Annotated in this window: 81 protein-coding genes and 2 tRNA genes (1 of these 83 only partly in view); 40 read left to right on the forward strand and 43 right to left on the reverse strand. The window is 65.7% G+C overall.

Annotation, left to right across the window (positions count from 1 at the left end; all coding sequences use genetic code 11):
- The 3 genes from HS053_RS04435 to HS053_RS04445 all read right to left on the reverse strand — a co-directional run.
- A protein-coding gene (locus HS053_RS04435; RefSeq protein WP_174209996.1) for an ABC transporter ATP-binding protein crosses the window boundary here: on the reverse strand, positions 1-682 show its 5' portion. The gene continues 32 nt to the left of window position 1, outside the view; the window shows 682 of its 714 coding nt (coding positions 1-682); it begins with the start codon at positions 680-682; the stop codon falls past the left edge of the window.
- Entirely contained in the window at positions 675-1,466 is a 792-nt protein-coding gene (locus tag HS053_RS04440; RefSeq protein ID WP_174209997.1) for an ABC transporter ATP-binding protein, read from the reverse strand. Before HS053_RS04440 ends, HS053_RS04435 begins: the two co-directional genes overlap by 8 nt.
- A gap of 121 nt (positions 1,467-1,587) precedes the next feature.
- Entirely contained in the window at positions 1,588-2,778 is a 1,191-nt protein-coding gene (locus HS053_RS04445) for an ABC transporter substrate-binding protein (protein ID WP_174209998.1), read from the reverse strand.
- A gap of 140 nt (positions 2,779-2,918) precedes the next feature.
- On the opposite strand from HS053_RS04445, the gene HS053_RS04450 reads away from it, so the two are divergent.
- Positions 2,919-4,082 (forward strand): PQQ-dependent sugar dehydrogenase, encoded by a 1,164-nt coding sequence (locus HS053_RS04450; protein ID WP_241699744.1) that lies wholly within the window; start codon positions 2,919-2,921, stop codon positions 4,080-4,082.
- Here HS053_RS04450 and HS053_RS04455 read toward each other — a convergent pair.
- A complete protein-coding gene (locus HS053_RS04455; protein ID WP_174209999.1) occupies positions 4,079-4,795 on the reverse strand; it encodes a M15 family metallopeptidase in 717 nt (238 codons plus the stop codon). The two genes, HS053_RS04450 and HS053_RS04455, sit on opposite strands and share 4 nt — an antisense overlap.
- A complete protein-coding gene (locus tag HS053_RS04460) occupies positions 4,792-6,039 on the reverse strand; it encodes a caspase family protein (RefSeq protein ID WP_174210000.1) in 1,248 nt (415 codons plus the stop codon). The genes HS053_RS04455 and HS053_RS04460 overlap by 4 nt, the downstream gene beginning before the upstream one ends.
- A gap of 168 nt (positions 6,040-6,207) precedes the next feature.
- Here HS053_RS04460 and HS053_RS04465 point away from each other — a divergent pair, with 168 nt between their 5' ends.
- Positions 6,208-6,597, forward strand: coding sequence for a DUF805 domain-containing protein (locus tag HS053_RS04465; RefSeq protein WP_174210001.1), 390 nt, complete (start codon positions 6,208-6,210; stop codon positions 6,595-6,597).
- 18 nt (positions 6,598-6,615) lie between these two features.
- On the opposite strand, the gene HS053_RS04470 is transcribed toward HS053_RS04465, so the two are convergent.
- Positions 6,616-7,647 (reverse strand): GlxA family transcriptional regulator, encoded by a 1,032-nt coding sequence (locus HS053_RS04470; RefSeq protein WP_174210002.1) that lies wholly within the window; start codon positions 7,645-7,647, stop codon positions 6,616-6,618.
- A gap of 155 nt (positions 7,648-7,802) precedes the next feature.
- On the opposite strand from HS053_RS04470, the gene HS053_RS04475 reads away from it, so the two are divergent.
- Positions 7,803-9,173, forward strand: coding sequence for a class II 3-deoxy-7-phosphoheptulonate synthase (locus HS053_RS04475; protein WP_174210003.1), 1,371 nt, complete (start codon positions 7,803-7,805; stop codon positions 9,171-9,173).
- A 98-nt stretch (positions 9,174-9,271) separates the two neighbouring features.
- On the opposite strand, the gene HS053_RS04480 is transcribed toward HS053_RS04475, so the two are convergent.
- The gene (locus HS053_RS04480; RefSeq protein ID WP_241699745.1) at positions 9,272-9,916 is read right to left on the reverse strand and encodes a PAS domain-containing protein; all 645 of its coding nucleotides are present in this window, start codon (positions 9,914-9,916) and stop codon (positions 9,272-9,274) included.
- Positions 9,917-10,086: 170 nt separating this feature from the next.
- Here HS053_RS04480 and HS053_RS04485 point away from each other — a divergent pair, with 170 nt between their 5' ends.
- The 3 genes from HS053_RS04485 to HS053_RS04495 are packed head-to-tail and all read left to right on the forward strand — an operon-like array spanning position 10,087 to position 12,151.
- Positions 10,087-10,986: a YicC/YloC family endoribonuclease gene (locus HS053_RS04485; protein WP_174210004.1), complete on the forward strand. Its 900-nt coding sequence runs from the start codon at positions 10,087-10,089 to the stop codon at positions 10,984-10,986.
- A 2-nt stretch (positions 10,987-10,988) separates the two neighbouring features.
- On the forward strand, positions 10,989-11,633 hold the full coding sequence (gene gmk, locus HS053_RS04490) for a guanylate kinase (RefSeq protein WP_174210089.1): 645 nt from the start codon (positions 10,989-10,991) through the stop codon (positions 11,631-11,633).
- The gene (locus tag HS053_RS04495; RefSeq protein WP_174210005.1) at positions 11,630-12,151 is read left to right on the forward strand and encodes a gamma carbonic anhydrase family protein; all 522 of its coding nucleotides are present in this window, start codon (positions 11,630-11,632) and stop codon (positions 12,149-12,151) included. The genes gmk and HS053_RS04495 overlap by 4 nt, the downstream gene beginning before the upstream one ends.
- Before the next feature lie 88 nt (positions 12,152-12,239).
- Here HS053_RS04495 and HS053_RS04500 read toward each other — a convergent pair whose 3' ends face one another.
- From HS053_RS04500 to gap (HS053_RS04515), 4 genes are all read right to left on the reverse strand, one after another.
- Positions 12,240-12,401: a hypothetical protein gene (locus HS053_RS04500; RefSeq protein ID WP_174210006.1), complete on the reverse strand. Its 162-nt coding sequence runs from the start codon at positions 12,399-12,401 to the stop codon at positions 12,240-12,242.
- Positions 12,402-12,583: 182 nt separating this feature from the next.
- Positions 12,584-13,588: a type I glyceraldehyde-3-phosphate dehydrogenase gene (gene gap, locus HS053_RS04505; protein WP_174210007.1), complete on the reverse strand. Its 1,005-nt coding sequence runs from the start codon at positions 13,586-13,588 to the stop codon at positions 12,584-12,586.
- A gap of 92 nt (positions 13,589-13,680) precedes the next feature.
- Entirely contained in the window at positions 13,681-13,824 is a 144-nt protein-coding gene (locus HS053_RS04510) for a hypothetical protein (RefSeq protein WP_174210008.1), read from the reverse strand.
- A gap of 11 nt (positions 13,825-13,835) precedes the next feature.
- Positions 13,836-14,840 carry a type I glyceraldehyde-3-phosphate dehydrogenase gene (gap, locus tag HS053_RS04515; RefSeq protein ID WP_174210009.1) on the reverse strand — a complete coding sequence of 335 codons (1,005 nt, stop codon included), beginning with the start codon at positions 14,838-14,840 and terminating at the stop codon, positions 13,836-13,838.
- Positions 14,841-15,018: 178 nt separating this feature from the next.
- Between gap (HS053_RS04515) and HS053_RS04520 the strand changes: the two genes are divergently transcribed.
- Positions 15,019-15,990, forward strand: a complete 972-nt coding sequence (locus HS053_RS04520; RefSeq protein WP_174210090.1) for a DUF808 domain-containing protein — start codon at positions 15,019-15,021, stop codon at positions 15,988-15,990.
- Positions 15,991-16,107: 117 nt separating this feature from the next.
- Here the strand turns inward: HS053_RS04520 and HS053_RS04525 are convergent, their stop codons facing one another.
- The 7 genes from HS053_RS04525 to miaA form a co-directional block, all read right to left on the reverse strand.
- On the reverse strand, positions 16,108-16,497 hold the full coding sequence (locus tag HS053_RS04525; RefSeq protein WP_174210010.1) for a hypothetical protein: 390 nt from the start codon (positions 16,495-16,497) through the stop codon (positions 16,108-16,110).
- Positions 16,498-16,499: 2 nt separating this feature from the next.
- Positions 16,500-18,581, reverse strand: a complete 2,082-nt coding sequence (locus HS053_RS04530; protein WP_174210011.1) for a dipeptide ABC transporter ATP-binding protein — start codon at positions 18,579-18,581, stop codon at positions 16,500-16,502.
- A gap of 94 nt (positions 18,582-18,675) precedes the next feature.
- Positions 18,676-19,839: an ABC transporter permease gene (locus HS053_RS04535; protein ID WP_174210012.1), complete on the reverse strand. Its 1,164-nt coding sequence runs from the start codon at positions 19,837-19,839 to the stop codon at positions 18,676-18,678.
- 10 nt (positions 19,840-19,849) lie between these two features.
- Complete coding sequence (locus HS053_RS04540) at positions 19,850-20,935, reverse strand: ABC transporter permease (RefSeq protein ID WP_174210013.1); 1,086 nt, start codon at positions 20,933-20,935, stop codon at positions 19,850-19,852.
- A 102-nt stretch (positions 20,936-21,037) separates the two neighbouring features.
- Entirely contained in the window at positions 21,038-22,672 is a 1,635-nt protein-coding gene (locus tag HS053_RS04545; protein WP_174210014.1) for an ABC transporter substrate-binding protein, read from the reverse strand.
- Positions 22,673-22,986: 314 nt separating this feature from the next.
- Complete coding sequence (locus tag HS053_RS04550; RefSeq protein ID WP_174210015.1) at positions 22,987-23,811, reverse strand: AraC family transcriptional regulator; 825 nt, start codon at positions 23,809-23,811, stop codon at positions 22,987-22,989.
- Between the two features lie 128 nt (positions 23,812-23,939).
- A complete protein-coding gene (miaA, locus tag HS053_RS04555; RefSeq protein WP_174210016.1) occupies positions 23,940-24,818 on the reverse strand; it encodes a tRNA (adenosine(37)-N6)-dimethylallyltransferase MiaA in 879 nt (292 codons plus the stop codon).
- 127 nt (positions 24,819-24,945) lie between these two features.
- Between miaA and pyrH the strand changes: the two genes are divergently transcribed.
- The 13 genes from pyrH (at position 24,946) to lpxB (ending at position 37,121) form a co-directional block, all read left to right on the forward strand.
- On the forward strand, positions 24,946-25,680 hold the full coding sequence (pyrH, locus tag HS053_RS04560) for a UMP kinase (protein ID WP_174210017.1): 735 nt from the start codon (positions 24,946-24,948) through the stop codon (positions 25,678-25,680).
- A gap of 128 nt (positions 25,681-25,808) precedes the next feature.
- Positions 25,809-26,375, forward strand: coding sequence for a ribosome recycling factor (gene frr, locus HS053_RS04565; RefSeq protein ID WP_174210018.1), 567 nt, complete (start codon positions 25,809-25,811; stop codon positions 26,373-26,375).
- A gap of 97 nt (positions 26,376-26,472) precedes the next feature.
- The gene (gene uppS, locus HS053_RS04570; protein ID WP_277817037.1) at positions 26,473-27,213 is read left to right on the forward strand and encodes a polyprenyl diphosphate synthase; all 741 of its coding nucleotides are present in this window, start codon (positions 26,473-26,475) and stop codon (positions 27,211-27,213) included.
- Positions 27,210-28,010 carry a phosphatidate cytidylyltransferase gene (locus HS053_RS04575; protein WP_174210019.1) on the forward strand — a complete coding sequence of 267 codons (801 nt, stop codon included), beginning with the start codon at positions 27,210-27,212 and terminating at the stop codon, positions 28,008-28,010. The genes uppS and HS053_RS04575 overlap by 4 nt, the downstream gene beginning before the upstream one ends.
- 3 nt (positions 28,011-28,013) lie before the next feature.
- Positions 28,014-29,195, forward strand: coding sequence for a 1-deoxy-D-xylulose-5-phosphate reductoisomerase (gene dxr / locus HS053_RS04580; protein WP_174210020.1), 1,182 nt, complete (start codon positions 28,014-28,016; stop codon positions 29,193-29,195).
- Between the two features lie 4 nt (positions 29,196-29,199).
- Positions 29,200-30,531: an RIP metalloprotease RseP gene (rseP, locus tag HS053_RS04585; protein WP_347233291.1), complete on the forward strand. Its 1,332-nt coding sequence runs from the start codon at positions 29,200-29,202 to the stop codon at positions 30,529-30,531.
- Between the two features lie 78 nt (positions 30,532-30,609).
- Complete coding sequence (locus HS053_RS04590; RefSeq protein ID WP_174210022.1) at positions 30,610-30,747, forward strand: hypothetical protein; 138 nt, start codon at positions 30,610-30,612, stop codon at positions 30,745-30,747.
- 148 nt (positions 30,748-30,895) lie between these two features.
- Entirely contained in the window at positions 30,896-33,271 is a 2,376-nt protein-coding gene (gene bamA, locus HS053_RS04595) for an outer membrane protein assembly factor BamA (RefSeq protein ID WP_174210023.1), read from the forward strand.
- A 2-nt stretch (positions 33,272-33,273) separates the two neighbouring features.
- On the forward strand, positions 33,274-33,843 hold the full coding sequence (locus HS053_RS04600) for an OmpH family outer membrane protein (protein WP_174210024.1): 570 nt from the start codon (positions 33,274-33,276) through the stop codon (positions 33,841-33,843).
- Between the two features lie 77 nt (positions 33,844-33,920).
- Complete coding sequence (gene fabZ / locus HS053_RS04605) at positions 33,921-34,385, forward strand: 3-hydroxyacyl-ACP dehydratase FabZ (RefSeq protein WP_174210025.1); 465 nt, start codon at positions 33,921-33,923, stop codon at positions 34,383-34,385.
- A complete protein-coding gene (lpxA, locus tag HS053_RS04610) occupies positions 34,382-35,179 on the forward strand; it encodes an acyl-ACP--UDP-N-acetylglucosamine O-acyltransferase (protein ID WP_174210026.1) in 798 nt (265 codons plus the stop codon). Before fabZ ends, lpxA begins: the two co-directional genes overlap by 4 nt.
- Positions 35,176-35,970, forward strand: a complete 795-nt coding sequence (locus HS053_RS04615; RefSeq protein WP_174210027.1) for an LpxI family protein — start codon at positions 35,176-35,178, stop codon at positions 35,968-35,970. Before lpxA ends, HS053_RS04615 begins: the two co-directional genes overlap by 4 nt.
- On the forward strand, positions 35,958-37,121 hold the full coding sequence (lpxB, locus tag HS053_RS04620; RefSeq protein WP_174210028.1) for a lipid-A-disaccharide synthase: 1,164 nt from the start codon (positions 35,958-35,960) through the stop codon (positions 37,119-37,121). Before HS053_RS04615 ends, lpxB begins: the two co-directional genes overlap by 13 nt.
- A gap of 109 nt (positions 37,122-37,230) precedes the next feature.
- Here lpxB and accC read toward each other — a convergent pair whose 3' ends face one another.
- Together accC and accB are read right to left on the reverse strand one after the other, a co-directional pair.
- Positions 37,231-38,577 carry an acetyl-CoA carboxylase biotin carboxylase subunit gene (gene accC, locus HS053_RS04625; RefSeq protein ID WP_174210029.1) on the reverse strand — a complete coding sequence of 449 codons (1,347 nt, stop codon included), beginning with the start codon at positions 38,575-38,577 and terminating at the stop codon, positions 37,231-37,233.
- Positions 38,578-38,581: 4 nt separating this feature from the next.
- Positions 38,582-39,079 carry an acetyl-CoA carboxylase biotin carboxyl carrier protein gene (gene accB, locus HS053_RS04630; protein WP_174210030.1) on the reverse strand — a complete coding sequence of 166 codons (498 nt, stop codon included), beginning with the start codon at positions 39,077-39,079 and terminating at the stop codon, positions 38,582-38,584.
- A 234-nt stretch (positions 39,080-39,313) separates the two neighbouring features.
- Between accB and HS053_RS04635 the strand changes: the two genes are divergently transcribed.
- Entirely contained in the window at positions 39,314-40,642 is a 1,329-nt protein-coding gene (locus HS053_RS04635; protein ID WP_174210031.1) for an NAD(P)-dependent oxidoreductase, read from the forward strand.
- Position 40,643: 1 nt separating this feature from the next.
- A complete protein-coding gene (gene preA, locus HS053_RS04640; protein WP_174210032.1) occupies positions 40,644-41,945 on the forward strand; it encodes an NAD-dependent dihydropyrimidine dehydrogenase subunit PreA in 1,302 nt (433 codons plus the stop codon).
- 107 nt (positions 41,946-42,052) lie between these two features.
- On the opposite strand, the gene HS053_RS04645 is transcribed toward preA, so the two are convergent.
- Positions 42,053-42,283 carry a hypothetical protein gene (locus HS053_RS04645; RefSeq protein WP_174210033.1) on the reverse strand — a complete coding sequence of 77 codons (231 nt, stop codon included), beginning with the start codon at positions 42,281-42,283 and terminating at the stop codon, positions 42,053-42,055.
- A gap of 79 nt (positions 42,284-42,362) precedes the next feature.
- On the opposite strand from HS053_RS04645, the gene HS053_RS04650 reads away from it, so the two are divergent.
- Positions 42,363-43,346, forward strand: a complete 984-nt coding sequence (locus HS053_RS04650) for an LLM class flavin-dependent oxidoreductase (RefSeq protein WP_174210034.1) — start codon at positions 42,363-42,365, stop codon at positions 43,344-43,346.
- Positions 43,347-43,374: 28 nt separating this feature from the next.
- On the opposite strand, the gene HS053_RS04655 is transcribed toward HS053_RS04650, so the two are convergent.
- The 15 genes from HS053_RS04655 to pyrC all read right to left on the reverse strand — a co-directional run bounded on the left by HS053_RS04655 (position 43,375) and on the right by pyrC (position 58,651).
- Complete coding sequence (locus HS053_RS04655; protein WP_174210035.1) at positions 43,375-45,282, reverse strand: KUP/HAK/KT family potassium transporter; 1,908 nt, start codon at positions 45,280-45,282, stop codon at positions 43,375-43,377.
- Between the two features lie 63 nt (positions 45,283-45,345).
- A complete protein-coding gene (locus HS053_RS04660) occupies positions 45,346-46,002 on the reverse strand; it encodes an SDR family NAD(P)-dependent oxidoreductase (RefSeq protein WP_174210036.1) in 657 nt (218 codons plus the stop codon).
- A 93-nt stretch (positions 46,003-46,095) separates the two neighbouring features.
- The gene (locus HS053_RS04665) at positions 46,096-46,464 is read right to left on the reverse strand and encodes an iron chaperone (RefSeq protein WP_174210037.1); all 369 of its coding nucleotides are present in this window, start codon (positions 46,462-46,464) and stop codon (positions 46,096-46,098) included.
- Between the two features lie 94 nt (positions 46,465-46,558).
- On the reverse strand, positions 46,559-48,034 hold the full coding sequence (gene purF / locus HS053_RS04670) for an amidophosphoribosyltransferase (RefSeq protein WP_174210038.1): 1,476 nt from the start codon (positions 48,032-48,034) through the stop codon (positions 46,559-46,561).
- 129 nt (positions 48,035-48,163) lie between these two features.
- Positions 48,164-48,754, reverse strand: coding sequence for a CvpA family protein (locus tag HS053_RS04675; protein WP_174210039.1), 591 nt, complete (start codon positions 48,752-48,754; stop codon positions 48,164-48,166).
- A gap of 19 nt (positions 48,755-48,773) precedes the next feature.
- Positions 48,774-50,132 (reverse strand): DNA repair protein RadA, encoded by a 1,359-nt coding sequence (gene radA, locus HS053_RS04680; protein WP_174210040.1) that lies wholly within the window; start codon positions 50,130-50,132, stop codon positions 48,774-48,776.
- Positions 50,133-50,163: 31 nt separating this feature from the next.
- Positions 50,164-50,598 (reverse strand): paraquat-inducible protein A, encoded by a 435-nt coding sequence (locus HS053_RS04685; RefSeq protein ID WP_174210041.1) that lies wholly within the window; start codon positions 50,596-50,598, stop codon positions 50,164-50,166.
- Between the two features lie 39 nt (positions 50,599-50,637).
- Entirely contained in the window at positions 50,638-51,405 is a 768-nt protein-coding gene (locus HS053_RS04690; protein WP_241699747.1) for a DNA repair protein, read from the reverse strand.
- A gap of 164 nt (positions 51,406-51,569) precedes the next feature.
- Positions 51,570-52,316 (reverse strand): ABC transporter ATP-binding protein, encoded by a 747-nt coding sequence (locus HS053_RS04695; protein ID WP_174210042.1) that lies wholly within the window; start codon positions 52,314-52,316, stop codon positions 51,570-51,572.
- The gene (locus HS053_RS04700; RefSeq protein ID WP_174210043.1) at positions 52,313-52,969 is read right to left on the reverse strand and encodes a hypothetical protein; all 657 of its coding nucleotides are present in this window, start codon (positions 52,967-52,969) and stop codon (positions 52,313-52,315) included. Before HS053_RS04700 ends, HS053_RS04695 begins: the two co-directional genes overlap by 4 nt.
- A gap of 5 nt (positions 52,970-52,974) precedes the next feature.
- Positions 52,975-53,760, reverse strand: coding sequence for an MlaE family ABC transporter permease (locus tag HS053_RS04705; protein WP_174210044.1), 786 nt, complete (start codon positions 53,758-53,760; stop codon positions 52,975-52,977).
- Positions 53,757-54,806 carry an alanine racemase gene (gene alr, locus HS053_RS04710; protein WP_174210045.1) on the reverse strand — a complete coding sequence of 350 codons (1,050 nt, stop codon included), beginning with the start codon at positions 54,804-54,806 and terminating at the stop codon, positions 53,757-53,759. The genes HS053_RS04705 and alr overlap by 4 nt, the downstream gene beginning before the upstream one ends.
- A gap of 258 nt (positions 54,807-55,064) precedes the next feature.
- Complete coding sequence (locus tag HS053_RS04715; protein WP_174210046.1) at positions 55,065-56,597, reverse strand: replicative DNA helicase; 1,533 nt, start codon at positions 56,595-56,597, stop codon at positions 55,065-55,067.
- A gap of 224 nt (positions 56,598-56,821) precedes the next feature.
- The gene (locus HS053_RS04720; RefSeq protein WP_174210047.1) at positions 56,822-57,499 is read right to left on the reverse strand and encodes an orotate phosphoribosyltransferase; all 678 of its coding nucleotides are present in this window, start codon (positions 57,497-57,499) and stop codon (positions 56,822-56,824) included.
- A gap of 108 nt (positions 57,500-57,607) precedes the next feature.
- Complete coding sequence (gene pyrC, locus HS053_RS04725) at positions 57,608-58,651, reverse strand: dihydroorotase (RefSeq protein ID WP_174210048.1); 1,044 nt, start codon at positions 58,649-58,651, stop codon at positions 57,608-57,610.
- 181 nt (positions 58,652-58,832) lie between these two features.
- On the opposite strand from pyrC, the gene HS053_RS04730 reads away from it, so the two are divergent.
- Entirely contained in the window at positions 58,833-59,129 is a 297-nt protein-coding gene (locus HS053_RS04730; RefSeq protein WP_174210049.1) for an antifreeze protein, read from the forward strand.
- Between the two features lie 3 nt (positions 59,130-59,132).
- The gene (locus tag HS053_RS04735; RefSeq protein WP_174210050.1) at positions 59,133-59,519 is read left to right on the forward strand and encodes a lysozyme inhibitor LprI family protein; all 387 of its coding nucleotides are present in this window, start codon (positions 59,133-59,135) and stop codon (positions 59,517-59,519) included.
- 7 nt (positions 59,520-59,526) lie between these two features.
- On the opposite strand, the gene HS053_RS04740 is transcribed toward HS053_RS04735, so the two are convergent.
- Positions 59,527-60,513, reverse strand: a complete 987-nt coding sequence (locus tag HS053_RS04740) for a phosphoadenosine phosphosulfate reductase (RefSeq protein WP_174210051.1) — start codon at positions 60,511-60,513, stop codon at positions 59,527-59,529.
- Between the two features lie 451 nt (positions 60,514-60,964).
- On the opposite strand from HS053_RS04740, the gene HS053_RS04745 reads away from it, so the two are divergent.
- The 6 genes from HS053_RS04745 (at position 60,965) to HS053_RS04770 (ending at position 68,353) form a co-directional block, all read left to right on the forward strand.
- A complete protein-coding gene (locus HS053_RS04745) occupies positions 60,965-61,864 on the forward strand; it encodes an AAA family ATPase (protein WP_174210052.1) in 900 nt (299 codons plus the stop codon).
- Positions 61,861-62,730, forward strand: a complete 870-nt coding sequence (locus HS053_RS04750; RefSeq protein WP_174210053.1) for an MBL fold metallo-hydrolase — start codon at positions 61,861-61,863, stop codon at positions 62,728-62,730. The genes HS053_RS04745 and HS053_RS04750 overlap by 4 nt, the downstream gene beginning before the upstream one ends.
- Positions 62,727-64,004: a vWA domain-containing protein gene (locus HS053_RS04755; protein WP_174210054.1), complete on the forward strand. Its 1,278-nt coding sequence runs from the start codon at positions 62,727-62,729 to the stop codon at positions 64,002-64,004. The genes HS053_RS04750 and HS053_RS04755 overlap by 4 nt, the downstream gene beginning before the upstream one ends.
- Positions 64,005-64,116: 112 nt before the next feature.
- Positions 64,117-66,255 (forward strand): OmpA family protein, encoded by a 2,139-nt coding sequence (locus tag HS053_RS04760; protein WP_174210055.1) that lies wholly within the window; start codon positions 64,117-64,119, stop codon positions 66,253-66,255.
- A gap of 122 nt (positions 66,256-66,377) precedes the next feature.
- Complete coding sequence (locus tag HS053_RS04765; RefSeq protein ID WP_174210056.1) at positions 66,378-67,352, forward strand: XdhC family protein; 975 nt, start codon at positions 66,378-66,380, stop codon at positions 67,350-67,352.
- Positions 67,349-68,353, forward strand: a complete 1,005-nt coding sequence (locus tag HS053_RS04770; protein ID WP_174210057.1) for a molybdopterin-binding protein — start codon at positions 67,349-67,351, stop codon at positions 68,351-68,353. Before HS053_RS04765 ends, HS053_RS04770 begins: the two co-directional genes overlap by 4 nt.
- On the opposite strand, the gene rarD is transcribed toward HS053_RS04770, so the two are convergent.
- Together rarD and HS053_RS04780 are read right to left on the reverse strand one after the other, a co-directional pair.
- Positions 68,350-69,252 carry an EamA family transporter RarD gene (gene rarD, locus HS053_RS04775; protein WP_174210058.1) on the reverse strand — a complete coding sequence of 301 codons (903 nt, stop codon included), beginning with the start codon at positions 69,250-69,252 and terminating at the stop codon, positions 68,350-68,352. The two genes, HS053_RS04770 and rarD, sit on opposite strands and share 4 nt — an antisense overlap.
- 68 nt (positions 69,253-69,320) lie before the next feature.
- The gene (locus HS053_RS04780) at positions 69,321-69,740 is read right to left on the reverse strand and encodes a cupin domain-containing protein (protein ID WP_174210093.1); all 420 of its coding nucleotides are present in this window, start codon (positions 69,738-69,740) and stop codon (positions 69,321-69,323) included.
- 46 nt (positions 69,741-69,786) lie between these two features.
- Between HS053_RS04780 and HS053_RS04785 the strand changes: the two genes are divergently transcribed.
- Positions 69,787-70,869: an NAD(P)/FAD-dependent oxidoreductase gene (locus tag HS053_RS04785; protein WP_174210059.1), complete on the forward strand. Its 1,083-nt coding sequence runs from the start codon at positions 69,787-69,789 to the stop codon at positions 70,867-70,869.
- A 75-nt stretch (positions 70,870-70,944) separates the two neighbouring features.
- Here HS053_RS04785 and eno read toward each other — a convergent pair whose 3' ends face one another.
- The 3 genes from eno to HS053_RS04800 all read right to left on the reverse strand — a co-directional run bounded on the left by eno (position 70,945) and on the right by HS053_RS04800 (position 73,697).
- Positions 70,945-72,222, reverse strand: a complete 1,278-nt coding sequence (gene eno / locus HS053_RS04790) for a phosphopyruvate hydratase (RefSeq protein WP_174210060.1) — start codon at positions 72,220-72,222, stop codon at positions 70,945-70,947.
- 156 nt (positions 72,223-72,378) lie between these two features.
- The gene (locus HS053_RS04795) at positions 72,379-73,281 is read right to left on the reverse strand and encodes a DMT family transporter (RefSeq protein WP_347233292.1); all 903 of its coding nucleotides are present in this window, start codon (positions 73,279-73,281) and stop codon (positions 72,379-72,381) included.
- Positions 73,278-73,697 (reverse strand): Fur family transcriptional regulator, encoded by a 420-nt coding sequence (locus HS053_RS04800; RefSeq protein WP_174210061.1) that lies wholly within the window; start codon positions 73,695-73,697, stop codon positions 73,278-73,280. Before HS053_RS04800 ends, HS053_RS04795 begins: the two co-directional genes overlap by 4 nt.
- Before the next feature lie 182 nt (positions 73,698-73,879).
- On the opposite strand from HS053_RS04800, the gene HS053_RS04805 reads away from it, so the two are divergent.
- Both HS053_RS04805 and HS053_RS04810 read left to right on the forward strand, forming a co-directional pair.
- Positions 73,880-74,758 carry a DMT family transporter gene (locus tag HS053_RS04805; RefSeq protein WP_174210062.1) on the forward strand — a complete coding sequence of 293 codons (879 nt, stop codon included), beginning with the start codon at positions 73,880-73,882 and terminating at the stop codon, positions 74,756-74,758.
- 438 nt (positions 74,759-75,196) lie between these two features.
- The gene (locus HS053_RS04810) at positions 75,197-78,871 is read left to right on the forward strand and encodes a vitamin B12-dependent ribonucleotide reductase (RefSeq protein ID WP_174210063.1); all 3,675 of its coding nucleotides are present in this window, start codon (positions 75,197-75,199) and stop codon (positions 78,869-78,871) included.
- A 110-nt stretch (positions 78,872-78,981) separates the two neighbouring features.
- On the opposite strand, the gene HS053_RS22570 is transcribed toward HS053_RS04810, so the two are convergent.
- Complete coding sequence (locus HS053_RS22570) at positions 78,982-79,578, reverse strand: TetR family transcriptional regulator C-terminal domain-containing protein (protein ID WP_174210064.1); 597 nt, start codon at positions 79,576-79,578, stop codon at positions 78,982-78,984.
- 181 nt (positions 79,579-79,759) lie between these two features.
- Here HS053_RS22570 and tgt point away from each other — a divergent pair, with 181 nt between their 5' ends.
- The 6 genes from tgt to HS053_RS04845 all read left to right on the forward strand — a co-directional run bounded on the left by tgt (position 79,760) and on the right by HS053_RS04845 (position 85,916).
- A complete protein-coding gene (gene tgt, locus HS053_RS04820) occupies positions 79,760-80,890 on the forward strand; it encodes a tRNA guanosine(34) transglycosylase Tgt (protein ID WP_174210065.1) in 1,131 nt (376 codons plus the stop codon).
- Between the two features lie 2 nt (positions 80,891-80,892).
- On the forward strand, positions 80,893-82,452 hold the full coding sequence (locus HS053_RS04825; protein ID WP_174210066.1) for a hypothetical protein: 1,560 nt from the start codon (positions 80,893-80,895) through the stop codon (positions 82,450-82,452).
- 200 nt (positions 82,453-82,652) lie between these two features.
- Entirely contained in the window at positions 82,653-85,061 is a 2,409-nt protein-coding gene (lon, locus tag HS053_RS04830; RefSeq protein WP_174210067.1) for an endopeptidase La, read from the forward strand.
- Positions 85,062-85,216: 155 nt separating this feature from the next.
- Positions 85,217-85,624, forward strand: coding sequence for an HU family DNA-binding protein (locus HS053_RS04835; protein WP_174210068.1), 408 nt, complete (start codon positions 85,217-85,219; stop codon positions 85,622-85,624).
- Positions 85,625-85,637: 13 nt separating this feature from the next.
- A tRNA-Val gene (locus tag HS053_RS04840) sits at positions 85,638-85,712 on the forward strand.
- A gap of 128 nt (positions 85,713-85,840) precedes the next feature.
- Positions 85,841-85,916 (forward strand) — tRNA-Val (locus HS053_RS04845).
- The last annotated feature ends 492 nt before the right edge of the window (positions 85,917-86,408 follow it).

Raw genomic sequence — 86,408 nt, forward strand, 5'->3', positions numbered from 1 at the left:
CTGGGTCGGCCATCAGGGCTTTGCCGGTATCGGTAAAGCGGTTGGCGCCCTGCACAAGGACATAGCCCTTGTCGGCAATCTCAAGCGCCTGCCGGGCATTCTGTTCCACCATCAGGATGGAAATGCCCGTCCGGGCAATCTCGATGATGCGGTCGAACAATTCGTCCATCACGATGGGCGAGACGCCTGCGGTGGGTTCGTCCAGCATCAGAACCTTGGGCTGGGTCATCAGCGCACGGCCCACGGCCACCTGTTGCCGCTGGCCGCCCGACAATTCGCCTGCGGCCTGATGGCGCTTTTGCTTGAGGATCGGGAACAGGTCATAGACCTGCGCCATGGTGTCGGCGATGTCTTCCTCGCGGATGAAGGCGCCCATTTCCAGATTTTCCTCCACCGTCATGGAGGTAAAGATGTTGTGGGTCTGCGGCACAAAGCCCATGCCCTTGCGCACCCGGGCCTGCGGCGTGAGCTTGGTGATGTCTTCCCCCGCCAGCTTCACATGGCCGCCGCGCAGGTTCAGCATTCCGAAGACGGCCTTCATCGCGGTGGATTTTCCGGCGCCATTCGGGCCGACGATCACCGCGATCTGGCCTTTCTCGACCGAGATAGTGCAGGCGTGCAGGATATCGACCGGGCCGTAACCCCCCGTCATCGCCTCGCCGATCAGGAAGGGTTCAGCCATGGGCGGCCTCCTCTTTGACCTTGTTCTTCAGGCCGGTGCCCAGATAGGCCTCGATCACCCGTTCGTCATTCTTGACCTCGTCCACCGTGCCCTGGGCCAGAACCTTGCCCTCGGCCATGCAGATCACCGGGTCGCAAAGCCGGGCGATGAAATCCATGTCATGTTCGATCACGCAGAAGGTGTAACCGCGTTCCTTGTTCAGCCGGATGATCGCGTCGCCGATGGTGTTCAGAAGGGTGCGGTTCACCCCGGCTCCCACCTCGTCCAGAAAGACGATCTTGGCATCGACCATCATGGTGCGGCCCAGCTCCAGAAGCTTCTTCTGCCCGCCCGAGATGTTTGCGGCGCGCTGATCGGCCAGATGGCTGATCGTCAGGAAGTCCAGCACCTCATCCGCCTTGTCGCGGATGCGCTTTTCCTCGTCGGCAACGGCGCCGCGGCGGAACATCGCGTTCAGCAGGCTTTCGCCCGATTGGCGGGCGGGCACCATCATCAGGTTTTCGCGCACCGTCATCGAGCCGAATTCATGCGCGATCTGGAAGGTGCGCAGCAGCCCCTTGTCGAACAGCTCATGCGGAGCAAGGCCGGTAATGTCCTCGCCTGCCATGGTGACGCGGCCCGATGTGGGCGGCAGGCGGCCGGCGATCACGTTGAAAAGTGTAGTCTTGCCCGCTCCGTTCGGGCCGATCAGCCCGGTGATCGAGCCGGCGCGGATCTCCAGCGAGGCGCCGTCAACGGCACGAAAGCCGCCGAAATGCCTGTGAAGGTTTTCGACCTTGATCATGTTTCCCCCTGTCCGGGCTTTGCGTAGCCTGTGCCGCCTTTTTTCGCCGGGCGGCCTCTTGTTTGGACAACGGCCCGGGCAATGCCCGGGCCGTGCCGATCTGTCAAGCTTGCGCCGGTGATCAGCGGAACTTCACGGTTTCATACTTGCCGTCCTTGACGACAAATTCGCGGTAGCGGCCCGCGGATTCGCCGGGTCCGATCAGTTCGACCCCGGTGGCGCCTTCATAGTCGATGTCGGTGCCCGCCGCGATCAGTTCCAGCGCCTTGGCGAGTTCGCCCGCATAGACCTTTTCGCCCGGAGCATTGGCGACATCCATCACCTTTTCCTTGTAGACCTTGGAGTCGGTGGTGCCCGCAGCCGCCATCGCCAGCATGATCAGCGCCGCAGCGTCATAGCTTTCCGCAGCATAGGCGCCCGAACCGTCGAAGGACGGGTTCGCCGCCTTGCCGGTTTCGATCAGGTAGTTCATACCCTGCGCGTCCGAGTTGGCGTGCTGGCCGTAAGAGCCGTCAAGCGCCGGGCCGATGGTTTTGGGAAGGTTCTCGCCGACCATGCCACCCGGCAGGCCGAAGGTGCTGAACGCGCCGCTGTCGAGCGAGGCCTGGATGATGCCCTTGCCACCCTGATCGAGATAGCCGGCCACGACCAGAAGGTCGCCGCCCGCCGCAGCCAGCGCCGCCACTTCGGCCGAGTAATCGGCCTTGCCGTCGTCATGGCTGGCGTTGATGGTCACGGTGCCGCCCTTGGCGATGAAGGCATTGGCGATGGATTCGGCCAGACCCTTGCCGTAATCGGTGTTGGAATAGGACAGCGCGATCGACTTCACGCCATGCTCTTGCAGCACGTCCGCCATCACTTCGCCTTCGCGGGCGTCCGAGGGGGCGGTGCGGAAGAAGAGGCCGTCATCGGGGTCGGCCGACAGTGCGGGCGAGGTGGCCGAGGGCGACACCATCACGATGCCGTTGGGCATGGCAACGTTGGTCAGCACGGCACGGGTCACGCCCGAGCAGTCGCCGCCGATGATGCCCTTGACCCCTTCGGCGGTGATCAGGCGTTCCGCGGCGGCGGTCGCCGCAGCCGAATCGGCGCAGGTCGAGTCGCCGCGCACGGAAACGAAATTCCAGCCATTCGGCGCCTTGCCCGAGGCATTCACCTCGGCCATCGCATTTTCCGCAGCAGCGGCCATGTGGCCGGTCAGAGATTCAATCGGGCCGGTGAAGCCGATCAGGATGCCGAGCTTGACGTCTTCAGCCGAAGCAGCACCGACCATCGCCAGCGTGGCTGCCGAGGCCATGAGCATTTTTTTCATTGGTAGTCTCCCTGTTTGGATCGTGATCCTGCGCGAGAGCCTAGTGCGGCCCGAAACAAAAGGAAAGGGTGTGGCAGGGGCCGGAAAACGGGTTGCGGAAGGCGGCGGCGCCTTCCCTGGCGTCACCTTTGGGGCGGGCCATGCTGGACGATGCGGCCATCCGTCGGCACAATTGCGCCATTGCCAAAGCGGAGGAGCCGATGCGCTTTGCCCTTGTTACCGTTCTTGGCCTTTTGCCGGGCCCGCTTGCCGCGACCGTGGTCGAAACCTCGGCCGGGCCGATGCAGATCACGCCGCTGCTGACCGGGCTGGAAGAGCCTTGGGCGGTGGATGTCCTGCCTGATGGCCGGTTTCTGGTGACCGAGCGTGATGCCGCGCGGCTGTGGCTGATCACGGGTGCGGCGCGGCAGCCGGTGTCCGGCCTGCCTGCGGTCTTTGTCGGCGGGCAGGGCGGGCTGCTCGATGTCATGGTGCCGCGCGACTTTGCCAGCAGCCGCGTGATCTGGCTGGGCTATGCGGCCTCACTTGGGATCGGGGCGGAATCGGCCTTTGGTTTTGGGCACTTGTCCCCGGACGGCACCCGGCTGGAAGGGTTCAGGCAGGTCTTTTCGGGCGGGCCGATGCCGGGCAGCCGCCACTTCGGTCTGCGTCTGGTCGAGGCGCCTGATGGCACGATCTTCGCCGGTTTTGGTGAGCGGGGGACCGGACCCGGCGGAATGCAGGCGCAATACCTGAACCGGGCCGAGGGCAAGGTGATCCATGTCCGGCCCGATGGCAGCCCGGCCACTGAGTTGCCGGGCGCCCTGCCGGGGGTATTCTCGCTGGGCCACCGTAATCCGCAGGGGGCGGCGCTGGCGCCCGATGGCACCCTTTTGCTGGTCGAACATGGGCCGCAGGGCGGCGATGAGCTGAACCGGGTGGAAGCGGGCCGCAACTATGGCTGGCCGGTGATCACCTGGGGCGAGCAATATGGCGGCGGCCCGATTGGCGAGGGCGGCTCCAAAGAGGGCATGGAGCAGCCGCTGCATTACTGGGTGCCCTCGATCGCGCCTTCGGGGCTGATGGTCTATTCCGGGCGTCTGGTGCCGGACTGGGCGGGGGATATCTTCACCGGCTCGCTGAAAAGCGATTTCATTTCGCGGCTGGACCCGGACATCCCCGCCCCGACCGGCTATGCCGAGGAACGCATCGTGGCGCCGGAAACCGGCCGGGTGCGCGATGTGATCGAGGCGCCGGACGGCGCGATCTGGTTCCTCTCGGTCGAGGATGGCACGCTGTATCGGATGGCGCCGGAAGGGCATTAGCGCACCGGGAAATCCTGCGGCGGGGCGGCAGGCGTGGCGATATGCCGGAAGTGCCACCATTCTGCCTGATAGCCGGCAAAACCCTCTGCCTCCATGGCGCGGGTCAGGGTGGCGCGGTTGGCGCTGGCTTCGGCGCCGACATCGGCGCCAAGGGCCGAAAGCGGCGAGAAACAGTCAAAGCTGGTGCCCATGTCCAGCGGGCTTTCCGCCGGGCGGCTCGCAAGCGGGCCATCGCAGCGCAATCCGGGGCGGGCCTGCGGCGGGGGAGGGGCGGAACCCGCAGGGATCAGGCCCAGATCCACCGCGATGCCCAGCGAATGGCCCGAGCGCCGGGCGATATAACCCTGCGGGATCAGGGTGTTGCGGGGCAGGCCGGGGTGAAAGGCCGCCGACAGGTCGGGGCCTTGCCCGCCCTCTGCCCATTCGGCAAAACGGTCAACCGCAGAGGTGGGCCGGTAGCAATCCCAGACGATCAGGCCCAGCCCCTCTGCCGCCAGCCGCGCCTGAACCCGCACCAGCGCCTCTGCCACCGGGGTCAGCAGCAGGCATTCGGCGACCTCATAGCCCGGCAGCGGCGCGCCGGTGAAGTTGAAGGCGCGGGCATAGCGGATGTCCTGCGCGATGCCGGGGGCAAGGTCGGACAGCCTGCTCCAGCCCTCGGGCAGGGCCGCCGCCGGAGAGGCCAGCAACAGAGACAGAACCGCAGCCCTCATTCCCGCGCGATGCCGTTGGATGAAACCCAGCCCTGTTGCCCGTCGATCTGCACCAGACACCAGTCGTATTTGCCGCCGCCCGGATCGGGCGGGCGGCACTCGGCCACCTGCAAGCCGCCGGTGCCCGCCGGGATGCGGAACAGGATGGTGTGCATGGTGCCGGGGCCGGAGCGGGCATTGACATAGCCGTCCGACACGCCGCGCTTGACCGCCCAGAGCGGCACCTTGGGCACCAGCGACAATTGCTGTTGCTGTGCCGCGGGGGCGGCGGGGGCCGCGCCTTCAAGTCGCTCCGCCTCGGCAAGGGCGGCATGTTGCAGCGGCGCGCAGGCGGCATGGGTTTCCGCAAAGGCCCGCAGCGCCGCGGCGTTGCCCAGCGACGAGACCGGCCCCCAATCGGCTGCCGCCGCCGCACAGGCGGGGTTGCCCTTGGGCGCCACGACCGCATCATCCAGCGGCGCCGCACTGCGGGTAGCGGTGATCGCCAGCGCGTAATCCCCTGTCAGTTCGTCATAATAGGCCGGGCGCTGTTTGTGGCCGATGGCCGAAGCCGTCGCCTCGACCTCGCCACGCAACAGCCGCGCCACCTCGGGCAGCGTCAGGTCAGGCCGCGCCAGCAAGGGCAGCAGCGCCCGGGTAAAGACCGAATTGGGGTTGCTGTCGCCCGCCCCCAGCCCATCCAGCGCAGTTTGCCCCGCACCTGCCGAAAACAGGATGAAAGCCCCCTCGGGTGCCGCAATCGGCGCCAGCCCGCGCGCCGACCCCGCCGAACGGGTGCCCTCTGCAGGAAAGGGATTGTCGCGGCAGGCATCCAGAATCATCACCGAAATCGCGGCACCCCGCCCTTGCAGCGTGGCCAGCACATCATCGGCGGCAAGGCTTTCGGCGGTCAGGAACGCCTCATCCCCCGGTTTTGCGGCGGGGGCATCGGCGGGCAGCAGGTAATTGCGGCCAGCAATCTCGACGCCGTGGCCCGCGAAATAGAACAGCGCCTCATCCCCCGGGGCAATCCGCGCTGCCATGTCTGAGACGGCCCGTGTCATGTCACGCCGTCCGGCATCGGTCAGCAAGGTTACCTGAAAGCCCTGCGCCGTCAGTGCCGCCGACACCGCCTGCGCATCGTTGCGGGCCTTTTGCAGGCCGGGCAGGCTTTCATAAGCATCATTGCCGACGACCAGCGCCCAACGCTCGGCTGCGGCAGGGCCGGCCAGCATCAGCAACAGAAGTGCAACAATCCGACCCATGACCGCCCCTTTTGGCCAGCCTAGCACCGGGCCGCCGGCAGGCAAGCCAGATCGGCAACCGCCGGGGTCATCGGTCCTCAACGGCAAACCCTGCCGGACAGGCCAGTGTAGACAGGGGGGCGGGTCAGGCGTAGGTTTGGGGCACTGCACAAAAACGAGGGACACAAGATGACCGCAGTTGACGCAGTTAAATCCGCCTATCGCAACTACATCACCTTCTCGGGCCGGGCGATCCGATCCGAGTATTGGTGGTTCATGCTGTTCCAGATCGTTGTTTCGATCCTCATCGCCGTGCTTGAGGGCGGCGGTTCGGGCCATATGGGGGGCGGCGAGATGGGGTATTCGTATAACGCCGGACCGATCGGGATTGTCTGGTCGCTGGTCAATCTGCTGCCCGGCATCGGTCTGGGCATTCGTCGCCTGCACGATCTGGACAAATCGGGCTGGTGGCTCTTGATTGCGCTGGTGCCGCTGATCGGGGCCATCGTGCTGATCGTGTGGTTCGCAACCAAGGGCACCACCGGGCCGAACCGCTTCGGCGCCGACAAACTTGCCTGAGAAGGCTGGCCCGAAAGATCAGATCGACAGCCGCACCCCGATACCCGGGCCGGGCACCCCTTGGGTGCCCCGCTCGCGGTAGGGCGTGGTGTTGTAATGGCTGCGGTAGCATTTCGAGAAATGCGACGGGCTGGCAAAGCCGCAGGCCAAGGCGACGTTGATCACGCTCATATCGGTCTGCATCAACAGGTTGCGCGCCTTTTGCAGCCGCAGTTCCATGTAATAGCGCTTGGGGCTGCGGTTCAGATAGCGGCGGAACAGCCGTTCAAGCTGCCGGGTGGACATGCCCACCTCTTCAGCCAGATCGGCGGGCGACATCGGATCTTCGATGTTGCCCTCCATCATCTGGATGACTTGGCTCAACTTCGGATGCCGCACTCCGATCCGGGTCGGGATCGACAGGCGCTGGGTGTCCTGATCGGTGCGGATCGAAGAATAGATCAACTGGTCGGCGACGGTGTTGGCGGTATCCTCGCCCTGATCGGCGGCAATCACCTTGAGCATCAGGTCCAAAGACGAGGTGCCCCCCGCGCTGGACCAGCGGTTGCCGTCCATCACGAAAACCGATTTCGTCAGCTTGACCTTCTCGAATTCCTCCAGAAAGCCGTCCTGATTTTCCCAGTGAATCGTGGCCTTCTTGCCGTCGAGAAGCCCGGCCTTGGCCACGGCATAGGCGCCCGTGCAAAGCCCGCCGATGGTGACCCCGCGCCGCGCCTCGCGCCGCAGCCAGTTCAGCACACCCCGGGTGGTGGATTTCTGCACGTCGATGCCGCCGCAGACCAGCACGGTGTCGTCGCGCTCGATCTCTTCCAGCCCGATGTCCAGCTTGAACGAGGCGCCGTTGGAACAGGTGACATACCCGCCCGTGCCGCCCTCACCGGCCAGCACCCAGCGGTAGACATCCTTGCCGGCGACCCGGTTTGCGATGCGCAACGGCTCGACCGCGCCGGCAAAGGACAGCATGGTAAAGCGGTCCAAGAGCAGGAAGACAAAGCGGCGGGAGGTGGCGGCCTTGGCCGTTTGAATGGCCTTGGGCGAGGGGCTGGACATCTTGCGACCTGATTGTGTCGGATTTGGCGGATGGAAACAGGAAAAATTCCCCTCCGCAAGGGGCGCAAGCGGCAAAATGCGTCCTTTCGCCCTTTGCTTTCCGACACCGTTTCCGTATATCGCCCTGCGATACCGCTAACGCAGGGGAGGAACCCATGACCAAGGGTTGGACGAAGTCGGACTGGCGCGCGAAACCGCGGGTGCAGATGCCCGACTATCCCGATACCGCCGCTTTGGGCGCCGTCGAGGCGCAACTGGCCAAGTATCCGCCGCTGGTCTTTGCCGGCGAGGCGCGCAAGCTGAAAAAACACCTCGCGCTGGCGGGCGAGGGCAAGGCATTTCTTCTGCAGGGCGGCGACTGCGCCGAGAGCTTTGCCGAGTTCAGCGCCGACAACATCCGCGACACCTTCCGGGTGATGCTGCAGATGGCGGTGGTGTTGACCTATGGCGCCAAGGTGCCGGTGATCAAGGTTGGCCGGATGGCCGGGCAATTCGCCAAGCCACGCAGCGCGCCCACCGAGATGATCGGCGGCGTGGAATATCCCAGCTACCGTGGTGACATCATCAACGGGTTCGAGGCCACGACCGAAGCCCGCATTCCCGATCCGCAGCGGATGCTGCAAGCCTATACGCAGGCTGCGGCATCGCTCAACCTGCTGCGCGCCTTCTCGACCGGCGGCTTTGCCGATATCCACCGGGTCCACGCCTGGACGCTGGGCTTTGCCGAGCATGACAAGGCCGAGCGCTACCGCGAGATTTCCAACCGGATTTCCGACGCGCTGGACTTCATGAACGCCGCCGGGATCAATTCCGACACCGCGCACAGCCTGTCCCAGGTCGAATTCTACACCAGCCACGAGGCGCTGCTTCTGGAGTATGAAGAGGCGCTTGCCCGGGTCGATTCGATCACCGGCCAGAATGTGGCAGGCTCCGGTCATATGATTTGGATCGGCGACCGCACCCGTCAGGTGGACGGCGCCCATGTCGAATTCTGCCGTGGCGTACTGAACCCGATCGGGCTGAAATGCGGACCGACGACGACGGTGGACGACCTCAAGCAGTTGATGGCCAAGCTGAACCCGGCCAATGAGGCGGGCCGCCTGACCCTGATCGCCCGCTTCGGTGCGGGCAAGGTCGGCGACAACCTGCCGCGACTGATCAAGGCGGTGCAGGAGGAGGGCGCCAATGTCGTCTGGTCCTGCGACCCGATGCACGGCAACACGATCAAGGCGGCCTCCGGCTACAAGACCCGTCCGTTTGAAGCGGTGCTGCGCGAAGTGCGTGAGTTCTTCGCCATCCACAAGGCCGAAGGCACCATCCCCGGCGGCGTGCATTTCGAGATGACCGGGCAGGATGTGACCGAATGCACCGGCGGCCTGCGGGCGGTATCGGACGAAAACCTTGCCGACCGTTACCACACGGCCTGCGACCCGCGGCTGAATGCCAGCCAGTCGCTGGAACTGGCGTTTCTGGTGGCCGAAGAGCTGCAATCGCAGCGCGAAGAGGCTCGCCGCGTCGCCTTGTAAGCGGCCCGGACAGGAAAAGGGCGGCCCTTGGGCCGCCCTTTTCCTTTGCAACGCCGGGGAAAGAAAATTCTTCGCCGAAGAATTTTCGGTCCCGCCGGTCAATCGCGCGAATGGACCAGCCGCAGATGCGGCATCTGCCGGGGCGGTGGCGGCAGGTAGGGGGCAGCGGGTTCGGCAAGCTGCGGTTCGGGCCGGGCAGCCGGGGCGGCCCCCGCGACCATCAGCGCCTCACGCACCAGCCCGGCGATGGCAAAGCGGCGCGGCCCGCGTCCGATGTTGCCTTGGCTTTGCAGACAGCCCAGCGCCAGCGACGGCTCATCCCGCGATCCGGTCACCGGCAGCAGGATCAGCCGCCCGGTCAGCGGCGGCTTGCCGATGCCCCGCTCGGCCTCAAGCCAAAGCTCCAGCACCGAAGGCACGGTGAACACCGCTTCCAACGCGTCGGACAGCCGGCGTCGCGCGGCCGGTTCGAAGAGCGCGGACAGCGGCATTCCCCGCACCTCCATGCCCATCAGGTCCAGGAAGTGCATTCCCGCCAGCCGGAACCGCGCCATCCCCGGCGCGATCCGCTCGATCAGGAACACCTCTTCCAGCGCGCCCGAAAGACCGCGCGGGTCGATCTCTTCGCGGCGGGGCAGGCGACCGTCGCGGCGCAGCGCCTCCCAATAGGCGCGGGTCTGGGCCAGATGGGGAAAGGACGGGGGCATCGACTTGCGCTCCGAGCCAAGGAATGTCAGGTCCATTGCGTCCTCCTTCTGTTTGCCGGGCGCCGCGGACGGTCCCCGGGATGCGGGAGGGCCGAAGACTGGTTAACTCTGCCGCAACACCTGTTACCAACTTCTTAAGGCTACACCCGATGCCGCCGATTTGGCGGAGAATCTTCACAAATGGTAAACATCCCGGGGGATCACCCATGACCATCTCGATGACCGGATTTGCCGCCCGCAAGGGGCAGGGGGCGGGCCATTCCTGGGCCTGGGACATCCGCAGCGTGAACGGCAAGGGGCTGGACCTGCGGCTGCGGGTGCCGGACTGGATCGACGGGCTGGAACTGGCGCTGCGCGGCGAACTGGGCCGTGCCCTGCAGCGTGGCAATGTCAGCCTGACGCTGAAGGTGGCGCGCGATGGCGCGGGTGAGGGCGCCGAAGGGCTGCGGGTGAACGTGCCGACGCTGGCTTCGGTTCTGGCGGCGCTGGCCGAGGTCGAGGCGGCGGCGATGTCGGCGGGGGTGACGCTGGCGCAGGCGACGGCGGCGGATGTGCTGGCGGTGCGCGGCGTGCTGGACAGCGCCGCGACCGAGACCGACACCGCCCCGCTGCGCGCCGCGATCCTTGCCGATCTGCCGCCGCTTCTGGCCGATTTCGCCGCAATGCGCGCGACCGAGGGCGCCGCCCTGAACGCGGTGATCGCGGGCCAGCTTGACCAGATCGCCGACCTGACCGCACAGGCCGCCACCGAAGCCGCCGCCCGCCGCGAGACTGCCTCGGCCACGCTGCGCGAGGCGCTTGCGCGCGTGCTGGCCCATGCCGACGGCGTGGACGAGGCGCGTGTTGCGCAGGAACTGGCGCTGATCGCGGTCAAGAATGACGTGCAGGAAGAGTTGGACCGGCTGGCCGCCCATGTCAGCGCCGCCCGCGCCCTTCTGGCCGAAGCGGGCCCGGTGGGCCGCAAGTTCGATTTCCTGATGCAGGAATTCATGCGCGAGGCCAACACGCTCTGTTCCAAGGCGCAGTCGCTGGCGCTGACCCGGATCGGGCTTGACCTGAAAACGGTCATAGATCAGATGCGCGAACAGGTTCAGAACGTGGAATGACCATGGCCCAAGATCAGACCCGCCGCGGGCTTCTTCTTATCCTTTCCTCGCCGTCCGGCGCGGGCAAATCGACGCTGGCCCGGCGGCTGATGGGATGGGATGCCACCTTGCGCTTTTCGGTTTCGGCCACCACCCGCAGCCCGCGCCCGGGCGAGGAAGACGGGCGGGAATATTACTTCAAAAGCCGCGAAGCTTTTGAGGACATGGTGAAAACCGGCCAGATGCTGGAACATGCCGAGGTCTTTGGCAATTATTACGGCAGCCCCCGCGGCCCGGTCGAGGCGGCGATGAAGGCCGGGCGCGATACGTTGTTCGACATCGACTGGCAGGGCGGGCAGCAGATCAAGCAGCATATGCGCGACGATGTGGTGTCGGTCTTCGTGCTGCCGCCCTCGATTGCCGAACTGGAGCGCCGCCTGCGCAGCCGGGCGCAGGACAGCGATGAGGTGATCGCCGGGCGCATGGCGAAATCGCAGGCCGAGATCAGCCATTGGGCCGAATATGATTATGTGATCGTGAACCGCGACATCGACAGCGCCTTTGCCGAACTGGTCACCATCCTGCAGGCCGAGCGGCTGCGGCGCGACCGTCAGCCCGCGCTGGCCGATTTCGTGCGCAACCTGAACCGGGAGTTTGACGCCAGATGATCTGTGAACTGGACGGCATCACGCCGCAAATCCACCCCACGGCCTGGATCGCCCCCACCGCCGTTCTGATCGGGCGCGTGGTGGTCGAGGCGGGGGCGAACATCTGGTTCGGCGTGGTGATCCGCGGCGACAATGAGGAAATCCGCATCGGCGCCGGTTCGAACGTGCAGGAAAACTGCGTGCTGCACACCGATATCGGGGCGCCGCTGACCATCGGGGCGAATTGCACCATCGGCCACAAGGCGATGCTGCACGGCTGCACCATCGAAGAGGGCAGTCTGATCGGCATGGGGGCGACGGTGCTGAACCATGCGGTGATCGGCGCCGGCTCGCTGGTGGGGGCCGCTGCGCTGGTGACCGAGGGCAAGACGATCCCACCGGGTTCGCTGGTGATGGGCGCGCCGGGCAAGGTGGTGCGTGCGCTGGATGACACGGCGAAGGCGCGGCTGATCGCCTCTGCGACCGGCTATCAGGCCAATGCGCGGCGATTTTCGGCTGGCATGAAGATTGTCGGCTGACAGAAGAATTTTCGGACGAAAATTCTTCGGCGCCCGGAAATGAAAAGGGGGCCAACTGGCCCCCGTGTCGTCGCACAGTCTTTGGGCCTCAGCCCCAGACGGCCTTGCGCGCCATCAGGGCGGCGTCCTCGGGGAAGATGCCGAGGTCAAGCGCGATGTGGCGCGGCATCGCAGCGATCTCGTCGCGGGTGCGACGGTAGAGGGCGCGCTTTTCGGCTTCTTCACGGATCTGGGCAAACAGGGATTTCATAGCGTTTCCTTTCATCGGCGAGCGGGAGGCCCGGATGGCTTGTCCCCTTCGCATATGCAGAATATGGGAAACATGATGGCGCTAACAATGGCCGATCTCGCCCCGACGCCATGCGTCTATCGCATAGGTCATGCAAAAACGGGCGCCCTGCGGCGCCCGTTTGCCCGGCCCGAAGGCGCGGTTCAGATCAGCTTGCCCATCGCCACGGCGGTATCGGCCATCCGGTTCGAGAAGCCCCATTCGTTGTCATACCACGACAGCACCGAGACAAAGGTTCCGTCCATCACCTTGGTCTGATCCATGTGGAAGACGCTGGAATGCGGGTCGTGGTTGAAGTCGGACGAGACATTCTTGAACTCGGTATAGCCCAGAATGCCCTTCAGCGGCCCGGATTCGGCGGCGGCCTTGATCGCGGCATTCACCTCTTCCACCGTGGTCGGGCGCTTGGCGATGAACTTCAGGTCCACGACCGAGACATTCGGCGTCGGTACGCGGATGGCGAAACCGTCCAGCTTGCCCTTCAGCTCGGGCAGCACCAGACCCACGGCCTTGGCGGCGCCGGTCGAGGTCGGAATCATCGACAGCGCCGCGGCACGGGCGCGGTAAAGATCCTTGTGCATCGTGTCCAGCGTCGGCTGGTCGCCGGTATAGCTGTGGATCGTGGTCATCATGCCTTTTTCGATGCCGATGGCATCGTTCAGCACCTTGGCAAAGGGCGACAGGCAGTTGGTGGTGCAGGAGGCATTCGACACCACGATATCGTCGCGGGTCAGGGTGCCATGGTTCACGCCGTAAACAATGGTCTTGTCCGCGCCTTCGCCGGGGGCCGAGATCAGCACCCGCTTCGAGCCGTTCTCCAGATGCGCCGCGCATTTTTCCTTGGAGGTGAAGATGCCGGTGCATTCCATGACGATATCGACATCCGACCACGGCAGATCGGCGGGGTTCTTCAACGCCGTCACCCGGATCGGGCCGCGGCCAACGTCAATCCAGTCCGGCCCGGTGGTCACCGTGGCGGGGAAACGGCCATGCACCGAATCAAAGCGCAACAGATGGGCATTGGTTTCCACCGGCCCCAGATCGTTGATGGCAATGACTTCAATATCGGTGCGGCCCGATTCGATGATCGCCCGCAGCACATTGCGGCCAATCCGGCCAAATCCGTTGATGGCAACTTTGACGGCCATGAAACCCTCCTGTCTTCGGCGCGACTCGCGCGCGATGATGCTAGCGCTAACATCACGAAAAAAGCGTGACGATCAACGACAGACTGCACCTGTCAGCGCCAGAAGGACAGATATTCCACGAAGTCGGCAAATTTCCGCAGCGCGAAGACAAGTCCCGCGCTGCCGTTCAGGGCGATATCGCCAAGGATGAGGGCCACGATCAGCGCGGCAAGGACGAAAGCGATGCGGTCGGTCAAGACCCCTCCGGTTACTGGAGGAGCCGCCCCATCACGCCCGCCACATCGGCCATGCGGCAGGAGAAGCCCCACTCATTGTCATACCAGGCCAGAACGCGGACGGTGCGGCCGCCGACGACCTTGGTCTGATCCGGGGCGAAGATAGACGAATGCGGCGTGTGATTGAAGTCGATCGAGACTTTGGGCTCGGGGTCATAGGCGAGAACCATGCCCATATAGCCGGCAGCCGCCTCGCGCACGATTTCGTTCACGTCATGGACGGTCACATCCTTGCCCGCGACAAAGGTCAGATCCACCGCCGAAACATTCGGCGTGGGCACACGGATGGCCGAACCGTCCAGCTTGCCCGCCAGTTCCGGCAGCACTTCGCCAATCGCCTTGCCGGCGCCGGTCGAGGTGGGGATCATCGCCATGGCGGCGGCGCGGGCGCGATACAGATCCTTGTGGCGGCGGTCCAGCGTCGGCTGGTCGCCGGTATAGCTGTGGATCGTGGTCATGATGCCCGATTCGATGCCGATGGCGTCGTTCAGCACCTTGGCCAGCGGGGCAAGGCAGTTGGTGGTGCAGGAGGCGTTCGAGACGACCAGATGCTCCAGCCCCAGTTGCCGGTGGTTCACACCGTAAACCACGGTCTTGTCGGCCCGCTTGGCCGGTGCCGAAACCAGAACCCGTTTGGCGCCACGGCCAAGGTGGACGGCGGCCTTGTCGCGGTCGTTGAATTTGCCGGTGCATTCCAGCACGACGTCAATGCCTTCCCAATCCAGCTCTTCGGGATTGTAGGTGGACATCACGCGGATCGGGCCGCGGCCAAGGTCCAGCACATTGTCCTGCACCCGCACCACGCCCGGGAACCGGCCATGCACCGAATCATATTTGAGCAGGTGCGCGTTGGTTTCGATCGGCCCGGTGGCGTTGATGGCGACGACCTGCACATCGTTGCGGTTCGATTCCGCGATATGCGCCAGCGTGCAGCGCCCGATGCGGCCGAAACCGTTGATCCCGATGGTGATGGTCATTGCCGATGGCCTCCGTCCTGATCCAAGCGGGTCTTAACCCGGAATGCTGCACAGGCAAAGAGCGAATTTCCCTTATTTTCATAGTGTTAGCGCGAACACGGCAGGTTTGCGCTAACATCGCGCTTGGCCTTGCCGCAGGCTTGCCCCTATCTTGGGCGCAGGTTTTGCGAGGTGGATGATGAGCGGACTTCTGGCCCTGCTGGATGATGTGGCGGCGATTGCCAAGGTGGCGGCGGCCTCGGTGGATGATATCGCCGGGGCGGCGGCCAAAGCGGGGGCCAAGGCCGCCGGGGTGGTGATCGACGATGCGGCGGTGACGCCGAAGTATGTGCATGGGTTTGAGGCAAAGCGCGAACTGCCGATCATTCGCAAGATCGCGCTGGGATCGCTGAAGAACAAGCTGGTGCTGCTGCTGCCCGCCGCGTTGCTCTTGTCGAATTTCGCGCCCTGGGCCATCACGCCGCTGCTGGCGCTTGGGGGGGGCTATCTGTGCTTTGAGGGCGCCGAGAAGGTGTTCCACATCCTCTTTCCCCATGGCGATGCCGAGGTGGAGGAAGATTTCGACACCAAGGAGCCGGGCCATCTGGAAGAGGAAAAGGTGGCCGGTGCCATCAAGACCGATTTCATCCTGTCGGCCGAGATCATGACCATCGCCCTTGCCGCCATTCCAGAAAGCAATTTCTGGATGGAGGCGGTGACGCTGGCCATTGTCGGCATCGTGATCACGGTGGGGGTTTACGGGTCTGTCGCGCTGATCGTGAAGATGGACGATATCGGGTTGCATCTGGCGGCCAAGGCCCGGCTCGCGGCCACGCGGGCGCTGGGGCGGGGGCTGGTTCTGGCCATGCCGAAGGTGATGGCGTTTCTCTCCACGGTGGGGACGGCGGCCATGCTCTGGGTTGGCGGGTCCATTGTGATCCACGGGCTGGAAGAAAATGGCTTTGGCTGGCTGGGCCATCACATCCACGACTGGGCCGCAGCGATTGGCCATGCCGTGCCCGAGGGGCTGACCGGCATCGTCGAATGGCTGGCCAAGGCCGGGATGGACGGGCTGTTTGGCCTCGCGATGGGAATGCTGCTGATCCCGGTGGCAACCCGGGTGATCGGGCCGCTGCTGGCGCGGGTGACGGGGAAATCCGCGGCGCATTGACGAGCGCCCGATTTCTTTGAAGAAATCGGCCCGGAGCCTTTGAAGGCTCCGGGCCGGGGGCGCCAAATTCGTTCCAACGAATTTGCAAAATTCTTCGAAGAATTTTGTGCCGCGCCCTCAGCCAGACGGGGCTTGCAATTCCGTGTTCACCCGGCAACCAAAACGCGTCTCGATATCGGCGCGCAGGGCTTTGACGGCAGTCAGGTAATCCGCCTTGTAATCGGTCAGGCCCGAAAGGTCGCCCGTGCTGTTGGCTTTGTCCATGGCCGCCTGCACCTGTGCCGCAGCCGCTTCGGCCAGCGGCTGAAGACCGGCGAGAAAGGCGGCATGGGCCGCCTTGGCGCGACCCTCGGCCTCATCGCGGGTCGAGGTCAGGCTGCACGCATAGCTGACATCACCCTTGCCCGCGACGGGCAGGCGAAAGCTGGCTTCGGACGGGGGCAAGGCAAACCATAGGCCGCCCGCCGCAAGGGCCAGCCCCGCCGCAATCCAGATGCCGCGACGCATTGCTATTCTGCGGCGATCTTGATGACAGGCTCCATCGTGGCCAGCACTTCGGACGAGAGGTGGCACTTGATCTGATGGCCCCCCTCCAGCATCTGGACCGGCGGCATTTCCCGCTCGCAGAGCCCGCCCGGAACCTGCGATTTCCAACGGCAGCGGGTCTGGAACGGACAGCCGGGCGGCGGGTTCATCGCCGAAGGAATATCCCCCTCCAGCACGATCCGCTTGCGGGTGACATGGGTGTCGGCAATCGGCACCGCCGACAGAAGCGCCTCGGTATAGGGGTGATAGGGCGGGCTGAAGACCTGATCGGTGGTGCCCATCTCGACCACATGGCCAAGATACATCACCATCACCCGGTCAGACAGGTAGCGCACGATCGACAGATCGTGGCTGATGAACAGCAGGGTTGTGCGGTTCTCGCGCTGAATATCCATCAGAAGGTCGGTCACCGCCGCCTGCACCGACACGTCCAGCGCCGAGACGGGTTCATCCGCCACCACCACCTTGGCCCCACCGGCAAAGGCGCGGGCGATGCCGACGCGCTGTTTCTGCCCGCCTGATAACTGGCGCGGCATCCGGTCGGCAAAGGCGCGGGGCAGCTTCACCAGATCGAGCAGTTCCAGCATCCGGTCCTGCCGCTCCTGATCGGAGGCGCCGAAGCGGAAGATCTCCAGCGCCCGGATGATCTGACGGCCCACCGACATTGACGGGTTCAGCGTGTCGAAGGGGTTCTGGAACACCATCTGCACCGAAGACACCGTGTCGGTGTTGCGCTGCTGGATCGGGGTGGACTGCACATTTTCATCAAACAGCAGGATCGAGCCGGAGGTGGCGGTTTCCAGCCCCATCAGCACCTTGGCAAAGGTGGATTTGCCGCAGCCGGATTCGCCGACGATGGCCAGCGTCTCGCCCTCGCGCGCCTCGAAGCTCAGGGTCTCGTTGGCCTTGACCACCTTCTTGGCGCCGCCGCCAAAGGCACCGCCCGAGACGGAATAGTATTTCTTGAGGTCTTCCATCTTGAGGACGACCTTGCCCACCGGGGTCTTTTCCTTGGCGATCCGGGCGGCGGGCGGGGCGGTCCAGTCGATTTCTTCCCATTTCACACAGCGGCTGGCATGGCGGTCGCCGCCGGGGATTTCGCGCATCTCCACCTCGGCGGCATTGCAGCGGCCTTCGGTGAAATAGTCGCAGCGCGGGCCAAAGTTGCAGCCCTTGGGCCGTTCATGCGGCAGGGGAAAGTTGCCGGGGATCGAGATCAGCGGCCGTGCATTCTTGTCGGCGCCGGGCAGCGGGATGGAGCGGAACAGCGCCTGCGTATAGGGGTGGCGCATTTCGTCAAAGACCTGATGCACATTGCCGGTCTCCACCGCCTCGCCGGAATACATCACGCAGAGCCGGTCGCAGACATCCATGATCAGGCCGAGGTTGTGCGAGATGAACAGCATCGAGGTGCCGTATTTTTCGCCCAGCGCCTTGACCAGATCGACGATGCCCGCCTCGACCGTCACATCCAGCGCGGTGGTGGGTTCATCAAGGATCAGAAGGGCGGGTTTCGACATCAGCGCCATGGCGATGACGATGCGCTGCTGCTGGCCGCCCGAAAGCTGGTGCGGATAGGCGTTGATGATGCGGTCGGGGTCGGGCAAGCGGACATCGGCGACGATCTGCCGGGCGAGCGCCCAGGCATCGGCTTTCGACATGCCCTGATGGATCATCGGCACTTCGGCCAGTTGCGCACCGATCTTCATGGCCGGGTTCAGCGAGGCCATCGGTTCCTGATAGATCATGGCGATTTCGGAGCCGCGGATCTGGCGCAGTTCCTCATCATCCATCGTCGTCAGGTCACGGCCCTTGAACAGAATGCGCCCACCGGTGATGCGGCCGTTCTTGCCAAGGTCGCGCATGACGGCCAGCGCCACGGTGGATTTGCCGCAGCCCGACTCGCCGACAAGGCCCATCGCCTCGCCGGCCATGACGCTGCAGGAGAAATCCATCACGGCGGGGATTTCACGAAGGCGGGTGAAGAAGGAGATCGAGAGATTCTCGATTTCGAGGATCGGTTTGCTGGGATCCCAGTCGGACATTTCGGGCCTCGCGCGGGGTGAAATTGCGGGACCGGGGGCCAGCCCCCGGACCCCCGGGATATTTAGAGAGAGAGGATGGGGGCAGGGCGGCGCATCAGTCCCTCAGGCTTTCTTCGCGCAAGCCGTCGGCCAAGAGGTTCAGGCCGAGAACAAGGCTCATCAGCGCCAGAGCGGGCACGAGGGCAGGGTGGGGGAAGATGTTCAGAAGGCGGCGGCCATCGTCGATGGTCGAACCCCAGTCCGGGCTTTCGGGCGAAACGCCGAGGCCGAAGAAGCCCAGCGTGCCGAGCAGGATGGTGGTGTATCCGATCCGCAGGCAGAAATCGACGATCAGCGGCCCCCGGGCATTGGGCAGGATTTCCCACAGCATGATATACCAAGGTCCTTCGCCGCGGGTCTGGCCCGCCGCCACATAGTCGCGCGCCTTGATGTCCATCACCATGCCGCGCACGATGCGGAACACCCCGGGCGAGTTCACGAAGACCACCGAGACGAAGACGTTCAGCAGGTTCGGGTCCATCGACCAGACCCCGGTGGGATCAAGGTTGAAGGCCAGCCCCGAATAGGCCCAGAGCCCGATCACCAGCGTGGCCCCGACATAGAGGTTGCGCTGCCGCGGGTTGGTGAAGAAGCGGCTGTTGAACAGCACCGTCAGGAACAGGATCGGGAACAGGAACAGCACGGCGGCGAACCAGATCGGGATGCCGGTCTGCACGATTTCCGGGGTGACCAGCAGGTAGAACAGCAGGATCACCGGGAAGGCCAGCACGAGGTTGGCAATGAAGGACAGCACGGTGTCGAGCTTGCCGCCGAAATAACCCGCCGGCAGGCCCAGCGAGATGCCGACCATGAAGGCGAACAGCGTGGCGGCGGGGGCGATCTGCAACACCCGGCGGGCACCCATCACCATGCGGCTGAACACGTCGCGGGCGAGATGGTCACCCCCGAAGAGATACCACGGGTATGCCCCCTCGACCGGCTGTTTCAGGGGTGAGCCGGGGACGGCGTTCTTCAGCCCCGAGAGTTGCGCCAGAGGGTCATGGGTGATGATCATATCGGCGAAAAGCGCGGTGAAGACCCAGAACATAACCAGCGCAAAGCCCATCATGCCCACGGGGCTGTCAAACAGTTTGCCGTAAAGGCCCAGCCGCCGCTTGAAGCGGAAGGAGACCAGAAACAGGGCGACAAGTGCGATCCAGACCGGCCAGAACTGGCCGATCACGCGCAGAAAGATGGAGCCCCAAGAGAGTTCTTCCATGGTTCTGACCTCAGCTCAGACGGATGCGGGGATTGAGGAAGACATAACCGATGTCGGAAATCAGCTGTGTCACGAGAACGACGAAGACCGCCACGACCGAACAGGCCAAGAGCATGTTGATGTCGTTGTTTCCGGCGGCCTGCACCAGCGTCCAGCCGAAGCCCTTGTAGTTGAACAGGGTTTCGACAATGACCACGCCGTTCAGCAGCCAGGGGAATTGCAGCATGATCACCGTGAAGGGCGCGATCAGCGCGTTGCGCAGCGCGTGTTTCATCACCACGTTGCGGAAGCTGACGCCCTTGAGCCTTGCGGTGCGGATATATTGCTGGGTCATCACCTCGGTCATGCTCGCACGGGTCATGCGGGCGATATAGCCGATGCCGTAAAGGGCAATCGTCATCACCGGCAGCGAGAAGTTCCAGAAGGTGATGTCATCCATGGCACTTGTGGCGGTGCCAAGGAACAGGGTCTTGCCCTCGATCCAGCCCCATTGGTTCAAAAGCGGCGACAGCCCCGCCGTGGCCGAGCCGAAAAGTGCCACGAAAATCACGCCCGAGACATATTCCGGCGTGGCCGTGGTGGCGATGGCAAAGGCCGACAGCACCCGGTCGGTGCGTGAGCCTTCGCGCATCCCTGACAGCACGCCGAGCAGCAGCGAGGTCGGCACCATCACCAGCATCACCGCCAGCATCAGCCAGCCGGTATGGCCCAGCGAGCGGGCAAGAACCGTGGTCACCGGCGATTTGGCAAAGGTGGAAAAGCCCCAATTGCCCTGCAGGATGCCGCAATAGCGCGGGGCGGCCTCGGCGGGCACTTCGGCACTGATGCAGCGGCCGCGGGTCACACCCTTGTCGTCGGTATAGGTCCAGCCGGGCACCACGCCCAGCCATTGGCCATAGCGCGTCACCATCGAGCCGCCATGACCGTTCTGCACGATCCAGTTGGCGATCGATTCATCGGTCATGCGGACCGAGCCTTCGCTGCGGGCCAGCTTTTCAAGGTTGGGTTGCAGGTTCGTCAGGCAGAACACCGCAAAGGTCAGAACAAGGGCCATCAGCAGCATCAGCCCGAGCCGACGCAGGACGAAAAGGGACATGGCAGGCTCGCTTTCGCCAGATATGGAAAGTCAGATTGGCTGGCCGGTCCGAAAGGGAACAGCGAAAGGGGGGCGCCCGCTTGGGGCGCCCCGCGGGTCAGGTCAGGCGACCGACCACTTGTAATGGTGATGCTCGAACGACGGGTGCATCTCCAGGTTCACGCCTTCCTTGGCGTGGCGGAACAGCGAGCGCCAGTAGGGCTGGATGATATAGCCTTCGTCCTGCAGGATCGTTTCCAGCGTGACCATCACTTCACGGCGGGCGTCGGCATTGTCGAGCGCCAGCGCCTTGGTCATGGCGGCGTCGAAATCGGCATTGGCCATGCCGGTCTCGTTCCACGACCCGGTGGAGGTATAGGCCAGCGACATGTTCTGCACCGCCAGCGGGCGGTGGTTCCAGGTCGTCGAGGAGAAGGGATACTTCTGCCAGTCGTTCCAGAAGGTCGAACCCGGCATCACCGTGCGCTTCACCGTCGCCCCGGCGTCGCGCAACTGGGCGGCAACGGCGTCGGTGGTGGCCGCTTCGAAGCCGTCATCCAGCGAGATGATCTCGAACTCGGCGGCAGCCAGACCGGCGGCCTCAAGCGCGGGCTTCAGCCCGGCCGGGTCGATGACCTGCGCCGGGATCGAGGCATATTCCGGGTGAACCGGGCAGGCGTGGTGGTTTTCGGCGGTGGTGCCCAGACCATTGTAGCCGAGTTCCAGCACGACCTTGGGATCGACCGCCTTCTGGATCGCCTGACGGACCGACTTTTCCTTGTAAAGGTCGCCGTTGGCCGAGTTCATCCGCACCACGATGGTCGAAGCGGTGACCGCCTCAAGCTTCTTCCAGCCAAGGGCGTCGAGCTGCTCGATATAGTCGCCGGTGGTTTCATAATTGGCGTCGATGCCGTCTTCCGCCGCCAGCGACAGCATGGCCGAAGGGTCGGTGCCGAAGTCGATGTAGTGGATTTCGTCCAGCGGCGCGGTGCCGCCCCACCAGGTATGGTTCGGCGCCCGCGCAAGGATCACGCGCTGGCCGACGATCACTTCGGTCGGCACATAGGGGCCGGTGCCGATCGGGTTGGCCGAAGGATCGGCGCCATCGACATAGGACGAATGCACCACGGCGGCCGGATAGTCGGCAAGGTTCGGCACCACCGCGATGTCCGAAGCGGTCATCGACAGCTTGACGGTAGCCTCATCCACCTTGGTGACGGCGCCTTCGCGCAGCGACTTGGTCGCCTCATCCACCAGACCCGGGAAGCGCGAGGCCATGGCATTGCCTTCGACCGAACCATCGGTCCAGCGGGCGAACATCCGCACCACATCATCGGCGGTAAAGGCGTCGCCGTTGTTCCATTTCACGCCCTGACGCACCTTGAGGGTGTATTCGGTCGCGTCGGCATTCGCCTCCCAGCTTTCCAGCAGGCGGCCTTCGAAGGTGCCGTCGGCGTTGTACTGGATCAGATATTCCAGCCAGCCGCGGTAGATATTGGCAATCTGCGGCCAGTCGGCGGTGCGCGGGTCTTTCTGCGCCTTCACTTCCATGGCGCAGCGCACGATGCCGCCAACCTTGGCTTCCTGGGCACGGGCCGGAGCCTCAAGGCCCAGAAGGCCATAGGCCGCCGCAGCCGAAACGCCCAGCGCGGTCGAACGCACGAGGAATTCGCGGCGGCTCAGTTTGCCGGCGCGCACTTCCTCGGCAAGCATGTGGGCTGCCGGGTGCAGCGCACGATCTTCGTTGATACGGGTCATTCGTAGTCTCCCTGTCAGGCTTGGCCTTGTTGTTGGCAGTTTACCCGGGGCTGTATCGGCGTCTTTCCCCCGCAGCATCCGCTCTCCCCATAAGAAACGGCTCTGCGAGGGCGACCGAACTGCCGATCCCCACGCCGGTATTCGGCACCTTTTCCGCCCTTGCGTCAACGCCCGGATTCGCTGCTTGATGGTCCGTTTACGACATTGCGGCGACGGATTTCTTCTTCTCGACACAGATGTCACGTTTGGAAATCACGGTGTACCAAGGGGCACCGACAGGTCGGGGATTTCCGCCCAAAAAGAAGGCGTCTCCGCTAAGACGGACGAATCGCCGCAGCCGGCTCTTGCGCGCGGCGAAAGGCGCTGGGGGTCAGGCCGGTCAGATGCTGAAACGCCCGGGTGAAATAGGCCGCCGAGGCAAAGCCCAGGCTTTCACCGACCCGCCCGACCGGCAGGCTTGTCTCTGCCAGAAGCCGCCGCGCCTCGAAAATGCGCCGGTCCTGCAACAGGTCGATGGCCGACCGCCCGCAGGCCGCCCGGCAGCAGCGCGTCAGATGGGTCGGCGTCACGCCCAGCGCCGCCGCCATCTCGCCCACGCCCGCGCCCTTGCGGAATTCGGTCTCCATCAGGGTGGTGAACCGCGCCACCAGCCGCCGCGCCGCATCGGGCTTGACCTGATCGCCTGCCGCCTTGACCGCCTGCCGCTCAAGCCAGACCCCGAGCAGGCCAAGATAGGCCTGCGTGGCGCGGTCATGCGCCGGGGTGCCGGCATCCATCTCGCGCTGGATCATGTCCAGCGTGCCGTTCAGCTCTTGCTGGGCATGAACCTCGCGGATGCGCAGATGCAGCGGGCTGGCGGGCAGGGTCACGCTGCTGCCCTTGCCAAAGAAGATCGCGGTGCCGAACACCTGCGGCCCCACCTCGAAGCCGTGCATCACACCGGCGGGAATGAAGATGGCATTATGGGCGGTATAGCCGCGGGTCTGTCCGGCCACGGTGATCCGTCCCTGACCCTTGGTGAACCACAGGAAACAGGGTTCGGAAAGGGTCCGCATCGCCTCCACCCGCCAGCGGCCCCCCGCCGCCAGCCGTGGAATCGCCAGTAGTCGCATTTGCGTCGGTTCGTTGAGGGAGGTCATTGCCGCCTGCCTGTTTCTGCTCTGCTTTCACTTAATCAACCAATGCCGTGCAACCCAAGCGAAAAAACGGCCCCCGGGGGGCAGAGTGGGCCCGGCCCGCGGAAAGCTGTGGACAAACCTGTGGACAGCTAGGGCAGCTCGACGCCCCGCCACTCTGCCATACGCGACCGGAACCACGTCCGCTGCCGCTTGGCATAGCGCCGACTGGCCAGAACCGCTGCGAGCTTTGCCTCGTAAAGTGTTGTTTCGCCGTGCAGATGGGCAATCAGCTCCGGTGCCCCGATCGCCTTGGCCGAGGGCAGTGCGGGTTGCCAGTGCGGCAATTCGGCCCGCACTTCCTCCAGCGCCCCCTGGGTCAGCATCTGGTCAAAGCGCAGGGCGATTCGGGCATCCAGCCATGCAACCTGCGGGCGCAGCACCACAGGTTCGACCTGTGCAAGCGGCAAGAGCGGCGGCGGTGTGTCGGCCTGCCAGTCGGCAAGCCCGCGCCCCGTGGCGCGCAGCACCTCCCAGGCGCGCTGCACCCGGGCGCCGTTCTGCCGGTCGATCCGCGCCGCCGTGGCTGCATCCACCCCCGCCAGCAGCGCCGCGACCCCGCCGTCGCGGAACAGCGCATCCGCCTCGGCCCGCACCGCCGCAGGCACCGCCGGCACCTCGGCCAACCCCCCGGTCAACGCCGTGAAGTAAAGCCCGGTGCCGCCGACGATCACCAGAGGCCGGTCCAGCAGCCCCGCCACCTCGCGCAGCCAGGCCCCCACGGAATAGTCCCCGTCCCGCGCCACATGACCATAAAGCGCATGCGGCAGCGCCGCCTCTTCCGCTGCCGAGGGCCGCGCCGTCAGCACCCGCCAGTTGCCATAGACCTGCAAGGCATCGGCATTGACGATCAGTCGCCCGTCGCGCGCCGCAAGCTCCATCGCCAGCGCCGATTTGCCGCTGGCCGTCGGCCCCGCGATCAACACCGGCGCTTCGCGCGAAATGGTCGGCAAAATGGCGCTGAACTTCATCTTGGCTCAAATATCCCGGGGGTGCGGGGGCTGGCCCCCGCTCCGCGCTTTACACTGGTTGATCCCGCCGCCGTTTTGCGACATTTTGCGGCGCAGTCAAATTCCAAACCGAAATGCGGGGGTTCCCATGTCGATAACCACCACCGGGCCGGGGGTCAAATACAGCCGCGTGATGCTGAAGATCTCGGGTGAGGCGCTGATGGGCGATCAGGGTTACGGCCTGCACCCGCCGACCGTGCAGCGCATCGCCGAAGAGGTGAAATCGGTGCGCGACCTGGGCGTCGAGATCTGCATGGTGATCGGCGGCGGCAACATCTTCCGCGGCCTTGCCGGTTCGGCACAGGGGATGGAGCGGACGACCGCCGATTACATGGGGATGCTGGCGACGGTGATGAACGCGCTCGCCATGCAATCGGCGCTGGAACAGATCGGCGTCTTCACCCGGGTCATCAGCGCCATCCCGATGGATCAGGTCTGCGAACCCTATATCCGCCGCCGCGCCGTCCGCCACCTTGAAAAGAAGCGGGTCTGCATCTTCGCCGCCGGCACCGGCAACCCCTATTTCACCACCGATACCGCAGCGACCCTGCGCGCCAACGAGATGTCCTGCCAGGCGATCTTCAAGGGCACCAAGGTGGACGGGGTCTATGACAAGGACCCCAAGAAACACCCCGATGCCAAACGCTACACCCATGTCACCTATGACGAGGTGCTGCAAAAGCATCTGGGCGTGATGGATGCCAGCGCCATCGCGCTGGCCCGCGACAACCACCTGCCGATCATCGTCTTCTCGCTGGACGAGCCGGGCGGCTTCCGTGGCATCCTCGCCGGGCAGGGCACCTATACCCGGGTCGAAGGGTAGGTCGGGGTTCACCCCGACTCTGCAACCGAAGCCGGGGTGAACCCCGGCCTACGGGCTAGCCCTGTCAGTCCCTTTCGCCTATAGAACGGCAAACGCAGGCCCCGGGCCGCAACTGCAAGGAAGATCCCATGTCGAACGACGATCTCGAAATCGACACCGATGCCATCCAGCGCCGCATGGATGGCGCGATGAATGCGCTCAAGACCGAATTCGCCTCGCTGCGCACCGGCCGCGCCTCGGCCTCGATCGTCGAGCCGATCATGGTCGATGCCTATGGCCAGATGACGCCGATCAACCAGCTTGGCACGGTCAACGTGCCCGAGCCGCGCATGGTGGTGATCAACGTCTGGGACAAGGGCATGATCTCCAAGGTGGAAAAGGCCATCCGCGAAAGCGGCATCGGCATCAACCCGGTCACCGACGGCCCGCTGATCCGCCTGCCGATCCCCGAATTGAACGAAGAGCGCCGCAAGCAACTGGTCAAGGTCGCCGCCGGCTATGCCGAAAGCGCCAAGGTCGCCATCCGCAACGTGCGCCGCGACGGGATGGACCAGATCAAGAAGGCCAAATCCGCCGGCATGTCGGAAGACGACCAGAAGATGTGGCAGGACGAGGTGCAGGAATTGACCGACAAGGCGATTGCCGCCGTGGACAAGGCGCTTGAAGTCAAGCAAGCCGAGATCATGCAGGTCTGACGACCGGCGCCCCCTCCGGGGCCTCCCGGGGGGCGCCAAAAATTTTCGGCGGAAATTTTTCTGCCCGGGCGGCCCCGGGCGCAGCGAGGATGCCAAGTTGGGTTCAGGCGAGACATCCGGCCAGAAGGGCGCCCGCGTTGCGGAGCATGTCGCCATCATCATGGATGGCAATGGCCGCTGGGCGACCAACCGGGGCTGGCCGCGTCTGGTCGGCCATCGCCGCGGGGCCGAACGGGTGCGCGAAATCGTGCAAGCCTGTCCCGCCCTTGGGGTGCGTTGGCTGACGGTCTATGCCTTTTCAACCGAGAACTGGAAACGCTCGACCGAGGAAGTCCTTGGTCTGATGTCGATTTTCGCCCGCTATATCGAGCGGGAGGCCGACAAGCTCGCCGTGGGCGGCGTGCGGCTGCGCTTCATCGGCGACCGCTCGCGTCTGGACGCCAAGTTGCAGCGCCTGATGGCCGGGATCGAGGCGCGCACCGCCCCCTTCAGCACGCTGAATTTCACCATCGCCATCAACTATGGCGGCCGCGACGAGATCACCCGCGCGGCGCGGGCGCTGGCGCTGGATGTGGCGGCGGGGCGGCTGGCGCCCGAGGCGGTGACGGATGCCGAATTCGCCGCCCGGCTCGACACCGGCGGGTTGCCCGACCCCGATCTTGTGATTCGCACCAGCGGCGAAACGCGGACCTCGAACTTCCTGCCCTGGCAGGCGGCTTATGCCGAATATGAATTCACCCCCACGCTCTGGCCCGATTTTTCGGCCGGTGAACTGGCTGAAATCCTGACCCGCTTCGGCAACCGCGAGCGCCGCTTTGGCGGGGTGGTCTTGGCATGAGCGCGCCGGCAGGCAGATGGGCCGACCTGCGGCCGCGGTTGATGTCGGCGGCGGTGATGCTGGCGATGGGTGTGGTCGAGATCTGGCTGGGCGGCTGGCCCTTCCTTGCGCTGGCGGTGGCGCTGGTTTCGGTGATGATCTGGGAACTGGCAGCGATGACCGGCGGGACCACTGGGCGGCGCATGGCGCTGATCCTTGCGGGGTTGGCGGCGCTGGCCTTCTTTGCTGATGAGGGCTGGCCCTCGGTGCCGTCCTGGTGGGTCATTCCGCCGGTGATGCTGGCCATCGGGCTGACGCCACGGCTGCATCCCCTTGCTTCGGCGCTGATGGCCGGGGCGATCATGGTGGCCGGGCACGGGCTTTTCGTGCTGCGCGACGAGGCGGGGACGGCGGCGATCCTCTGGCTGATCGGGGTGGTGATTGCTTCGGACGTGATGGGCTATTTCGCGGGCCGCATCCTGGGCGGGCCGAAATTCTGGCCGGCGATCAGCCCGAAGAAGACATGGTCGGGCACCATTGCCGGCTGGCTCGGCGCCACGGCGGTCGGGGTGGGCTTTGTGCTGGCCGGTCAGGGGGAGCCGCTGCTGATCCTGCTGTCGCCCTTCGTGGCCTTTGCCGGGCAGATGGGCGACATCGCCGAAAGCTGGATCAAGCGGCGCACCGGGGTCAAGGACAGCTCGCATCTGATCCCCGGCCACGGCGGGGTGATGGATCGGTTCGACGCGCTTTGCGGGGCGATGGTGGCGGTGATGGTTCTGGGCCGGATCATCGAACTGCCCGTCGGCTTCGGGGGCTGACGGGTGCGGCGGATCTCGATTTTCGGCGCGACGGGTTCGGTCGGGGAAAGCACCTATGACCTGATCCTGCGGGCAGGCGGCGCAGAGGCGTTCCAGACCGTCGCGCTGACCGGCGGGCGCAACACCGCGCGGCTGGCCGATATGGCGCTGGCCTTGCGGGCCGAGGTGGCGGTGACCGCGCATGACGATTGCCTGCCCGATCTGGCCGCCCGGCTGGCGGGCAGCGGCATTGCGGTGGCGGCAGGTCCGGCGGCGGTTGCCGAGGCCGCCAGCCGCCCGGCCGATTGGGTGATGAGCGCCATCGTCGGTGCCGCGGGCCTTGTGCCCGGAATGCAGGCGCTGAAGACCGGCGCCACGCTGGCGCTGGCCAACAAGGAAAGCCTTGTCACTGCGGGGCAGCTTCTGCTCTCCACCGCCGCGCGGCACGGCGCCACCATCCTGCCGGTGGACAGCGAGCATTCGGCGATCTTCCAGGCCCTGATCGGCGAGGATATGTCGGCGGTCGAGCGCATTATCCTGACCGCCTCGGGCGGGGCATTGCGCGACTGGCCGATGGAGCGGCTGGCCAGCGCCACGGTGACCGAGGCGCTGGCCCATCCCAATTGGGCGATGGGGCCGCGCATCACCATCGATTCCGCCTCGATGTTCAACAAGGCGCTTGAGGTGATCGAAACGCGCGAATTCTTCGGCGTCGCTCCCGCGCAGATCGAGGTGATAATCCACCCCGAATCCATCGTGCATTCGATGGTCGCCTTCCATGACGGCGGGGTGATCGCGCATCTGGGTGCCCCCGACATGCGCCATCCGATCGGTTTCGCGCTGAACTGGCCGGCCCGTGCGGCGCTGCCGGTGGCGCGGCTGGACCTTGCCCGGTTGGGCAGCCTGACCTTCCGCGCGCCCGATCTGCGGCGCTGGCCCGCGCTGCGGCTGGCGGGTGAGGTGATGGCGGTGCGCGGCCTTGCAGGGGCCGCCTTCAACGCCGCCAAAGAGATTGCGCTGGACCGTTTCATCGCCGGGCAGCTTGGCTTCATGGCGATGGCCGGGGTGGTGGAAGACACGCTCGCCCGGCTTTCGGCAGAAACACGCCTTGGAAATGCCGCCTCGGGGCTTGAGGATGTGCTGGCGATGGACCATCTCGCAAGGATCAGGGCCGCAGAAGCGGCGGACAACAGGGCAGGGGGCTGAACGGGTGCTGAGTGACCTTCTTTCGGGTGTGGGCGGAACCGCCTGGACCGTCCTGTTCTTTCTGGTCTCGCTCTCGATCATCGTCGCGGTCCATGAATATGGCCATTACATCGTGGGCCGCTGGTCGGGCATCCATGCCGAGGTCTTTTCGCTGGGCTTTGGTCCGGTCCTGATCTCGCGGGTGGACCGGCGCGGCACGCGCTGGCAGCTGGCGGCCATCCCCTTGGGCGGTTTCGTGAAATTCCTCGGCGACAGCAACGCCGCCTCGGGCAAGGACGCCGAAGCCCTGTCGGGCCTGTCTGCGCAGGAACGGCGCCACACGATGCACGGCGCCCCCCTCTGGGCGCGGGCGGCGACGGTGGCGGCGGGGCCGGTGTTCAACTTCGTGCTGGCGCTGGTGGTTTACGGCGCGATGATCACCTGGCAGGGCGTGGCGACGGGCACCCCGACGGTGGGTGAAATGCGTCCCTATCCCTTTGCCGGGGCAACTTTGCAGGCGGGGGACCGCATCCTGTCGGTCAACGGCACCGAAACGCCTGATCTGGCAGGGTTTCTTGATGTGGTGGCCGAACTTCCCCCCGCCGCTGCGGTGACCTACCGTGTCGAGCGGGCCGGTTCGGTGACCGAGGTGCAGGGCCCCCATCCGATGCCGCCGGTGGTGATTTCGGTGCATCCGACCTCGGCTGCGATGCGGGCGGGCATTCAGGCGGGCGATGCGATCCTGTCGGCCAATGGCCAGCCCGTGACCGCCTTTTCCGAACTGCCCCCGATTGTCGAGGCTTCGGGCGGGGCGCCGGTTGACCTTGTGGTCTGGCGGGCCGGACAGGAGATGGACCTGACCCTGACCCCCGAGCGGCGCGATATTCCGCTGGCCGATGGCGGGTTTGAAACCCGCTGGCTGATCGGCCTGTCGGGCGGGTTGCTGTTTGAACCCGAACTGCGCCGCGCCGGGCCGCTGGAAACGGTCGAACTTGCCTTCGATCAAAGCTGGTTCGTGGCGAAATCCTCGCTCTCGGGCCTGTGGCATGTCGTCACGGGCGGGATCAGCAGCTGCAACATCTCTGGCCCCATCGGCATGGCCGAGGTGATGGGCGATGCCGCGCGTTCCGGGCCGGAGACCTTCTTGGCCATGCTGGCGGCGCTGTCGCTGGGCATCGGCCTTTTGAACCTGTTCCCGATCCCCGTGCTGGACGGCGGCCATCTGGTGTTCCACGTCTGGGAGGCCGCGACCGGCCATCCCCCCTCGGACCGCGCGCTGGCGGTGCTGATGACGGCGGGGCTGGCGCTGGTGCTGTCCTTCATGGCCTTTGCCCTGACCAACGACCTTTTCTGCTGACGGGCCATACTGCGGCCACATTTTTTGCATAACCCTCAGGGTGGGCGCAGGAGGGCGCCGGTTCTGAAGGAGATCGTCATGCAACTGGTGATGGACGGCTATCGTGGGCTTTCGCTCTTGGTCCGGCTGAACTGGGATACGCTCTTCACCGTCGGAACCGTGATCGTCGGGCTGCTGGCCGGGGCGTTTCTGGGCAGCGCAATCGTGCATCCCTGAGCGGGGCCAATCGGCTTTGCCCGATTTATCCACAGTTTGATGGGGCGGAAGCCGCCACGCAGCACACGGATCGCCCTCAGCCTTTTGACAAGCCCTATCGTTCCGGCTAGTCAGGAACACAGGATTTTGTGAGGACCGGGGGCTGGTTATGCGGAACGATACAGGCGCGACCAAGCTGCGGCGCAAAGGGGCGGCTCACCGCCTTGTGCGCCCGGCGCTTGTGGCGATTCTGCTTTCCGGCACGGTGCTTTCCACGCCTTTCCTCATGCCCGCCTTTGCGCAAAGCTACAGCTTCAGCAATGTCGTCGTCGAAGGAAACGTCAGCGTCGATGCCGCCACCATCCTGGCCTATGCGGGAATCGGGCGGGGCCAGTCGGTCAGCGGCGGCGAGTTGAATGACGCCTATCAGCGCATCGTCGGTTCGGGCCTGTTTGAATCGGTCGAACTGATTCCGCAGGGTGGCACGCTCAAGATCGTCGTGAAGGAATTCCCGATGGTCAACGTCGTGGATTTCGAGGGCAACAAGCGCCTGAAGGACGAGGCGCTTTCGGAAATCGCCAAGTCGAAGTCGCGCCGCGTCTATTCCCCCACCCAAGCCGAGGCGGATGCCGCCGCCATTGCCGAAGCCTACCGTGTGCAGGGCCGCCTTGCCGCCACGGTGGAACCCAAGATCATCCGCCGCTCGGGCGAGCGGGTGGATCTGGTGTTCGAAATCACCGAAGGCAAGGTGGTCGAGGTGGAGCGTCTGAGCTTCGTCGGCAACCGCGCCTTCAGCGACCGCCGCCTGCGGCAGGTGTTGCAGACCAAACAGGCCGGTTTCCTGCGGCAGGTGATCAAAGGCGACACCTTCCTGCCCGAGCGTCTGGATCTGGACAAGCAGCTTCTCAAGGATTTCTACCTGTCGCGCGGCTATATCGACGTGCAGGTTCTGGATGCCACCGGCGATCTGGCGCGCGAGCGGGATGCCGGCTTCGTCACCTTCACCGTGCGCGAGGGCCGCAGCTTCCGCATTGGTCAGGTTTCGGCGGTTTCTGCCATCGAGGGCGTGGCTGCCGCCGATTTTCAGGCGGTGATGCGCCTGCGTCCGGGCGTGACCTATTCGCCCGCCATCATCGACAACAACGTCACCCGGATGGAAGAGCTGGCCCTGCGCAAGGGGCTGAACTTCGTCCGGGTCGAGCCGAAGGTCACCCGCAACGACGCCGATGGCACGCTGGACATCCAGTTCGTGATCTCGCGCGGTGACCGGGTTTTTGTCGAGCGGATCGACATTGAAGGCAATACCACCACGCTGGATCAGGTGATCCGGCGTCAGTTCAAGACCGGCGAAGGCGACCCCTTCAACCCGCGCGAAATCCGTCAGGCCGCCGAACGCATTCGCGCGCTGGGTTTCTTCAAGGATGCCAAGGTCGATGCGCAGCAGGGTTCCGCCGCCGATCAGGTGGTGGTGAACGTCGATGTCGAAGAGGCGCCGACAGGCTCGCTGACCTTCGGGGCAAGCTATGGCGTGAACTCGGGGGCCGGTCTGAACATCGGCTTTTCCGAGACCAACTTCCTTGGCCGCGGCCAGTCTCTTTCGGTCAATATCACCACCGGGACCGATACGGTTGACAGCTCGATTTCCTTTGTCGAGCCGGCCTTCCTTGGCCGCGATGTCGCGCTGAAATTCTCGGCCGGCTATCAGACGACCAACTATTCCGAGACCGCCTACAACACCCGCAGCATCTGGATTTCGCCCTCGGTCGAATTCCCGCTGTCGGACCGCAGCCGTCTGGAACTGCGCTATCGCGTGTTCGAGGATGCGATTACCGATGTCGCCGGCGACGGCGATGACGCGGATACCGTTGCCGATTCCTCGGCCATCCTGCACCGCGAAGAGGCGATGGGCGGGCTGCTCGGTTCGGCCTTGGGCTATACCTATTCCTACGACACCCGCGGCAAGAGCATCCAGCCGGGCGCAGGCGTGGTGTTCCGTTTCAGCCAGGATTTTGCCGGTCTGGGCGGCGATGTGAACTATGTCTCGACCTCGGTGCAGGCTCTGGCAGAGCGGCGCGTCTTCAAGGAAGAGGTCACGATCCGCGCCATCTTTGAAGGCGGCATGATCGCCACCTTCGGCGATTATGACAGCCGTATCACCGACCGCTTCAGCGGCAATGGCAAGATTCGCGGCTTTGCCCGCAACGGCTTTGGCCCGCGTGACCTGACCGCGACCAATCAGGATGCGCTGGGCGGCAATTACTATGCCGTTGCCCGGTTCGAGGCCGATTTCCCGCTGGGTCTGCCCGAGGAATATGGCATCAAGGGCGGCGCCTTCCTTGACGTGGGTTCGGTCTGGGGTCTGGACGACACGGCAGGCACCGCTGGTCCGGTGGACGATTCCATGCATCTGCGCTCGTCCATCGGTCTGTCGATGTTCTGGGATACGCCGATCGGCCCGCTGCGCTTCAACTTTGCCCATGCGCTGGCCAAGGAAGACTATGACGAGGATCAGGTCTTTGACCTGACGATCTCGACCAAGTTCTGATGATGCGCCGTCGCGTCCTTGGGGTGATCGTGGCCGGGGTTCTGGCCGCGATGCCTGTCTTGGCTCTGGCCCAGCAAGCTGCAACGCAGGCGCCGCTTCTGACGCTGGATGAAGAGCGGCTCTTTGCCGAGTCCCGCTTTGGCAAGGCGCTGATTGCGGCGCAAGAGGCCGATACCCAGGCGCTGATCGCCGAGAACCGCGAGATCGAGGCCGGGCTGGAAGCCGAAGAGCGCGACCTGACCGACCGCCGCGCCGGCATGGCCAAGGCGGCCTTCGATCCCTTGGCGCAGGCGTTCAACGACAAGGTGGAAAGCATCCGCAAGGCGCAGAAGGCCAAGTCCGATGTGCTGACCCGCCGCTTCGAGGATGAGCGGCGGCGGTTCTTTGAAACCGCAAGCCCGGTTCTGGCCCAGATCCTGACCGAGAGGGGTGCGGTTGCGATCATCTCGAAACGGGCTGTCATCGCCGGGTTCGACAATATCGACATCACCGAGGCGGCGATTGCCCGGCTGGATCAGGTGCTGGGCGATGGCGGGGTGCGTCCGCCGCAGCCGGTTCCGGCCACGCCCTAGCGCGCCGCTTGTTTCACCGCCCGGGCCTTGCTAGTCAGTCAGAAGGCCCCGAAAAGAGGGCTTCACGAGGAGACACCATGACCGAAGCCGCCGAACCGCTGCACGCCGACCTGTCGCTGATCCAGCGCATCATTCCGCATCGTTACCCTTTCCTGCTGGTGGACAAGGTGCGCGACATCCATGTCGGCAAATCCTGCATCGGCATCAAGAATGTCACCTTCAACGAACCGCAGTTTCAGGGCCATTTCCCGGGGATGCCGATTTTCCCCGGCGTGATGATCATCGAGGCGATGGCGCAGACCTCGGGCATCCTTGTGGGTCTGACGATGGATCTGGTGGACAAGAACGCCAATGTTTTCTTCATGGGCGTCGATGCCGTGAAATTCCGCCGCAAGGTGGTGCCGGGGGACGTGCTGGAGCTGCATGTGACGGCGCTGCGCGGCGGCGGGCGGGTGTGGAAATTCGCCGGTCGTGCCATGGTTGGCGACGAGCTGGCCTGCGAGGCCGAGTTCATGGCCATGTTCGACGTGCCCAAGGCATGAGCGTCGATTCCACAGCCCGCATCCACCCTTCGGCCGTGGTCGAGCCGGGCGCCGTGATCGGTGCGGGCTGTCAGATCGGCCCCTTCGCCCTGATCGGGCCCGAAGTGGTTCTGGGCGCGGGCGTGGTGGTGAAATCCCATGCGGTGGTGACCGGCTGGACCTCGGTCGGCGACGACACGGTGATCTTCCCCTTCGCCTGCGTCGGCGAGGTGCCGCAGGATCTGAAGTTCAAGGGAGAGCGGACCCGGCTGGTGGTCGGCGCCCGCTGCCGCATCCGCGAAGGGGCCACGCTGAACACCGGAACCGAGGGCGGCGGCGGCCTGACGCAGATCGGCGACGACTGCCTGCTGATGACCGGCGCCCATATCGGCCATGACGCCATCGTCGGCAACCGGGTGATCTTGGCCAATCAGGTTGCCATCGCCGGCCATTGCCAGATCGGCGATGACGTGATCGTCGGCGGCCTTTCCGGCATTCACCAATGGGTGCGGGTCGGGCGGGGCGCGATCATCGGCGCGGTGACCATGGTCACCAATGACGTGCTGCCCTATGGTCTGGTGCAGGGTCCGCGCGGCGAGTTGGACGGGCTGAACCTCGTCGGGCTGAAACGCCGCGGGGTGGAGCGGGCCGACATCACCGCCATGCGCGCGGGCTATCAGATGCTGGCGCAGGGCGAAGGCTCGTTCCTCGAACGCGCCCGGCGCCTGCAGGACGAAACCGAAAGCGCCTATGTCCGCGAGATGTGCGATTTCATCCTGTCGCAATCCGACCGCAGTTTCCTGACCCCGAAATGAGCAGGCTCGCCATCATCGCCGGGCGGGGCGGCCTGCCCGCTGCGCTGGTCGCGGCGCTGCCAGAGCGGCCCTTGGTCTGTGCGCTGGACGGTTTCCTGCCCGAGGGGCTGGTGCCCGATCAGGTGTTCCGGGTGGAGCGTTTGGCGCTGTTCCTGCGTGCGCTGGAAGATCAGGGCGTGACCCGCGTCACCTTTGCCGGCGCGGTGCAGCGGCCGCGGCTGGACCCGGCGCTGTTCGATCCGCAAACCGCGACCATGGTGCCGCGCCTGCTGGCTGCGATGCAGGCGGGCGATGATGCCACGCTGCGCGAGGTGCTGGCGATCTTTGAAGAGGCGGGGTTTCAGGTTCTTGGCACCGCCGAAATCGCCCCGCATCTGGTGCCGGGCGCCGGTGTGCTGGCGGGGCAGGTGACCCCGGCGGATGAACGCGACGCGGCGCGGGCCGAGGCGATTGTCGCCGCACTGGGCGCGGCCGATGTCGGGCAGGGCTGCGTGGTGGCGGCGGGCCTTTGTCTGGCGGTTGAGGCGCTGCCGGGCACCGATGCCATGCTGGCGCAGGTGGCCGCGCTGGGGGCGCCGCTGCGGCCCGGTAAGGGGCTGTTCTACAAGGCGCCGAAGCCGGGGCAGGATGCCCGCGTCGATCTGCCCGCGCTGGGGGTGCAGACAGTGGTGAATGCCGCTGCCGCCGGTCTGGCGGGGATCTGCTGGCAGGCGGGCGGGGTGATCTGTCTGGACTTGCCCGCGATGCAGGCCGAAGCGCAGGCGCGGGGCCTGTTCCTGTGGGCGCGTTAAGGTTTTTTCTGATCGCGGGCGAGCCTTCGGGCGACCGTCTTGGCGCGGCGGTGATGGCTGGGCTGCGCGCGCTGGCGCCGGGGGTGGAGTTCGCCGGGGTGGGTGGCCCGCTGATGCAGGCCGAAGGGCTGCAAAGCCTGTTCCCGATGGAGGAACTCTCCATCATGGGTCTGGTCGAGGTGCTGCCGAAGTATTTTCCCTTGAAACGCCGCATCGCGCAGACGGCAGAGGCGGCTCTGGCCGCCCAGCCCGCCGCGCTCATCACCATCGACAGCCCGGATTTCTGCCTGCGGGTGGCCGGGATCGTCAAGGCGGCGCGGCCTGACCTGCGCACCATCCATTATGTCGCGCCCTCGGTCTGGGCCTGGCGCCCCGGGCGGGCGGCGAAGATGGCCAAGGTGATCGACCATGTTCTGGCGCTCTTGCCCTTCGAGCCGCCCTATATGACCGCTGCGGGAATGACCTGCGATTTCGTCGGTCATCCGGTGGTGGCCGAAGCGCTGGCCACGCCGGCCGAAGCCGCAATGATGCAGGGCGAGGGGCCGCTTGTCCTGACGCTGCCCGGCTCGCGCCGGGGCGAGGTGGCGCGGCTGGTGCCGGTGATCGGCGCCACGCTGGCGCGGGTGAAGGCGGTGCATCCGCAGGCGCGGGTGGTGCTTCCGACCGTGCGCGGGGTTGAGGGGCTGGTGCGCGAGTTGTCCACGGATTGGCCGATCCCCGCCGAGATCATCACCGACCCGGCGCGGAAACGGGCTGCCTTTGCCGCAGCCGATGTGGCGCTGGCGGCCTCGGGCACCGTCTCGCTGGAACTGGCGGCGAACGGCTGCCCGATGGTGATTGCCTATGACATGCACCCGCTGACGCTCTGGCTGATGCGGCGGGCGGCGCTGATCGACACGGTGACGCTGGTCAATCTGGTGTCTGACAGCCGGGCGGTGCCCGAATTCATCGGCGAGAAATGCCGGGCGGACCTGATCGCCCCGGCGCTGCTCGATCTGTTGGCGCATCCCGGCGCGCAGGATCAGGCGATGCGCCTGACGATGGAGCGGCTGGGCAAGGGCGGAGAGCCGCCCGGGCTGCGGGCGGCGCGGTCGGTCCTGTCGGTCTTGGGGGATGGGCAGCGTGCCCGTCCTGCGGGGTCCGGTTCGTAGGATGGGCAATCTGCCCATCCCCGCCCTGAGGTTATTGGTCAGATGGGCAAATTGCCCATCCTACGGGTGCAATGGGTAGGATGGGCAGATTGCCCATCCCGATCATCCTTCAGCCGAACTGCTTTTCCAGCCACTTTTCCAGCCAGTGGATGTTGTAATCGCCGTTCTGGATGTCCGGCTCGGCCAGTAGCGCGTCAAACAGCGGCACGGTCGTTTCCACCCCGTCCACGATCAGCTCGCCCAGCGCGCGGCGCAGGCGGGCCAGCGCCTCGGGCCGGTCGCGGCCATGGACGATCAGCTTGCCGATCAGGCTGTCGTAATAGGGCGGGATCGAATAGCCGCCATAAAGCGCCGAATCCATCCGCACGCCCAAGCCCCCCGGCGCGTGGAACACCCGCACCTTGCCGGGGCAGGGGGCAAAGTTCGGCAGACGCTCGGCGTTGATCCGCACCTCGATGGCATGGCCGTTGATCTCAAGCTCATCCTGGCTGAACGACATCGGCAGGCCGGCGGCGACGCGGATCTGCTCGCGCACGAGGTCAACGCCGAAGATGCCTTCGGTCACCGGATGCTCCACCTGAAGCCGGGTGTTCATCTCGATGAAATAGAACTCGCCGTCCTCATACAGGAACTCGATCGTGCCGGCGCCGATATAGTTGATCTTGGCCACGGCATCGGCGCAGGTCTTGCCGATCTCGGCCCGCAGCGCCGGGGTGATCACCGGGCCGGGCGCCTCTTCGAAGACCTTCTGGTGGCGGCGTTGCAGGCTGCAATCGCGCTCGCCCAGATGCACCGCCTTGCCCTTGCCGTCACCGAAGACCTGAATTTCGATGTGGCGGGGCTTTTGCAGATATTTCTCGATATAGACTTCGTCATTGCCGAAAGCGGCCTTCGCCTCGCTCCGCGCGGTGCGGAAGGCGATCTCCAGCTCTTCGGCATTCTTGGCCACCTTCATGCCGCGCCCGCCGCCGCCGGCCGTCGCCTTGATGATCACCGGAAAGCCGATGGCCGCCGCCACACCGATGGCGGTCTCAAAATCGGGCACGCCGCCGTCGGACCCCGGCACCACCGGAATCCCCAGCGCCTTGGCGGTTTCCTTGGCGGTGATCTTGTCGCCCATGATGCGGATATGTTCCGCAGAAGGGCCGATGAAGGTCAGGCCGTGATCTTCCAGCGCTTGGGCAAAGCTGGCGTTTTCCGACAGAAAGCCATAGCCCGGATGCACCGCCTGCGCGCCGGTGATCTCACAGGCCGAAATGATGGCGGATTTCTTGAGATAGCTTTCGCCCGAAGGCGCCGGGCCGATGCAGACGCTTTCGTCGGCCATTCGCACATGCATGGCGTCGGCATCCGCCGTCGAATGCACGGCGACCGATTTGATCCCCATTTCACGGCAGGCGCGGATCACGCGAAGGGCGATTTCGCCCCGGTTGGCGATCAGGATTTTCTCGAACATGGGCCTACTCGATGATCAGGAGCGGCGCGCCGTATTCCACCGGGTGGCCGTCGGTGACGAGGATGCGCTTGACCACACCGGCGCGCGGGGCCGGAATGTGGTTCATCGTCTTCATCGCCTCGATGATCAGCACGGTCTGGCCTTCGGTCACGGCGGCGCCCACGGTCACGAAGGGCGCAGCGCCCGGTTCGGCCGACAGATAGCAGGTGCCCACCATGGGCGAGGTCACGGCACCCGGATGCTGGGCCGGGTCTTCCGGCGCGGCCGGAGCGGCGGCGGCAGCCGGGGCAGCGGCGGCGGCGATGGCCGGAGCGGGCGCGTATTGCACGGCGGGGGCGGCGGCAACCTGCACGATATTCGCCTGTTTGACGACGCGCACTTCCAGGCTGTCATCCTCGCCATATTCGCGCTTGACCGACAGCTCGGTCAGGTCGTTCTTGTTCAGCAGCTCTGCAAGCGCCGAGATGAAGGCCACATCCGCTTCGGAACTATGTTTGCTCATGCCGTCCTCTGTTGGGTCGTTCGCGGCGGTTTGGCCTGTGCCTCCGCCTTCGGGTCGCCCACATATACGGCAGCGGGGGGCCGGACAAAAGCCCCGAAGCGGTTTCAACCCCGATTCAACCCCGGCAGCGGGCAAAAACCCTGATTTTGTAAAATTTACCGTTTGATAAAAAAATGGACCTGTGCCAGCCTGATCTCAACAAGAAGCCAGCAGAATGCTCGCCACGGAGGTATGATGACCAACAGCCCGCTGACCCCCGGTGTCGTGCCGGGGCGCCTGCCTGCGCAGGCCTACCACGACAATTTCACCGATCACGAGCCGCCGCTGGACGGGCATGAGGCGCGGGTGGCGGCGGACCGCTGCTACTTCTGCCATGATGCGCCCTGCATGACGGCCTGCCCGACCTCAATCGACATTCCGCTGTTCATCCGCCAGATCGCCACCGGCACGCCCGAGGCGGCGGCCAAGACGATCTTTGCGCAGAACATCCTTGGCGGCATGTGTGCCCGGGTCTGCCCGACCGAGACGCTTTGCGAAGAGGTCTGCGTGCGTGAGGTGGCCGAGGGCAAGCCGGTGGAAATCGGCCGGTTGCAGCGCTTTGCCACCGATACGCTGATGGCCAAAGGCGTGCATCCCTTCACCCGCGCCAAGGCGACGGGCAAGACGGTGGCCGTTGTCGGTGCCGGGCCTGCGGGTCTTTCTGCCGCGCACCGTCTGGCGATGAAGGGCCATGACGTGGTGGTGTTCGATGCCCGGCCCAAGGCGGGCGGGCTGAATGAATTCGGGCTGGCCGCCTACAAGACCACGGGCGGCTTTGCGCAGAGGGAAGTCGATTGGCTCTTGCAGATTGGCGGCATCCGCATTGAGACCGGCAGGGCGCTTGGCCGGGATCTGTCGCTGGCCGAGTTGCAAAAGCAATATGATGCGGTGTTCCTGTCAATCGGTCTGGCCGGGGTGAATGCGCTGCGCGCGCCCGGCGAGGAGATGGCCCATGTCCGCCCCGCCGTCGATTTCATCGCCGAATTGCGCCAGTCGGCGGACCTTTCCTCCCTGCCGGTCGGGCGGGATGTGGTGGTCATCGGCGGTGGGATGACCGCCGTCGATGCCGCCGTCCAATCGCGGCTGCTGGGCGCCGAGACGGTCACCATCGTCTACCGCCGCGGGCAGGAGAAAATGGCCGCCTCGGGCTATGAACAGGACCATGCCACCAGCGCGGGGGTGCGGATCGTCACCCATGCCGCGCCGGTGGCGGTTCTGGCCTCGGGCGAGGTGGAGTTCGCCTATACCGCCGATACGCCCGACGGGCTGAAACAGACCGGAGAGACGTTCCGTCTGAAGGCCGATCAGGTGCTGAAGGCCATCGGGCAGACATTGACTGGCGTGCCGGAGGGGCTGGCGCTCACTAGCGGCAAGATTGCCGTCGATGCCGCCGGGCGCACCAGCCTCAAGGGCGTCTGGGCCGGGGGCGACTGTGCGGCAGGGGGTGAGGATCTGACGGTCACCGCCGTCGCGCAGGGGCGCGATGCGGCGGAAGATATTCATGCGGCATTGGTGGGGGCGTGATATGGCAAATCTGACTTCGAATTTCATCGGCATCAAATCCCCCAACCCGTTCTGGCTGGCTTCGGCGCCGCCGACCGACAAGAAATACAACGTCGAGCGCGCGTTTGAGGCGGGCTGGGGCGGGGTGGTGTGGAAAACCCTCGGCTCGGAAGGGCCGCCCGTCGTCAACGTTTCCGGCCCGCGCTATGGCGCGATCTGGGGGGCGGACCGCCGCCTGCTGGGCCTGAACAACATCGAGCTGATCACCGACCGCCCGCTGGAGGTGAACCTTCAGGAGATCAAGGAGGTCAAGCGCAAGTGGCGTGACCGGGCCCTGATCATTTCGCTGATGGTGCCCTGCGACGAGGATAGCTGGAAGGATATCCTGAATCGCATCGAGGATACCGAGGCGGATGGGGTGGAGCTGAACTTCGGCTGCCCGCATGGCATGGCAGAACGGGGCATGGGATCTGCCGTGGGGCAGGTGCCGGAATATATCGAGATGGTCACCCGCTGGGTGAAAAAGCACAGCCGGATGCCCTGCATCGTCAAGCTGACGCCGAACATCACCGATGTCCGCAAGCCCGCCGAGGCGGCCAAGCGCGGCGGGGCCGATGCGGTGTCGCTGATCAACACCATCAACTCGATCACCTCGGTCAATCTGGATGACTTCAGCCCCGAACCGATGATCGACGGCAAGGGCACCCATGGCGGCTATTGTGGCCCGGCGGTCAAACCCATCGCGCTGAACATGGTGGCCGAGATTGCGCGGTCGGCGGAAACCCGGGGCCTGCCGATTTCCGGCATCGGTGGCGTCACCACATGGCGCGACGCAGCGGAGTTCATGGCGCTGGGGGCCGGCAATGTGCAGGTCTGCACCGCCGCCATGACCTATGGCTTCAAGGTGGTGCAGGAGATGATCTCGGGCCTGTCGGAATATATGGACAGCAAAGGCATGACCTCGACCGCCGATCTGGTGGGCCGGGCGGTGCCCAATGTCACCGATTGGCAGTTCCTGAACCTGAACTATGTGACCAAGGCCCAGATTGATCCCGATGCCTGCATCAAATGCGGCCGCTGCTATGCCGCCTGTGAAGACACCAGCCATCAGGCCATTGCCATGTCCCCCGACCGGGTGTTCAGCGTGAAAGACGACGAATGCGTCGCCTGCAACCTCTGCGTCAACGTCTGTCCGGTGGACAATTGCATCACCATGCGCACCCTGCCCAAAGGCGCCGTGGACGAGCGGACCGGGCGCAAGGTGGGCGATTATGCCAACTGGACAACCCATCCGAACAATCCTTCGGTGAAGGCCGCGGAATAGGGGGCGGGCCGGAGGAAACCCCCGGCCCCTCTGGCGCGCGAAGAATTTTCATCCGAAAATTCTTCTGGTTGAAAATTCTTCGGACGAAGAATTTTCGGGCACCCCGGTCAGCAGTGAAACTGCAGATGGCCGGGGTTGCAGATCACGATGAACAGGCCGCCGCATTCGATCAGATGAAATCCACGCCGCCGCACCTCGCGCAGGAAGGCGTCGCGTCCGACCTCCCGCTCGACATCGCGCACTGCGCGGCGGATGATCCCGCCTTCGGCGATGGCCCTTGCCGAGAAGGCGGCGTCGATCCAGCCGGAATGTCGGGTCGGGGGGCGATAGTGCTGCATGCGCCAAGCCTCGCCGCGAATCGGTTAATTCCGGGTTAACGCCCTTCCGCTTGGCCGGTGTCATGCCTAGATTGCGCCCATGGAATATTCGCTGCTCGATCTGTCACCGATCCCTGAAGGTGGCACCGCCGCCGATGCCCTGGCCAACACGCTGGACCTTGCCCGCCATGCCGAGGGCTGGGGCTATCGTCGCTTCTGGCTGGCCGAACATCACAACATGCCCGGGATTGCCAGCGCCGCAACCGCGCTGGTGATCGGCCATGTCGCGGCGGGCACAAGGGCAATCCGGGTGGGGGCCGGGGGGATCATGCTGCCCAACCATGCCCCCTTGCAGGTGGCCGAGGCTTTCGGGACGCTGGCCACGCTTTACCCCGGGCGGATCGACCTTGGCCTTGGCCGGGCGCCGGGCACCGACATGGCCACGGCGCGGGCGCTGCGGCGGCATATGCAGGCCTCGGACCGTTTCCCCGAGGATGTGCTGGAGCTGATCGGCTACCTCGATCAGCCGGAGCCCGAGGCGCGGGTGCGCGCCGTTCCGGGCGAGGGCACGCAGGTTCCGGTCTGGATTCTGGGGTCCAGCCTTTATGGCGCACAGCTTGCCGCCTATCTGGGCCTGCCCTATGCCTTTGCCAGCCATTTCGCGCCCGACCATCTTGAGGAAGCCGCCGAGACCTATCGCGCGACCTTCCGCCCCTCGCAATGGCTGGCGCGGCCGCATTTCATGATGGCGGTCGGGGTCTGTGCCGCGGAAACCGATGATGACGCGGTGTTCCTGCGGTCGTCGCAGATCCTGGCTTTTGCCCGGCTGCGGCTGGGCAATCCCGGCAAACTGCCACAGCCGACCCATGACCTGTCCGAGGTGCCGCCGCCGATGCTGCGGGAGGTCGGCCATGTGCTGGGCTGTTCGGCGGTGGGCAGCCCCGCGACGGTGCGTGACCGGCTTGCGGCGCTGATCTCGCGCTTTCGCCCGGATGAGGTGATGGTGACCGGCATGATCCATGATCACGCCAAACGGCTGGAAAGCCACCGCATCGCCGCCGAAGTGCTGAAAACGCTGACCTGACCCCGTAGGATGGGCAATCTGCCCATCCCTAGATGGTCAATTGCTGGCCCAGTTCGATCACCCGGTTCGTCGGCAGTCGGTAGAAATGCGTGGCATCCGCTGCCGAGCGCGACAACATGCGGAAGATGTTCTCTTGCCAAAGCGGCAGCCCGCCTTTGGACGCCGATTTGAACGACCGGCGGTTGAGGAAGAACGAGGTCGTCATGATGTCGTATTTGATGCCCTTCTTGCGCGCGAGCGCGAGGGCCTTGGGCACGTTCGGCTCTTCCATATAGCCGAAGTTCAGGTCAACCCGGGTGAAACGGTCGGAAATCGGGGTGATTTCCAGCCGGTCGGCATCCTCGACATAGGGGCGCGTCACCATGTTCACCCCGACAATCAGGTTCTGCGCATGCAGCACCTGATTGTGCTTGATGTTATGGGTCAGGGCGGCGGGGGCCATTTCCGGGTCCGAGGTCAGGAACACGGCGGTTCCGGGCACATTCACCAGCCGCGACGATTTGGCCAGCATCGCCGCCAGTTGTTCGATCGTGACGGCGCCGCGCCGCGCCTGTGTCAGCACATGGGCCGAGCCGCGCAGCCAGCTCCACATCAGCAGAACCATCGTGCTGGCGATCAGGATGGGGATATAGCCGCCATCGAACACCTTGAGGGCATTGGCCCCCAGAAACACCAGCTCCAGCGCCATCAGCGGCCCGACCACCGCAATCGCCAGGGCCAGCGGCCATTTCCACGCCCGCAGGAACAGCATGAAGGCCAGCGCCGAGGTGATCACCATATCCCCCGTCACCGCGATGCCATAGGCCGATGCCAGTTCAGAGGAGGAGCCGAACAGGACGACCAGAATGACCACCCCGATGCAGAGGATCATGTTCACCTTGGGCAGGTAGATCTGGCCATATTGGCTTTCCGAGGTGTGCAGGATTTCCAGCCGGGGCAGAAGACCCATCCGCACCGCCTGTTTCATCATCGAGAAGGCACCCGAGATCACCGCCTGGCTGGCAATCACCGTGGCGGCGGTGGCAAGGATCACCAGCGGCAAAAGCCCCCAGTCCGGCGCCATCAGGAAGAACGGGTTCGATGCCTTGGCCGGATCGGCCAACACCAGCGCGCCTTGCCCCAGATAGCTGAGGGTCAGCGCCGGAAACACCAGCGCCCCCCAGGCAATACGGATCGGCAGCCGGCCGAAATGGCCCATGTCGGCATAAAGCGCCTCGCCCCCGGTCACCGCCAGAAAGACCGAGCCCAGCACGATCAGCGAGGCCCAGCCGTTGGTGATCAGGAATTGCCCGGCATGGACAGGGTTCAGCGCGGTCAGGATTGTCCAGTCATCGCCGAGATGCATCAGCCCCATGGCGCCCATCGCCAGAAACCAGACCACCATGATCGGGCCGAACAGGATCGACACGGTTTCGGTGCCGTGGCGCTGCACGACAAACAGCGCGATGATGATGCCCAGCGTCACCGGCACGACGTAATCGTCGAAATCGGGTGCCACCAGTTCCATCCCCTCGACCGCCGAGAGAACCGACATGGCCGGCGTGATGATCGCATCGCCGAAAAACAGCGAAATTCCGATCATCCCCAACCCCAGAAGCCAGCCGGGCCGTTTGTTCAGCGCCTGTTGCACCAGCGCCACCAGAGACAGCGTGCCACCTTCGCCATTGTTGTCGGCGCGCATGATCAGCACGACATATTTGAGCGTCACGATCAGCGTTAGCGTCCAGATCAGAAGCGAGATCACCCCGATCACATCGTCCCGCGTCAGCCCGTCATGGGCGGCGGCGTGCAGGCTTTCGCGCATCGCGTAAAGCGGGCTGGTGCCGATATCGCCATAGACAACGCCGATACAGCCCAGCGTCAACAGGCCGAGACTGCTTTTGCCGTGCTGACCGGCCCCCGCATGGGCGGCGTCCGGAACGTCGGAATCAGTCACGGCTGGACCTCCAAGGATCTGCGATCTGCCTACCCCCGCGCTCTGCGGAACGCAAGGTGATGCTCAGAGTGCGTCGAGGATGCGGCGCGCTTCGGCACGCGGCTCGGTCAGCGGGCTGCGGTCCTCGCCGGGGAAAAAGCGGGCGCGGGTCGCGGTGGGCATCGGTGCCGGGGCGGCGATCACCACCCGCGGCCCGGTGCGCCGGGTTTCGGCCTGCCAGCTTTGCGCCAGGGCGATCTGCGCCGCCTTGGTCGCGCCATAGGCGCCAAAGAACGCCGTGCCGCCGCGCGGATCGTCAAAGAACAGCGCGGTGCCGTCATGGGCGCGCAGCAGCGGCTCGACCATCGGGATCAGGCTGCCGGTTGCGCGCAGGTTGGTGGCGATCGACTTGTCGAGATCCTTGCCATCCACCGACGAGGCCGGGGCCAGCGGCGCCACATGCACCGCCGGATGCGCCCAGAGGCCGACGCCGCCCCAGCGGTCATGGACCGAGCGGCAAAGGTGGCGCATGGCATCTTCGTTGGTGATGTCCATGGGGGCCAGCGTCAGGCTGCCCGCGCCGGGCAGGCCCAGTGCCTTGACGCGGTCGTCCAGCTCTTCCAGCGCGCCCACGGTGCGGGCGACCGCCACCACATGCCAGCCGCGGGCCGCCAGTTGCTCGGCCAAAGCCGCGCCAAGGCCGCGCGAGGCGCCGGTGATCAGGGCGATCTTCTGGGACATCGGGTTGCTCCTTGGCCAGCCGCGACGGGGGCGCAGCACCCCCGAACCCCTGCGGGATATTGGGGAACAGGTGAAAGGGCAAGGGGGCGGAGGCTAGCCGCGGCGGCCATAGCCTGCGGCCAATTCGTCTTGCCGGACCGCCACGATGCGCGCGATGAGGCTGGCGGGCAGGGGCCGCTCCGGCGTGAAGAGGACGCCGGATTTTGAGGTTTTGAACGGAGTGCAGTCGATCTGCGGGATCACGCTGCCCGAATGCGGGTAAAGGCCAAGGTGGCGGGCAAAGGCGGCATAACCTGCGACCATCTTGCCCTTGGGGCCCGGCTGGCGAAAGCCGGGCATGGCGTAGCTGAGGCATTCGATATGGTCGGGCAGCAGCGCGCGCAGGGTGGCGCGCAGATCGGTCAGGGCGCGATGCTGATCCTCGGGCAGGGCGGCAAGATAGGCGTCAACCTCGGCGGACATCGGGGCAACCTCGGGATGGGCAGATTGCCCATCCTACGCGGGCCACCGGGCGCCGTATAGGGTGGATGGGCAATCTGCCCATCCCCCGCGATGCCTACTCCGCCGCCTTCATCTCGAAGCCTTCCTCGATCTTGTCCGAGGGGGCCACCGGGTAGTCGCCCGAGAAACAGGCGTCGCAGAACTTCGGCGCCTTGGGGTCGCGGCCCGCTGCCTCGCCCGCGGCGCGGTAAAGCCCGTCCAGCGAGATGAACTTCAGGCTGTCCACCCCGATCCAGTCGCGCATTTCCTCTTCCGACATGGTGGCGGCCAGAAGCTTGGCCCGCTCGGGCGTGTCCACGCCATAGAAACACGGCCAAGCGGTGGGCGGCGAGGCGATGCGGAAGTGAACTTCGGCTGCGCCCGCCTCAAGGATCATGTCCTTGATTTTGCGGCTGGTGGTGCCGCGCACCACCGAATCGTCCACCAGAATCACCCGCTTGCCCTTGATCAGCGCGCGGTTGACGTTCAGCTTCAGCCGCACCCCCATGTTGCGGATGCTCTCGGTCGGTTCGATGAAGGTGCGGCCCATATACTGGTTGCGGATGATCCCCATGGCATAGGGAATGCCGCTTTCCTGACTGAAACCGATGGCAGCAGGCGTGCCCGAATCCGGCACCGGGCAGACCAGATCGGCCTCGACGGGGGCTTCGCGCGCCAGTTCCACACCGATCTGGCGGCGGGTTTCATAGACCGAACGGCCGCCGATGATAGAGTCGGGGCGCGAGAAATAGACCTGCTCGAAGATGCAGAACCGGCTGGCGGCGGGGGCGAAGGGGCGCGAGGAGTTCACCTTGCCATCCTCGATCACCACCATCTCGCCCGGCTCGATCTCGCGGACGAATTCGGCGCCGATGATGTCCAGCGCGCAGGTTTCCGACGACAGCGCCCAGGCATTGTCACCCAGACGGCCCAGCACCAGTGGCCGCACGCCCAAGGGGTCGCGCACGCCGATCAGCTTGGTCCGCGTCATGGCGACGATGGAGAAGGCGCCTTCGACCCGGCGCAGCGCATCCTTGATCCGTTCGGCGATGCTCTTCTGGATCGAACGCGCCATCAGATGGATGATGCATTCGCTGTCGGAAGAGGATTGGAAGATGCTGCCGCGTTCGATCAGCTCGCGGCGCAGGGCGGCGGCATTGGTCAGGTTGCCGTTATGGGCGATGGCCGCACCACCCATCGAAAACTCGCCGAAGAAGGGCTGCACGTCGCGGATGGCGGTGGCGCCCTTGGACCCGGCGGTGGAATAGCGGACATGGCCGATGGCCAGCGGGCCGGGCAGGTCTTTCATCACCTCGGCCTTGGTGAAATTGTCACGCACATAGCCAAAGCGGCGCGCCGAGTTGAAGCCGTGGTCGGGATCATGGGCGACGATGCCGCCCGCCTCTTGGCCGCGATGTTGCAGCGCGTGCAGCCCGAGGGCCACGAAATTGGCCGCGTCCTTGACACCGAGGACGCCGAAGATGCCGCATTCCTCCTTCAGCTTGTCTCCGTCGTCGAGGGGGGCGAAGGGGTGGGCGGGGAAGCGGCGCATGGGCTCTCCGAATCCTGAAGGGGGTATGCGCCCCCCTTTAGGCCGATTGCCCGGCGCTGTCACCCCCAAGAAACCCCCCACGCCGCGCTGCGGCGCAGGGGGGCTGTGCGGCGATGCCCAGTTCTGGGCTCAGTTCGAGGCGGGCGCCGGGGCCGGCGTGGGCGCGGTGCCGGCGCAGGCGGCGGTCAGATCATTATAGCGGGTCACGATCCAGCCCGGCGCATCATCGGGCACGGCAGCGTCGATATTGGCCTGGAACGAGGCGAAAATCTTGGCCGAACGGCTGTCGTCCACCATCGGCACCGTATTGGCAGCGACGGCACGGTCATAGACGAGGAAGGCCACGCCAACCAGAACGATGCCGCGCAGCACGCCAAAGAGGAAGCCCAGCCCCTGATCCAGCCCCCCCAGCGCCGAGCGCTGCACCACCGAGGAAAACAGCGGCGTAAAGAGCGAAGCCAGGATCAGCCCCACGGCAAAGACCGCCGCAAAGGCCGCGATGATCGACAATTCGCAGCTATCGCCCAGAAAATCGCCCAGCACCGGGATTTCCTTGACCAGCGGCTGCGCCGTGGGCGCAAAGATGAAGGCCAGAATGGCCGCCCCCACCCAGCCGGCAATCGCCATAGCCTCGCGCACGAAACCGCGCGAATAGGCCAGCACCGCCGAGAGAACGATGATCACCGCAACGCCCGCGTCGATCAGGGTAAAACCTTCCATCAGTCGCCTCCGACGGGTCTCAGCCCGCTCCGAACATCTCACCAGTGAAGGCGGTCAGGTCGGGCATTTCCCGCACCGTCATGCCCTCGACCCGCACCAGCTTGGACCGGCTGGGCGCGATTGCCTGTGAGAAACCAAGTTTCGCCGCTTCTTTCAACCTGTTTTCGGTCTGGCCGACCGGGCGCAGGGCGCCCGAGAGGCTGATTTCGCCGAAAAGGACTGTTTCCGGCGGGATGGCCACATCCTCGCGCGCCGACAAGAGGGCGGCGGCCACCGCCAGATCGGCGGCGGGTTCGGTCACCCGCATTCCACCCGCGACGTTCAGGAACACATCCAGACCCGCGAAAGGAATGCCGCAGCGCGCCTCAAGCACCGCCAGAATCGTGGAAAGCCGCCCAGAGTCCAGCCCGACCACCGTGCGCCGCGGCGTGCCGAGGGGGGAGGGGGCGACCAGCGCCTGAATCTCGGTCAGGACGGGCCGCGTGCCCTCGATCCCGGCAAAGACCGCACTTCCGGGGCTGGCCCCTCCGCGTTCCGACAGGAACAGCGCCGAAGGGTTGGTGACCTGCGACAGGCCATTGCCCGTCATCTCGAACACGCCGATCTCATCTGCAGGGCCAAAGCGGTTCTTCACCGCGCGCAGGATGCGGAACTGATGGCCGCGCTCGCCCTCAAAATAGAGAACCGTATCCACCATATGCTCGACCACCCGGGGCCCGGCGATCTGGCCTTCCTTGGTGACATGGCCGACAAGGATCACCGCCACGCCGCGCCGCTTGGCAAAAGTCACCAGCTCATGCGCCGCGGCGCGCACCTGACTGACCGAGCCGGGCGCAGCCTCGACCGTGTCCAGCCACATGGTCTGGATAGAATCGATGATGGCCAGCGCCGGGCGCTCGGCATCCAACGTGGTCAGGATGTCGCGCAGGTTGGTCTCTGCCCCCAGCCGCACCGGCGCATCGGCAAGGCCCAGCCGCTGCGCCCGCATCCGCACCTGCGCCGATGCCTCCTCGCCCGAGAAGTAAAGGCAGCTTACCCCGCGCCGCGCGAAACTGGCGGCCGCCTGTAACAGCAGCGTCGATTTGCCGATACCCGGATCACCCCCCACCAGAATGGCGCTTGCCGGAACCAGGCCGCCGCCCAGAACGCGGTCCAACTCGTCAATGCCGGAACTGGCGCGGGGCGGGGCGGCCTCTTCGGTGGCCAGATCGGTCAGCGGCACCGAACGGCCCTTGGCGCCCAGCGCCTTGGGCCCGGCCGAAAGCGGCGCCTCTTCGATGATCGAATTCCAGGCGCCGCAAGCCTCGCAGCGGCCGGCCCATTTGCGCGCGGTGGCACCGCAGGCGGTGCAGGTAAAGGCGGGGGCGGATTTGCTCATGTCCCCGTTGTGACGGCAAAGCACGCGGGGCTCAATCCCCCGCGGTGGCCCGCTCTGTCCGCCACGACACCCAGAGCGAGGTCAGGATGCAGCCGGTGAACAGCCACAGCCCCCAGGCGGTTTCCACCGTCACCATCCCCGCCCCCTTGGCCAGCACGACATAAAGCGACAACAGGAACACATCCGCCATGGCCAGCTTGCCCAGAACCGCCAACACCGGCAGGGCGGCAGGCTTGAGCAGGTCGTAATGGATCAGCGCCAGCCCCACCGTCTTGGCAAAGGGCGCAAAGACCGCAAGGAAAGTCACCAAGAGCGCCAGCGCCGCATCGCTGCCCCACAAAGATTGCAACCCGGTGACCACCGAAATCTCGTCCATCCCGAACAAGGGCAACAACGCCGCCCGCATCAGCGGCGCAAACCACGACAGCGGGAACAGGACCAAAAGGCAGAGGTTCACATATTTCATCTGCCCTTGCTGACCCGGGCGGGGCGGGGCGTCAAGCCGTCACTTCCCCGGCTTGGGCAGGGCCACCACATTGGCGTCGCGGATGTCCTCGTGGTCGAAATCATAGCCGAGGCCGGGCAGGATTTCCTTCAGATCGGCCTCAAGCCGGCGCAATTGCACCTGCGCCTGCCGTTCGTCCGCCTCGATATCGGTCAGCCAGCGGCGCAGCTCGTCGCAGGTGCGCCGGGCGATGGTCAGCCGCTCGGTCAGGGCCTGCACCTCTTGCTGGCGCTGTTCCAGAAAGGTGCGGGCGCGCGCCACCCGCTCATCCGAATAGGTGCGGGCAAGCTCGCGGGTCTCATGGCTCATCTGGGCGGCCAATTGCAGCAGTTCCGGCTCCAGATGGGCAAGGTCGGGGTGCTTGCGCAGATGTTCCAGCCGCGCCCGCATCGCATCGAATTCGGACGAAAGGGCGAAAACCCCGGCGCGGTCGGCGGCATGGGCGTGGCGATAGGCGCGGGCCACATCCTCCATCCCCATCGCAAAGGAACGGTGGCTGCGTTCCAGCCGGGCCATCCGCAGATTGGCGGGCAGAAAGAACAGGAGCATCAGCATCAGCGCCGTCAGCCCCAGTTGCAGCCACATCCCCGCCTGCGGCACAGCCTGCCCGCCGAAGAACAGCGCCACCTGCGGCCATGGCAACCAGCCGAAAGCCGCCGCGACCGAAGCCAGAACCAGCCCCGCCGCCACCAGCCCGATCAGCCCCTGTGCCACGGATTGCACCGCGCCCCGCGCCGAACCCAGCGCCGCGCCCAGACGACCTGTCATCACCCACCCCAAAACAACCCCGGGGTCAAGATTCCGCAAGTTGGTGAAAATGCAAAGCATTTCCGTGGTTCGGTGCCGGAATCAGGTGCAGAATCGGGGGGATAACCGGCACTGTCCCCTATAGCGAAACAGTGCAGCAACCTTTGGTTGCGTCGCGCGGCGACTCACCTGACGGCGGCGATCGGCCCCTCGGCCCGGCCATGGATGAATTGCTGCACATAGGGGTCGGGCGTGGCATCCATTTCGGCCACCGGGCCGGTCCACTGGATCACGCCTTCATGCAGCATCGCCACCCGGTCGGCGATGGCGCGGACCGAGGACATGTCATGGGTGATGGTCATGGCCGTCACCCCCATTTCCACCACAATCTCGCGGATCAGATCGTTGATGACCCCGGCCATGATCGGGTCCAGCCCGGTGGTCGGCTCGTCAAAAAAGATGATCTCGGGTGCTGCGGCAATGGCGCGGGCCAGACCCACGCGCTTTTGCATGCCCCCCGACAGCTCGGCGGGGAAAAGATCGGCGGTTTCGGGCTTCAGACCCACCCGGCGCAGCTTTTCAATGGCAATCTCGCGCGCCTCGGCCTTGGGCCGCTTCAGCGGGCCGCGCAGCAGGCGGAAGGCGACATTCTCCCAGACCTTGAGCGAATCGAAGAGGGCCCCGCCCTGAAACAGCATCCCGAACCGGGCGAGGAAAGCATCCCGCTCGGCCCGCAGGGCATCCTCGCCCTCCACCGTGATGCTGCCGGCATCGGGCCGCACCAGCCCCAGAATGCATTTCAGCAGCACCGATTTCCCGGTGCCCGAGCCGCCGATCACCACCATCGACTGCCCCTTGGGCAAGGCCAGATCGACGCCGCGCAACACACGGTTCGGGCCGAAGGATTTATGAACGCCCAAAAGTTTAATCATGCGCTGCCGCCTTGGCTGTCGTCGGGCGGAGGGAGGCGCTTTACTTCGTCGGGGCGAGGGAGCTGATCATAATCTTCCGATTTCTCACGGGCGATTCCCATGATTTCCGTCATGCGGTCGACAAGTGGTTTGACGTCCTTGCCGAACTTGCCAAGCGTCTCACCGAAATCGCTCATTCCGCCGAGAATTACATCAAGACGGCCTTTAGGCAGGTGAATTTCGCGTTCAATGGATGCAACCCGGTTCAAAAGGCGTCGCTTGTGCGGAACATCAAACAATTTGCTACTCGAGATCGCGGCTCGAATCTCTGCGCAAAGACGGAAGACTAAAGCAGTCTCGGAAGGTGCGAGCGAGAAGGTCGGATCAAGTTCATCTTCTATCGTTGCACTCGACGCAGAGCTAGTTCTCAGCGAATCCGGGATTGCTTCATAGGCATCAAGAATTGCGTGAAGGGACGAGAACCTCACGTTATGATATCTCTTATATGTTAGATCCTCTTCGTCAAAAAGGACGTCCATAAATTGCTTCGGAAACACACTCTTACCGTAGCCTGCCAGAGTCCTGACGACCTCGACATCCGCCTTAGTGCCTGAACCCGAGGCCGGCATTTTCTCGCGAACAAGGTTGTAAAGGGCCTTTTCATCATCTGTCATTCGGCTCATCCTGCACTGAAGAACACCTCCGTCAGCACATAGTTGGCGGCCAGGATCATCACCGACGCGGCCACCACGGCGGCCTTGGTGGCCGCCCCCACACCCTGCGCCCCGCGTCCCGAGGTCATGCCCATATAGCAGCCCATCAGCGCCACGATGAAGCCGAACACCGCGCCCTTGACCAGACCGGAACCGACATCCCAGAATTCCAGAAAATCCAGCGTGTTCTTCAGGTAAGTGGCCGAGTTGAAATCCAGCCGCGACACCGCCACCAGCCAGCCGCCGGCAATGCCGATGCTGTCGCCCACCGCCACCAGAACCGGCACCGCCAGCGTGGCGGCCAGCACGCGCGGCACCACAAGGTATTTCATCGGATTGGTCGAAAGCGTGGTCAGCGCGTCAATCTGCTCGGTCACCTTCATGGTGCCGATCTCGGCCGCGATGGAAGAGGCGACGCGCGCCGCCACCATCAGCCCGCCCAGCACCGGCCCCAACTCGCGCGTCATGCCGATGGCGACGATCGAGGGCACCACCGCCTCGGCGTTGAACCGCGCGCCCCCGGCATAGATCTGCAAGGCCAGCGCGCCGCCGGTAAAGATCGCGGTCAGCCCGACGACGGGCAGCGACAGCCAGCCGATCTGCACCAATGCATGAAGGAACTCGCGGCCATAGAAGGGCGGGCGCAGCAGATGGGCCAGCGCCTGCCCGGCATAAAGCGAGACCCGCCCCAGCGCCGCCAGCGCCGCCAGAACCGGCCGCCCCAGCGCCGCAAGGGCGCCCGCAACGCTCATGCGCCGCCTTCAAGGTAACGGCGGCCATAGCGGGCACCTAGGCCGGTCAACATCTCATAGCCAATGGTGCCGGCAGCATCCGCCAGATCGTCCGGCCCCTGATGCGGACCCAGAATGTCCAGATGGCGCGGCACCTCGGCCAGATGGCTGATATCCACCGTGATCAGATCCATCGACACCCGCCCGATCAGCGGGCAGGGCGTGTCGCCATCCCAGAGGACCGCATTGTTCGACAACCCGCGCAACAGACCATCGGCATAGCCACCCTGCACCGTGGCGACCAGCGAGGGCGCTTCCGCCTCCCAGCCGCAGGAATAGCCGACAAACTCACCGGGGCCGACCTCGCGGGTCTGGATCACCGGCAAGGACAGGCTGACCACGCGCAGCGCCCCCTCATAGGGCCGCCCGCCATAAAGCCCGATCCCGGGCCGGGTCAGGTCGAAATGATAGCGCGGCCCCAGCAGGATACCGCCCGTCGCCGCCAGCGACCGCGGCACGCCGGTGCCATCGGTCATGGCATGAAAGGCCGCAAGCTGCGCCTCGTTCATCGGATGGTCCGGCTCGTCGGCGCAGGCCAGATGCGACATCAGCAATTCAGGGCCAGCGTCCAGCACGAAAGGCGCCGCCGCCTCCCATTCCGCCTCTTCCATGCCCAGCCGGTTCATGCCGGTGTCCAACTGCACGCCAAAGGCATGGCCGGGCAGCGATTCCAGATGGCGCGTGACCTGTTCAAGGCTGTTGAGCATCGGTGTCAGGTCCAGATCGCCGATCATCTCGGTATCGCCCGCCATATGGCCGGACAGGATGCAGATTTGCGGCCCCGGTCCCAAAGCCTGCCGCACCGCCGCGCCCTCTTCCGAGGCGGCAACGAAAAATCGCCGCGCCCCGGCCCGCGCCAGCGCCCGCGCCACGCGACCCGCGCCCAAGCCATAGGCATCCGCCTTCACCACCCCCGCCGTCTGCACGCCGGAGGCCGAAGCCTTGTCGAGCGCGCGCCAGTTGGCCGCGATCGCGTCGAGATCAATTGTCAGGGTTCCAGTAGCCATGCCCGGGTTTTGACAGCCCCGTGCGCGGGGTCAAGGGGAAATCCTCAGAGCGGGGCGGGCTTGGGGGGCATCGAGCCCCCCAAGCCCGCGCTGCCGCGGAAAACCGCCGGGCCGTGGTGCGGGCGGTCGCTCCGCGGGGAGTATTTGGCAAGGTGCAAATGCCATGAGGTGGCCTCTTTGCGCCCGGTCCTGATTTGCACCTTTTGAAATACTCCGGGGTCCGGGGCGGCGCCCCGGGGTTGGGCGTCAGCGCGCCGCTCAGACGCCCACGTCGCCGCCGCCGCCCTGCCAGGGTTTGGCGAGGTTGCCGAAGCGGGTGAAGCGGCCTTCGAAGCTGAGTTCGACCGAGCCGATCGGGCCGTGGCGCTGTTTACCGATGATGACTTCGGCCTTGCCATGGACCTGTTCCATGGTGGCTTGCCAGGCCGCCATCTTTTCCAGCTCGTGATCGCCTGGCTTTTCGCGCTCCTTGTAGTATTCATCGCGGTAGACGAACATCACCACATCGGCGTCCTGTTCGATGGAGCCGGATTCCCGCAGGTCGCTGAGTTGCGGGCGCTTGTCTTCGCGGCTTTCGACCTGACGGGAGAGCTGCGACAGGGCGATGACCGGGATGTTCAGCTCCTTGGCGATGGCCTTCAGCCCTTGGGTGATTTCCGAAACCTCTTGCACCCGGTTCTGTTCGCTGCCCTTGGACGAGCCTTTCAGCAGTTGCAGATAGTCGATCACCAGAAGGTCAAGCCCCTGCGTCCGTTTCAGCCGCCGCGCCCGGGCGGCGACCTGGCTGATCGGCAGGGCGGGGGTGTCGTCGATATAGAGCGGGCAGTTTTCCAGCGCCTTGGCGGCTTCGACAAAGCGGCGGAACTCGCCCTCGGTCATGTCGCCGCGGCGGATTTGTTCGGACGGCACTTCCGAGGCTTCCGACAGGATCCGGGCGGCCAGTTGTTCGGCGCTCATTTCAAGGCTGAAGAAGCCGACCGCGCCGCCTTCGACCGCGCCTTCGCTGCCATCGGGTTTGCGGCCGCGGCGATAGGCTTTGGCGACGTTGAAGGCAATGTTGGTGGCCAGCGAGGTCTTGCCCATCGAGGGGCGCCCGGCCAGGATCAGCAGGTCGCTTTCATGCAGGCCGCCCAGCTTCTTGTCGAGATCGACAAGCCCGGTCGAAATCCCGGCAAGGCCGCCGCCGCGCTGATAGGCGGCATTCGCCACATTCACAGCATCGGTTACTGCCTTGAGAAAGCTTTGGAAACCGCGTTCGGCGACACCCTGTTCGCCCAGCTTGTAAAGCTTCTGCTCGGCTTCGGTGATCTGTTCCTTCGGTTCGTTGGCCACATCCACCTTGGCGGCCTTGGCGGCGATGTCGCGGCCAAGCGCGATCAGTTCCCGCCGCACCGCCAGATCATAGATCATCTGGGCATAATCGCGCGCCGCAAAGGCGGAAATCGCCGCCCCTGCCAGCCGCACCAGATAGGCCGGGCCGCCGAGTTCGCGCAGCCCCTCATCCTCTTCGAAGAAGGGTTTCAGCGTGACAGGGCTGGCCAGCGCATTCTTGAGGATGCGCGCGGCGGCCTTCTGAAAGATGCGCTGATGCACCGGGTCAAAGAAATGCTCGGCCTTCACCAGCGAGGAGATGCGGTCATAGACATCGTTATTGGTCAGGATTGCGCCCAGAAGCTGCTGCTCGGCCTCGATATTATGGGGCAGAACCTCGGCTTCGGCGGCGGGCGCCGCAGCAGCGGTCGTGGCGGGGGCCAGAGGCAGGGCAGGGCGCAGCGTGGCAATCTCGGTCATCTGATCCTCCGTCGGAAGCCGTGGGATTAGCCTCTGGTCAGGGCGCCGTGCAATGGCGAACAAAGCTGTGGACAAGGCCGGGAGGCGGGATCGTCCCCTGCACCTTGGCGGCTTCAGCCTACCACATCTTGCGGGCGGCGGGCTGGATATATCCAGCGCAGCGATTCGGACGGCGGGTTATCCCCAAACCGTCCACAGCCGCTTCCCCGGTTATTTTGCGCCGGTCATTTGGCGCGGGCCGCCTGCCAGGCGCGGGGATCGGTCAGGAACTTCTCCACCTCGTTCAGGGTGGCCGCGTCAAAGGCGCCGGACTGGCGGGCCTCGGCCAGAACGTCCCACCAGGTGCAAAGATGCAGAAGCTGCACGCCATGCGCCGCCAGCCGCTCGGTCGTTTCGGGGAAGATCCCGTAGTAGAAGATCACCGCCGTATGGCCGCAGGTGGCGCCGGTTTCGCGGATCGCATCGACGAAAGACAGTTTCGAGCCGCCATCGGTCGTCAGATCCTCGACCAGCAGCACGCGCTGGCCTTCGGTCATCGCGCCTTCGATGCGGGCATTGCGGCCATAACCCTTGGGCTTCTTGCGCACATAGGTCATCGGCAGGGCCAGACGTTCGGCCACAAGGGCGGCAAAGGGGATGCCCGCCGTCTCGCCGCCGGCGATATTGTCAAAGGCTTCCATCCCGGCGTCGCGCATCACGGTGACGGCCAGAAAATCCATCAATGTCGAGCGGATGCGCGGGTAAGAGATCAGCTTGCGGCAGTCGATATAGGTCGGGCTGGGCAGCCCCGAAGCCAGCGTGAACGGCGTTTCGGCGTTGAAATGCACCGCCTTGATTTCCAGCAGGGCGCGGGCGGTCAGGCGGGCGATTTCCTCACGCGGGGGGAAGGTCGAGGGGATCATGGCAACTCTCTTTCGCTTGGCGGTTTCATCTTGGCCCAAATATCCCCGCCGGAGGCTTCTGCGGCGGATGCCGGACGCTCCGCGGGGGATATTTTTGCCAAGATGAAATCAGCTTTCCACATGCCAATGCACCGGGAAGCCGGGGTTGAAGACGGTGACGGGCCCCGCCTCGGTGAAGATCTTTTCGGGAAAGCTTTGCGGCTGTTCATGCTTGACCAGCCGCAGACGGGTTTCATTCGCGGGCAGCCGGTAGAAGGCCGGGCCGTTGAGGCTGGCAAAGGCTTCCAGCCGGTCAAGCGCGCCTTCTTCCTCGAACACATGTGCCAGAAGGGGCAGGGTGTTGGTGGCGGTAAAGCAACCGGCGCAGCCGCAGGCATGTTCCTTGAGCGCATCGACATGCGGCGCGGAATCGGTGCCAAGGAAATAGGCCGGGTGGCCCGAGGTGGCGGCGCGGCGCAGCGCAAGGCGGTGCTTTTCCCGCTTGGCCACCGGCAGGCAGTAGTAATGCGGCTTGATCCCGCCGACGAGGATATGGTTGCGGTTGATGATCAGGTGATGGGTGGTGATCGTCGCGGCCAGATTGGCGCCACCGGCGGCGGCATAGGCAACGCCCTCTTCGGTGGTGATATGTTCCATCACCACGCGCAAGTCCGGCAGGCGGCGGCGGAGCGGGTCCAGCACGGTGTCGATGAAGACCGCCTCGCGGTCGAAGATATCAACCTCGGGGGTGACCACCTCGCCATGGGTGCAGAGCGGCAGGCCGATTTCGGCCATTTTCTCCAGAACGGGCATCACGCGGTCCAGATCGCGCACGCCGCCGTGGCTGTTGGTGGTGGCGCCCGCCGGGTAAAGCTTGACCGCCTTGACCAGACCGCTGGCAGCGGCGGCGGCGACATCGGCGGGGTCGGTCCCCTCGGTCAGGTAAAGCGTCATCAGCGGCTCGAACCGGGCGCCTTCGGGCAGGGCGGCCAGGATGCGGTCGCGGTAGGCGGCGGCTTGCGCGCCGGTGACGACCGGCGGCACCAGATTGGGCATGATGATGGCGCGGGCGAAGTGGCGGGCCGTTTCCGGCAACACCCCTTGCAGCATCGCGCCGTCGCGCAGGTGCAGGTGCCAGTCATCGGGGCGGCGGAGGGTGATTTGCTGGGTCATGCCCAGCCCCTAGCGCAGCTTTGCCCGCTTTTCCAGATGGCAGGCGGGGGATGGCGCGGAATCCTCGCGGGGACGCAAAGTTTGTTTGCTGCAATGGTCGCACTGGCGCCCGCCGCGACGACCTGCGTAAGCTTGGCCCTGAACAGGCACCGGACAGGCCCGGAACAGGACGGAGAAATTGATGCGCATTCCCGACATGCAGGACATGTTCCTGCCCGCGATGGAGGCCGGGCTGATGCTGGCCGAGGCGCAGGTGGTCATCGCCCTGCGGCTGGCGGGGCTGGCCGGACTTTGGCCGGTCGATCAGGATGAAGGCTTGATCATGGTGGCCGAAAAGGTCGAGGCGGGTCATGCCTCGGCCGCCGCGGCGCTTTGGGCCGGTATGGGCGGCGCCACGGCGGGCGAGGTGGCGCTGGCCGCCATTGCCCCCCTGCGCGACCGCACCCGCGCCAATGCCCGCCGCCTGATGGGGGAATGAGCTATGCGGGCAGCGGTCGTGTTGCTGTTTCTGGCCTTGCCGGCAGGCGCGCAGGAGGTGGATTGCACCAATGCGATGGCCCAGCAGGAGATGAATTTCTGCGCCGAGCAGGATTATCTCGAAGCGGATGCCGCGCTGAATGACGCCTACAAACAGGCCCGTGCCGCGATGAAGGCGCTGGACGCCGATCTGCCTGCCGGGGATCAGGGGGCCGAAGCGGCGCTTTTGGCGGCGCAGCGGGCCTGGCTGCCCTATCGGGATGCCGCCTGCGCCAGCGAAGGCTGGATGATGCATGGCGGCAGCGCCGAACCCTTGGTGGTTTACGGCTGCCTTGCCACGCTGACGCGGCAGCGCACGCAGGATCTGCTTTATCTGGTGGAAGGGTTCTGACGCCTGCTCAGAGGCTTTGCTGCCCGACCGGAGCCCCGGCCTGAACCCCGTCTTCAGCCTTGCGCAGCAGTTTCTCCAGCCGCCGGGCAAAACGCGGGGCGCGCAGCCGCCGGGTGACCGACCGGCAGACCGAAATCGCAAGGCCGCGCCGCCCCTTATCTTCGGCCCGGTCAAGAATGGCCTGCAGATAGGGCGCGAAATCGCGGCGGCGGCGCCAGAGGCGGGCAAAGCTGAACCGGCCCAGCTTGCCCTGCATCGCCAGATCGACCAGTTCGGGCAGCACCCCCATATGGGCCAGCGCCCATTCGATCCGCCCGCCCATCAGCGGCGCCTTGAGAACGGTCACCCAAGGCGCGCGGAACAGGGCGGCGTGCATCGCCTCTTCGCTGACCATGGGGTCGTGGATCAGCACCACATGCCCCGCGCCTTCGGTCATCTCGGGCGCATAGCCATAGCGTGAGGTGAAATCGAGTCGCCGCGCGCTGCGGTGCCGCTTGTCCCAACCCGCCTGTGCCGGGTCGAGCGTGGCGCAGGGGCTGATCGCCAGAACCTGCGCACCGGGGGCGGTGACGGCAAAGGCGCAGGCGGCATGGGCGCCCATGCCGGCGCCGTAAAACAGCACGCGGTCGAAATCCTCAAAGAAAGCCTCATCGACCAGCCGGTCGAAAAAGGCATAGACCGCCGGGTCGCGGAACCATGTCTCCCCCTCGGCGAGAAGCGACAGATGCGACCAGCCCTGCGCCTGCGCAAGGGGTTGGCCCAGCGGCATCTGGCCGGGGCGGGCGCGGGCGGAACCGATGGTTTCAAAACTGACCAGCAGGGTGGTGCCGGCATCGGTGAAAAAGGCGTAATGGTCGGGCCCCAGCGGTTCGACATAGCCTTCCTCGGCCGTCATCGCCTCAAGTGCGGCGATCCAGGTGCGGCGATCGGTTGCTTGGGATGCCAGAAAGGCGGGATCGGTCCGGGTCTGGACCGGCGCATCATGATCGGACATCAGGCAACCTTTGGCACAAAAACGTCAGGAGGGGCGGGCGGGAACTGTCTGTTAGTTTCGTCGCAGCCGCAGAGTCGGACAAGCGAAATTGTGTCGCAAAAGTGTCCCGCGCTGCGGACAGTCCGGCTGGATTGTTTCAGAAAATCCCGAAATGGCACAACTTTGATATGAATTTTTTGGATTGCGGATCGACTCTCTGGCGAAAATGCGGCGGCGCATTGCAGAAAAAGACAGGTTTAAGGAAGGCGCTTCTACCTATGCGTGCGGTCGCGGCAGGGCGCCGGATGGTGTGCACGGGGTGGGGCGGGGCCTCTGGCCGATGCCTCCGGCGGGAGTATTTGGCAAGGTGCAAATGCCGGGTCATGCTGCTTAGGTCGCAGAGGGCGCGGCCGGGATTGACCCTGCGCTGCGGCGCGGCCAGCATGGCGCAGCCTGAGGAGGAGGCCCCGCCGTGACAGTTCTTCCCGATACGATCGACGCCGTCGAGGCGCTTCTGGCGCGTGAAGGCTATGTGGCGGCGCGCTCGCTGGCTTGCGTGGTGTTTCTGGCGCTGCGTCTGGGCAAGCCGCTGTTTCTTGAGGGCGAGGCCGGGGTGGGCAAGACCGAGATCGCCAAGGTTCTGGCGCAGGCTTTGGGCCGCCGCCTGATCCGGCTGCAATGCCATGAGGGGCTGGATGCGGCGAGCGCGGTGGCGGAATGGAATTTTGCCGCGCAGATGATTGCCATCCGTGCCGGCGAGGCGGCAGGCATGGCGGAGGGGCGGGCGAGTCTTTTCACCGAGGACTATCTGATTGAGCGGCCCCTGCTGGCCGCGATGCGACCGCAGCCGGGCGGGGCGCCGGTTCTGCTGATCGACGAGCTGGACCGCACGGATGAACCCTTTGAGGCGTTTCTGCTGGAGGCGCTTTCCGAGTTTCAGGTGACCATTCCCGAGCTTGGCACCATTCGCGCGCCCGAGCCGCCCATCGTGATCCTGACGTCGAACCGCACGCGCGAGGTGCATGACGCGCTCAAGCGGCGGTGTCTGTATCATTGGGTGGATTATCCGGGCTATGAGCGCGAGCTGGAGATCCTGAACGCGAGGGTGCCGCAGGCGGCGGCGGAATTGTCGCGGCAGGTGGTGGCCTTCGTGCAGCGGCTGCGCGGCGAGGATCTGTTCAAGAAGCCGGGCGTGGCAGAAACCATCGACTGGGCGAAATGCCTGCTGGCGCTGGATGTGGTCACCCTCTCGCCCGAGGTGATTGCCGATACTTTGGGGGCGCTTCTGAAATATCAGGACGATATCCAGAAGATCTCGGGCCATGAGGCGGGCCGCCTGCTGGACGAGGTCCGCAAGGGGCTGGCGGCATGACCCCGGGGCTGACCGTTCTTGAGGTGCAGCCGGGGATTCTGGCCTTTTGGCAGGGGCGGGACGGCCTTCGTTTTGCCGAAGGGGAGAATTGGGTGGATGACGGGGCGCTGTCGCTGGGCATCGCCTCTTATGCGCTGACGGCGGGGGACCGGGGAATCGTCTATGACACCCATGTCAGCCCCGCCCATGGCCGCGCCATCCGGGCCGAGCTGGAGCGGCGGGGGGTGCGGCACATGACGGTGGTGCTGTCGCATTGGCATCTGGACCATGTGGCGGGGACCGAAGCCTTTGCCGATTGCGAGATCATCGCCAATCCGCGCACCCTTGCCCATTTGCAGGCCCATAAGGCCGGGATCGAGGATGGCAGCTTTCACGGTGCGCCGGCGATCTGCCCGCTGATCCTGCCGGAGCGGATCTTTGACGGGCGGCTGGTGCTGGAGCTGGGCGGCGCGCGGGTGGAATTGCTGACGGCGAATATCCACAGCGACGATGCCACGGTGATCTGGCTGCCGGAGCGGCGGGTGCTGCTGGCGGGCGACACGGTGGAGGATTGCGTGACATGGGTCAGCGAACCGGAGGGGTTCGCGGCCCATCTGGCCGACCTCGCCCGGCTGGCGGCGCTGGGGACTGGGCGGATGCTGCCCAACCATGGCAGCCCCGAGGTGATTGCCGCAGGCGGCTATGGCCCCGGCCTGCTGACAGCCACCGCCGACTACATCCGCCGCCTGCAAGCTTCGGGCGGTGATCCGGGTCTGACGATGGCCGAAGCCATGGCGCCGCATCTGGACAATGGCACCCTGCGCTGGTTCGCGCCCTATGAGGCGGTCCATGCGCAGAATCTGGCCCGGGTCGCCGCGCTGACATGACGGTGGCCGACCTGCCTGCCGAGGGCAAGCTTGCCCGCAACATCACCCATTTCGCCCGCGCCCTGCGCCGCGCCGGGCTGCCCATCGGGCCGGGCCGGGTGATCGAGGCGGTGCGGGCGGTAGAGTTGGCGGGCTTCACCGAACGCGAGGATTTCTACTGGACGCTGCACGCCGTCTTCGTCTCGCGTCCCGAAGAGCGGGCGGTGTTCCGGCAGGTGTTCCGGCTTTACTGGCGCGATCCGCAGTTTCTGGAGCAGATGATGTCTTTCCTGCTGCCGCAGGTCCGCGGCAGCCAGCCCGAACGCGCCGCCGATGCCGCCGAGAAACGCGCGGCGGAGGCTTTGCTGGACGGGGCCGGGCCGGAACCGCCGCCCTTGCCCGAAGGGATGGAGCAAGACGACGCGCAGATCGAGATTGATGCCACCGCCACCGCCAGCGCCGAAGAGCGGCTGAAGACGCTGGACTTTGAGCTGATGTCGGTGGCCGAGATGGCCGAGGCGAAGCGGATGCTGGCGCGGCTTACGCTGCCGGTGGCGCCGCTGACCACGCGGCGGCTGGCCGCCACCGCGCAGGGGCGGCTGATCGACGCGCGCGGCTCGATGCGCGCGGCGCTGCGGTCGGGCGGCGAGATGCTGACGCTCAAACACCTCAAACGGCGGCAGCGCTGGCCCAATCTGGTGGTGATCTGCGACATTTCCGGCAGCATGAGCCAGTATTCCCGCATGGTGCTGCATTTCATCCATGCCGTGGCCAACCGCAAGGGGCAGGGCTGGGCGCGGGTCCATGCCTTTACCTTCGGCACACGGCTGACCAACATCACCCGGCATCTGCGGGCGCGTGACGTGGACCTTGCGCTGAAAGCGGCGGGGGCAGAGGCGCAGGACTGGTCCGGCGGCACGCGGATCGGCGCCTGCCTGCACGCTTTCAACCGCGACTGGTCGCGCCGGGTGCTGGGGCAGGGCGCCGTCGTGCTGCTGATCACCGACGGGCTGGACCGTGACGATGCGGCGCTTCTGGCGCGCGAGGCCGAGCGGCTGCACCTGTCGGCGCGGCGGCTGGTCTGGATCAACCCCTTGCTGCGTTGGGACGGGTTTGCGCCCCGGGCGGCGGGAATCCGCGCGCTCTTGCCCCATGTGGACAGTTTCCGCGCCGGCCATTCCGTTGCCTCGCTCGAAGGGTTGGGGCGGGTGATCTCCGACCCCGGCGATGGCGGCGAAAAAGCCCGGCTGATGCGGTTGATGGGCGATAACCGGGCCGGATCAATCGGAGTTTAGCCGCTGATATGGCATAACAGGGCCGATCGGTTCTTTACCTTGCGCCGAAGCCCCGTGCATTTTGCATGTCATGGAATCGGCGGGGCCTGTCGGGAACCGGAAAGGAATTTCGATGCGTAAACTTCTCACTTCGACGGCGGCATTGTCGCTGGCTTTCTCTGGCGTGCAGCCCTGGCCGCTTCTGGCCCAGACCCTGACCGGCGACGGCAGCGTGGTTGCGGCAGACGGCACCGTGCTTTGCACCCCCACCGCCGAGGCGGCTTGCGATCCGGCCGATTACCACGATCAGGCGATGGCGATCGAAGATGCGATGCGCGCCGCCGAAGAGGCCGCCGCTGCGGAGGCTGCTGCGGCAGAACAAGCCGCTGCTGAGGCTGCCGCTGCGGAACAAGCTGCCGCTGAACAAGCTGCGGCGGAGGCTGCTGCCGCTGAACAGGCCGCAGCGGAAGCTGCCGCTGCCGAGCAGGCCGCCGCCGAACAAGCTGCTGCGGAAGCTGCCGCCGCCGAACAAGCTGCCGCCGATCAGGCTGCGGCGGAGGCCGCCGCTGCTGAACAAGCCGCCGCCGATCAGGCTGCGGCTGAGGCCGCCGCCGCCGAACAAGCCGCCGCCGAGCAAGCCGCGGCAGAGGCTGCCGCCGCACAGGCCGAAGCCGATGCCAAGGCTGCGGCAGAGGCCGCACCCGAAGAGGCCACCACCGAAGAACCGGCCCCCGAGGCGGTAACCGAGGAACCGGCGCCTGAAGCCGCGACCGAAGAACCCGCGCCCGAGGTGACCACCGAGGAGCCCGCCCTCGAAACGGCGACCGAAGCCGCCCCGGAGGCTGCCGTCGAGGAAGTCGTGCCGGAAGTGACCCCCGAGGCCGGCGCGCAGGCTACGACGGAAACCACCGCCGAAACCGCCGCCGAAACCCCGGCAGAGCCGGTGGCCGAGCCGACCCTGACCCTGCCCGATCCGGCCGTTGTCGAACCCGATCCGGCCGCCGGCCTGCGCGTGGCCGATCCGGTCCCCGCCGAAGAGGCCACCCCGGTCGATGCCCCGGTTCCGACCGAGGCCGAGGTCGAGACCCTTTCGACCATCCTTGCCGAACCCGGCGCGCTTGACCCCACCGCGCTTGAGGCTTCGGCGGCCTTTGCCGCCCCCAGCTCGGACGCCCATCAGGCGACTTCCGGCGCCGAGGCCGCGGCCACGACCGAGACCGACCCGAACGCCGCCACCCATCCGACGCCCGAGGTCCGCACCCTTGGCAGCGTTCTGGTGGAAACCGTCGGTGAAGACGGCACCCGCCGCTCGGATCAGGAATTCACCGCGCCGCCGGTGGCCTTGGCCGATGGCAAGAAATCCGGCCTGTCGAACCTTGAAAAGGTCGGCCTTGTCGCGCTGGGCGCGCTGGTGGTCGGTGCCATCATCAACGAAGGCCGCAAGGATGAACGCCGCGTGGTCTCGAACACCGGCGACCGGATTGTGGTGCTGAAACCCGATGGCACCTATCAGGTCTACAAGGACGATGACGCCACGCTGCGCCGCCCCGGCTCGACCGTGCGGACCGAAACCTACCGCGACGGTTCGACCCGCACCATCGTCGAACGCGCCGACGGCACGCAGATCGTGACGATCCGCGATGCCTCGGGCCGGGTGCTGCGCCGGGCGCAATATGACAGCCGGGGCCGCGAACTGGTGCTGATCGACGATTTCTGGGAAGAAGAGCCGGTCGTCGTCTCGAAACTGCCGCGTCCGAAGAAAGAGCGGGTGACCATCTCGGCCAAGGACGAGAATGCCGCGCTCAAGGCGGCGCTGGCCGCGAAAGAGGCCAAGAAGGCTGGCCGCAGCTTTACCCTGCGCCAGATCCGCGAAATCCCCGAAGTGCGCGCCCTTGCCGCCACGATCGACGTGGAGCGGATCACCTTCGACAGCGGCTCTTCCGCGATCAAGGCCGGCGAGGCAGAGAATCTGGCCGAACTGGGCAGCCTGATGCAGGATCTGCTGGATGCCAACCCCGGCGAGGTCTTCCTGATCGAAGGCCACACCGATGCCGTGGGCAATGCTGCGATGAACCTTGCGCTGTCGGACCGCCGGGCGGAATCGGTGGCGCTGGCCCTGACCGAATATTTCGACATCCCGCCGGAAAACATGGTGGTGCAGGGCTATGGTGAGGCGGAACTGCTGATCGACACGCAAAAGGACGAACGCCGCAACCGCCGCGTCGCCGTGCGGGTGATCACGCCCCTGATGAAGGTGGCCAAGGGCGGCTGAGACCGTTTGACAGACCAGACGCCCGCAGAGGAAACTCTGCGGGCGTTGTCATGTCTGCCCGACCTTTGGACAGTGGTCAGCCCACCCGCAATCGGGCAGGATGGCTGCGAATGGGGGGAGCCATGGAACAGGACCGCATTGCCGAAATCGCGCTGGACTGGCACCGGCAGGGCCGGGGGGCCGTGCTGGCGACCGTGGTGGAAACCTGGGGGTCGGCCCCGCGCCAGCCGGGCAGCCAGCTTGTGGTGTCGGGCGACGGGCAGATGATGGGCTCGGTCTCGGGCGGCTGTGTCGAGGGCGCGGTGGTGACCGAAGCCGGTGAGGCGCTGGCCGATGGGCAGAGCCGCCTTCTGACCTTTGGCGTCAGCGACGAGACCGCCTTTGCCGTGGGGCTGGCTTGCGGCGGCACCATCCGGGTGCTGGTGGAGCCTGTGGGCGCGGCTATGCCCGAACCGCTTCTTGCCGAACTTGTCGTCGCGCGGGCGGCACGGCGCCCGGTGGCCTATGCCGTGAACCTGACCGACTGGTCGCGTGCGCTGCTGGCGCCCGGGCAGGACGGTGCCGCAGACGCCCGGCTGCGCAGCGACAAGGCCGGACCGGAAGAGGATGGCCGCTTCATCGCGCCGCACAACCCGCCCTTGCGGCTGGTGGTGGTGGGGGCGGTGCATATCGCGCAGGCGCTCTTGCCGATGGCGCGGGCCTGCGGCTATGACCCGGTGCTGATCGACCCCCGCGGCGCCTTCGGCTCGGCCGAGCGGTTCCCGGGGGAGGTCATTCTTGAGGATTGGCCGGATGAGGCGCTGGCGGCGCTGGCGCCCGATCCGCGCATGGCGGTGGTTACGCTGACCCATGACCCCAAGCTTGACGATCCGGCGCTGCGGATCGCCCTGCGCTCGCCCGCTTTCTATATCGGCTGCCTCGGCTCGACCCGCACCCATGCCAAACGGCTGGACCGGCTGCGCGCCGAAGGGTTTGCCGAGGCGGAGCTGGCGCGCATCCATGCCCCGGTCGGGCTGGATATCGGCGCCAAATCTCCCGCGGAAATCGCGCTTTCGGTGATGGCAGAGGTGACCCGGGTTCTGAGGAAAGGCGCATGATCTTCGGCGCTGTGCCGCTGGAGCGGGCGCTGGGCGCCATTCTGGCGCATTCGCTGCCGCTCGCGGGTGGGCGGCTGCGCAAGGGGGCGCTGCTGGGGGCCGAGGATCTGGCGCTGTTGCGCGCTGAAGGGGTGGACCACGTCACCGTGGCGCAACTGGAGCCCGGCGATCTGGCCGAGGATGTGGCGGCGGCGCGGCTGGCGGCGGCGCTGGTGCCCGATCCGGCGGGGCAGGGGCTGCGGATCGGCCCGGCGGCCACCGGCCGGGTGAACCTGAACGCCGAAGGCCCCGGCGTGGTCGAGGTGGATGCCGAAGCGGTGCTGCGGCTGAACCGCATTCATCCGGCCATCACCCTTGCCACCCTCGCGCCGCTGACCCGGGTGACGGCGGGGACGCTGGCCGGAACCGTCAAGATCATCGCCTATGCCGTGCCCGAAGCCGCCCTTGCCGCCGCCTGCGACGCCGCCCGGGGCGCCTTGCGCCTGCGTCCGGTGCAGATGCAGACGGCGGGGCTGATCCTGACCGAAGTGCCCGGGCAGGAGGCAAAGCTGACCGCCAAGGGCCGCCGCGCGGTAGAGGCGCGGCTTTCCGCCTTGGGGATGGGTCTGGCCGGGGTCGCCGTGGTGCCGCATGACAGCGCCGCCCTTGCCGATGCGCTGCAAAGCCTGCCCGGCGACATCGCGCTGATCCTGACCGGCTCGGCCACCTCGGACCTTTACGACACGGCGCCGCAGGCGGTGCGGGCGGCGGGCGGCACGGTGGCGCGGTTCGGAATGCCGGTTGATCCGGGCAATCTCTTGTTCCTTGGCGCCCAAGGCGGGCGCCCGGTGATCGGCCTGCCCGGCTGCGCCCGCAGCCCGGCGCTGAACGGCGCCGATTGGGTGCTGGAGCGGCTGGCCTGCGGGCTGGCGGTCGGCGATGACGACATCGCGGCAATGGGGGTGGGCGGGCTGCTCAAGGAAATCCCGACCCGCCCACATCTGCGCGAACCGCGGCGTTAATGCCGGGCGCGCGCCTGCCGGATCAGTGACCAGGTGTAGATAACCAACGCCGCCCAGATCATCGGAAAGGCAATCGCCCGGGCGCGGCCGAACGGCTCTCCGAACAGGAAGACCGCCGTCAGAAAGATCATCGTCGGCGCGATATATTGCATGATCCCGATGGTCGAAAGCCGCAAGAGCTTGGCCCCGTTGGCATAAAGCATCAGGGGCACCGCCGTCACCACGCCGCAGCCCGCCAAGAGCGCCGTCACGCCGGCCCCGCCGCCAAAGCTGCTCTGCCCGGTCGCCACCAGCCAGCCGCAATAGCCTATGGCCAGCGGCAGCAACAGCATCACCTCCAGCGTAAAGCCCTGATTGGGCCCCAGCGGCAGCGATTTCTTGAAATAGGCATAAAAGCCCCAGGTCAGCGTCAGGCTCAGGGCGACGAGAGGCAGGCGCCCCTGCTCCCATGTCAGCATGGCCACCGCCACGGCGGCCAGCCCGATGGCCGCCCATTGCGCCGGGCGCAGCTTTTCGCCCAAAAGGACCGCGCCCAGAAACACGCTGAACAAGGGGTTGATGTAATAGCCCAGCGCCGCCTCAAGCGCATGGCCGGTCTGGATCGCCCAGACATAGATCGCCCAATTGACCGAGATCAGCGCCGCCGTGATCGCCGCCATCCCCAGAAGGCGCGGGTTGCGCAGGGCCGCGCGCAGATCGTCGGTGCGCCCCAGCCAGACCAGAATCGCCAGCGCCACCGGCACCGACCACAGGATGCGGTGGGCCAGCACCTCCAGCGTCGGCACATCGGCCAGCGCCTTCATGTAAAGGGGCAGAAAGCCCCAAAGCAGATAGGCGGCCAAGGCATAGCCAAAGCCCTTCAGGCTGTCGCCGCTGTCAGGAGAGGAAGGTTGCGTCATGCCGCCTGCCTATCCGCTGGCCCCGCCGCTTTCCAATGCAAAGTTGTGACCCGAACAATGCCGGTTCGTCATGCATCGGGCAGCGACCACCCCGGCGGGGCGAGGTCAAACCCGGCAAACCGGAACCCCGGCGAGACGGTGCAGGACACCAGCGTATAGGCGCCCAGCGACCGCGCGGCCTGCCAATGGCCGGCGGGCACCACAATCTGCGGCGCCTCGCCCGCCAGAACATCGGGGCCAAGGCGGTGATGCCGGGCTGCTGTCTGACCCAGCGACAGGATCAGCGGCGCCCCGGCGTGCCAGAGCCAGATTTCATCGGCATCGACGCGGTGCCAGTGGCTGACCTCGCCGGCCCGCAGCAGGAACAGAATGGCGGTGCCGCTGGCCCGGCCCGCAACCTCGGGGCCGACCCAGGTCTGCCGATACCAGCCGCCCTCGGGATGCGGCTGCAAGTCCAGCCGCGCGATGATCTCTTCTGCCCGGTCCATCCGGCCCCCTTCCGTTTGCCGCGCCAGAATGGCAGCATCGCCCCCCATGACAAGTGCGCAAACCATTCTGATCCTTGGCGCCGGGCTGATCGGTGCCACCCTCGCCTGGCGGCTGGCCCGGGCGGGCCATGCCGTGACCGTGCTTGATGCGGGCCTGCCCGCCGGGGCCGCCTCGGGCCGCAGTTTCGGCTGGATCAATGCCAGCTATTTCGCCTGCGAAGCGCATTTTCACCTGCGCCACCGGGCGATGCAGGCGCATCACCGGATGGTGGCAGAACTGGGAGAGACCGGCCACCGCTGGACCGGCTGCCTGTGGTGGGAGGAAGAGGGGGCGGCGCTGGACCGCGCGGCAGGCGCGCTGACCGCGCTGGGCTATCCGCTGCACCGCCTGACCCGGGCCGAGGTTGCGGCGCGCGTGCCCGCGCTGGCCGCACCGCCCGAAGCGGCGCTTTGGTTTCCCGGCGAAGGCGCCGTCGATGCCGCCGCGCTGACCCGGCGGCTGTTGCAGGCGGCGGCGGATCACGGTGCGCGGCTCTGGTCCGGTTGCGCCGCGCGGCGGCTGATCGTCCGGGGCGGGCGTCTGGCGGGGGCGATGACGGATCAGGGGCCGGTCATGGCCGATCAGGTGGTGCTTTGCACCGGCACCGCCACGCCGGAACTGTTGGCCCCGCTGGGCCTGACCTTCCCTATGCTGGGCCGCCCGGGCCTGATCCTGCGCAGCCGCCCGGTGGCCGCCCGCATCGGCCCGATCCTTGCCAGCCCGGGGCAGGAACTGCGGCAGGATGGTGCGGGCCGCCTGCTTGCCCCCGCCAGTGCGGCGCATCAGGCCGACAGCGCCGAGAGGATCGCCGACCTGCCCGGCGCGCTGGCCGAAGCGACTTTGGCCCGCCTGCGCGCCCTGCTGCCCGGCTTGGGCATCGAGCCGGAAGAGGTGATCGCCGCCGACCGCCCGGTGCCGGGCGACGGGCTGCCCGCGCTGGGACCGCTGCCCGGGCTGGAGGGCGGCTGGCTGGCGGTGCTGCATTCGGGGGTGACACTGGCGCCTTTGGTGGGCGAGTTGCTGGCGGGCGAAATCGCGGGGCAACAGGCCGCCGAACTCGCGCCCTTCCGTCCGGCCCGGCTGATGTGAAAGGGGCGCCCGCAGGCGCCCCCAAAATTCTTCGAAGAATTTTGCAAGGATTTTGGAAAATCCTTGGCCCTTCCGTCAGCCCTTCAGGATGCTGCGGCCGGCATATTCCGCCGTCTCGCCCAGCATTTCCTCAATGCGGATCAGTTGGTTATATTTCGCCAGCCGGTCCGACCGCGACAGCGAGCCGGTCTTGATCTGGCCGCAGTTGGTGGCGACCGCCAGATCGGCAATCGTGCTGTCTTCCGTCTCGCCCGAGCGATGCGACATCACATTGGTATAGCGGGCACGGTGGGCCATATCCACGGCTTGCAGGGTTTCGGTCAGGGTGCCGATCTGGTTGACCTTGACCAGCATCGAGTTTGCAACGCCCTTGCGGATGCCCTCGGCCAGACGGCGCGGGTTGGTTACGAAAAGGTCGTCGCCCACCAGTTGCACCTTGCCGCCCAGACGGTCGGTCAGCAGCTTCCATCCCTCCCAATCGTCTTCCGAGCAGCCGTCTTCGATCGAGATGATCGGGTAATCCGCCGCCAGCGATGCAAGGAAATCGACATTCTGTTCGATGGTCAGCGACTTGCCTTCGCCCTTCATCTCATACTTGCCGCCGCGGAAATATTCGGTCGCGGCGCAGTCGAGCGCGAGGTAGATATCCTCGCCGGGTTTGTAACCGGCCTTTTCGATGGATTTCAGAATAAAATCAAGCGCGTCGCGGGCAGAGTTCAGGTTGGGGGCAAAGCCGCCCTCATCGCCGATGCCGGTGTTGTGGCCCGCCGCCTGAAGCTCTTTCTTCAGGGTATGGAACACTTCGGACCCCATGCGCACCGCCTCGCGGATGTCTTGCGCACCCACCGGCATGATCATGAATTCCTGAATGTCGATCGGGTTGTCGGCATGTTCGCCGCCGTTGATGATGTTCATCATCGGCACCGGCAGAACCCGGGCCGAGGTGCCGCCGACATAGCGATAGAGCGGCTGGTTCGAGAATTCCGCCGCCGCCTTGGCCACCGCCAGCGAGATGCCAAGGATGGCATTGGCACCCAGACGCGATTTGTTCGGCGTGCCGTCCATCTCGATCATGGTGCGGTCGATGCCGACCTGTTCGGTCGCATCATAGCCGACCAGCTCTTCGGCCAGCTCGCCGTTCACCGCTTCGACCGCCGCCAGCACGCCCTTGCCCTTGTAGCGCGCCTTGTCGCCGTCGCGCTTTTCCACCGCCTCATGTGCGCCGGTCGAGGCGCCCGAGGGCACCGCGGCCCGGCCCATGGCGCCGCTTTCCAGAACCACATCCACCTCGACGGTGGGATTACCCCGGCTGTCGAGGATTTCGCGGGCGTGAATGTCGATGATCGTGCTCATGGGGGCTCTCCCGATCCAAAGGTCCGTTGCCCCCCGTTTAGCGGCTGAAAGACGCAAGGGAAAGGGCAAGCTGGGTCGCAGGCATGTTAGCGCCAACATATGGCGCTGGTGCAAGGATTGCAGGCTAACCGGCGCAGAAGACAGCAGCGTGACGGATCAGGGCCGGCCGGCCTCTTTCAGCCGCCGTGCGCGCTCGCGCGCAAAGGCGTAAAGACCCGATCCCACGACGATGGCGGCCCCGATCAGCGTGGTCAGGCTTGGCCGTTCGCCAAGGAAGATCATGGCGACCAGCAGCGCAAAGACCAGCCTTGTATAGCGGAAGGGGGCGACCACCGAAACCTCGCCCAGCCGCATCGCGGCCACCACCGCGTAATAGCCGAAAAGCCCCATCACCAGCGCCCCCGACAGGCCCAGCCATTGGCCCGGCGTCGGCACCACGAAGGACTGGCCCATCACGGCCATCAGCCCGGCCCCCGCAGGCACCAGCGCCAGATAGGCCCAGGTTGCCACCTGGAACGTGCCGATCCGCGCGGGCATGGCGCGGGTGGCCAGATCGCGCGCCGCCAGCACCACCACGCAGGCCACGGTAAATAGCCCGGTCGGGTCAAAGGCCGCATCCCAGGGCGACAGGATGACCATGACCCCGGCGAACCCCGCAAGGATCGAGGCCCAGCGTCGCCAGCCCACGGTTTCGCCCAGAAACAGCGCCGCCCCGGCGGTGACCACCAGCGGCGATGCCTGCAACAGCGCCGAGGTCATCGACAGGGGCGCAAAGGCCAGCGCGACGATATACAGCACCGCCGCCGCCGCTTCGGAGAGGTTGCGCAGCAAAGGCACACCGTGCAGCGCGTCAAGGCTGAGGATGGCCTGCCGCCGCGAGGCCGCCAGAATCCAGAACACCACCGCGCCGAACCCGCCGGTCAGCATCAGCACCTCGCCCGGCGGCAAGGCTTCGGCGGCGCGTTTCAGGAACAGGTCTTCGACGGCGAAAAACGCCATCGAGCCAGTCATCAGGGCGGCGGCGCGGGTGTTTTCGCGGCTGGTTTCGGCGGATGTCACGCCTTGTCCGCCTTGCTCAACGGCACCGCCAGCAGTTCAAGCCGGTGCCCGATCAGCCGGTAACCCAGCCGGGCGGCAATCTTTTCCTGCAGCGCCTCGATCTCTGGATCGACAAATTCGATCACGGCGCCAGTGGACACGTCGATGAGGTGGTCATGGTGGTCGCGTTCGGCATCTTCATAGCGCGCACGGCCATCGCCGAACTCCAGCTTTTCCAGAATTCCCGCCTCTTCCAGCAGCTTGACCGTGCGGTAGACCGTCGCCAGCGAGATGCGCGGGTCCACGGCGCTGGCGCGGGCATACAGTTCTTCCACGTCGGGGTGGTCGTCGGCCTCGCCGATGACGCGGGCCAGCACGCGGCGCTGGTCGGTCATGCGCAGGCCCTTGGCTTCGCAGCGGCCGATGATGTCGGTCATGTCTGGCCCCCTTGTCGTCGCCTGCCCCTTGCGCCCCCTTAGCCCAAGCCGGGGCGGCAGGGCCAGCGGTTTTCGCGCCCCGACTTCGCGGCTACGTCACGGCTTGACACTCCCGGGGGGCGGGCAAAGGGTGGCGCCGGATCGCGGGACAGGCGGGCAGGAACGGCGGGCAGGGGACGGCAATGCGCAAGGATCGGCTGGACGGCACAGGGTTTGCGGCCCTTCTGGGGGTGACGCTGTTGCTGGCCGTGAACCAGATCATCGTGAAAGAGGTCAATCAGGGCCTGCAGCCGGTGTTCTTTGCCGGGGCGCGGTCGGCGCTGGCCACGATCTTTGTCTGGGCCTGGCTGCGCCACCGCGGGCTGTGGGGGCGGGTGACACTGGCCGACCTTGGCCCCGGGCTGGCGATCGGGGCGGTCTTTGCGGTCGAGTTCATGGCGCTGTTTCTGGCGCTGGACCTGACGGCGGTGGGCCGCGCCTCGGTGATCTTCTATTCCATGCCGGTCTGGATGGGCATTCTGGGCCATTTCTGGCTGCCGGGCGAACGGCTGACCCCGATCCGCGCGCTGGGCCTTCTTCTGGCCTTTGCTGGCACGGCGTGGGCCATCCTGTCGCGCAATCCGCAGGGGCAGGGCAATCTCTGGGGTGATCTTTGCGCGCTGGCGGGGGCGATGGGCTGGGCCGGCACCGCCTTTCTGGCCCGTAAGACCCGGCTGCGCGAAGCCGGACCCGAGGTGCAGCTTTTCTGGATGGTCCTTGTCTCGACGCCGCTGATGCTGCTGGCGGCCCCGTTTTTTGGGCCTTTGCTGCGCGAGGTGACGCCGATGCATTGGGTCTGGCTGGTGTTTCAGGCTTCGGTCGTGGTGGCCGGAGGCTTCATCTCGTGGCTCTGGCTGCTGTCGGTTTATCCCACGACGACGGTGGCCAGCTTTTCCTTCCTGACGCCGCTCTTCGCCATCGCCCTTGGCCATCTGGTGTTTGGCGAGGCGCTGGTGCCCGGGCTTTTGGGGGCTGCGATTCTGGTGGGGGCGGGGATCGCCCTGATCAACCGCCGCGTGTAGGCGGGCAGATTCGCGGCGCCGCAGGCCACGGGCACTTCATGCGCCACCGCAGCCAAGCCCCGCAAATCTGCCGCTTCCATGGCAAATTGGCGCGGTTTGCCGCCGCGCATCCCGCCGCTTGCCCCTGCGTCACCCTCACGGCGGCGTTACACAGCCCGTAGACCGGCCTGCTGCGTCAAGCACAAAATCTGGTGGGTAAGTCTAAAAAAACCGTTGATGCCGTCCGCACTTTGCGACAGTTTGACGAAGCAGGCCGAAACCCCACAAGATATAGTAGGGCCGGGAGAGCAGACCACATCGCAACAGCGGCACCGGGCAACAGGTGCAAACCCCCGAGGGCGAAGGCTGTCGGGTGGCTGGCATGTGTCTGTCCTGCAAGGGGATTTTGATATCGGACGGGGCACAGATCCCCGCCGCAACCAAACGGAGACGGGGCAGATGAAGATCGAGCGCAAGTTCACCACCGAAGCTGCGGGCGCCTATGGCGCCATGGAATTCACCCGCACCACCTCGGAAATCCGCAACCCCGATGGCAAGGTGGTGTTCAAGAACGATGCCGTCGAAGTGCCCGCAGGCTGGAGCCAAGTGGCCTCGGATGTGCTGGCGCAGAAATACTTCCGCAAGGCGGGCGTCCCGGCCCGGCTGAAGCGCGTGCGTGAAGACGGCGTGCCGAAATTCCTCTGGCGCTCGGTCCCCGACAAGCAGGCGTTGCACGAACTGCCCGCCGAAGAGCGTTTCGTGGGCGAGACCAGCGCCAAGCAGGTGTTCGACCGTCTGGCAGGTGCCTGGGCCTATTGGGGCTGGAAGGGCGGCTATTTCTCGACCGAGGCCGATGCCCGCGCCTATTACGACGAAATGCGCTTCATGCTGGCCCGGCAGATGGCCGCCCCGAACTCGCCCCAGTGGTTCAACACCGGGCTGCATTGGGCTTATGGCGTCGATGGCCCGGCGCAGGGGCATTACTATGTGGATCACAAGACAGGCACGCTGACCAAATCCGACAGCGCCTATGAACATCCCCAGCCGCACGCCTGCTTCATTCAGTCGGTTTCGGACGATCTGGTGAACGAAGGCGGCATCATGGACCTCTGGGTGCGTGAGGCGCGCCTCTTCAAATACGGCTCGGGCACCGGCACCAACTTCTCCTCGCTGCGCGGGGAAGGGGAGAAGCTGTCGGGCGGCGGCAAATCCTCGGGCCTGATGGGCTTCCTCAAGATCGGCGACCGTGCAGCGGGCGCCATCAAATCGGGCGGCACCACGCGGCGCGCGGCCAAGATGGTGATCTGCGACATGGATCACCCCGATATCGAACAGTTCATCAACTGGAAGGTCATCGAAGAACAGAAGGTCGCCAGCCTTGTCGCCGGGTCCAAGGCGCATGAAGCCCGACTGAACGACATCTTCGCCGCGATCCGCCAATGGGACGGTTCGTCGGAAGCCTCGGTTGATCCGGCAAAGAACCCGGCGCTGAAATCCGCGATCAAGGCCGCCAAGAAGGCGATGATCCCCGACACCTATACCAACCGCGTGCTGCAATATGCGCGGCAGGGTTTCACCTCGATCGAATTCCCCACCTATGACACGGATTGGGATTCCGAAGCCTATATCACCGTCTCGGGCCAGAACTCGAACAACTCGGTCCGCGTGACCGACGCCTTCCTGCGCGCCGTCAGGGAAGACCTGCCGTGGGAGCTGATCCGCCGCACCGACGGCAAGGTGGCGAAAACCGTTTCCGCGCGTGAGCTGTGGGACCAGATCGGCCATGCCGCCTGGGCCTGCGCCGATCCGGGCATCCAGTTCCACGACACGGTGAACGCCTGGCACACCTGCCCGGAAGACGGGCCGATCCGCGGCTCGAACCCCTGCTCGGAATACATGTTCCTCGATGACACGGCCTGCAACCTGGCCTCGATGAACCTGCTGACCTTCTTCCACAGCGGCAAGTTCGATGCCGAAGCCTATATCCATGCCTCGCGCCTCTGGACAGTGACGCTGGAAGTGTCGGTGATGATGGCGCAATTCCCGTCCAAGGAAATCGCGCAACTTTCCTATGACTTCCGCACCCTTGGCCTTGGCTATGCCAATATCGGCGGCCTTCTGATGAACATGGGGCTGGGCTATGACAGCCGCGAAGGCCGTGCTCTTTGCGGTGCGCTGACCGCGATCATGACCGGGGTTGCCTATGCCACTTCGGCCGAAATGGCGCGCGAGCTGGGCGCCTTCCCGGGGTATGAGCGTAACGCGGCCCATATGCTGCGCGTGATCCGCAACCACCGCGCCGCCGCCTGGAGCCGCGATTCCTATGAAGAGGTGAACGTCAATCCGGTGGCGCTGGATGCCGCTGCCTGCCCGGACCAGACGCTGGTGACGCTGGCCCGTTCCGCCTGGGACGAGGCGCTGGAGCTGGGGCAGCAACACGGCTTCCGCAACGCGCAGACCACGGTGATCGCGCCGACCGGCACCATCGGCCTTGTGATGGATTGCGACACCACCGGGATCGAACCCGATTTCGCGCTGGTGAAGTTCAAGAAGCTGGCCGGTGGCGGCTACTTCAAGATCATCAACCAATCGGTTCCGGCGGCACTGGAAAAGCTGGGCTATTCCACCGCGCAGGCGGCGGAAATCGTGGCCTATGCCGTGGGCCACGGCTCGATCGGCAATTGCCCGGGGATCAACACCACCTCGCTGGTCGGCCACGGCTTTGGCGCCCGCGAGTTGGAAAAGATCGAGGCGGCGCTGCCCTCGGCCTTCGACATCCGCTTTGTCTTCAACCAGTGGACGCTGGGCGAGGATTTCTGCAAGGGCAGCCTCGGCATCCCGGCGGACAAGCTGGCCGATCCGACCTTTGACCTTCTGCGCCACCTTGGGTTCACCAAGGCCCAGATCGACGCGGCCAATGACCATGTTTGCGGCACGATGACGCTGGAAGGCGCGCCCTTCCTGAAGAAGGAACACTATTCGGTCTTCGATTGCGCCAATCCCTGCGGCAAGACCGGCAAGCGCTTCCTCTCTGTGGACAGCCACATTTATATGATGGCGGCGGCGCAGTCGTTCATTTCGGGCGCGATTTCCAAGACGATCAACATGCCGAACTCGGCCAGCATCGAAGAAACGCTGGCGGCCTATGAACTGTCGCATTCGCTGGGCATCAAGGCCAATGCGCTCTACCGCGACGGCTCGAAACTGTCGCAGCCGCTGGCTTCGGCGCTGATCGAGGATGATGAAGAGGCCGAAGAGATCCTCGCCACCGGCTCCGCGCAGGAAAAGGCGGCGGTGATCGCCGAAAAGATCGTCGAGAAGATCATCATCAAGGAAGTGATCCGCACCAACCGCGAAAAGCTGCCGGAACGCCGCAAGGGCTATACCCAAAAGGCCATCGTCGGCGGCCACAAGGTTTACCTGCGCACCGGCGAATATGGCGACGGACGGCTGGGCGAGATCTTCATCGACATGCACAAGGAAGGTGCGGGCTTCCGCGCCATGATGAACAACTTCGCCATCGCCATCTCGGTCGGCCTGCAATACGGCGTGCCGCTGGAGGAGTATGTCGAGGCGTTCACCTTCACCCGGTTTGAACCGGCGGGCATGGTGCAGGGCAATGACAGCATCAAGAATGCCACCTCGATCCTGGACTATATCTTCCGCGAACTGGCGATTTCCTATCTGGACCGCACCGATCTGGCCCATGTCAAACCACAGGGCGCGGCCTTCGACGATCTGGGTCGCGGCGACAACGAGGGCAAGCGCAACTTCGGTGAGGTGAGCGAGGCCGCGGCGTCCAAGGGGCTGGAAATGCTCAAGTCGATCTCTTCGACCGGCTATCTGCGCAAGCGCCTGCCGCAGGAATTGGTGGTGCTGCAAGGCGGCATGGGCGCCTCGGCGCTGGCCGGGGGTGGATTGGCCGGGGCGCCGGTGTCCGGCTTCTCCGAAGCCGCCGTCAGCTACAGCGCCACGGCAATTGCCACCGGCACCGTGTCGATGGACGCCCGCACCAAGGCCAAGATGCAGGGCTATGAAGGCGACCCCTGCGGCGAATGCGGCAACTACACGCTGGTCCGCAACGGCACCTGCATGAAGTGCAACACCTGCGGCGGCACGAGCGGCTGTTCGTGAGCCGGACCTGAACGAAACGCGAGGGGCGGCCTTCCGGGCCGCCCTTTTTCTGCCCGCCGGGCAGCGGAGCCTTCGAAGGCTCCGGCCCGATTTCTTCGAAGAAATCGGTCTTACCCCAACCGGAGCTTGGCGAAGGTGACGCAGCCGTCGATCGCCGCCTTCACCGCCTCGTCATCACTGCGCCGTGCCCAGTCGAGCCAGAGTCCGTCCAGCGTGGCAAGGATCAGATTGGCGACCTGCGGAATACGGTCGGCCTTCCACGGGTCGCACATCCGTTCCAGCAGTTCCGAGACCCGCGCCCGCCAGACCGCATTCAGCGCCCGTTCGGTTTCGGCCAGCACCGGATTGCCCAAGGCCGCCGCCCAAAGGTCGATCCGCACCCGCAAGAGTTCCGGCGTCAGGCTTTCCGGCGCGAAGGCGGCGCGCAGAAAGGCATCCAGCCGCTCGGCATGGGTGGCGCCGGGCAGGTTCAGCCGCGCCTCGGCCTGTTCCTGCATCCGCGTCATGGCAAGGCGGAAGGCTGCGGCAAGAACCTCGTCCATGCCGCTGAAATTATAGGTGATATGGCCCAATGACATCTGCGCCTCGGCCGCCACCCGCCGCGCCGTCAGCCCGGCATGGCCATGCCGCTCAAGACAGCGCAGGGCCGCTTCGGTGATCTCGCGGCGGCGGGCTTCGGTGCCCCGGGGCGGTGGCGTTTCGATCACGGGCGCGGCCCCCGTGTCTTAACCGCCCCTGCTGTGCCCGCCATCCGCATCCTGCCCCCCGTGCCTGATCCGACAAGACCAGAGCGCGACGGCCTTGCCAAGCCCCCAGTCACCCCCTTGGCAAAGCCCGGACCCGCAGGCATTAGGGTGCGGTTCCGCAACGGCGAAGGAGGGTGCAAAAATGGGCGCGACATTCGGCTTCACGCTGCAAGCCACCGACGGGCTGGCGCGCAAGGGCGTGATCCACACCCCCCGGGGCGAGATTCGCACCCCCGCCTTCATGCCGGTGGGCACCGCCGCCACGGTCAAGGCGATGCTGCCGGATTCGGTGCGCGCAACGGGCGCCGACATCCTCTTGGGCAACACCTATCACCTGATGCTGCGGCCCACGGCGGAACGGGTGGCGCGTCTGGGCGGTCTGCACAGGTTCATGAACTGGCAGCGCCCGATCCTGACCGATTCCGGTGGCTTTCAGGTGATGAGCCTTGGCCCCCTGCGCAAGCTGACCGAAGAGGGCGTGCGCTTTTCCAGCCATATCGACGGTTCCAAGCATATGCTGACGCCCGAGCGCAGCATGGAAATCCAGCGCCTTCTGGGCAGCGATATCGTGATGTGTTTCGACGAATGCCCGGCCTTGCCTGCCACCGATGAGGTGGTGGCGAAATCCATGCGGCTGTCGATGCGCTGGGCGCAGCGGTCGCGCGATGCCTTTGGCGACCGGCCGGGCCATGCCCTCTTCGGCATCATGCAGGGCGGGGTGAACCGCGAGTTGCGTGAGGAATCGGCCAAGGCGCTGCAAGGCATCGGGTTTGATGGCTATGCCGTGGGTGGCCTTGCGGTGGGCGAGGGGCAGGAGGCGATGTTCTCCGTCCTCGACTATGCGCCGGGCTTCCTGCCGGAGGACAAGCCCCGCTATCTGATGGGCGTGGGCAAGCCCGATGACATCGTTGGCGCGGTGGAACGCGGCATCGACATGATGGACTGCGTGCTGCCCTCCCGGTCGGGCCGCACCGGGCAGGCATGGACGCGGCGCGGGCAGGTCAACATCAAGAACCAGCGCCATCAGGACGACCCGCGCCCGCTGGATGAAAATTGCACCTGCCCCTGCTGCACCGGCTATAGCCGCGCCTATCTGCACCATGTCTTCAAGGCGCAGGAAATCATCGCCTCGATGCTGATCACATGGCACAATCTGCATTATTATCAGCAGCTGATGCAGGGCCTGCGCGACGCGATCGGGGCAGGGCAGCTTTCTGCCTTCGTCGCGGCCTTCCACGCCCTGCGCGCCGAAGGCGATATCGAGCCGCTGTAGCCATGTTCACCCCGCGCCCCGTGGTCTGGTCCTGCGATGCGCCGCTGCCCGAGGCGGAGTTGGCGGGCTATGCTTGGGACGGGGCCGATCTGATGATCGGGACGGGCGGGGCACAGGCGGCGGGACGGGTGCCGCCTTTGGGCGCCGACGGCTGCCACCTGACCTGCCGCAAGACCGCCACGGGCCATCTGATTGCCGCCGATTCGCGTGGGCAGGCGCGGCTGTTCCTTTATGCCGACCGGGGGCGCTGGGCGGTGGCCAACGGCTTTGCGCCCTTGGTGCGGGCGGTGGCGGCGCGCGGCTGGCGGCTGCGGGTGCGGCCTTGGGCGCTGGCGGCATGGTCTGCGCCGCAGACCGCCTTTGACCAATTGCCATGGACCGCCACCGCTGCCGCCGAAATCCGGCTGGTGCCGGCCTGGGCCGGGGTGGCCGTCACCGCAGGGCGGGCGCAGGTGGTGACCCTGCCGCGCCCGGTCCCGGCGACGCTGGACGAAGCGCTGCGTCCGTGGCTTTCGCGGCTGGTGACGCTGCTGCGCCGGCCGGGGCTGCGGCTGGCGATGGACCTGACCGGGGGGCTCGACAGCCGCTGCACCCTCGCCATGGCGCTTTACCTGCGCGAGAGCGGGCAATTGCCCGACCTTGATGCGCTGCGCTTTGTCTCGGCCCGGCATCAGGCGGGCGATCTGGCCGTGGCGGGCGATCTGGCGGCCCGTTACGGCCTGCGGCTGAACGTCGGGCAAGAGGGCGCGCTGCGCCCCCGCAGCCTGAGCGACCGCTTCGCCCTTTGGCAGGATGTCTCGCTGGGCAGTTTCGCGGGCCCCTATCTGCCGCTGGCGCAGGAAGAGGCGGGGCTGGTCACCGTGGGCGGGCAGGGCGGGGAATATCTGCGCAGCCTCGACTGGGTAAGCGAACTGGCCCCCCTTCAGGCCGAGGCGCCGCGCGGCTTTCTCGCCCGCCGTGCCTTTCGCGCCGAACTGGCCCAGGCCTGGGACATGGCGCAGGGCGCGCTTTTGCCCGGGGCGCCGCAGGCAACGCAATACCGCTGGGCCTTCCGGCTGCGGGCGCTGGCGGGGCATCATTGCCAGATGGGGCTGCGGCTGACGCCGCTGGCAGGGGCGGGCTTCGCGGGCTGGGCGGCAACGCGGCCCCCCGCCGCGCTGCAGGGCGGGCGCCTGCCGTTCGAGATTCTGCACCGCCTTGCGCCCGAACTGGTGGGCCTGCCGTTCCTTGACCCCACGCGCTGCGCCCCGCCCGATCTGGGAACCGCCGCCGCCAGCCTGCCGCCGCTGATCGCCGAGCCGGGGCAGGTCTGGGCAGAGGCGCCCACCACTGCGCCGCCGCCCGAAGCCGCCGATCCCACACCGCCCGCCACCGCCTTTGCCCATGCGCTGGACGCCGCCGAGGCGGTAGGGGCGGCGCGGCTGATCGGCCCGGCGCCGCTGAAAGCCGCCCGCGCCGCACTGGCCGCGGCGCCCGCGGCGGGCCTGCCCGACCGGCTGGCCTTCCGCCCGGTTCACCTTGGCCTGCTTGCCGGGCTTTTGGCCGGGGCGGCGCAATCGTGAACATCAGGTTGCCACAGCGCCGCCAATTCTTCGGGAAAGCCGCTTGCCCCCCGCAAGCCCCCGGCGCATGATCGGCCCGAACCACCGGAGCCCAGGTTGACACGCCGCGACCGCGCCCCCAGATAAACACTCCGATGGAGAGGGCCGTCGTGCTGCCGATATCCGGGGCCCGTGCCTTCCTGCCGATCAAGGAAACGCTGATGACGAACATTTCCCCCCAAAGCTATCCGGTGCTGCCGCTGCGCGACATCGTGGTTTTCCCGCATATGATCGTGCCGCTGTTCGTGGGCCGCGAGAAATCGGTGAAGGCGCTGGAAGAGGTGATGGCCGACGACAAGCAGATTCTGCTCTCGTCGCAGATCGACCCTTCCGTGGATGATCCGGCCACCGATGGCATCTACCGCATTGGCGTGCTGGCCAATGTGCTGCAACTGCTCAAACTGCCCGATGGCACCGTCAAGGTGCTGGTCGAAGGCAAGGCGCGGGTCAAGATCACCGAATTCCTGCCCAACCCCGCCTTCTTTGAAGCGCGGGCCGAAGCGTTGAACGAAACCCCCGGCGACAAGGACGCGGTGGAGGCGCTGCTGCGCGGCGTGTCCGACGAGTTTGAGCGTTACGCCAAGGTCAAGAAGAACATCCCCGAAGAGGCGCTTTCGGCGGTGTCCGAAACCCGCGAACCGGCCCGTCTGGCCGATCTGGTCGCGGGTCATCTGGGCATCGACGTGGCGCAGAAGCAGGATCTTCTGGAAACCCTCGACGTCGCGGTGCGGCTTGAGAAGGTCTATGGCCAGATGCAGGGCGAAATGTCCGTGCTTCAGGTCGAGAAGAAGATCAAATCCCGCGTCAAGACCCAGATGGAGAAGACGCAGCGCGAGTATTACCTGAATGAGCAGATGAAGGCCATTCAGAAGGAGCTTGGCGACGGCGAGGATGGCCAGAACGAGCTGAAAGAGCTGGAAGAGCGGATCAAGAAGACCCAGTTCTCCAAAGAGGCCCGCGACAAGGCCGAGGCCGAGCTGAAAAAACTGAAGTCGATGAGCCCGATGAGCGCCGAGGCGACCGTCGTGCGCAACTATCTCGACTGGCTGCTGGGCGTGCCGTGGGGGGCGAAAAGCCGCGTCAAGAAAGACCTTGATGCCGCGCAAAAGGTGCTGGACGCTGACCACTATGGCCTCGACAAGGTCAAGGAACGCATCGTCGAATATCTGGCCGTGCAGGCCCGTTCGGCCAAGCTGAAAGGCCCGATCCTCTGCCTCGTCGGCCCGCCCGGCGTGGGGAAAACCTCGCTTGGCCGCTCGGTCGCCAAGGCCACGGGGCGCGAGTTCATCCGCATCTCGCTGGGCGGCGTGCGCGATGAAAGCGAAATCCGCGGCCACCGGCGCACCTATATCGGCTCGATGCCCGGCAAGATCATTCAGGCGCTGAAAAAGGCGAAAACCACCAACCCGCTGATCCTGCTCGATGAAATCGACAAGATGGGGCAGGATTTCCGCGGTGACCCGGCAAGCGCGATGCTCGAGGTGCTGGACCCCGAACAGAACGCGACCTTCGTCGACCACTATCTTGAAGTGGAATACGACCTCAGCAACGTGATGTTCATCACGACCGCGAACTCCTACAACATGCCCGGGCCGCTTCTGGACCGGATGGAGATCATTTCGGTCGCCGGCTATACCGAGGATGAAAAGCGCGAGATTGCCAAGCAGCACCTCCTGCCCAAGCAGGTCGCGGCTAATGGTCTGAAAAAGGGGGAGTTTGCCGTTGCAGATGACGCCCTGACCCACGTCATCCGCTATTACACCCGCGAAGCCGGCGTGCGGAACCTTGAGCGTGAGATTGCCAAGCTGGCCCGCAAGGCGGTGACGGATATCCTCAAGAAAAAGGCCAAGGCGGTTTCGGTCGATCCCGCCAAGGTCGAGGAATATCTGGGCGTGCAGCGGCACCGCTATGGTCTGGCCGAGAAGGAAGATCAGGTCGGCGTGGTGACCGGCCTCGCTTGGACCAGCGTCGGCGGCGATCTCTTGCAGATCGAGGCTTTGCGCCTGCCGGGCAAGGGCCGGATGAAGACCACCGGCAAGCTGGGCGATGTGATGAAGGAATCGATCGAGGCGGCCTCCTCCTATGTCCGCTCGATCAGTCCGCAACTGGGGGTGAAGCCGCCGAAGTTCGAGGCGATGGACATTCACGTCCACGTTCCCGACGGCGCCACGCCCAAGGACGGGCCTTCGGCAGGGCTTGCGATGGTCACCGCCATCGTTTCGGTCCTCACCGGCATTCCGGTCCGCAAGGACATCGCCATGACCGGCGAGGTCACCCTGCGCGGCAATGCCAGTGCCATCGGCGGCTTGAAGGAGAAACTGCTGGCAGCCCTTCGGGGCGGCATCAAGACCGTGTTCATCCCCGAAGAGAACGCCAAGGATCTGACCGAGATCCCCGAGAACGTGAAGGCGGGGCTGACCATCATTCCGGTCACCCATGTCAGCGAGGTTCTCGCACAGGCGCTGGTCCGTCAGCCCGAGCCTGTCGAATGGGATGAGGCGGCCGAAGAGGCGGCTGCGGCGGCCCGCCGCGCCGGGGCCGATGCGGCGCCCAGCCAGACCGCCCATTAACGGCGATCCGAACCCGGAAAAGGCGCGCTTCGGCGCGCCTTTTCTTTTGGTCTTTGTGCAAGAATTGTCGCCAAATCTTCCGTTTCGCGGCGCATTTTGTAGATTTGTTTCCGCAGCAGCGATAATCATGGGCCAAACCGCTTGCAGAGGCCCCCATGACAACCGCTCCCGCCAAAAAGACGACTGCCAAGACCGCTGCCAAGGCCGAAAAACCGGCCAAGGCCGCCAAGCCGGTGCTGGTCGCCGCGACCGACCCGGTCGAGGGCGCAGAAACCGCCCCGGTGATGAAGCTCAAGGATCTGGTCGCCCGCGTCGCCGAGGCCACCGGCGCCAAGAAGCCGCAGGTCAAGGAAATCGTCGAGGCGGCGCTGACCCAGATCGGCAAGGCGCTGGATGGCGGCGAAACCGTGCATCTGCCCGCCCTTGGCAAGATCAAGGTCAACCGCACCCGCGCGCTGGAACAGGGCGCCATCCTGTCGATGAAGCTCAAGCGCGGAACCGCCGGAAAGGCCACCAAAAAATCTGCACCCGAAGCCCTTGCAGAGGACGGCGAAGACAGCTAAACCCCCCGCCAACGGGAGATTAGCTCAGCGGTAGAGCGCTTCGTTCACATCGAAGATGTCAGGGGTTCAAATCCCTTATCTCCCACCATCACAGCGAAAGCGCGCCACAACGGCGCGCTTTTTGCATTCCGGCGCGGGCGGGGTGGCACTCGGCGGAACCCAAGGAAAACCCGGTGCTTGCACCGGGCGCACCACTCGCGCTAGAAGGCGCGGGTCGGGTGGTTAGCTCAGTTGGTAGAGCGTCTCGTTTACACCGAGAATGTCGGGGGTTCGAGTCCCTCACCACCCACCATCAGCGTTTGACTGCCGGAATGCAGGGCATCTCGAGGCCCGCCATCAGATCGCCGCACAACCGGCGTGCGGCTTCGGGTTCGTCAAAGCCAGTCAGACGCAGCCCGTAGGAAAGCCAATTGGAATCCGGACCGCGATCAGGGTCATCGGGTGGCATGCCGCCAGCCCTACGGTGGTAAGAATCAGTATGGCGCGCGCCCACTTTCCTACAGGCTCCTCTTTGATGTCCAAACCCGCCTGATCTTCTGTGGCTGCAAACGGACGTCGTGGCCCAGCGCAATCCGAGATCACGCGCGTGGTATGACGGGTAAGGGACGGAGCCTGGGGTTCCGAACGACTATCCTCTGGTGGCTTGTAACCTCGCAAGTCCGGATGTGTCTTGCATCCGTATTGTGGTGCATGTGACGGCGTCAAATGGCTCTGTTGCACAAATCCCGTGAGGGATTCATCTCGTGAATCCAGCGTGGTAGCCGGCGTGCATGAGCAGACCCAT

Source organism: Tabrizicola fusiformis, from assembly GCF_013328815.1.
Classification (GTDB): Bacteria; Pseudomonadota; Alphaproteobacteria; order Rhodobacterales; family Rhodobacteraceae; genus Fuscibacter.

Coding starts and splice junctions, on each gene's coding strand:
- HS053_RS04440 (WP_174209997.1), bottom strand. CDS start 1,466: ATGATCAAGGTCGAAAACCTTCACAGGCATTTCGGCGGCTTTCGTGCC.
- HS053_RS04445 (WP_174209998.1), bottom strand. CDS start 2,778: ATGAAAAAAATGCTCATGGCCTCGGCAGCCACGCTGGCGATGGTCGGT.
- HS053_RS04450 (WP_241699744.1), top strand. CDS start 2,919: ATGCTGGACGATGCGGCCATCCGTCGGCACAATTGCGCCATTGCCAAA.
- HS053_RS04455 (WP_174209999.1), bottom strand. CDS start 4,795: ATGAGGGCTGCGGTTCTGTCTCTGTTGCTGGCCTCTCCGGCGGCGGCC.
- HS053_RS04460 (WP_174210000.1), bottom strand. CDS start 6,039: ATGGGTCGGATTGTTGCACTTCTGTTGCTGATGCTGGCCGGCCCTGCC.
- HS053_RS04465 (WP_174210001.1), top strand. CDS start 6,208: ATGACCGCAGTTGACGCAGTTAAATCCGCCTATCGCAACTACATCACC.
- HS053_RS04470 (WP_174210002.1), bottom strand. CDS start 7,647: ATGTCCAGCCCCTCGCCCAAGGCCATTCAAACGGCCAAGGCCGCCACC.
- HS053_RS04475 (WP_174210003.1), top strand. CDS start 7,803: ATGACCAAGGGTTGGACGAAGTCGGACTGGCGCGCGAAACCGCGGGTG.
- HS053_RS04480 (WP_241699745.1), bottom strand. CDS start 9,916: ATGGACCTGACATTCCTTGGCTCGGAGCGCAAGTCGATGCCCCCGTCC.
- HS053_RS04485 (WP_174210004.1), top strand. CDS start 10,087: ATGACCATCTCGATGACCGGATTTGCCGCCCGCAAGGGGCAGGGGGCG.
- gmk (WP_174210089.1), top strand. CDS start 10,989: ATGGCCCAAGATCAGACCCGCCGCGGGCTTCTTCTTATCCTTTCCTCG.
- HS053_RS04495 (WP_174210005.1), top strand. CDS start 11,630: ATGATCTGTGAACTGGACGGCATCACGCCGCAAATCCACCCCACGGCC.
- HS053_RS04500 (WP_174210006.1), bottom strand. CDS start 12,401: ATGAAATCCCTGTTTGCCCAGATCCGTGAAGAAGCCGAAAAGCGCGCC.
- gap (WP_174210007.1), bottom strand. CDS start 13,588: ATGGCCGTCAAAGTTGCCATCAACGGATTTGGCCGGATTGGCCGCAAT.
- gap (WP_174210009.1), bottom strand. CDS start 14,840: ATGACCATCACCATCGGGATCAACGGTTTCGGCCGCATCGGGCGCTGC.
- HS053_RS04520 (WP_174210090.1), top strand. CDS start 15,019: ATGAGCGGACTTCTGGCCCTGCTGGATGATGTGGCGGCGATTGCCAAG.
- HS053_RS04525 (WP_174210010.1), bottom strand. CDS start 16,497: ATGCGTCGCGGCATCTGGATTGCGGCGGGGCTGGCCCTTGCGGCGGGC.
- HS053_RS04530 (WP_174210011.1), bottom strand. CDS start 18,581: ATGTCCGACTGGGATCCCAGCAAACCGATCCTCGAAATCGAGAATCTC.
- HS053_RS04535 (WP_174210012.1), bottom strand. CDS start 19,839: ATGGAAGAACTCTCTTGGGGCTCCATCTTTCTGCGCGTGATCGGCCAG.
- HS053_RS04540 (WP_174210013.1), bottom strand. CDS start 20,935: ATGTCCCTTTTCGTCCTGCGTCGGCTCGGGCTGATGCTGCTGATGGCC.
- HS053_RS04545 (WP_174210014.1), bottom strand. CDS start 22,672: ATGACCCGTATCAACGAAGATCGTGCGCTGCACCCGGCAGCCCACATG.
- HS053_RS04550 (WP_174210015.1), bottom strand. CDS start 23,811: ATGACCTCCCTCAACGAACCGACGCAAATGCGACTACTGGCGATTCCA.
- miaA (WP_174210016.1), bottom strand. CDS start 24,818: ATGAAGTTCAGCGCCATTTTGCCGACCATTTCGCGCGAAGCGCCGGTG.
- pyrH (WP_174210017.1), top strand. CDS start 24,946: ATGTCGATAACCACCACCGGGCCGGGGGTCAAATACAGCCGCGTGATG.
- frr (WP_174210018.1), top strand. CDS start 25,809: ATGTCGAACGACGATCTCGAAATCGACACCGATGCCATCCAGCGCCGC.
- HS053_RS04575 (WP_174210019.1), top strand. CDS start 27,210: ATGAGCGCGCCGGCAGGCAGATGGGCCGACCTGCGGCCGCGGTTGATG.
- HS053_RS04590 (WP_174210022.1), top strand. CDS start 30,610: ATGCAACTGGTGATGGACGGCTATCGTGGGCTTTCGCTCTTGGTCCGG.
- bamA (WP_174210023.1), top strand. CDS start 30,896: ATGCGGAACGATACAGGCGCGACCAAGCTGCGGCGCAAAGGGGCGGCT.
- HS053_RS04600 (WP_174210024.1), top strand. CDS start 33,274: ATGCGCCGTCGCGTCCTTGGGGTGATCGTGGCCGGGGTTCTGGCCGCG.
- fabZ (WP_174210025.1), top strand. CDS start 33,921: ATGACCGAAGCCGCCGAACCGCTGCACGCCGACCTGTCGCTGATCCAG.
- lpxA (WP_174210026.1), top strand. CDS start 34,382: ATGAGCGTCGATTCCACAGCCCGCATCCACCCTTCGGCCGTGGTCGAG.
- HS053_RS04615 (WP_174210027.1), top strand. CDS start 35,176: ATGAGCAGGCTCGCCATCATCGCCGGGCGGGGCGGCCTGCCCGCTGCG.
- accC (WP_174210029.1), bottom strand. CDS start 38,577: ATGTTCGAGAAAATCCTGATCGCCAACCGGGGCGAAATCGCCCTTCGC.
- accB (WP_174210030.1), bottom strand. CDS start 39,079: ATGAGCAAACATAGTTCCGAAGCGGATGTGGCCTTCATCTCGGCGCTT.
- HS053_RS04635 (WP_174210031.1), top strand. CDS start 39,314: ATGACCAACAGCCCGCTGACCCCCGGTGTCGTGCCGGGGCGCCTGCCT.
- preA (WP_174210032.1), top strand. CDS start 40,644: ATGGCAAATCTGACTTCGAATTTCATCGGCATCAAATCCCCCAACCCG.
- HS053_RS04645 (WP_174210033.1), bottom strand. CDS start 42,283: ATGCAGCACTATCGCCCCCCGACCCGACATTCCGGCTGGATCGACGCC.
- HS053_RS04650 (WP_174210034.1), top strand. CDS start 42,363: ATGGAATATTCGCTGCTCGATCTGTCACCGATCCCTGAAGGTGGCACC.
- HS053_RS04660 (WP_174210036.1), bottom strand. CDS start 46,002: ATGTCCCAGAAGATCGCCCTGATCACCGGCGCCTCGCGCGGCCTTGGC.
- HS053_RS04665 (WP_174210037.1), bottom strand. CDS start 46,464: ATGTCCGCCGAGGTTGACGCCTATCTTGCCGCCCTGCCCGAGGATCAG.
- purF (WP_174210038.1), bottom strand. CDS start 48,034: ATGCGCCGCTTCCCCGCCCACCCCTTCGCCCCCCTCGACGACGGAGAC.
- HS053_RS04675 (WP_174210039.1), bottom strand. CDS start 48,754: ATGGAAGGTTTTACCCTGATCGACGCGGGCGTTGCGGTGATCATCGTT.
- radA (WP_174210040.1), bottom strand. CDS start 50,132: ATGAGCAAATCCGCCCCCGCCTTTACCTGCACCGCCTGCGGTGCCACC.
- HS053_RS04685 (WP_174210041.1), bottom strand. CDS start 50,598: ATGAAATATGTGAACCTCTGCCTTTTGGTCCTGTTCCCGCTGTCGTGG.
- HS053_RS04690 (WP_241699747.1), bottom strand. CDS start 51,405: ATGACAGGTCGTCTGGGCGCGGCGCTGGGTTCGGCGCGGGGCGCGGTG.
- HS053_RS04695 (WP_174210042.1), bottom strand. CDS start 52,316: ATGATTAAACTTTTGGGCGTTCATAAATCCTTCGGCCCGAACCGTGTG.
- HS053_RS04700 (WP_174210043.1), bottom strand. CDS start 52,969: ATGACAGATGATGAAAAGGCCCTTTACAACCTTGTTCGCGAGAAAATG.
- HS053_RS04705 (WP_174210044.1), bottom strand. CDS start 53,760: ATGAGCGTTGCGGGCGCCCTTGCGGCGCTGGGGCGGCCGGTTCTGGCG.
- alr (WP_174210045.1), bottom strand. CDS start 54,806: ATGGCTACTGGAACCCTGACAATTGATCTCGACGCGATCGCGGCCAAC.
- HS053_RS04715 (WP_174210046.1), bottom strand. CDS start 56,597: ATGACCGAGATTGCCACGCTGCGCCCTGCCCTGCCTCTGGCCCCCGCC.
- HS053_RS04720 (WP_174210047.1), bottom strand. CDS start 57,499: ATGATCCCCTCGACCTTCCCCCCGCGTGAGGAAATCGCCCGCCTGACC.
- pyrC (WP_174210048.1), bottom strand. CDS start 58,651: ATGACCCAGCAAATCACCCTCCGCCGCCCCGATGACTGGCACCTGCAC.
- HS053_RS04730 (WP_174210049.1), top strand. CDS start 58,833: ATGCGCATTCCCGACATGCAGGACATGTTCCTGCCCGCGATGGAGGCC.
- HS053_RS04735 (WP_174210050.1), top strand. CDS start 59,133: ATGCGGGCAGCGGTCGTGTTGCTGTTTCTGGCCTTGCCGGCAGGCGCG.
- HS053_RS04740 (WP_174210051.1), bottom strand. CDS start 60,513: ATGTCCGATCATGATGCGCCGGTCCAGACCCGGACCGATCCCGCCTTT.
- HS053_RS04750 (WP_174210053.1), top strand. CDS start 61,861: ATGACCCCGGGGCTGACCGTTCTTGAGGTGCAGCCGGGGATTCTGGCC.
- HS053_RS04755 (WP_174210054.1), top strand. CDS start 62,727: ATGACGGTGGCCGACCTGCCTGCCGAGGGCAAGCTTGCCCGCAACATC.
- HS053_RS04760 (WP_174210055.1), top strand. CDS start 64,117: ATGCGTAAACTTCTCACTTCGACGGCGGCATTGTCGCTGGCTTTCTCT.
- HS053_RS04765 (WP_174210056.1), top strand. CDS start 66,378: ATGGAACAGGACCGCATTGCCGAAATCGCGCTGGACTGGCACCGGCAG.
- HS053_RS04770 (WP_174210057.1), top strand. CDS start 67,349: ATGATCTTCGGCGCTGTGCCGCTGGAGCGGGCGCTGGGCGCCATTCTG.
- rarD (WP_174210058.1), bottom strand. CDS start 69,252: ATGACGCAACCTTCCTCTCCTGACAGCGGCGACAGCCTGAAGGGCTTT.
- HS053_RS04780 (WP_174210093.1), bottom strand. CDS start 69,740: ATGGACCGGGCAGAAGAGATCATCGCGCGGCTGGACTTGCAGCCGCAT.
- HS053_RS04785 (WP_174210059.1), top strand. CDS start 69,787: ATGACAAGTGCGCAAACCATTCTGATCCTTGGCGCCGGGCTGATCGGT.
- eno (WP_174210060.1), bottom strand. CDS start 72,222: ATGAGCACGATCATCGACATTCACGCCCGCGAAATCCTCGACAGCCGG.
- HS053_RS04800 (WP_174210061.1), bottom strand. CDS start 73,697: ATGACCGACATCATCGGCCGCTGCGAAGCCAAGGGCCTGCGCATGACC.
- HS053_RS04805 (WP_174210062.1), top strand. CDS start 73,880: ATGCGCAAGGATCGGCTGGACGGCACAGGGTTTGCGGCCCTTCTGGGG.
- HS053_RS04810 (WP_174210063.1), top strand. CDS start 75,197: ATGAAGATCGAGCGCAAGTTCACCACCGAAGCTGCGGGCGCCTATGGC.
- tgt (WP_174210065.1), top strand. CDS start 79,760: ATGGGCGCGACATTCGGCTTCACGCTGCAAGCCACCGACGGGCTGGCG.
- HS053_RS04825 (WP_174210066.1), top strand. CDS start 80,893: ATGTTCACCCCGCGCCCCGTGGTCTGGTCCTGCGATGCGCCGCTGCCC.
- lon (WP_174210067.1), top strand. CDS start 82,653: ATGACGAACATTTCCCCCCAAAGCTATCCGGTGCTGCCGCTGCGCGAC.
- HS053_RS04835 (WP_174210068.1), top strand. CDS start 85,217: ATGACAACCGCTCCCGCCAAAAAGACGACTGCCAAGACCGCTGCCAAG.